The 115,343-nt window shown below is 43.7% G+C and carries 98 protein-coding genes, 1 tRNA gene, 1 pseudogene and 2 riboswitches (2 of these 102 cut by a window edge); of the genes and pseudogenes, 55 read left to right on the top strand and 45 right to left on the bottom strand.

Features of this window, described 5'->3' with window-relative positions; translation table 11 throughout:
* From EV690_RS09090 to eno, 10 genes are all read left to right on the top strand, one after another.
* Positions 1-1,201: the 3' portion of a uracil-xanthine permease family protein gene (locus EV690_RS09090; RefSeq protein WP_131912663.1), read on the top strand. It extends 14 nt beyond the left edge of the window; only the last 1,201 of its 1,215 coding nucleotides appear in the window; the start codon falls outside the window, past its left edge; it ends in the stop codon at positions 1,199-1,201.
* A 121-nt stretch (positions 1,202-1,322) separates the two neighbouring features.
* Positions 1,323-2,156: a CvfB family protein gene (locus EV690_RS09085; RefSeq protein ID WP_131912662.1), complete on the top strand. Its 834-nt coding sequence runs from the start codon at positions 1,323-1,325 to the stop codon at positions 2,154-2,156.
* Between the two features lie 21 nt (positions 2,157-2,177).
* Positions 2,178-3,023 carry a 23S rRNA (adenine(2030)-N(6))-methyltransferase RlmJ gene (locus EV690_RS09080; protein ID WP_131912661.1) on the top strand — a complete coding sequence of 282 codons (846 nt, stop codon included), beginning with the start codon at positions 2,178-2,180 and terminating at the stop codon, positions 3,021-3,023.
* A gap of 177 nt (positions 3,024-3,200) precedes the next feature.
* Positions 3,201-3,617 carry a nuclear transport factor 2 family protein gene (locus EV690_RS09075; protein WP_131912660.1) on the top strand — a complete coding sequence of 139 codons (417 nt, stop codon included), beginning with the start codon at positions 3,201-3,203 and terminating at the stop codon, positions 3,615-3,617.
* On the top strand, positions 3,614-4,333 hold the full coding sequence (locus EV690_RS09070) for an SDR family NAD(P)-dependent oxidoreductase (RefSeq protein ID WP_165872706.1): 720 nt from the start codon (positions 3,614-3,616) through the stop codon (positions 4,331-4,333). The genes EV690_RS09075 and EV690_RS09070 overlap by 4 nt, the downstream gene beginning before the upstream one ends.
* Positions 4,333-5,589: an NAD(P)/FAD-dependent oxidoreductase gene (locus EV690_RS09065; RefSeq protein ID WP_131912658.1), complete on the top strand. Its 1,257-nt coding sequence runs from the start codon at positions 4,333-4,335 to the stop codon at positions 5,587-5,589. Before EV690_RS09070 ends, EV690_RS09065 begins: the two co-directional genes overlap by 1 nt.
* Positions 5,586-6,311, top strand: a complete 726-nt coding sequence (locus EV690_RS09060; protein WP_131912657.1) for a DUF1365 domain-containing protein — start codon at positions 5,586-5,588, stop codon at positions 6,309-6,311. The genes EV690_RS09065 and EV690_RS09060 overlap by 4 nt, the downstream gene beginning before the upstream one ends.
* 11 nt (positions 6,312-6,322) lie before the next feature.
* Positions 6,323-7,570, top strand: coding sequence for an SAM-dependent methyltransferase (locus EV690_RS09055; RefSeq protein ID WP_131912656.1), 1,248 nt, complete (start codon positions 6,323-6,325; stop codon positions 7,568-7,570).
* Between the two features lie 73 nt (positions 7,571-7,643).
* A riboswitch (Fluoride riboswitch) is annotated at positions 7,644-7,709 on the top strand.
* Between the two features lie 155 nt (positions 7,710-7,864).
* Positions 7,865-8,296 carry a universal stress protein gene (locus EV690_RS09050; RefSeq protein WP_131912655.1) on the top strand — a complete coding sequence of 144 codons (432 nt, stop codon included), beginning with the start codon at positions 7,865-7,867 and terminating at the stop codon, positions 8,294-8,296.
* A gap of 19 nt (positions 8,297-8,315) precedes the next feature.
* A complete protein-coding gene (gene eno / locus EV690_RS09045; protein ID WP_131912654.1) occupies positions 8,316-9,605 on the top strand; it encodes a phosphopyruvate hydratase in 1,290 nt (429 codons plus the stop codon).
* Here eno and thiQ read toward each other — a convergent pair.
* The 3 genes from thiQ to thiB are packed head-to-tail and all read right to left on the bottom strand — an operon-like array spanning position 9,558 to position 12,837.
* A complete protein-coding gene (thiQ, locus tag EV690_RS09040) occupies positions 9,558-10,289 on the bottom strand; it encodes a thiamine ABC transporter ATP-binding protein (RefSeq protein ID WP_131912653.1) in 732 nt (243 codons plus the stop codon). The two genes, eno and thiQ, sit on opposite strands and share 48 nt — an antisense overlap.
* Positions 10,283-11,860, bottom strand: a complete 1,578-nt coding sequence (locus tag EV690_RS09035) for an ABC transporter permease subunit (protein WP_131912652.1) — start codon at positions 11,858-11,860, stop codon at positions 10,283-10,285. Before EV690_RS09035 ends, thiQ begins: the two co-directional genes overlap by 7 nt.
* Positions 11,836-12,837: a thiamine ABC transporter substrate binding subunit gene (gene thiB, locus EV690_RS09030; RefSeq protein WP_131912651.1), complete on the bottom strand. Its 1,002-nt coding sequence runs from the start codon at positions 12,835-12,837 to the stop codon at positions 11,836-11,838. Before thiB ends, EV690_RS09035 begins: the two co-directional genes overlap by 25 nt.
* A gap of 39 nt (positions 12,838-12,876) precedes the next feature.
* Here thiB and EV690_RS09025 point away from each other — a divergent pair, with 39 nt between their 5' ends.
* Positions 12,877-13,713 (top strand): phosphotransferase, encoded by an 837-nt coding sequence (locus EV690_RS09025; protein WP_131912650.1) that lies wholly within the window; start codon positions 12,877-12,879, stop codon positions 13,711-13,713.
* Between the two features lie 75 nt (positions 13,714-13,788).
* Complete coding sequence (locus EV690_RS09020) at positions 13,789-14,133, top strand: hypothetical protein (RefSeq protein WP_131912649.1); 345 nt, start codon at positions 13,789-13,791, stop codon at positions 14,131-14,133.
* Here the strand turns inward: EV690_RS09020 and EV690_RS09015 are convergent.
* Together EV690_RS09015 and dapA are read right to left on the bottom strand one after the other, a co-directional pair.
* Entirely contained in the window at positions 14,116-14,901 is a 786-nt protein-coding gene (locus EV690_RS09015; protein WP_131912648.1) for a GGDEF domain-containing protein, read from the bottom strand. The genes EV690_RS09020 and EV690_RS09015 overlap by 18 nt on opposite strands.
* Before the next feature lie 57 nt (positions 14,902-14,958).
* Positions 14,959-15,834 (bottom strand): 4-hydroxy-tetrahydrodipicolinate synthase, encoded by an 876-nt coding sequence (gene dapA / locus EV690_RS09010; RefSeq protein ID WP_131912647.1) that lies wholly within the window; start codon positions 15,832-15,834, stop codon positions 14,959-14,961.
* A 361-nt stretch (positions 15,835-16,195) separates the two neighbouring features.
* Between dapA and EV690_RS09005 the strand changes: the two genes are divergently transcribed.
* Both EV690_RS09005 and EV690_RS09000 read left to right on the top strand, forming a co-directional pair.
* Complete coding sequence (locus EV690_RS09005; protein WP_165872705.1) at positions 16,196-17,215, top strand: methyltransferase; 1,020 nt, start codon at positions 16,196-16,198, stop codon at positions 17,213-17,215.
* A gap of 244 nt (positions 17,216-17,459) precedes the next feature.
* A complete protein-coding gene (locus EV690_RS09000; protein WP_131912645.1) occupies positions 17,460-19,460 on the top strand; it encodes an oxidoreductase in 2,001 nt (666 codons plus the stop codon).
* A 36-nt stretch (positions 19,461-19,496) separates the two neighbouring features.
* On the opposite strand, the gene EV690_RS08995 is transcribed toward EV690_RS09000, so the two are convergent.
* Genes EV690_RS08995 through EV690_RS18615 form a run of 10 tightly spaced genes read right to left on the bottom strand, consistent with a single transcriptional unit; the run spans position 19,497 to position 29,382 of the window.
* On the bottom strand, positions 19,497-20,324 hold the full coding sequence (locus EV690_RS08995) for an inositol monophosphatase family protein (protein WP_131912644.1): 828 nt from the start codon (positions 20,322-20,324) through the stop codon (positions 19,497-19,499).
* 59 nt (positions 20,325-20,383) lie between these two features.
* Positions 20,384-20,917, bottom strand: coding sequence for a chemotaxis protein CheD (locus tag EV690_RS08990; protein ID WP_131912643.1), 534 nt, complete (start codon positions 20,915-20,917; stop codon positions 20,384-20,386).
* Positions 20,918-20,919: 2 nt separating this feature from the next.
* Positions 20,920-21,975, bottom strand: coding sequence for a protein-glutamate methylesterase/protein-glutamine glutaminase (locus EV690_RS08985; protein WP_131912642.1), 1,056 nt, complete (start codon positions 21,973-21,975; stop codon positions 20,920-20,922).
* Positions 21,976-21,984: 9 nt separating this feature from the next.
* Entirely contained in the window at positions 21,985-22,821 is an 837-nt protein-coding gene (locus EV690_RS08980; protein ID WP_131912641.1) for a CheR family methyltransferase, read from the bottom strand.
* Positions 22,822-22,832: 11 nt separating this feature from the next.
* The gene (locus EV690_RS08975) at positions 22,833-23,372 is read right to left on the bottom strand and encodes a chemotaxis protein CheW (protein ID WP_131912640.1); all 540 of its coding nucleotides are present in this window, start codon (positions 23,370-23,372) and stop codon (positions 22,833-22,835) included.
* Positions 23,373-23,380: 8 nt separating this feature from the next.
* Positions 23,381-25,453, bottom strand: coding sequence for a HAMP domain-containing methyl-accepting chemotaxis protein (locus tag EV690_RS08970; protein ID WP_131912639.1), 2,073 nt, complete (start codon positions 25,451-25,453; stop codon positions 23,381-23,383).
* A 1-nt stretch (position 25,454) separates the two neighbouring features.
* Complete coding sequence (locus EV690_RS08965; RefSeq protein ID WP_131912638.1) at positions 25,455-27,521, bottom strand: chemotaxis protein CheA; 2,067 nt, start codon at positions 27,519-27,521, stop codon at positions 25,455-25,457.
* A complete protein-coding gene (locus EV690_RS08960; protein ID WP_131912637.1) occupies positions 27,514-27,810 on the bottom strand; it encodes an STAS domain-containing protein in 297 nt (98 codons plus the stop codon). Before EV690_RS08960 ends, EV690_RS08965 begins: the two co-directional genes overlap by 8 nt.
* 13 nt (positions 27,811-27,823) lie before the next feature.
* On the bottom strand, positions 27,824-28,186 hold the full coding sequence (locus EV690_RS08955) for a response regulator (RefSeq protein ID WP_131912636.1): 363 nt from the start codon (positions 28,184-28,186) through the stop codon (positions 27,824-27,826).
* An 11-nt stretch (positions 28,187-28,197) separates the two neighbouring features.
* Positions 28,198-29,382, bottom strand: a complete 1,185-nt coding sequence (locus EV690_RS18615; protein WP_131912635.1) for a methyl-accepting chemotaxis protein — start codon at positions 29,380-29,382, stop codon at positions 28,198-28,200.
* Positions 29,383-29,900: 518 nt separating this feature from the next.
* Between EV690_RS18615 and EV690_RS08945 the strand changes: the two genes are divergently transcribed.
* Positions 29,901-30,971 carry a glycosyltransferase family 4 protein gene (locus EV690_RS08945; RefSeq protein ID WP_131912711.1) on the top strand — a complete coding sequence of 357 codons (1,071 nt, stop codon included), beginning with the start codon at positions 29,901-29,903 and terminating at the stop codon, positions 30,969-30,971.
* Positions 30,972-30,979: 8 nt separating this feature from the next.
* A complete protein-coding gene (locus EV690_RS08940; protein ID WP_131912634.1) occupies positions 30,980-33,115 on the top strand; it encodes an amylo-alpha-1,6-glucosidase in 2,136 nt (711 codons plus the stop codon).
* Positions 33,116-33,162: 47 nt separating this feature from the next.
* Here EV690_RS08940 and EV690_RS08935 read toward each other — a convergent pair whose 3' ends face one another.
* Positions 33,163-34,053 carry a LysR family transcriptional regulator gene (locus EV690_RS08935; protein ID WP_131912633.1) on the bottom strand — a complete coding sequence of 297 codons (891 nt, stop codon included), beginning with the start codon at positions 34,051-34,053 and terminating at the stop codon, positions 33,163-33,165.
* Positions 34,054-34,243: 190 nt separating this feature from the next.
* Between EV690_RS08935 and EV690_RS08930 the strand changes: the two genes are divergently transcribed.
* From EV690_RS08930 to EV690_RS08915, 4 genes are all read left to right on the top strand, one after another.
* On the top strand, positions 34,244-34,744 hold the full coding sequence (locus tag EV690_RS08930; RefSeq protein WP_131912632.1) for a phenolic acid decarboxylase: 501 nt from the start codon (positions 34,244-34,246) through the stop codon (positions 34,742-34,744).
* A 154-nt stretch (positions 34,745-34,898) separates the two neighbouring features.
* On the top strand, positions 34,899-36,116 hold the full coding sequence (gene manD, locus EV690_RS08925) for a D-mannonate dehydratase ManD (protein ID WP_131912631.1): 1,218 nt from the start codon (positions 34,899-34,901) through the stop codon (positions 36,114-36,116).
* 505 nt (positions 36,117-36,621) lie between these two features.
* Entirely contained in the window at positions 36,622-38,688 is a 2,067-nt protein-coding gene (locus EV690_RS08920) for an EAL domain-containing protein (protein WP_131912630.1), read from the top strand.
* A gap of 325 nt (positions 38,689-39,013) precedes the next feature.
* Positions 39,014-40,612 carry an APC family permease gene (locus EV690_RS08915; RefSeq protein ID WP_131912629.1) on the top strand — a complete coding sequence of 533 codons (1,599 nt, stop codon included), beginning with the start codon at positions 39,014-39,016 and terminating at the stop codon, positions 40,610-40,612.
* A 314-nt stretch (positions 40,613-40,926) separates the two neighbouring features.
* On the opposite strand, the gene EV690_RS08910 is transcribed toward EV690_RS08915, so the two are convergent.
* Positions 40,927-42,138 carry an MFS transporter gene (locus EV690_RS08910; RefSeq protein ID WP_233458698.1) on the bottom strand — a complete coding sequence of 404 codons (1,212 nt, stop codon included), beginning with the start codon at positions 42,136-42,138 and terminating at the stop codon, positions 40,927-40,929.
* A gap of 152 nt (positions 42,139-42,290) precedes the next feature.
* Between EV690_RS08910 and acnA the strand changes: the two genes are divergently transcribed.
* From acnA to mdcH, 9 genes are all read left to right on the top strand, one after another.
* A complete protein-coding gene (acnA, locus tag EV690_RS08905) occupies positions 42,291-44,987 on the top strand; it encodes an aconitate hydratase AcnA (protein WP_317986176.1) in 2,697 nt (898 codons plus the stop codon).
* A 445-nt stretch (positions 44,988-45,432) separates the two neighbouring features.
* Positions 45,433-47,094 (top strand): malonate decarboxylase subunit alpha, encoded by a 1,662-nt coding sequence (gene mdcA / locus EV690_RS08900; protein WP_131912626.1) that lies wholly within the window; start codon positions 45,433-45,435, stop codon positions 47,092-47,094.
* Positions 47,094-47,966 carry a triphosphoribosyl-dephospho-CoA synthase gene (locus tag EV690_RS08895; protein WP_131912625.1) on the top strand — a complete coding sequence of 291 codons (873 nt, stop codon included), beginning with the start codon at positions 47,094-47,096 and terminating at the stop codon, positions 47,964-47,966. The genes mdcA and EV690_RS08895 overlap by 1 nt, the downstream gene beginning before the upstream one ends.
* A 7-nt stretch (positions 47,967-47,973) precedes the next feature.
* Positions 47,974-48,273, top strand: coding sequence for a malonate decarboxylase acyl carrier protein (mdcC, locus tag EV690_RS08890; RefSeq protein ID WP_131912624.1), 300 nt, complete (start codon positions 47,974-47,976; stop codon positions 48,271-48,273).
* On the top strand, positions 48,266-49,084 hold the full coding sequence (locus EV690_RS08885) for a biotin-independent malonate decarboxylase subunit beta (protein ID WP_131912623.1): 819 nt from the start codon (positions 48,266-48,268) through the stop codon (positions 49,082-49,084). Before mdcC ends, EV690_RS08885 begins: the two co-directional genes overlap by 8 nt.
* A gap of 11 nt (positions 49,085-49,095) precedes the next feature.
* Positions 49,096-49,902, top strand: a complete 807-nt coding sequence (gene mdcE / locus EV690_RS08880; protein ID WP_131912622.1) for a biotin-independent malonate decarboxylase subunit gamma — start codon at positions 49,096-49,098, stop codon at positions 49,900-49,902.
* A gap of 88 nt (positions 49,903-49,990) precedes the next feature.
* The gene (locus EV690_RS08875; RefSeq protein ID WP_131912621.1) at positions 49,991-50,956 is read left to right on the top strand and encodes an AEC family transporter; all 966 of its coding nucleotides are present in this window, start codon (positions 49,991-49,993) and stop codon (positions 50,954-50,956) included.
* Positions 50,957-50,974: 18 nt separating this feature from the next.
* Positions 50,975-51,607, top strand: a complete 633-nt coding sequence (locus EV690_RS08870) for a malonate decarboxylase holo-ACP synthase (RefSeq protein ID WP_131912620.1) — start codon at positions 50,975-50,977, stop codon at positions 51,605-51,607.
* Positions 51,604-52,536: a malonate decarboxylase subunit epsilon gene (gene mdcH / locus EV690_RS08865; RefSeq protein ID WP_131912619.1), complete on the top strand. Its 933-nt coding sequence runs from the start codon at positions 51,604-51,606 to the stop codon at positions 52,534-52,536. The genes EV690_RS08870 and mdcH overlap by 4 nt, the downstream gene beginning before the upstream one ends.
* On the opposite strand, the gene EV690_RS08860 is transcribed toward mdcH, so the two are convergent.
* Complete coding sequence (locus EV690_RS08860; protein ID WP_131912618.1) at positions 52,537-53,460, bottom strand: LysR family transcriptional regulator; 924 nt, start codon at positions 53,458-53,460, stop codon at positions 52,537-52,539. It abuts the gene before it with no gap.
* Between the two features lie 448 nt (positions 53,461-53,908).
* Positions 53,909-55,825, bottom strand: coding sequence for a methyl-accepting chemotaxis protein (locus EV690_RS08855; RefSeq protein ID WP_131912617.1), 1,917 nt, complete (start codon positions 55,823-55,825; stop codon positions 53,909-53,911).
* A gap of 626 nt (positions 55,826-56,451) precedes the next feature.
* On the opposite strand from EV690_RS08855, the gene EV690_RS08850 reads away from it, so the two are divergent.
* Entirely contained in the window at positions 56,452-57,366 is a 915-nt protein-coding gene (locus EV690_RS08850; RefSeq protein WP_131912616.1) for a homocysteine S-methyltransferase family protein, read from the top strand.
* Between the two features lie 3 nt (positions 57,367-57,369).
* The gene (locus EV690_RS08845) at positions 57,370-58,701 is read left to right on the top strand and encodes a basic amino acid/polyamine antiporter (RefSeq protein ID WP_131912615.1); all 1,332 of its coding nucleotides are present in this window, start codon (positions 57,370-57,372) and stop codon (positions 58,699-58,701) included.
* A gap of 237 nt (positions 58,702-58,938) precedes the next feature.
* On the opposite strand, the gene EV690_RS08840 is transcribed toward EV690_RS08845, so the two are convergent.
* Together EV690_RS08840 and EV690_RS08835 are read right to left on the bottom strand one after the other, a co-directional pair.
* Entirely contained in the window at positions 58,939-59,490 is a 552-nt protein-coding gene (locus EV690_RS08840) for a GNAT family N-acetyltransferase (RefSeq protein ID WP_224054920.1), read from the bottom strand.
* Positions 59,491-59,654: 164 nt separating this feature from the next.
* Complete coding sequence (locus EV690_RS08835) at positions 59,655-60,341, bottom strand: Crp/Fnr family transcriptional regulator (RefSeq protein ID WP_131912613.1); 687 nt, start codon at positions 60,339-60,341, stop codon at positions 59,655-59,657.
* Between the two features lie 300 nt (positions 60,342-60,641).
* On the opposite strand from EV690_RS08835, the gene deoD reads away from it, so the two are divergent.
* Positions 60,642-61,355, top strand: coding sequence for a purine-nucleoside phosphorylase (gene deoD / locus EV690_RS08830; RefSeq protein ID WP_131912612.1), 714 nt, complete (start codon positions 60,642-60,644; stop codon positions 61,353-61,355).
* 20 nt (positions 61,356-61,375) lie between these two features.
* Positions 61,376-62,911: a purine-cytosine permease family protein gene (locus EV690_RS08825; RefSeq protein ID WP_131912611.1), complete on the top strand. Its 1,536-nt coding sequence runs from the start codon at positions 61,376-61,378 to the stop codon at positions 62,909-62,911.
* Between the two features lie 224 nt (positions 62,912-63,135).
* On the opposite strand, the gene EV690_RS08820 is transcribed toward EV690_RS08825, so the two are convergent.
* Positions 63,136-64,527: an aminotransferase-like domain-containing protein gene (locus EV690_RS08820; protein ID WP_131912610.1), complete on the bottom strand. Its 1,392-nt coding sequence runs from the start codon at positions 64,525-64,527 to the stop codon at positions 63,136-63,138.
* A gap of 117 nt (positions 64,528-64,644) precedes the next feature.
* On the opposite strand from EV690_RS08820, the gene EV690_RS08815 reads away from it, so the two are divergent.
* The 3 genes from EV690_RS08815 (at position 64,645) to EV690_RS08805 (ending at position 70,173) form a co-directional block, all read left to right on the top strand.
* Complete coding sequence (locus EV690_RS08815; RefSeq protein WP_131912609.1) at positions 64,645-65,649, top strand: threonine ammonia-lyase; 1,005 nt, start codon at positions 64,645-64,647, stop codon at positions 65,647-65,649.
* 1,237 nt (positions 65,650-66,886) lie between these two features.
* Positions 66,887-68,377 carry an MFS transporter gene (locus EV690_RS08810; RefSeq protein WP_131912608.1) on the top strand — a complete coding sequence of 497 codons (1,491 nt, stop codon included), beginning with the start codon at positions 66,887-66,889 and terminating at the stop codon, positions 68,375-68,377.
* A 95-nt stretch (positions 68,378-68,472) separates the two neighbouring features.
* Positions 68,473-70,173, top strand: coding sequence for a glycoside hydrolase family 43 protein (locus EV690_RS08805; RefSeq protein WP_131912607.1), 1,701 nt, complete (start codon positions 68,473-68,475; stop codon positions 70,171-70,173).
* Positions 70,174-70,386: 213 nt separating this feature from the next.
* On the opposite strand, the gene gcvP is transcribed toward EV690_RS08805, so the two are convergent.
* From gcvP to folB, 7 genes are all read right to left on the bottom strand, one after another.
* Positions 70,387-73,254 carry an aminomethyl-transferring glycine dehydrogenase gene (gcvP, locus tag EV690_RS08800; RefSeq protein ID WP_131912606.1) on the bottom strand — a complete coding sequence of 956 codons (2,868 nt, stop codon included), beginning with the start codon at positions 73,252-73,254 and terminating at the stop codon, positions 70,387-70,389.
* Positions 73,255-73,351: 97 nt separating this feature from the next.
* Positions 73,352-73,747: a glycine cleavage system protein GcvH gene (gene gcvH, locus EV690_RS08795; RefSeq protein ID WP_131912605.1), complete on the bottom strand. Its 396-nt coding sequence runs from the start codon at positions 73,745-73,747 to the stop codon at positions 73,352-73,354.
* A 21-nt stretch (positions 73,748-73,768) separates the two neighbouring features.
* Positions 73,769-74,857 carry a glycine cleavage system aminomethyltransferase GcvT gene (gcvT, locus tag EV690_RS08790; RefSeq protein ID WP_131912604.1) on the bottom strand — a complete coding sequence of 363 codons (1,089 nt, stop codon included), beginning with the start codon at positions 74,855-74,857 and terminating at the stop codon, positions 73,769-73,771.
* 762 nt (positions 74,858-75,619) lie between these two features.
* Positions 75,620-75,967, bottom strand: coding sequence for a hypothetical protein (locus tag EV690_RS08785; RefSeq protein ID WP_131912603.1), 348 nt, complete (start codon positions 75,965-75,967; stop codon positions 75,620-75,622).
* Between the two features lie 166 nt (positions 75,968-76,133).
* Positions 76,134-76,931 carry an undecaprenyl-diphosphate phosphatase gene (locus tag EV690_RS08780; RefSeq protein WP_131912602.1) on the bottom strand — a complete coding sequence of 266 codons (798 nt, stop codon included), beginning with the start codon at positions 76,929-76,931 and terminating at the stop codon, positions 76,134-76,136.
* A complete protein-coding gene (gene folK / locus EV690_RS08775; protein WP_131912601.1) occupies positions 76,882-77,436 on the bottom strand; it encodes a 2-amino-4-hydroxy-6-hydroxymethyldihydropteridine diphosphokinase in 555 nt (184 codons plus the stop codon). Before folK ends, EV690_RS08780 begins: the two co-directional genes overlap by 50 nt.
* Complete coding sequence (folB, locus tag EV690_RS08770; RefSeq protein WP_131912600.1) at positions 77,436-77,795, bottom strand: dihydroneopterin aldolase; 360 nt, start codon at positions 77,793-77,795, stop codon at positions 77,436-77,438. Before folB ends, folK begins: the two co-directional genes overlap by 1 nt.
* A gap of 156 nt (positions 77,796-77,951) precedes the next feature.
* On the opposite strand from folB, the gene plsY reads away from it, so the two are divergent.
* On the top strand, positions 77,952-78,551 hold the full coding sequence (gene plsY / locus EV690_RS08765; protein ID WP_131912599.1) for a glycerol-3-phosphate 1-O-acyltransferase PlsY: 600 nt from the start codon (positions 77,952-77,954) through the stop codon (positions 78,549-78,551).
* A 54-nt stretch (positions 78,552-78,605) separates the two neighbouring features.
* Here plsY and tsaD read toward each other — a convergent pair whose 3' ends face one another.
* Positions 78,606-79,619: a tRNA (adenosine(37)-N6)-threonylcarbamoyltransferase complex transferase subunit TsaD gene (gene tsaD / locus EV690_RS08760; RefSeq protein ID WP_131912598.1), complete on the bottom strand. Its 1,014-nt coding sequence runs from the start codon at positions 79,617-79,619 to the stop codon at positions 78,606-78,608.
* Between the two features lie 184 nt (positions 79,620-79,803).
* Here tsaD and rpsU point away from each other — a divergent pair, with 184 nt between their 5' ends.
* The 8 genes from rpsU to EV690_RS18545 all read left to right on the top strand — a co-directional run bounded on the left by rpsU (position 79,804) and on the right by EV690_RS18545 (position 87,628).
* Positions 79,804-80,019 (top strand): 30S ribosomal protein S21, encoded by a 216-nt coding sequence (gene rpsU / locus EV690_RS08755; RefSeq protein ID WP_131912597.1) that lies wholly within the window; start codon positions 79,804-79,806, stop codon positions 80,017-80,019.
* Between the two features lie 54 nt (positions 80,020-80,073).
* A complete protein-coding gene (locus EV690_RS08750; protein WP_131912596.1) occupies positions 80,074-80,517 on the top strand; it encodes a GatB/YqeY domain-containing protein in 444 nt (147 codons plus the stop codon).
* A 97-nt stretch (positions 80,518-80,614) separates the two neighbouring features.
* Positions 80,615-82,399, top strand: a complete 1,785-nt coding sequence (gene dnaG, locus EV690_RS08745) for a DNA primase (protein ID WP_131912595.1) — start codon at positions 80,615-80,617, stop codon at positions 82,397-82,399.
* A gap of 135 nt (positions 82,400-82,534) precedes the next feature.
* Complete coding sequence (rpoD, locus tag EV690_RS08740) at positions 82,535-84,373, top strand: RNA polymerase sigma factor RpoD (RefSeq protein WP_131912594.1); 1,839 nt, start codon at positions 82,535-82,537, stop codon at positions 84,371-84,373.
* A gap of 91 nt (positions 84,374-84,464) precedes the next feature.
* Positions 84,465-84,541, top strand: a tRNA-Ile gene (locus tag EV690_RS08735).
* A 446-nt stretch (positions 84,542-84,987) separates the two neighbouring features.
* Positions 84,988-85,365: a DUF6979 family protein gene (locus tag EV690_RS08730; protein WP_131912593.1), complete on the top strand. Its 378-nt coding sequence runs from the start codon at positions 84,988-84,990 to the stop codon at positions 85,363-85,365.
* Between the two features lie 68 nt (positions 85,366-85,433).
* Positions 85,434-86,417 (top strand): AAA family ATPase, encoded by a 984-nt coding sequence (locus EV690_RS18550; protein WP_263433814.1) that lies wholly within the window; start codon positions 85,434-85,436, stop codon positions 86,415-86,417.
* On the top strand, positions 86,303-87,628 hold the full coding sequence (locus EV690_RS18545) for an AAA family ATPase (RefSeq protein ID WP_325063392.1): 1,326 nt from the start codon (positions 86,303-86,305) through the stop codon (positions 87,626-87,628). Before EV690_RS18550 ends, EV690_RS18545 begins: the two co-directional genes overlap by 115 nt.
* Positions 87,629-88,105: 477 nt before the next feature.
* Here EV690_RS18545 and EV690_RS18425 read toward each other — a convergent pair whose 3' ends face one another.
* From EV690_RS18425 to EV690_RS08710, 3 genes and pseudogenes are all read right to left on the bottom strand, one after another.
* Positions 88,106-88,435, bottom strand: coding sequence for a hypothetical protein (locus tag EV690_RS18425; RefSeq protein ID WP_131912592.1), 330 nt, complete (start codon positions 88,433-88,435; stop codon positions 88,106-88,108).
* An 86-nt stretch (positions 88,436-88,521) separates the two neighbouring features.
* Positions 88,522-88,800: pseudogene (locus EV690_RS18745) on the bottom strand (replication endonuclease); the annotation flags it as partial.
* Entirely contained in the window at positions 88,743-89,138 is a 396-nt protein-coding gene (locus EV690_RS08710; protein WP_131912591.1) for a replication endonuclease, read from the bottom strand. The gene EV690_RS08710 and the pseudogene EV690_RS18745, both read right to left, overlap by 58 nt.
* Before the next feature lie 181 nt (positions 89,139-89,319).
* On the opposite strand from EV690_RS08710, the gene EV690_RS08705 reads away from it, so the two are divergent.
* A complete protein-coding gene (locus EV690_RS08705; RefSeq protein ID WP_131912590.1) occupies positions 89,320-90,273 on the top strand; it encodes a DUF2608 domain-containing protein in 954 nt (317 codons plus the stop codon).
* Between the two features lie 280 nt (positions 90,274-90,553).
* Here EV690_RS08705 and EV690_RS08700 read toward each other — a convergent pair whose 3' ends face one another.
* From EV690_RS08700 to EV690_RS08690, 3 genes are all read right to left on the bottom strand, one after another.
* On the bottom strand, positions 90,554-91,897 hold the full coding sequence (locus EV690_RS08700) for a reverse transcriptase domain-containing protein (protein WP_131912589.1): 1,344 nt from the start codon (positions 91,895-91,897) through the stop codon (positions 90,554-90,556).
* Positions 91,875-92,501 carry an SLATT domain-containing protein gene (locus tag EV690_RS08695; protein WP_131912588.1) on the bottom strand — a complete coding sequence of 209 codons (627 nt, stop codon included), beginning with the start codon at positions 92,499-92,501 and terminating at the stop codon, positions 91,875-91,877. Before EV690_RS08695 ends, EV690_RS08700 begins: the two co-directional genes overlap by 23 nt.
* Positions 92,502-92,928: 427 nt before the next feature.
* Entirely contained in the window at positions 92,929-93,609 is a 681-nt protein-coding gene (locus EV690_RS08690; protein WP_131912587.1) for an O-methyltransferase, read from the bottom strand.
* A gap of 103 nt (positions 93,610-93,712) precedes the next feature.
* Here EV690_RS08690 and EV690_RS08685 point away from each other — a divergent pair, with 103 nt between their 5' ends.
* The 3 genes from EV690_RS08685 to EV690_RS08675 all read left to right on the top strand — a co-directional run bounded on the left by EV690_RS08685 (position 93,713) and on the right by EV690_RS08675 (position 95,933).
* On the top strand, positions 93,713-94,330 hold the full coding sequence (locus EV690_RS08685; protein WP_131912586.1) for a TetR family transcriptional regulator: 618 nt from the start codon (positions 93,713-93,715) through the stop codon (positions 94,328-94,330).
* Positions 94,331-94,707: 377 nt separating this feature from the next.
* Positions 94,708-95,478: a metallophosphoesterase family protein gene (locus EV690_RS08680; protein ID WP_131912585.1), complete on the top strand. Its 771-nt coding sequence runs from the start codon at positions 94,708-94,710 to the stop codon at positions 95,476-95,478.
* Positions 95,479-95,564: 86 nt separating this feature from the next.
* Complete coding sequence (locus tag EV690_RS08675; protein ID WP_131912584.1) at positions 95,565-95,933, top strand: VOC family protein; 369 nt, start codon at positions 95,565-95,567, stop codon at positions 95,931-95,933.
* Here the strand turns inward: EV690_RS08675 and EV690_RS08670 are convergent.
* Positions 95,930-96,289 carry a hypothetical protein gene (locus EV690_RS08670; protein ID WP_131912583.1) on the bottom strand — a complete coding sequence of 120 codons (360 nt, stop codon included), beginning with the start codon at positions 96,287-96,289 and terminating at the stop codon, positions 95,930-95,932. The two genes, EV690_RS08675 and EV690_RS08670, sit on opposite strands and share 4 nt — an antisense overlap.
* A 622-nt stretch (positions 96,290-96,911) precedes the next feature.
* On the opposite strand from EV690_RS08670, the gene EV690_RS08665 reads away from it, so the two are divergent.
* Complete coding sequence (locus EV690_RS08665; RefSeq protein ID WP_131912582.1) at positions 96,912-97,751, top strand: alpha/beta fold hydrolase; 840 nt, start codon at positions 96,912-96,914, stop codon at positions 97,749-97,751.
* A 94-nt stretch (positions 97,752-97,845) separates the two neighbouring features.
* Here the strand turns inward: EV690_RS08665 and EV690_RS08660 are convergent, their stop codons facing one another.
* Both EV690_RS08660 and EV690_RS08655 read right to left on the bottom strand, forming a co-directional pair.
* Positions 97,846-98,730 (bottom strand): hypothetical protein, encoded by an 885-nt coding sequence (locus EV690_RS08660; protein ID WP_131912581.1) that lies wholly within the window; start codon positions 98,728-98,730, stop codon positions 97,846-97,848.
* Positions 98,731-99,833: 1,103 nt separating this feature from the next.
* Complete coding sequence (locus EV690_RS08655) at positions 99,834-100,619, bottom strand: sulfite exporter TauE/SafE family protein (protein ID WP_131912580.1); 786 nt, start codon at positions 100,617-100,619, stop codon at positions 99,834-99,836.
* 103 nt (positions 100,620-100,722) lie between these two features.
* Here EV690_RS08655 and EV690_RS08650 point away from each other — a divergent pair, with 103 nt between their 5' ends.
* The 4 genes from EV690_RS08650 (at position 100,723) to EV690_RS08635 (ending at position 104,275) form a co-directional block, all read left to right on the top strand.
* On the top strand, positions 100,723-101,460 hold the full coding sequence (locus tag EV690_RS08650; protein WP_131912579.1) for an AraC family transcriptional regulator: 738 nt from the start codon (positions 100,723-100,725) through the stop codon (positions 101,458-101,460).
* Positions 101,461-101,714: 254 nt separating this feature from the next.
* The gene (locus EV690_RS08645; protein WP_131912578.1) at positions 101,715-102,164 is read left to right on the top strand and encodes a YaiI/YqxD family protein; all 450 of its coding nucleotides are present in this window, start codon (positions 101,715-101,717) and stop codon (positions 102,162-102,164) included.
* Positions 102,165-102,332: 168 nt separating this feature from the next.
* Complete coding sequence (locus EV690_RS08640) at positions 102,333-102,734, top strand: hypothetical protein (RefSeq protein ID WP_131912577.1); 402 nt, start codon at positions 102,333-102,335, stop codon at positions 102,732-102,734.
* Positions 102,735-103,387: 653 nt separating this feature from the next.
* Positions 103,388-104,275, top strand: coding sequence for an AEC family transporter (locus EV690_RS08635; RefSeq protein ID WP_131912576.1), 888 nt, complete (start codon positions 103,388-103,390; stop codon positions 104,273-104,275).
* 614 nt (positions 104,276-104,889) lie between these two features.
* Here the strand turns inward: EV690_RS08635 and aegA are convergent.
* Complete coding sequence (aegA, locus tag EV690_RS08630; protein ID WP_131912575.1) at positions 104,890-106,848, bottom strand: formate-dependent uric acid utilization protein AegA; 1,959 nt, start codon at positions 106,846-106,848, stop codon at positions 104,890-104,892.
* Positions 106,849-107,358: 510 nt separating this feature from the next.
* On the bottom strand, positions 107,359-108,369 hold the full coding sequence (locus tag EV690_RS08625) for an adenosine deaminase (RefSeq protein ID WP_131912574.1): 1,011 nt from the start codon (positions 108,367-108,369) through the stop codon (positions 107,359-107,361).
* A gap of 86 nt (positions 108,370-108,455) precedes the next feature.
* Positions 108,456-108,555: riboswitch (purine riboswitch) on the bottom strand.
* Between the two features lie 542 nt (positions 108,556-109,097).
* Between EV690_RS08625 and EV690_RS08620 the strand changes: the two genes are divergently transcribed.
* Complete coding sequence (locus EV690_RS08620) at positions 109,098-109,604, top strand: hypothetical protein (RefSeq protein WP_165872703.1); 507 nt, start codon at positions 109,098-109,100, stop codon at positions 109,602-109,604.
* On the opposite strand, the gene rraB is transcribed toward EV690_RS08620, so the two are convergent.
* The 4 genes from rraB to EV690_RS08600 all read right to left on the bottom strand — a co-directional run.
* Positions 109,601-109,984, bottom strand: coding sequence for a ribonuclease E inhibitor RraB (gene rraB, locus EV690_RS08615; protein WP_131912572.1), 384 nt, complete (start codon positions 109,982-109,984; stop codon positions 109,601-109,603). The genes EV690_RS08620 and rraB overlap by 4 nt on opposite strands.
* A complete protein-coding gene (locus tag EV690_RS08610; RefSeq protein ID WP_131912571.1) occupies positions 109,985-110,749 on the bottom strand; it encodes a 1-acylglycerol-3-phosphate O-acyltransferase in 765 nt (254 codons plus the stop codon).
* A 101-nt stretch (positions 110,750-110,850) separates the two neighbouring features.
* Positions 110,851-113,118 carry a DNA topoisomerase IV subunit A gene (parC, locus tag EV690_RS08605; protein WP_131912570.1) on the bottom strand — a complete coding sequence of 756 codons (2,268 nt, stop codon included), beginning with the start codon at positions 113,116-113,118 and terminating at the stop codon, positions 110,851-110,853.
* A 16-nt stretch (positions 113,119-113,134) separates the two neighbouring features.
* Positions 113,135-115,343 carry the 3' portion of a putative bifunctional diguanylate cyclase/phosphodiesterase gene (locus EV690_RS08600; protein ID WP_131912569.1) on the bottom strand. Its footprint extends 209 nt past the window's final position, so 2,209 of the gene's 2,418 nt are visible here — the last part of the coding sequence; its start codon lies off the right edge, out of view; its stop codon occupies positions 113,135-113,137.

Here is a 115,343-nt window from a genome sequence, read left to right as displayed (position 1 = left end):
CTTGGGAGCCCAGATGCTGTTGGTCGCATTTGGCGCAACCACGTTGGTCCCACTTTTAACGGGCATAGATCCCCGGCTTGCGTTGTTAGGTGCAGGCATTGGGACATTAATTTTCCAGTTCTGCACCAAACGTCAAATCCCCATTTTTCTCGGTAGTTCCTTCGCATTCATCTCCCCTATAATTCTTGGTACAAAACAATTTGGCATGTCCGGTACACTCTGTGGTTTGATTGCAGCAGGCGTTGTCTTTTTGATTGTCAGTGCGCTTGTAAAAATACGAGGGATTGGGATTATTGAACGGTTTTTGCCACCGGTTGTGGTTGGCCCGGTGATCATGGTCATTGGACTAGCTCTGGCGCCCAATGCCGTCAATATGGCATTAGGCTTATCTGGCAATCAACATGTCGTACCGACCGAATATGCACTCATTATCTCTGGTGCATCGTTACTGACAACGATAGTCGTTTCTATTTTTGCTAAGGGTTTATTGCGCCTAATGCCGATTATTAGTGGTGTCACCGTTGGCTATCTGTTAAGCCTACTCTTAGGTTATGTTGATTTTTCCAACGTTGCCAACGCACCTTGGCTAGCGCTTCCAACTTTTACCCACCCAGAATTTAACTGGCAAGCCATCCTCTTTATTGCCCCCATTGGTTTAATTGTCACCATCGAGCATTTTGGTGACATTCTAGCAATTAGTAATGTTGTGGGTAAAAACTTTGTGCAAAAACCTGGGATCCACCGTTCCCTGTTGGGTGATGGTCTGGGCACTATCGTTGCCGCCTGTTTTGGTGGGCCTCCAGTGGTGAGTTATGGCGAAGTCACAGGCGCCGTCAGCCTGTTAAAAACCTATAATCCAGTGATTATGAGCTGGGCTGCTATCTTTGCCATTATCTTGGCATTTATCGGCAAAACAGGCGCATTTTTATTATCGATTCCGATCCCTGTCATGGGAGGGATCATGTGTCTGTTATTTGGGGCGATAGCAACGATCGGCCTGAACACGCTGATCCATAAACAAGTCGATCTCACCATTCCTCGTAACATGGTTATTGTCTCAGTCACGTTAGTCTTTGGTATTGGTGGCATGGCTATCGGTATTGGTAATTTCACCCTGCAAGGGGTAGGTTTATGTGGCATTGTTGCCATTTTATTAAACATCATTTTACCTCAGCCTAAAACGGCTTCGACCGCAGCTTAACGACGTTGCCATGGACAAATCATGATTTGTCCATGGCAATAGAGCGACATTCTTTCAAAACTCCAGTATCCTTAGCAAAATACTGATAAGAAGACATCAGTATCTGATTTGGAGAAAAATTATGTTACAAATCGGCCGAATTCAACCACTGGAATTAGTTCGTATCGCCCCTAATTACGGCGTACTTGCTAGCGACGATGGCCGTGAGTTAAATCTGCCTCACCAGGAACTTCCCAGTGACGCCCAAGTAACCGATAAGATCGATGTATTTGTCTATTCTGACGGTAATCAGCAACTGGTCTGCACCACCCAAAAGCCCTTCGCCCAAGTCGGTGAAATAGGCTATTTGCAGGTCATTGCTGTACACACTCAAGGAGCCTTTATGGACCTTGGCATCGACAAAGATATTTTTGTACCGAGTAAAGCCCAGTTTACCCCAATGCAGGTTGGCCAAAGCTATGCGGTTTATATCTATCTGGACCAGCAAAATCGTCTGGCCGCAACACCACGGCTAGAAGAACATTTAACCCTCAGTGGTCATTATAACCGTGGGGATAAGGTTCAGGCTCTCGTCACGAAACGCTCAGAGCTGGGCTATCAGGTTGTCATCGACCATCAATATTTGGGTATGATTTATCATAACGAAATATTTAAACGAATCTCAGTGGGCCAAAGTATCGAAGCATATGTTTATAAAAACCGAGAAGATGGCAAGCTGGATTTACGCCTACAACCGATTGGCGATGTGAAATTGGAACCACTGCAAGAACAGATTCTAGAAAAATTGCGCGCCGATGGTGGCTATCTTGCTTTAAATGATAAAAGTGATCCGAAATTAATTGCAGCGGTTTTTGGTGTTAGCAAAGGGCAATATAAAAAAGCGATTGGCCACCTTTATCGTCAACACCTAATCAAACTCAGTGCCCATGGCATCATGCTCATCAGTGATGATTGAGCCCCACGTTAGGATTTTAATGTGTTAAGTTACCGACACTCATTTCACGCAGGCAACTATGCTGACGTGCTGAAACATTTTACGTTGCAGCGGATCTTAAGTTACCTCGTCCAAAAAGAAAAACCAATTCACTACATCGACAGCCATGCGGGTGCAGGAGGCTATGCTCTGCGTAGCAAAGAGGCTGAGAAAACAAGTGAATATATGAAAGGGATCGTGCGTTTAACTCAGCGTCATGATTGCCCTGAGCTATTCGATGAATACTTGGCGCTCATCAGCCAATTCCACCGCCAAGGAGACAATTTGCGCCATTATCCTGGTTCACCTTGGATTGCAGCGCATTGCCTTCGCGAGCAAGACCGTCTGTTTTTATACGAACTTCATCCCAATGACCACAAACTGCTTTTAGCGCAAATGAAAAAAGATCGCCGTGTGCAAGTTCAGCTTGGGGATGGGTTTAAAGGAGCTCTCGCACATCTGCCGCCCATTAGTCGCCGCGGGCTGTTGCTCATTGATCCACCTTATGAAATCAAAGACGACTATCAAAAAGTTGTCAAACTCGTGATTGAGGCGCATAAACGCTTTGCCACAGGTTGTATCGCGCTATGGTATCCGGTTGTTGAACGCAGTTGGGTGAAGCAATTAGAAACAGCCATTAAAGCCACGGGCATAGCCAACAGTGTGTTATTTGAGCTTTCCCAAAGTGCTGATCGCAGTGGCTATGGCATGACTGCCAGTGGCATGATTGTGATCAATCCGCCTTGGACACTCAAAAATGAGCTTGAATCCGTATTGCCTTATTTAGCTGATGTTCTCGGGGAGCAAGGCCAAGGCAAATATCGTAGTGAACGATTGACCGGCGAATAACACCTTCCATATTTCCCTACCTGCCGAAGCTTGAAAAGTTAAGTTTCGGCTTGTTATCTACAGTTTTTGTTACTACAACTGTCAGATATTGCGATATATTCTATAATTATCAAATACACTCAAATATCTTAATCGCGCTGTACAATCTCATCCCGTTCACTGATAGAGTCTTAGACGATGATCATCGAACATTTAAAAGCTCAATATCAATCATTAAATACAGAGAACTTATCGGCACTGATGGCTTTGTATACTCCGGATGTTGAATTCCGCGACCCTTTGCATCAAATTTCTGGACAAGATCAGTTACGCCAATATTTTGAGAAACTCCTTACCAATACGCTCTCTTGTGAGTTTGAGTTTCACCAAAGCATCATTCAAAACCAACAAGCAACACTAAGCTGGACCATGAGTTTTAGTCATCGCCAGTTGAATCGGCAACGCCCCATTCACGTCGAAGGGTGTTCTTGGCTTCGATTTAATCAACTTGTTTATTTCCATCGTGATTACTTCGATGTCTCAACACTTCTTCACGACCAGTTGCCGTTACTCGGCAGTTTCTCTAAATGGCTCAAGAACAGGAGCGGTCAATGAACATATTAATCACTGGTGCAACATCTGGAATAGGTTATCAGCTAGCAGTCGATTATTGTCAGGCTGGCCATAAGGTTTATGCGATTGGCCGTAATAAAGAAGCATTAACCCAATTAACCCAGCAAGGCGTGGAAGCCGTCGATCTTGATTTAACTGACTACAAAACTGTGAAATCCGCCCTGAGTCAGTTACCACCACTACAACTAGTTATTTTGGGTGCTGGTATTTGCCAGTACCATGACTATCACCATTTTGATGGTCAATCCTTTGCCAATGTGGTGAACGTTAATCTAGCCTCTCTTGGCTATGTTCTTGAAGCGATTTGGCTCAAAATGGACAGCCCTAGCCAACTAGCCATGATTGGTTCGCTTGCCCGCTATCTCCCCTTTACTCGATCAGGAGCCTACAGCGCCAGCAAAGCCGGTATTAGACAGTTAGCCAACGTGCTACGAACCGATCTCGAGCCGCGTCAAGTCAGTGTCCACTTAATCGAGCCGGGATTTATTGAAACACCAATGACGAAAGATAACGACTTTAAAATGCCATTTTTGTTATCGGTTCACGATGCCAGTAAATTCATTACACAAGGGCTTGCAAAAAAACGCTCCCATATTGCGTTTCCTTGGCAATTACACTTAATCCTTAGCGGATTAGCAAAATTACCAATGTCTTGGCAAAATACCATTTGCCGCAAACTCGCCAAGCGGGCAGAATAATGAAAATAGCTATTATTGGTTCAGGAATCAGTGGCATGACTTGTGCGCATCTGCTAGCACCTCAGCACGATGTTGTCTTGCTTGAAAAGGAAGGACAACTCGGGGGGCACACAGCGACCAAGCAGATCACCATCGGGCAGAGAGTCTACCCGGTGGATACGGGTTTTATTGTTTTTAATGATCGCACTTATCCACTATTTACCAAATTACTAACGCGAATCGGAATGACCCGACAACCGACGGAGATGAGCTTTAGTGTCGTCAATGACAGGCTTAATCTTCAATATAACGGACACTCTCTTAACTCGCTGTTCGCCCAGCGCCGCAATCTCATTCGTCCGTGGTTTTATCGCTTCATCAACGAGATTATTCGATTCAATAAGCTCGCCAAGCAAGCTTGTGAACTCGGAACAGAGCTCAGCGTGGGTAATTTTTTAGATCAACAAAAGTTCTCGATACTGTTTAGCCAAAATTACCTGCTACCGATGGCAGCGGCGATTTGGTCAACCTCCTTAAATGATATACGCCAATTTTCGATGCGTTTTTTTGCGCACTTTTTCAATCATCATGGCTTACTAGATATTACTAATCGGCCACAGTGGTACGTCATCCCGGGAGGGTCGTGTGAATATATCAAGCCGCTGCTCAAAGAATGTCAGCAGCACATTCGACTGAATAGTGAAGTCGTCAGTATTGAACGAAACCAAGATGGCGTGACACTAAGATGCGCAGATCACTGGCTTTGGCAAGGGGACGAGGTCATTTTTGCTTGCCACAGTAATCAGGCCTTAGCAATTTTGGGAGATAACGCCACCGCCCAAGAGAAAGAGTTATTGCAAGCACTGCGCTATCAAAGCAATCAAGTCTTTTTACATCAAGATGATGCCCAGCTACCTAGTATCAAAAAAGTACGGGCCAGCTGGAATTATCGGCTCACTGGAGCGGATCAGAGCAATGAGCGGCCTGCAAGTGTCAGCTATTATATGAATCGGCTGCAGGGATTTCATAGTGAGTTGCCTTTTGTGGTCACACTAAATCCCAGTGAAACCATCGATCCATCGCGAATTCTCGGCCAATATCAATATGACCATCCTCTGTTTGATAGCCAAACGAGCGATTACCAAAGTAAACGACACTTAATTAATGGCCAAAATCATAGCTGGTATTGCGGCGCTTATTGGTACAACGGCTTTCATGAAGATGGGGTCAGAAGTGCGAATGATGTGGTTAAATCTCTCACAGGGACAGGGCTATGAGAATCACATCCGCCATCGCTAAAGGACGTACGTTCCACCACCGGAAAGTGCCAAAAGATCATAAATTTAGTTATCCAATCAGCTATTTATGGGTCAATTTAGACGAGCTGAATGAGGTCAGAGCACTACTGGGCCAACATAAATTTTTACGTCCTCGGCTGCATGACAAAGATTATCTCGGCCCTGAAAATCGACCATTAAAAGACAAAGCCCTGCATAAACTGGCCCAATTTGTCCCTGAATTTACCCCTTCACAAGTCGTGATGATGGCCCAATTACGCTGGAATGGAATCTACTTTAGCCCCATTAATTTTGTGTTTTATGCCGATGAAGAAAGCTTTATTTATGCGATCGCCGAAGTGACCAATACCCCCTGGCTGGAAAAACACTACTATTGCATCGATCTCCGCGAGATGAAAGACACCCCCAAGGCTTTTCACGTTTCGCCATTTAATCCTATGGATATGCATTATCACTGGAATATTGAACTGGGTGATACCATCCATGTCCTGATCGACTGTCAACGCGAAACGAGTGAATTTAGCGCCTCAATGACTCTGCAGCGCGGTCCCTTGAATGCCAAAAGTGTTCGTCAATTAGTTCGTCATCACGCATTTCAAAGTGCCTTCATTATAGGCAGAATCTATTACCAGGCATTTCGTTTATGGCTTAAACGAGTGCCTTTTTACAATCATCCTAGGAAAAAATCCGATCGTCGGTAAAGGAATCATCTATGTTAAAGGCCCGTAGGCTTGGCTTACCTTGGTTAAATCCACAACGCGAATTAGCACGCAATATGATCACTCTGTTTCTATCGCGTATCGATGGTGTCTATATTGAACTGCAACAACCAGGACAACCCAGTCAGACGTTTGGGCAAAAGCAAGCAGAACATCAGTTAGTGATTGACGTACGAGATGCCTGCGTATTTGAGCGAGTGCTGCGTGGTGGTACTCTGGCAGCGGCTGAAACTTATATTGAAGGGCTCTGGCGTACCAATAATCTACATGAATTACTGCTAGTGATGTCGAATAATCAACAACGTCTTGATCACCTTGATTCAAATGTTTCGAAGCTATTTCAATGGGGTGCTAAAGTTCGTCATTGGCTTAATCGCAATCGCAAACAACAAGCCAAGCGCAATATTCTGGCACACTATGATTTAGGGAACCATTTTTATCAGTCGTTTCTTGACTCAAAAATGCAATACTCTTGTGCACTGTACGACGACACGCTACAAAATACGCCGCCCGAGGCACTCCTAGAACAAGCCCAAGAAAAAAAACTCAAGCGCATCTGTGAGGAGCTTGAGCTGGATAGTTCTAGCCACCTACTCGAAATTGGCTCGGGCTGGGGTGGATTAGCCATTTATGCAGCACAACATTATGGTGCCCAGGTCACTACCACGACTATCTCAGATGAACAATATGAATATTGCTGCCAAAAAGTACACAAATTACATCTAAATGACAAGATTAGGGTATTAAGTTGTGACTATCGTGATCTATATGGTCATTTCGATAAATTAGTCTCGATTGAAATGATCGAAGCGGTTGGACATGCCTATCTGCCACAGTTTATTCAAAAATGCGCGGATTTACTCACTCCCGGTGGCAAAATGCTATTGCAGTCGATTACCATCAAAGATGAACGTTATGATAGCTATCGACATAATACTGATTTTATCCAGCAGATGGTGTTCCCTGGTGGCTTTTTACCCGCTCTAAAAATACTTAAACGGCTATTCAGAAAGTCCAATCTGCAAATTGAGCATCAGCTTGATATGCGTTTAAGTTATGCAAAAACACTCCGTGCCTGGCATAACAGGCTGTGCACTTATCGTGCCGAACATGCGGGTGAACTTGGCTTTAACGCTCAATTTTTCAGGCTTTGGCACTTTTATATGGCCTATTGTGAAGCCGGCTTTTTAAGCGGTAATACTGGCGTCTGGCAATTGACATTAACCCATAATGAGCTTTGAATAACTTTACAAAGACTTTACATTAATAAATTGCTTAGGGAATTAAAAGCGAGTATTTTAATTCCTAGCAATTCATTGCCACGGTGATGGTGTTCACCCTAACAAACCGCCCTGTCTGGCTGATAACACCTGGTGATTCATCCTTATCTATTTAAGGGGTACGTCAGTATGCCAGTTGTTAAATCTTTCTATACTTTTGTATATCACTTCTGTTTTTTGAACTACCACTTATTTTCTTCTACACATCCAGCTCATACTTATATTGTCGACAATCGCCTATAGAAGGAAGTCGTTATGACCTACTATCGCCACGCCCTAGTTCTTGCTCACGATGCAATTGATGGAGAAATTTTACTCACTCATGGCTGCAAAATGGCTCATGCTCTGGGAACAAAAATTACCATTGGCCACATTAGCTCTGACTACCGAGAACTGCAGTATCTCAACGATAATACCATTGTTGATAAGCAATCCCAGCATGTGATTGAAGCCAAAGAAATGCTCTCAGAACTTGCCAAAGACATTGATTTTCCCGCTGGAATTGAAGAACTGGTCAGCATTACTCGGTTTAAAGATATCGCCCATCTCATCAGCGAACGCCAAATCGACCTTTTAATCGTCGGTCATAAAAACCGTCTATTTGGTGTTTTATCATCCTATTCGTTTGAGTTCATTAATCGCATCGATATCGATGTGTTGGTGCAACATATTCACAGTAAAAAATAAAACCCTTAATGGAGGCTTTATGAATAATCAAATTCAGCAGATCACAGCCCGTGAAATACTTGACTCTCGTGGTAATCCTACCATCGAAGTCGACGTGTTTGATACGGCAGGCCGAAGTGCTCGTGCATCTGTGCCATCGGGAGCCAGCACAGGCTCTCGCGAAGCTATTGAATTTCGTGATAATGACAAAAGTCGTTTTGGTGGCAAAGGTGTTTTACAAGCAATTGAACACATTCACCAAACCATCGCTCCGGCGTTGATTGGCTGCGATGCCCGCCAAATGCGCCAGATTGACGCCAAGATGATCGAATTAGATGGGACTGAAAACAAAGCTAAACTTGGTGCGAACGCTATTTTAGGCGTGTCCTTAGCTTGTGCCCGACTGGGCGCTTTGCAATCCGATTTACCACTGTACCAATATCTTGGCGGCACCGGTGCCAACCTGCTACCTGTCCCCTGCATGAACATTATTAACGGTGGCGTACACGCCCGCTGGCAGGGTGCTGACTTTCAGGAATTTATGATTGCACCTTGGGGTGCAGGTAGTATCAGCGAAGCCGTTCGTTGGGGCAGTGAAGTCTATCAAGCCTTGCGCAATGTACTTAAAGAAAAAGGACTCTCAACAGGGATCGGTGATGAAGGTGGTTTTGCACCGCAAGTTAAATCAAACCGTGAACCACTTGAGTATATTGTCCAGGCAATTGAAGCCGCTGGCTTTAAACCCGGAGAAGATGTTGCAATTTGCATAGATCCAGCTTCTAGTGAGTTCTCTGAAAACGGGATTTACACCCTAAAAACAGAAAATGCCAAACTGAACGCCACGCAGATGAGTGACTACTATGCGAAGTTAATCGATGATTTCCCAGTGGTTCTGCTTGAAGACGGTTTAGCCGAAGATGACTGGGAAGGTTGGAAAGTTCTGTATAATAAACTCGCTGGACGCGTTGAACTCGTCGGTGATGACATATTTGTAACCAATATTACCTATATCCAACGGGGGATTGATGAACAACTGGCCAATTCTGCCTTAATTAAATTAAATCAGATTGGTTCACTGTCTGAAACCTTCGATGCCGTCAATCTGTGTCATCAAAACAACTGGGGCACATTTGTCTCCCATCGCAGTGGCGAAACCACCGACAGCTTCATCGCTGATATGACCGTTGCCATGCGCGCCGGACACCTCAAAACAGGCGCACCATGTCGTGGAGAACGTGTGGAAAAATACAATCAGCTTATGCGGATTGAACAACAATTAGGCTCAGCTGCAGTCTTTGCTGGGAAAAACGCCTTTATCCGCAATTGCTAAAAATTGAGCCACCTGAGCATTAGCCGGGTTGGTTTGTAACTCTTGGGGCGGGCATTGTTGAATGACTCGCCCTTGTTCTATAAATGCAACCTCATCGGCGATCGCACAGGCATCACTAAATTGGTGGGTCACCAATAACACCGCCAGTTGGTGCTCACTGGCCAGATTGCGAACCAACGTTAAACAATCCGCCCGCAAGACTGGATCCAGTGCGCTAAATGGTTCATCGAGTAACAAAATAGGCCGCTGACGAAGCAATGCCCTAGCTAACGCTGCCCGTTGGATCTGCCCTCCGGAAAGAGCACCAGGATAACTGGCCAGCCACTGCGAGATACCTAATTGCTCTGCGACCTTAGCAATATGCGCTTGCTCATGGCGATTAAGTTTTAATCGACCATTAATCCCTAGCGCTAAATTCTGCTGAACCGTCAAATGCTCAAATAAATTATGCTGCTGAAACAAACTACTCACAGGCCGCTTGGCTACCGGCAGCTCCAGAATCGATCGTCCCTGCCACAGCAACACTCCAGAGGCTGTTTCAAATCCAGCTATCATTGCCAGCAACGTCGATTTGCCACAGCCACTTTGCCCTAATAGAGCCACGACTTGCCCGGGTTGACAGGTTAAATCGTAGCAAAACTCATCGCCTTGACGAGATAACCTCAGCTGATTGACCTCTAGCATACGGCTCTGGCTCGCTCCCCAATCCAATTCATAACACCAAAAATGAAAAGACATAACAGCATTAACCACAAGCCAGTCACACTCGCACCGGCAAACTGATAATGGCCAAGTTGCTGATAAATTAACAGTGGCAATGTCAAAAGATGAGTGTCCCCAAGGAGCGCCACGACGCCCATATCCCCCAGCGACAACACCAGAGCAAAGGCACTAGCTAATGCTAAAGGTCGAGCCAACACAGGTAGATAAACCAACCGGAGTGATTGCCAACGCGATAACCCCAATTCTAACATAAGATGTTGATAGCTTGCTTGTAACTGCCAAAGTTGCGGTTTAATAATACGGCTGACAAAAGGTAAAGACATCAATGCATTAACCATAGCGACCAGCGGCCACAACCACACCTGATACCCATGGAGCCACAGCCAAAAAAACAGCCCCGTCGAAACCACCATCGGTGGTAAATAAAGCAAAGCAGAACCATAAAAATCACTGACCCGCTCCAAAAATTTCAACGAAGGTTGCACCCAACTTTGCATCGATAAATAACTCAACGATACCATCAGAACAAGACAAAAGGTCCAACTAAACAGTGCGATAGCCAGGCTCGTATAAGTAGCCTGAAACAGAGCAGCGCCGGGCAAGTGGTGCCAGTTAAAATCAAACAGTGGTATAAACATGCCAATGATGACCGAACCAAAAAACAGCGCTGCCGCAATTAATGATACACGCATACTCAACTGCTCAACGGCTCCGGTTAATGGTCGATAGTGACCGGACGCTGCGATCGGACTAGGCTTTTCCTGACGCTTAAAGACAAAGGTCAATGCCAAGGCTATTATCAACTGCAACAGCGCACAATAAAGCGCAAATGTTGGCTCAAAGCTATATTTTAGCGCCTGATAAATCGCAACCTCTAAAGTCGTATGTGCCGGCCCGCCGCCCAGTGCCAACACAATCGTAAAACTACCAAAACACAATAAAAACACCAGTACCCACGAGCTCACTAAACCAGGAGCAAGTAATGGCCACTCTAGATAACGGAAACGGCGGACAGGGGGGAGCCCTAGCTGTTCGGCTTGCTGCCAATGGCTACTGGCAATCGACTGGAGTAACAGATAACTATGGCGAACAAACAGCGGAATATTCAAAAATAGATGGGCTAATAAAATACCAGTTAACCCATAAATATTCATCGACTTAAAGAGGATACGCGCCCAAATGCCATGGATCCCAAAAGCGCCAACGACCCCCAATACCACCAGAATGACCGGTGCAATAAAACAAACGCTCGCCAGATAAAGCCACCAGCGTGTACCTTTAGCTCGCAGATAAAACAAGCAGCGCCCTAACCATAATCCAAACACTAAAGATAATGTGGCCGATAACGCCGCTTGATAGAAACTAAACCAAAGCACATGCCATAAATAAGGATCCTCTAACTGCTCGAGGGAAACGCCCTGACCCGCTTGCCAGATCCCACTTAACGCCAACCATAAAACCAGCGATATTACCCCAACGGATAATATCGCTGCACTGGCAAGACTCGCTATTGACTGACTGCGTTGCGCCACTGCCGAATCCAGTTCTGCCGATTTTTAGCGACCTGTGCTGCGGGCAACATCAACGCCTTGGGATGAATAATTTCACTAAATGCTTCGGGCAATTTAACGCCTTTACGAACCGGCAACATCCAGTTATTTAAAGCGATAATTCGCTGAGCTTGGGGGGTTAATAAAAATTGTAGAAACTCGCGAGCTAACTTTTTATGTTTCGCATAAGCACTGATGCCAGCGACTTCAATCTGCTGATAATTTCCTTCCGCAAATTTAGCTGCAAGATAGTCACTATTGTGTTCCTCTATCTTGTGGTACGCCGAATCGGTGGTATAGCTTAAAACCATATCCGCTTGGCCTTTTAAAAACATACCATAGGCATCATCCCAGCTTTTGGTCACAGTCACCGTTTTTTTGGCCAATTTTGCCCAAGCCTGCGGTGCTTTATCGCCATACACAGCTTTTACCCACAACAATAACCCCAGCCCTGGCGTGCTTGTACGCGGATCTTCATAGATAATGGTCCCTTTAAAATTATCCACGAGATCTTTAAGTGAATGCGGTGGATTGGCTAGTTTTTTGCGATTATAAACAAAAGCAAACTGGCCGCGGTCATAAGGGATAAAATATTTATTATGCCATTGAATCGTCAGGTTATCGGTTGCGGTGTCCAACTGATGTGGCGCGACAAGCTTGAGCTTTTCGGCGCTATACATCAAATTAGTATCCAAGCCAACGATCGCATCGGCTTTGGTATGCGATCGTTCTAAACGCAGTCGATTTAGCACAGAAACACCATCATCGAGCCCGACCCAGTTGATATGGCAATGACATTGTTTTTCAAATAGCTTGGTCAACTGTGGTCCGGGACCCCATTTCGAAGTAAATGAGGAATAGGTGTAGACGGTTAAGGTTGAATTTGTGTTAACAGCTAATGCTTTAGCACTAAATAAACAAAGCAAGATGACTTGGCATAGCCAGAGCAGTCGTTTCATTTTACACTTCCGTGATTAATGACAAGATGATGATACTAGATGTCGACAACATCCACTGATTTACTGACACAGATGAGCCCGGGTGCTATAGCCTGGATTAACCAACAAATAGGCCCCCTACTCAGTGCTCATCCAATAGAAAAAGGACACCATGCGATCTGGCACTGTCACTCAATACAGGGTGAATTTATTCTAAGATCGCCCAATCAACGTCCCTATTATGGTACCGATTATCAACGCGAACAGCTTTTATTACAAGCACTCAGAGGCCGGGATTGGGCAATTCAAGGGCAGTTTTATTCTCCAAATGAACCATGGCTGCTGTATCGATACATTCCTGGCAAAATGTTAACAGCCCAAAGTTTTTTAACAACACCCCAATTGTTTGATGAACTATGCGACATTTTAGTCTGGACTCATTGCCAAACAATCTCTCTTGGGAAAAATGCCAATCGAGACATGCAAGATTATCTCAAGCGTTACCTCGAGCGCGCGACATTTGCCCCCAGTGAAGCAAAAACACAAGCCCAGCAATGGCTAACTCGCTTTCCAAAGGTGCACTGTTTATGCCTCAATCATCATGATTTAACCCCAGCTAACCTGCTCCAAACCGACTCAGGACATCTGGCAATACTTGATTGGGAATATGCAGCCTTTAGCGCCAAAGGTTGGGATGAAGCCACCTTGCTTCATAGCTTTGAGCTAACAGATGCCCAACATGCCAAGCTAAGCGAACTCAGTTCTATCAGTCAACAACAACTGTCTTTATACCAAACCGCCTGCGAACTATTAGACCTGTGCTGGTATAGTCAAAGACCGTTATCGCAGGCTCATGTAACCGCTTGGCAGCAATGGCAAATCCGATTACAACAGTAAAATAAGACAAATGCTAAACTTTCAGCTCATAAGGTCGCTATAGATAAAATAAGGAACAAAACAGGCTGTAAGAACATGCAAAATGATTATGGATACAATTTAGGAGCTGCCAGTTTTGAGTCAATCTATCACGCGTATCAACGCATTAAAGCACAAGCGCCAGTTCGGGATCTAACCGAATATACGGTTGATCGCCAACAAGTCAAGCCTGGCACCAAAGTCTTTACCTCTGATGATATTCCGCCTGGACAAACCCCCACACAACTTCGAGATGAGCGCAATGCCAAAATTGCCAATAGCAAACATATCAGAGAAGCCATGCGTGAAACGGTACATAACAGCGCAACACATGTCCGTGAGTACTTCGATGTGATGCAGGAATTCGGGGATCGTGGCCAGATCTTACTGGCCAGAGCTTAGATCAGCATTGGGTAACTGTCGCAGATAACGCCGTTCAATCAACGTATCCACATTTTCACCATCTTGTGGAAAAACCGCCCACCCAATTGTTGTTGCAGGCAAAATGCCATCAGTTAAACTTGCCGACAGTTTCTCGGCGATACAGCTTGCGCCCTGCGCACTAACCCCATTAAGTAACACCAGCAGTTCTTGCTGACGAAAGAACCCCACCAAATCAGTGCGGCGCATATCCTTGCGTAACTTACGAGCCACCTCATCACGACGATCAGCACCTTTAATATCCCGAATATAAACCGCCATCAGCACCAGTGGCTCACCGTGATGAGTATTACTTTGCAACGCCTGAATGAGGAAACTCCGAAACATAGGGCAACTTAGAACGCCAGAATCACTTTGCAAATAGAGTTGATCCCCTACGCCTGATTGGCGAGAAAGACACGTCAAAACGCCACTAATGAGCGCTTGATCAAATGGCTCAACGGTTTGTTCTGAAACCTGCATTCGATACCAACAATCATCATCGTGGCTCAAATGACAGTTGCGAGTCATTTTATCAGCGAGTACCTGTTCCACAGTCTGATTAACAGCTAAGCGACAGCTCATATCCAACGAGTTAAGCCACGCGGAATAATTCAAACAGCGACAGCCATCGCCATCACGATAATTAAACCACACCCGCTGGCTCACAGGGTCATAATACCAGCGCAAGTCATCTGTTGTGGGTGTCATCATCTGCTGACAAGCCCATTCACCGATCGAAGTTGACATCAATACACTCTGCTTTGTTCTGACGGTCTAATCCAATGCCCAAACCAGGCAAGTTTACTAAATCAATTCGAGCTGTTGCATTGCTTGTTCAATGCGCCGTTTTGTTTCTTCGCTTAATTCAACAATGGGCAAACGGCACTTAGCACTGCACAGGTTTAGCAACGATGCCGCATATTTCACAGGCGCCGGACTTGGTTCGGCAAACATCGCCTGATGCAATGGCAGTAGTCGATCCTGCAATTCAACGGCTTTTTGCCACTGCCCATCCAAACAAGCCTGCTGCATTTCACTGCATAATTTCGGCGCAATATTCGCAGTAACTGAAATACACCCCTGGCCGCCACTAATATTATAGGCAACTGCTGTGGCATCTTCACCGCTAAGCCAACAAAAATCTGCTTTTTTAATCAGTTGACGTTCAATCCAAGGACGTGCCAGATCGCCCGTTGCATCTTTTACTCCGCTAATGCGAGGCAATTGCGCCAGTTCTGCCAGTGTTTGAGGCTCGATATTAACAACCGCACGTGGTGGAATATTATATAAAATCACAGGCTTAGTTGCCGCATCGTGTACCGCTTTAAAATGGGCTAATAAACCACGCTGATTAGGCCGATTGTAATACCCTGCCACATGCAATGTTGCATCAGCACCCACAGCTTCAGCATGCTGCGTATATTCAATCGCTTCAACGACATTATTAGAACCGGCTCCAGCGATCACCGGAATACGACCATTGACCTGTTCAACCACCGCTTTAATAATCCCGACATGTTCATCGTGAGTTAAAGTGGGCGATTCCCCAGTCGTACCAACTGGAACAATCGCATTGGTTCCCTGTTCTACATGCCAGTCTACAATATTTTTTAAGGCGGTATAATCGATCTCCCCTTCATAAAATGGGGTGATCAACGCAACAATTGACCCTTTGAACATGCCTACTCCGTCATCTGAATCATAAAAAAACCCGGTTGCAATATTCGATCGCTAACCGGGTTGAATCCGAACGCCTGGTTAACGCCATCTACAAAAGCTTAAGAGCCTTCTTAGGCAGCGTTTTCTTCTCTGTGCTTATCGAGGGAAATCCCACGTGACCAATAACCAAGAGTTCACTCATAAATTAATTTTATTTTGGTTAGTTTCTCGTAAGCCAAATAAATGTCAATAGGAGTGGTCAAATTTCTCATAAAATTCGCTAATTCAGCGCTTTTTCTCTACACTAGCCGCCAACTATAAGAGCTAGTATTCATCGTTGCCGGTTCTTTATACTATTATGTTATTTTTGAGTGAGCCTGAAATGATTGCGCCAAGCGAACTATTAACCCGTCATGCCGACATTTTTACTGATACCCGCTTATTAATCGCGGGGCAATTACTCGATGATTATCCCATTGAGCTTGCCAAAGTCGCCGAATATGCCGCTATTGGAGTCGCTCATGCCGGTCAAGCAGCGCGTTATCAGCACCTTGCAGGCGATAATACCCAAGTCCTCTTAAGCGCCCAGCCGAAGCTTGAAAAATCATATAACACGCTTTTATTGTATATTCCAAAAGCCAAACAAGAAGCGGACTACTGGTTGAATCTATGTCTTAGCCAACTTGAACCAAACGCAGACATATTTATTGTAGGGGAAAATCGCGGCGGTATTAATGCCGCAATTAAACTGCTGGAGAAATATCAGCTCAATGGGCGCAAAGTTGACGCAGCTCGCCGGTGCAGCCTCATTTATGCTGAGCGCGGCAGCGCTGAGATTGCCTTTTCCATGGATGACTGGTGGCAATCATTCACTTTAAATTTAAACCAGGGGGCCATACAAGTTTGCTCTCTGCCGGGCGTATTCAACCATGGTAAGTTAGATCATGGGACTGCGCTGTTATTAGACAATTTACCCCCTTTAGATGGCTATGGATTAGATTTTGGCTGCGGTGCTGGCATTATTGGTGCCGCCATCGCGAAACAAACCGGGGCATCAATCAACGCCACTGATGTCAGTATGCTGGCCACATTAAGTACAGAGAAAACCTTTCGCCAAAATCAGTTAACCGCTCAGGTATTCTGTCGCGATGGCATTGATGAATTTAATCAGCCCTTTGATTTTATTGTCTCTAATCCACCGTTCCATCTGGGGGTCAAAACCGAATATGAGACGAGCCGACGTTTCATTGCTCTGGCCGCCAAAAAACTTAAGCCCGGCAAGCCATTATATCTAGTAGCCAACAGCTTTCTTGGCTATAAAGAGTTATTAGAAAGTGAGTTTAGTCATTGTGAAATTGTGACCGACAACCGCAAATTCAGGATTTATCACTGCTATAACTAATCTGGAGTTGATCCCAATCAGCTCCCCTAAGTGGCACAACCATTAGGCTAGCTTCAAAAGTATGCTCTGGGATGTGTCATGACTCTCGATACTTATCTGCAGCACCCCATATTATTGGCACGCGATTCTCAAAATATCGTTCTGTGCCAATAAACGCTGCAATCATAACCAATCGCTAAGATTCATTCAGTTGAATACCTGTCATACCAGAGCAACCTAACCTTTCACCTTTGGGAGCACAGCTATGTCTATAGAATATCCAGAACTATTTGAGCCAATTCAGATTGGTCAAGTCACTATTAAAAACCGCTATATGTTGGCGCCGATGGGACCTGCTGGTTTATGTGATGAACTCGGCGGATTTAATCAACGTGGCGTCGAATTTTATGTTGAACGAGCCCGAGGTGGCGCGGGGATGATCATGCCTGGCGTGACTAAAGTTGAAAATGAAATTGAACGCTGCCAATTACCCGCTATGCCTTGCCCAACAGTTCATCCGAGTCATTTTATTCAAACCGCTCGGCCCATGAATGAACGAATTCATGCCTATCAAGCCAAAAGTTTTTTGCAACTTTCTGCCGGATTTGGCCGAGTCGGAATGCCCGGATTTATCAAAACACCGCCTATTGCCCCTTCCGCTATTCCGCATCGTTGGGTCAAAGGAGTAACTTGCCGGGCTCTGAGTATTGAAGAAATCCAGATTTATATTGAGAAATTTGCTCAGAGCGCCGAAATTGCCATGAAATCCGGATTCGATGGCGTGGAAATTCACGCGGTTCACGAAGGCTACCTACTTGATCAATTTGCCATTGCGATGTTTAACCAACGTGAAGATCAATATGGCGGCTCATTAGTCAACCGCCTGCGCTTTGCTTGTGAAATTGTGGCAGCGATTAAGGCACGTTGCGGTGCAGATTATCCAGTCTCACTGCGTTATAGCCTGAAAAGTTTTATCAAAGACTGGTGTGAAGGCGCTCTCCCGGGAGAAAAATTTGTCGAAAAAGGCAGAGATATCGAGGAAGGGATTGAAGCCGCTAAGCTCCTTGTCAACGCAGGTTATGATGCCTTGAATGTCGATGTCGGGTGCTACGATGCCTGGTACTGGAACCATCCACCAATGTATCAGCAAGAAGGGCTATATCTACCTTATAGCGAAATACTGAAAAAAGAAGTCGATGTCCCCATTATCACCGCAGGGCGGATGGATAATCCAGAATTAGCTCGGCAAGCCATTGTGCAGGGCAAAACGGATATGGTCGGATTAGGGCGCCCCTTATTAGCCGATAGTGAACTGCCCAACAAAGTCATGCAAGGCAACAAAACGGCGATTCGCCCTTGTTTATCTTGTCAAGAAGGATGCATGGGCCGCCTTGAACACTTTTCGCAGTTAGGATGTGCAGTCAATCCACAGGCTGCTCGCGAAAGTGATTATATTTTGCATCCAAGCTTACAAGCCAAACAGATCTTAATTGTTGGTGGTGGCGTTGCAGGGCTCGAATGTGCCCGAGTCAGTGCATTACGCGGTCATCACGTTACGCTCTGTGAGGCCTCTGACCAGCTGGGGGGCGTAGTCATTGCGGGTGGGATGCCAGAATTTAAAGCAGACGATCATAAGCTTTTGCACTGGTATCGCGGCCAATTAAAACAACTACACGTTACTATAGAACTGAATACCCGATTAACCGCAGAGCAGATCATCGCGCGTAACGCCGATGAAGTCATACTCGCTACGGGCTCAATAGCAAAAACATTGCCAGTCCCTTCAGATCAACCCATTCTACTCGCCACCGATGTCCTATTAGGCAACGTCAAACCGCAACAAAGCGTGGCAATTGTCGGCGCTGGATTAGTCGGGTGTGAACTTGCACTGTGGCTTGCACAGCATCAGCACCAAGTCTATTTGATTGAATCCGCAGCGGCGCCGTTAGCAGTCAGTGGCCCATTGTGCGATGCGAATCAGGATATGCTTCTGGCATTAATCAAATATCAGGACAATATTGAAGTCCTCTCCCAAAGCCAGTTGTTACGTGCCTCTGAACAGGCTGTCGTGGTTCAAACCCCACAAGGGGAGCGAGAAATTGCCTGTCAAAGTCTGGTTGCTGCCATTGGCTATCACAGTGATGATACCCTGTATCAACAGCTGCGCACCGAAATTGCTAATTTACATATGATTGGTGACGCTCGCCAGGTTCAAAATATTATGTATGCAATCTGGGATGGATTTGAAGTCGCTAGAACGCTTTAAAAGATATTTCGGCTCGCTTTGCGGGCCGAAATCTAACTAAACGAGCCGAAAATGGTCCATCAAGACTTGCCAAGTTTCTAGGTTATTGGCTGCTAATAAAATGCCGCGATGACGCCCTGGATGATATGCCTCACCATCGCTAAAGCAACTGTATCCGCCAGCTTCACTTAAGATCAACTGCCCAGGCGCATGATCCCAAATTTTCGGATCGGGCGCGATAATAAAATCTACAGCCCCTTCGTTTAACAAGCGGTACTCAAAACACGAACAACCAAACTCCATGATTCGGGCAAAGCCTGCTAATTGTGGCGCTAAGTGCAATTGCATCGCCTGATTAAAATTATACAAGGGTACAAAGCCACGCAACTGAGCAATTCCGCCGCGATCACTGACATGAATTGGCCGTTGTTGAGCACGGCTATCCTCATAAAACGCACCTTGACCTAACGTGGCCTGCTGCCAATCATCCATAATTGGATCATATAACAATGCATGCTGGCAACGTCCTTCACTGAGCACCGCGACCATCACCCCAAACACACTGACTCCATGGGCAAAATTCCAGGTGCCATCAATGGGATCAATCACAAAAGTGAGTTCGCTTTCATCAAGGTATTCGATAAGTTGAGGGTTTTGACTCACAGCTTCTTCACCAATCACTGTCGCGTGCGGATATTGAGCACGAAGCCGGTCAGTTAACTGCTGCTCAATGTCCTGATCGACTACGGTGACAAGATCAGTGGCTGATGTTTTGGTATGAACATCAGCATCTTGCAAATGGCGATAATGCGGATGAACCGAAGCCCTGGCAAGCTCGGTAATATCACTTTTAAGTTGCACTAACTGCTGTTCATCCAGTTGCATGATGCTCCTTAAAAAAAGTAAATGTCCATTTTAAACGTAACCGATCATTATTTTGGTGGCTAACCGACATAACAACAAACAGATTTTACCTTACCACTACGAGTATCAATGTACACTTTGCGATAACACTGTTCTCCGACATCTGCTTCAATAATATTGACCTTATGCTGCATTAACATTGCAAAAGCAGCGCCAGCATTTTGCTCGCCTACCGAACCTCTCTCAATTCGGGCAGGCGGTTTAGCTAGTGTACGCAGCGGTTGATGATGCGCCAGCATATTACCACCGCCATAAATTCGAGCCTGATAGTGTCGGAGCTCAGTTCCCCGCTCTTTGGCAAAGCGAGAGAATAATTCGATGCAGTGATTACCATAGCGTGCGTTCAAGGTACCATGAAGCCCATTGGGCGATTCAGGAACCGCAAAATGGCAGACCCCACAAAATTTTGCTTTAGGATGCCAAAGCACTATCGAAACACACGATCCGAGCAACGTGCGAACCTCTCGATAGCCTCGACCAAACAGAATATCCCCAGCATAGAGATAAATCAGATGATCTTGCGGAAACCCCCGCACAGTACTGCGATTTGTCATAACTAGTGAGAGGCTTTCAATAAGTTAGCGGCAATATGAGCCAATGGTAGTTGCTGTCGCACACCCCCTAATAAAAATGCTTCTTTGGGCATTCCATACACAATGCAACTGGCTTCATCTTGTCCACAGGTCCAAGCTCCGGCATCATATAACTCCTTCATACCCGCCGCTCCATCATCACCCATGCCAGTTAAAATGGCGGCCACTGCATTTGACCCTACATATTTCGCGGCACTACGAAATAATACATCCACTGATGGTCGATGCCGTGAAACCAGCGGACCGTCTTTGACCTCAACGTAATAACGCGCCCCACTTCGTTTGACTAACAAATGATGATTTCCCGGTGCTATCAGCGCATGCCCTCGTAGCAAACTATCACCATCTTTGGCTTCTTTGACATTAATACGGCACAACTTATCGAGCCGCTGGGAAAAAGAATGGGTGAACCCCTCAGGCATATGTTGCACCACTGCAATCGGTGGGCAGTTGCCCGGCATGGCTTCAAGAACTTGACGAATGGCTTCGGTTCCCCCTGTGGATGCACCAATAACAATGATTTTATCGGTTGTCTCGCTCATCGCAGTCGGGGAACCTTTAGATAACATGGCATCAGCGGTGAGCTTTTTAACCGGTCCTTGCGATTTTAATATTTTAGAGACCTTAGCTCTGGCCGCGGCTCGTACAGCATCGGTGATCATCACCTTAGCTTCACGTAAAAAATCACGGGTCCCTAGTGCTGGCTTTTGAATGATTTCAACAGCACCGAGTTCTAATGCTTTCACATGGGTATCGCTACGTTCACCCACTAAGGATGAACACACCACAACTGGCATGGGATGCTGACTCATTAATTTTCGCAAAAACGTCAACCCATCCATACGCGGCATTTCAACATCTAAAATCATCACATCAGGCAATCCATGACGCAATTTGTCAGCAGCAATATAAGGATCCCCTGCGGTTGCCGTGACCTGCATATCAGTTTGCGAATTGATGATTTCACTGAGGGTCTGGCGAACAACTGCAGAATCATCAACAATGATGACATCAATCATAGACGGTCCTTATAAACTGATTTTTCGATAAACGGTTGGTATTGGCGAATCGAACCCAAATTGGCGCGCCGATAAGCCCTCGGAGTGGCCAATAAAGAATAACCCTCCCATCTCTATAGCAGCGGCAAAGTTTTCGATAATCTGTTCTCTTTGCACCGGACTAAAATAGATCATCACATTTCGACAAAAGATACCGTCAAATTTACCCATCAAATTAAAATCTCCAGTAATTAAGTTAAACGACGTAAACCGGATATTTTTACGCAGCTCTGGGACAATTCTGACTAAATCCATCTGCCGGGTCTTTTTACGTAATAAATACCGCTTACGATCGGCCATCGGGATCGGATGCACTAAATCATGGCTATAAACCCCCCGCCTGGCGGTATCCAAGACGCTGGGGGCAATATCTGTTGCTTCAATAGAATATTGAAATCCTGGATAATCATGTTTTAAATTTTCCAGGACAATGGCCAACGTATAAGGCTCTTCACCCGTAGAACAACCCGCGCTCCAAAACCGATAATGGCTGCGCCGTGAACTATTATTTTGTATCTGTTCGGATAGATACCCTTGCAAGAAATCAAAATGGTTCGATTCACGGAAAAAATCCGTTTTATTAGTCGTAAGCACATCAATGAGCATCACCTGCTCAGAACGATCGGTTAATGCCCAATCCAAGTATTCCCGAAAATTATCTTTACCCGTCACCACTAACCGTTTACGCAGTCGAGATTCAATTAACGAACGTTTATGTTCAGGCAACTGAATTCCAGCGGCTTCGTCAATAAACACCGCCAAACGGCGGTGATCACTCTTTTTAAGTGGTTCCATATGCCCAATCATAATGAATTCTCCTATGATGATTGAGCACTATCAGCGACTTTTTCAATTGGAAGGTCACCAACAGGATCAAGTACATCGTGCAGCTGCTCACTGGAAAACACACGAGTCAGCCGCAACAAAATAATAAACTCGTCTTCATGTTGCAGCATGCCAGAGATAAACTGACTATCCACTTTATTACCAATTCGTGGTGGGACCTTAAGCTCGCTGCTATTAAACTCAACGACTTCTTTCACCTTGTCGGCCAAGATCCCTAAGGCTGTTTCTTCTCCTTCAATAGGGATCTTGACAATAATAATACAACTATCAATTGTAGGCTGACTCACAGGCATGGCAAAAACTTGGCGCAAATCGACCACGGGCACGACTTGACCACGCAGGTTAATCACCCCCAGCATATAATCAGGTGTGCGAGGCACTGCGGTGACTTTACGGTACTCCAGCACCTCTTGAATACAGCTAATCTCGGTCCCAAAACTATCCTGACCTAACACAAAAGAAAGGATCTGCAATCTGTTTTGTTGGTCATTGACTTGATTCTCATCGCTCATAATTCACCTCAATAGCGTACAAAGTCATCATCACTGTCCAAGTCTAGATCGATCCTACCTTTACTATGACTCCCCTCCTCTGATGAACGATTGGTTTCTTTATAACCTGCTTGGTAACTGCCACCGCCCTTGCTACCAGTAGATGAACTGTTTGGATGGTTCGCAGATTTTTGAGGATGAGGTCGATAGTGTGAATCAACTTTAAAAAACTCCATCGTCGTATTCATCTGCTCAGCCTGTGCCGAGAGCTCTTCTGAAGTCGAAGCCATCTCTTCAGCGGCAGCAGCAGATTGTTGCACCACCTGATCTAACTGCTGAATCGCAGTATTAATCTCCGATGCTCCTTTATTTTGTTCAATTGCTGAGGCGCTAATCTCCTGCACGAGGTCGGCTGTTTTCTGGATATTAGGCACCAGTTTTTCGAGCATTTCTCCCGCTTGTTCCGATATATTGAGACTATTGCGCGATAATTCGACAATTTCACCGGCCGCTCGTTGACTGCGTTCAGCCAGTTTTCTTACTTCCGCCGCCACCACGGTAAAACCTTTGCCATGTTCGCCAGCCCGTGCCGCTTCAATGGCAGCATTGAGCGCCAACAAATTCGTCTGTCGGGCAATTTCTTCGATGATATTAATACGTTCGGTAATGTCTTTCATGGCCAGAACCGAGTCTTTCACAGCTTTACCAGATGAATCAGCATCATCCGCCGCTTGACTGGCTATCAGTTCAGTTTGCTTAGCATTATCTGAGCTATGGGAAATATTAGCCGACATCTGTTCCACTGCCGATGAAATTTCTTCCAGCGAAGAGGCTTGCTCGGTTGCACCTTGAGCGATCTGCTGGCCCGTACCGGAAAGCTGCACACTCCCCGAGGCTACATTGCCTGAAGCTTCTTTAATGCGTCCGACAATATCGCGTAACCGCTCATTCATCGCACGTAATACCCCATAAATATCATTGTCACTGTATTTTGGATTAAAGCGCTGATTGAGATCCCCATCACCAATGGTTGTCGCAATTCGAGCAATTTCATTAATTCGAGTCACTACAATAAAGGCAATGAATACCGAAATAACAAATGAAACCGCAAATAAAATAACCAGAGTCTTGGCAGTGAACTCATAGTTCGAGTTCGTTTCTTGAACCGTTTCATTCATGGCACCATCAGCGCTATTTAACATCATTGTCAAATATTTGCTGGTTTCCTGCATGGCCTGACCACCTTCCGATTCAAGTAATTCATAAGCACGAGTGTTGGTATTTTCTCGGCTTAGTTCAATCACCTGTTTTTGCACACTAAGGTATTGATTAAAGAGACGGATGACGACATCGATATCGTGACTTTGTTCAGGCGATTCACTCTGCTGAAGATTTTTTTCGATCGTAGTCGCTTTCTCGATCATCGAATTAAGCTGGGCCTGAATTTTGTCCATCCCCTGCTGAGAGGTGGTTAATAACATGACTTTTTCCAGGCGTTGGATTTCGCCTAAGGAATAACTAAGTGATGCCAGCTGTTCATTTTCTCTCGCCAAAAACCGCAAATTTTCAACATCCGGCTCATTGGCCACCTTATAGCTGATTTTTTCATGCAGCGTATTAATCTGCGCCATGAGTTTGTTATAGGCCTCTAGTGCCACAGTTTTACTCATCTGCGTAGCTTTTAAATTAGTATTTTGGGAGGCCAATTTAAAGACTTTATCAAGCACGCCACGGTAATGTTTAAGATTGGTATCAAACTGAGTCAAATGCTCAGCATATTTTGCTGGCAGCAAACTTTTCAACCTGCTTTTTCGCTCAGTTAAACGCTGATAAACTACACCAATATTCGTTTCTAGTTGTTTTTGCGTCGCATCATCTCTGGCCAAGATATACTCGGCAGACTCCATCCCTAACTCAAGTAAATCCTGACGCATCCTCGCGGTCAACCGAATAACCTCAGCAGGACCTTCGACAACGAAATTCATATCTTTATTGGCACTTTGCAGTTTACGGATACCTTGAAAACTCGTTACAGCTAACAAAATGATGAGTAAAACAAAGCCCCAGATAATCAATATTTTTAAGGTGATTTTTTTTAACATATCAGTCCCTATCTATAATTGGCATTGATTCCATTGGCGATTTCACTTCATCAACCAACTTGTTAATATCCAAGATCATGGCAACATCGCCATTCCCAAGGATGGTAGCGCCCATTAAACCGGGCACGTGCTGATAAAGGCGACTCAAACTCTTAATAACCGTTTGATATTGGCCGATGACTTCATCGACCGTAATTCCTAAACGCTCTTTGCCAACATGAGCAATGACTGTCTGTTCGATGGCGGGTTGTATGCCATCGATAGCAAAGAGCTCACGAAGACGAACACACGAAATCAACTCACCGCGGTTTTCTACAAGCCTTGCACAATCAGAACTTGACTGTTCTTTGGCCAAAGTTTCAATACACTCTTCGACCACCGAAAGTGGAATAATGAAATGTTCATCGCCAACCCGAACCATTAACCCTTCAATAATGGCCAGCGTCATCGGCAAATAAATGGTGATGGATGTCCCTTTACCGGGGTGACTATCGATCTCCACTCGTCCTTGCAATGATTCAATCGACGTGCGAACGACATCCATCCCGACCCCACGACCAGAGACATCTGAAACTTGGTCTGCTGTGGAAAATCCAGGTTCAAAAATCAGTTGATAGATTTGACTCGGTTCTAGTTCTTGGTGAGCGCCCACCAACCCACGTTGCCGTGCTTTGGCCAGAATTTTCGTATCATCTAGACCCGCACCATCATCTTCAATCTTGATCAAGATCTGGCCATCATGATGATAAGCACTGAGTAAAATAGTCCCTTTGGGATCTTTACCGGCAGCAATACGCTGCTGGGGATGCTCGATGCCATGATCCATGCTGTTACGCAATAGATGAACTAATGGATCACCTAAGTGATCCAGCACCATCTTATCAAGCTCCGTTTCAGCCCCTTCCGTTTTCAACTGCACATCTTTATCAAGTTCATTGCCTAGATCACGTACTAACCGCCGAAATCGCGCGAAGGTTGAACCAATAGGCAACATACGAATATCAAATGCGGTATCACGAAGTTCAGTCCCCAATAAAGAAAGCTCTTCAGCTAGTGCATCTAATTGTTCATTGTGTTCAACCCGCGCCACCTCATTTAATCGAGCCTGAACAATCACTAGCTCACCAATAAGGTTCATCAGTATGTCGAGTTTAATCGATGGCACTTTGACGATTTGTCCCTCAACAGCGGCCTTAGAGCTAGCAGCTTTCTTAGCAACAGGCGCTTTCTTTTTAACGTTGTCTGTCGGTTTTTGACTCGGATCAGGTTGATTGGATTGAGAGCCAACCGCTTTGAGTGCATCGCAATCGAGCCATCCGTGGGCAGCTAACTGAGCTGAACAGGCTTCGAAATCCCCCCCTCCAATAGCATCAATTTGAATTTGCCAATCATCGCAAACAAAAATAAAGACATCTTCAATGGCATCTTTGTTATCCGTCGCTTCTAGTAGAACTAATAGACTCAGGTAACAATTTTGTGGATCTAGCTGATCAAAAGCGATGGGGGCCAATTGGTAAAAAGAGGCCATCTGACCTAACCCATCCAGCTCTCTTAACAATGGCAAGAGATCAAATCCCTCTTGAAAAGCGAGTTCATTGGGTTTGATTTCAATACGCCATAACATAGTCTCTTCAGATGACTCCGTCAGCGATGGCGATACTTGGGGGGAGGTCATCGACGCTTGAGATTCACCCGGTGACTGCGGAGCAAATTCCTGGATCTGTTGGGTAAGCACCTCGCTTAACTCAACCATCTGGGCAGTCGGCTCACTTTGCTCTAAAAGTTGCTGAATATGATCTCGACATTTAAGAATGAGGCTAATCATTGGCCCAGACAGTTCGAACTCACCATTACGAGCTCGGTCAAAGAACGATTCTAAATGGTGAGTAAAGTGCGACAGGTGATCAAACCCCACCATGCCGGCCGCCCCTTTAATCGTGTGCATTGCCCGAAATGCTAAATTGATCTGTTCATCATCTGGATGCTCCTCCAGCTCAAGCAATGCTGCCTCGAGTGTATCCAGATGCTCCAGAGCTTCCTGGCGAAAAATATCTACCGCTTCACTCATTCACATCTCCTTTGCTCTTGGCGAAAAAATCCGCATCGATCAAAGCGATCGCCTGAGTTAACGATTCATCAGCGCCCGTCACCTGAAGAGTATGGCCCTGCTGCGATAGTCCTCGTTGCAAAAACAGCAATAACTGAATGCCGCAACTATCGATTTCACAGGTTTGACTGGCATCTAACTGCCAGTTTGTGTGCCATTGTTCGGGGTCAAGCCATTGGCTCGCAAGCTCCTGAACTTCATAGATGGTCAATGACTCCGGTAATTGACTAATCACAACAGACTCACTCATATTCCACCTTACATTAAGTTAGCTTTGTCACAGCACTGAGCAATACTTCTGGCTTAAAAGGTTTCACCAACCATGCTTTGGCTCCTGCGGCTTTACCTTCTTGTTTTTTATCTGCCCCCGATTCAGTCGTTAGCATCAATATCGGGGTAAATTTATAAGCGGGTTGTTGCTTAGCAGCCTTTAAAAAACTAATTCCATCCATCACTGGCATATTTACATCGCAAACGATCAGATGAAATTTTTGCCCATTGAGTTTGGCTAATCCATCCTTGCCATCAACCGCTTCCACAACCTGATGGCCTGCACCGCGCAATGCCATACCGACAACCTGACGTACAGATGCTGAATCATCAATGATCAAAATATTTTTCGACATACTCTCCCCCTCTAGAAAAAAACCAGATCTTCATCATCAGTGGTAGGTTTATGATGTTTCGCTGTGCCATAAATAGTTCGCTCAATATCAGTTGTAGATCGTTTTTTCATGTTCTCAAGTAATTGTTCAAGATCATTGACAAAAATATTAGTATCCTCAACAGGTTTGCTGACGATGGTTAACAATTCTTCAATGTTTTGTTCTGCGTGATCGAGAATTTGACATAATCGATCCTGAAACTGCAGGCGAACAATGACTTCTGAAATCCGCGCACTAATATCCGTGCGTTGGCGAATCAAATCTTTGGCATCGTCGGTAATCGTTTGCATATGTTCATCGAGTTGACCAAGCGTTTCACTGATCGTTACTTCATGTTCTTCACGCTGGCGATGAACATCGCTAAAGGAATTCTCAACGCGATGAGCCAGCTGGTTCATATCGCGACTGAATGAATCGATGGTCTGACTAATTTTATCCCCCGTCTGTGCTGAGCGCGAAGCGAGTGTGCGGACTTCATCAGCAACCACTGCAAATCCACGACCATGTTCTCCAGCTCGAGCGGCTTCAATTGCGGCATTCAGTGCCAATAAGTTGATCTGATCGGCAATCTTTTGAACTTCGTGAGAGGCCTTTTCAATCCCATCCATTTGCTCATGGAGTGATGAAATGGCCTTAACCGTCTGCTGGTCTCGCTGGTCAGATTCGATCAGGGTCTGTTTCTGCCCTTCGAATGCTTCACGAGCCATTTCAGTGACTTTATGAGCTAACAGCGAGCGTTGATCCAGTTCCTCTTCTTCATTCGTTGCAACCACAGCGTCTAGATCATTGACGATCTGCTCAAATTGCGCAGTAACTGTGTTTACCGAATTTTCCATATCGCCTCGAGAACTCTCTAGCACACTCTTGAGTTGGGGAAGAACGTGTTGCAAATTCTTCGTCAGTAGCACTAACTCATCGATGGTGTGATGTGCGTTTTGCGTTGTTTCGATGGTATGATTCTCAATACTTTTATGGAGTAATTGATGAGCTCTCCAATAGCTTGCCCCAGCAATTAAAACTGGTAACAAGACAAACCCAAGATTCAATTTCATTGCACTGATGGCAAGCCAAAGTAGGCTCATCAACACCCAAGCAACAAATTGATAGCGAAGAACTCGAGAAACTGCTGTTTGCAACATGCCCATCCCATCGCTCACTAGTATTTCCTCAAAAAATTATCGGACTTATTTAAGACTAGCAGGCATTTAAAAAAATGCTGATGATGTTATTTAATGAGTCAATAGAAAAAATTACCGGGATAGAGAGACAACACGATGAACGATTTTCTTATAGATTTATTATCATTTATAAGAAAATGGCGATTATTTAACATAAAAATAATTCCCAGAATATTGCAAAAAGCCTCCTGAAAGCCTATCTTTATTTACCGGAGTGAAATAATTTAAGGTGGTTGATTTTTGTTGTGTATTTTCATTTGAAAGTACTGGCACCAAAGCGCAATTTCCTTGATTTGCACACAGACCTCGAGCCAAGTCTCTCGTTCAAATAAAGCAACATACCTCCATTTTTTACTCCGATGTATTGCCTCAGTCGCTATAGCACTCAGCACTTTGCCAACTAAGTGAGGACTGGCTATATCACCACGTTCGAGCCAAGGGCTCGCAATCGTGCCATGTGCTATTTAACTTTTTGCTTATCAGATAAGGAGATTATGATGAAAATTGCTCAGGTTGCCCCGGTATATGAAGCGGTTCCACCACTAATGTATGGCGGCACCGAACGCGTTGTGGCCCAATTAAGTCAAGCATTGGCTGAGCAAGGCCATCAAGTCACTGTCTTTGCCTCCGCTGACAGCCAAATGGCAAACTGTGAAGTAGTCCCAGTTCGGGAACATGCGCTGCGCTTAGATAGCAATCCTTTAAAATCGGATATTGCCGCGCACTTGAATGAATTTGAGCAATTATATGATCGCCGCCATGAGTTCGACATCATTCACTTTCATACAGATTTATTGCATTTTCCTCTATTTAACGACGTTGCTGATAAAACGCTGACCACGATACATGGGCGATTAGACTTAGCTGATCTGCGGCGCGTCTATCATCGCTGGCGACAATATCCGTTAGTATCTATTTCGAATGCTCAACGCCGACCACTGCCTTTCGCCCATTGGGCTGGCACGGTTTACCATGGTCTAAGTGAGCAGAGTTATCGGTTTTATGCACATAATGATGGCAACTATTTAGTATTTCTGGGCCGAATCTCTCCCGAAAAACGTCCCGATCGCGCGATCGAAATCGCTAAAAAAGTGGGAATTCCACTAAAAATAGCGGCCAAAATTGATGCCCAGGATACACAGTATTTTCACCAAGAAATTGAACCGCTGCTTAATGACCCACTGATTGAATTTGTCGGTGAAATTAATGATCAACAAAAATCAGTCATGTTAGGGAATGCGTTGGGGTTACTTTTTCCGATTGACTGGCCTGAACCATTTGGTCTGGTGATGATCGAAGCCATGGCCTGCGGTACCCCCGTTGTAGCTTGGCACTGCGGCTCAGTTCCAGAAGTGGTCGATAATGGGATTAGCGGCTATATCGTAGATAACATGAGTGATGCGATTCTCGCCTGTGAAAAATTACCGCAACTGAACCGCACGACCGTGCATGATCAGTTTCTATGCCGATTTTCAGCGGATGCCATGGCACGCAGCTACGTAAACCTGTATAAGAAACAGCTCGATGCTGCCCCGAACCCCCTCGATACGATAAAAATTGCGGGGTAAATTTAACCATGAATGAAGATAGTTTATCCGCCAATGCCGCACCAACCACCAGTGCCCAGTACGTCTTAAAGGCACAAGATGCCTTTTTAGTCACCAATCGCTTGGGCGACATTACCGGCGCTGCTGACGGACTATTCATTGACGATACTCGAATGTTATCGTGTTTTCGAATGCGGCTCAGCGATACTTATCCGAAACTATTATCCGCCGGGGTCGATCAGGAAAACATCTATCTAACGAGCCATCTGACCAACCCGTCCCAGTGGGTCGATTTAACCGGAAGGCATGTCGATCAAGGGGCTGTTTATCTGGAACGTCGTTATTTGTTACTCAATAGCCGCTTATATGTGCGTTTGCAAATCAACAATTTTTGCACACATACCCTACGCCTTGCTATTTCATTTGATTTCGCTGCCGATTTTAAAGACATGTTCGAAATTCGCGGGCAAACACGTAAAGTACGAGGTCAAGCACTCCCGACACAAACAGGCCCCAATGCGGTACACCTGCATTATCTTGGACTGGATGAAATTCAGCGAACTACCGTGATTAGTTTTTCTGAAAATCCACATGAATTAACCCCTGATCACGCCCAATTTTCTATTGAACTCGCCGGAAAAAGCGACTGGGAAATGTTCTGTGAAATAGGGGCACAATGTGAGTATCCGACGAAAGAGCGTTTTGAACACATGAGTCGACTCGCTCGTAACGAAATGCAAGGTAAACTCTCAAGAGGCGCCCAAATTGTATGTGACGGACGATTAGTTCAAAGTTGGCTGGATAAAGCCCGAGCCGATCTTGCACTATTAACCAGTGATCTCGACACAGGTCCTTATCCTTATGCAGGGATCCCGTGGTTTTCAACGCCTTTTGGCCGTGATGCAATTATTACCGCCTTACAAACCATGTGGCTCAATCCAAACTTGGCCCGCGGAGTGCTAAACTATCTGGCACAGCATCAAGCACTGGAAACCAGTGATTTTCACGATTCTCAACCCGGCAAAATTTTGCACGAAACGCGCCGTGGAGAAATGGCTCAAACCCGGGAAATTCCATTTATCCGCTACTATGGTGGTGTTGATACCACCCCATTATTTATCGTATTGGCAGGGGAATATTACACACGCACAGCAGATCAAGCGTTTATCACACACATTTGGCCACAACTGAAAGCAGCGACCCACTGGATAGATCAGCGGATCAGCCATAATTCGTTAGGGCTATTAGACTACCAGCGTGGTGAACAAACTGGCCTTGCCAATCAAGGATGGAAAGATAGCTTTGATTCTATTTCTCATGCTGATGCCAGCCTTGCCGAAGGGCCTATCGCGCTGGTGGAAGTCCAAGGTTATGTATTCAAAGCTTATAAAGAACTGGCGAAACTAGCAGAGGTTTTAGGCGATCAAAGCTTAAATCATCACTGCCAACAAAAAGCCGAACATATTCGCCATGCAGTCGAAAGCTACTTCTGGCTTCCCCAGCTAAAAAGCTATGCATTAGCATTAGATGGCCAACACCGTCCCTGTCAGGTTGTAGCCTCAAACATGGGCCATCTGCTCTACTGTGGATTGCCCAACCAAGAACGCGCAAAATCGGTCATTCAACAGTTGATGCAGGCTGATATGCACTCTGGCTGGGGGATTCGGACTTTGTCAAAAAGTGCTGCCCGCTTTAATCCTATGTCTTATCACAATGGCTCGGTCTGGCCACATGATGTCGCATTATGTAGTGCCGGCATGGCTCGTTTTGGCGAACAGCAAGCGACTAATATCCTATGGCAGGAGATGTTTGAAGCTGCTTTGTACTTTCAGATGCGTCTGCCCGAACTATTTTGTGGCTTTTCACGAACCACCGGTGAATCCCCCGTTGCCTATCCAGTGGCTTGCCAGCCACAATCATGGGCTTCGGGGGCTGCCTTTATGTTACTCCAAGCCTGCCTTGGACTAGAAATAGACGCGCCACATCGACTGATTCGGGTCAACCAGCCAACCCTTCCTGAAAGTATCAATACACTGCAAATCAATCAGCTAATAGTGCAAAACAAGTCGATAGGGCTGCGCTTCACACGGCAAAATTCACAAACACTTGTCCACCTAACGACCGGCAGTGACCGTGCTATATCATTGCAGGTCAATTATAATTAGGTGCACCAGACTGACCGACTCGACCAGTCTGGGTTGAAACGATGCGGCTATAATAGTTGCTCACGTTTTGCCGCTAAATCTAAAAAAATAGATTTGAGAGTCTCCACACAAGGGTCATGGCGGGCATCTGGATTAGTCACCATATATAGCGACGTGAAGTGATCAGGATAGTGGATTGGATCAACTTGACGCATTTGACCACTGTTGAGCATCTCTTTAACATATCGATAGGGTAGCCAACCATATCCCAGTTGATTGAGCACTGCCTTTGCAGCTGAATCGACTGAGGTAAAATACCATGACTCTCGAAATTTCGATTGATGTGTTTGCTGACTGCTCTTATCGACAATCTGAATCAGTGGATAACGGCTCAGTTGCTGCATCCGGAAACGCTCTGGGACGTCAAACAACGGATGCGAGCTAGCCATCACTAATGTTAACCGCAGCTTGAGCACAAATTGCAGGTCGAGGTTAGATTGTTCAGTCATGGCAACTATATATAAGTCACCACTGGCGTTTTGTACTTCCAAGGCACCTTCATCACGGACCACCTCTTTAACATGCACTTGGGTATCAGGATAAAGCTGATTAAACAATTTAAGTGCTTCAAATAACTCCTCTTTAGGCAGCGAACTATCGATCACCAAACTCAGAACTGAGCGCTCGCCAGATTGATACGCCTGTGCACGACGCTCCAAATCATTCCAATCATCCAGCAGTAACGAAGCTTGCTCTAATAAAGAACGTCCCTCACTGGTTAAGACTAAATGTCGTCCCTGCAAAGTCAGCAATTTCAGCCCTAGACGTTCTTGAAGTTGATTGAGCTGATAGCTCACCGAAGGCTGACTGCGGTGATACGCATCCGCCGCTTTTGCAATACTACCCAGCTGTATCACTGAGCGCAGTAACTGCCATTGTTCGAGAGTACTTGAAAACATATAAAATTTTCTGAGGTATTTAATTCAAAAATAGCGTTTTTTATAAAAAAAAGGAAGGTATATAGTGACTGCTATAAGATTTATGGTGCTTCATTGGCTGGTTTTCGAAGCCTCGATAAAACATTATCCCGCAGAAAATAACGGCTAACGTATCGCACCGCAGACATCACAAATTAGAGGAAACGTATTTATGTTTGATCAAGCAGATTTAAGCGGCATCGTAGGCAAACGTTTAATCTATACCTATGACAATGGCTGGAACTATGAGTTATATGTAAAAAACGCCACAACGATAGACTATCGTATTCATAGCGGGATCGTTGGGGGACGTTGGGTCAAAGAACAAAAAGTTTATCTGGTCCGCGTTGCTGCTGATGTTTATAAAATCTCTTGGACTGAGCCCACAGGAACCGATGTTAGCTTGATGGCAAACTTGGCTGATAAAGTATTCCACGGGACTATTTTCTTCCCTCGCTGGATTATGAATCATCCTGAAAAAACAGTTTGTTTTCAGAACGACTTTATTCCCAAAATGGAAGCTTATCGTGCTGAAGGTCCGGCCTATCCAACCGAAGTCATTGATGAATTTGCCACCATTACAGTCGTGCAGGATTGCGGTGAAAATAATGAAGCAGTCATTAATTGCCCACCTAGCGAACTGCCTGCCAATTTCCCTGAAAATCTGAAATAAGATTTTTTAAAGCATAATCCTTTGAGCTCGTTCCCGTTTAAAGAACGAGCTTTTTTATTCCCCAAAAGATGTGATCTAATTAACAGCCAAACCACAACCAAACTAGTATGGTAGATCTAATCATTAAGATCTATACCATTAAAGGTTGCCTCATATGACACAAATCGCAAAAGCAGAAGTATTTGTTACCTGCCCAGGCAGAAACTTCGTGACGGTCAAAATCACCACCGGTGATGGCGTAACAGGTGTCGGTGATGCAACCTTAAATGGTCGCGAACTAGCAGTTGCCTCTTATTTAAAAGATCACCTTTGTCCACAACTAATCGGGCGCGATCCAGCACAGATTGAAGATATCTGGCAAAGTTTTTATAAAGGTGCGTACTGGCGGCGCGGCCCCGTGACGATGACAGCGATCGGTGCGATCGATATGGCATTATGGGATATCAAAGGCAAAGTGGCAGGTTTACCACTTTACCAACTGTTAGGAGGTGCCTCGCGACAAGGTGTCATGGTCTATTGTCACGCCACAGGCCATAGCATTGATGAATTAATCGATGATTATGCCAAACACCAAGAACAGGGATTTAAAGCAATTCGAGTGCAAGCCCAAGTACCAGGCATGGAAGGTAGCTATGGGATTGCCCACCAACCAGGGGAAGCCTATGAACCAGCGATTAAAGGCCAGCGCCCCGACGAGCAACTTTGGTCGAATGAAAAGTATCTGGATTTTGCACCTAAAATATTTGATGCTATTCGTAACAAATTTGGTTTTAACGAACATCTTTTGCATGATGTTCACCACCGTCTTAGCCCCATTGAAGCCGCGCGTTTGGGCCAGTCAATCGAAGATTACCGATTATTCTGGATGGAAGATCCAACACCAGCAGAAAACCAAGAAGCATTTCGACTAATTCGCCAACATACCGTTACACCGATTGCTACAGGCGAAGTCCTGAATAGTATCTGGGATTGTAAAACCCTCATAGAAGAGCAACTAATTGACTATATTCGCACCACGATGACTCATGCTGGTGGCATCACCCACATGCGCCGCATCGCTGATTTTGCAGCGATGTATCAGATCCGGACCGGTTCACATGGACCGAGCGATCTCTCGCCTATTTGTATGGGAGCTGCACTGCATTTTGACTTATGGGTCCCTAATTTTGGAGTCCAGGAATATATGGGGTATAGCGAGCAGATGCTCGAAGTTTTCCCCCATTCTTGGAGCTATCACAATGGGTATATGCATCCCGGAGAACAACCTGGCTTAGGCGTTGAATTTGATGAAAAATTAGCCGCCAAATATCCTTATCAAAGTGCGCTATTACCCATCGCTCGCCTCGAAGATGGGACGGTTTGGAATTGGTAACGCGCCCAAGAGTGGTTTTCATGCACCTTTGCATAAATACTCTATGATTTTTCAACGACACCATAAATAAGTTTTATTATTTATGGTGTTACCTTCCTTTTGCTCATCTTCACATGCAGCCTCAGCAAAAAAATTTCCTCCGATACAATTAATGACTAAACTAAAAACAGTTGCCTAAAAAGGACAACACTAGGGGCTGTTGACCTTTGGTGGTTGAATTTTGTTCAAATTAAACGCATTTTGAACGCGGCGCCCCCTGCGTCGCTTAATGAGTTAAGCAAGCAGGGGCAACAAAGTTCAGGATGCGTTTAAATGAACCCCAAGGGCAGTATCTGAGAGGAATTTATCCAGCGTTAAACGTTCTTTGTGGAGAATAACTACACGGCACAACGTTTGCCTTGCCTAAATCCCTCTCAGATTTCTGCAAAACTAATCACAAAAGGTCAACAGTCCCTAGTCACATTACTATTGGTGACCTTATGGAAAAAACCAGCATAGGTTGAGAATGGCTAAGACATCAAACAATATCCATTATCACTGGCGACATGGCACTTACACATATCTAGCGGCTTTAGCGTTGATTGCTATATTAGCCATTTGTTCGCATTATTTGGTGCAAGGCATTATCACCGAACAAGAAGCAACGGCTCGAATCGTTAATTTAGCCGGCCGCCAACGGATGCTTTCTCAAAGAATCACTTTATTTGCTGGGGACATTGTTAATAACAAAGAAAGCAGTTATAAATTAGCCAAAGAATACCAGCAATCGATTGAACAAATGACGAGAGTTCATGAGGGGCTGATTAACGGTTCAAAACAATTAGAAATCCCTTTACTAACTTCCCAGGCAGTTCGAGCTATATTTTTTAAACCGCCGGTCAACCTTGATCAAAAAGTGAATAATTTTTTACATCTTGCCAGTACCTTAACCAGCGATAATATCAACAGCAAACACCAACGTGACTTGTTCAATCAACTTAAATTCAGTGCCTATCATGAGATGTTACAGTCTCTTGATACTTTGGTTTTGCGTTATCAGCAAGAGAGTGAAAGTGCGATTCAACAATTACAATTCTACAATCGGATTTCGCTTGGCGGAATGCTCTTAACATTGCTTTTAGAAGCGATATTTATCTTCAGGCCCTTGCTGCTTAATCTTTATCGTCGAGAAAGACAATATGTCACCTTGCTACAACAAAAAGAGCAGGAAATCGCCGATCACGTCCGCTTTCAAGTGTTTAATGATTATCTGACCAAACTCCCCAATCGACTGGCCATGTTAGAAAGGATTCAAACCTGCATCCAGTTGGTTAACCACAATCGCTCTCACTTAGTGGTGATTGCAATTAGTCTCAATCGCTTTAGCAGCATTAATGAAAGTCTGGGTCATGAAAATGGCGATCTTTTACTCATTGAACTAGCCGGGCGTTTAAACCAATTCATCGGCCAAAAATATTATGGCTTTGTCGGACGTATTGTTGCCGATGAATTTGCGATGGTCATTGACTTATCCAAAGACTCAACCGAAACACCGCTGTTATTACGCCAATTATCAGCATTGATTCATACCCCTATCTCACTACAGAGCCCTCAGCCACAGGACGTCCAGCTTTCGGCATCATTTGGTCTGGCATTTTACCCTGATGATGGCCAAAATCCTTACGAACTGATCCTGCATGCGAACCAAGCGATGGGGATTGCAAAAACTGAAGGAGGAGAAAACTTCAGGATCTTCTCTCCCACAATGACCTCACAGATATCACGGCGAAACTGGATTGAACAGCACTTGCGCCAGTCACTGCATGAGCGAGGTAAAGAACAACTACAATTGGTCTATCAACCCAAAGTTAACCTACAAACCTATCAACTGATGGGAGTTGAAGCCTTACTCAGGTGGAATCATCCCCAAGAAGGACCAATATCACCTGCTGAGTTCATCCCAGTGGCCGAAAGCTCAGGAGTTATTTTAGAGCTTGGCGAATGGGTTCTCATTCAGGCATTTAAGCAAATAGCCCAATGGCAAAAGCAGAATCTATCAATCAAAGTGGCGGTCAATGTCTCGGTTAAACAACTGCTTAAAGAGAATATTAGCCAGTCGATTATCGCCATAGCCAATCGAGCCAGAATCAACCCATCCATGGTCCAAATTGAGATCACCGAAGACCATATGATGGAGAATTTAACTCAGATTATTAACGAGTTAACAATGCTGGAAAGATTTGGCTTTGAACTGGCCATTGATGACTTCGGAACCGGTCATTCGAGCCTGGCACGGCTACGAAATCTTCCGGTTAAGTACTTGAAAATAGACCGTAGCTTTGTCTGTAATGCTCCGCATGATCATAAAGATGCACAGTTGGTGGCCGCTATTATCGATATGGGGCACTCACTAAATAAAGTCATTATCGCAGAAGGCATCGAAACCACTGAACAAATGGAGTTGCTGCAAACACTAGGATGTGAACAGGGCCAAGGATTTCTATTCGCCAAGCCATTGAAACCGGAAGAGCTAATTAAGTTTATCCATTTAAACCACATCGCCCCTACCCCCTATGAATCCCAAGCCATGTAGTTGCACCAAAATAGTGATAATGTTCGAGTACAAATCATTTAAGCGCACCAATATGGTGATATCGCTCCAAATAAGTGCAAATCATCACCACCATTGAGTCCTCTTCAATCTGTCACCTAAAAATCCATCATGAAGACCAAACTCCTCCTGAAATACGCTTATATAAGACATTTTTTAGAATAAAAAACCAAATTAACAATAAATATTAGCCTAATAAATCCTCCTTCTGACTGGTTGGAACATTTTTTGCTTTTAAATTAGAACCCAATATTAGAAAAACAAAATATCACGCATTCGCTTAGATATTGATATACAGGAGTTAAGCATGGCAGGTGGCGCATTAAAACAAAAATTAGGCCTACTCGACCTAACCTTATTAGGTATTGGCTCGATGATCGGTTCAGGGTGGCTTTATGCCGCTTTAAATAGTGCCGGTTACTCAGGCCCTTTAAGTGGTTATTCTTGGGCGCTAGGCGCTGTAATTGTACTGATGATTGGACTGGTGTTTGCTGAGCTTTCGGCAAGTATCCCGCGTGCGGGTGGATTTGTTCGCTATCCAAACTATAGCCATGGTAATCTGGTGGGATTTGTCATCGGTATCAGTGCATTACTTGCTTATACCAGTACCGCAGGGGTTGAAGTCGAAGCCGTTCGTCAATACGCCATGTATTGGTGGCCAGCGCTGGGGCATAAAGACGGCAGCCCCACCCATATTGGCTTTATGATGCAAATTGGACTGTTGATTTTTTTCTTCTTACTGAACTATTGGAGTGTCAACTTTTTTGGTCGGATCAACACTATCGTCACCTCCATTAAATTTATTGTACCGATTATCGCAATTGTCACTTTCTTCGGTTATTTCAAAAGCTCAAACATGGCTGTTCCGTCCACTCATCCCGGTGGTGTGCATGGGGTTTTCGAGTCATTAACTGGCGCCGGGATTGTATTTGCGTACTTAGGTTTCCGACAGGCGGTTGACTTCGCAAGTGAGGCAAAAAATCCGCAGCGTAATGTTCCATTAGCCATTATCCTGGCGATGGTAGCAAGCTTCATTATCTATATATTACTGCAGTTTGCATTTATGGGCGCGGTCCCTTCGCAGTTGTTGGACAAAAATGGTTGGCATGGTTTAACTGCTTTGTTCCAATCACCTTATGCAGATTTGGCTCGTTCACTAGGGATTGCTTGGTTAATTAATTTAATCTTAATTGATGCTGTCATTTCACCAGCCGGAACCGGAAACATCTATTTAGCTGGTGCCAGTCGTGTATTATTTGCTTGGGCTAAAAGTGGTCACCTGTTTAAAGTGTTTGGCCAAGTTGATGAAAAATCAGGGGTTCCAAGAGGCGCATTGTGGTTATCGCTGATCTTAGCAATCGGTTGGACTTTACCATCACAGTTCCAAGTTTGGGGTGGCTTAATTGCGGCTGTCACTTCTGCAACCGTATTTACCTACATGCCAGGTCCCGTTAGTGCAGCAGTATTTCGGTTACGTCGTCCTGATATTAAACGTCCATTTAAACTGCCGGCATTTATCATCATCAGCCCGCTCGCCTTCATCGCTAGTACCTTACTGGTATACTGGAGTGGTTGGGCGGTTAACGAGCTGTTATTGCCAGTTTTTGCTATCGCTTGGATTGGCTATGCCCTACTCGGTAAAAAAGAAGCCGGGATGCTAGATGAAATAAAACGAAGCCTGTGGTTACTGGTTTACTACGTAGGTCTTTATATCATCTCAGCATTAGGCACATTTGGCGGTAGCGGAGAATTAGGTTCAGTGAGTGCTGTTGTGCTCTTGGTTATATTGTCGATAGTCGTATATTACTGGGGCATAAGCTGCGCATATAAAGAACCGATCATTCCAGATGAAAGCGACGAGTACCAGCTGGATTTTGAAAGTAACATGGCTTCTGTCAATTCATAACGATAGCGCCCTCATCTTTGCCGTCATGCCAGTTAGCTACGCTAACTGGCATTCTTTATTGAACTGCCAAATTCATCGACACTTTTCCCAACCTCAACGACTACGTGATTAGAGCGTCTTCCACAGCTTTTGCTGCACAACAGCCAGACGATGCGGATCAATAAACTTAAAATTTACGCCAGAGATTCATTCGCCAAGAACATAAAGCTATAGGAAGGCTTGGAAAAACAGGGACAGGCATCTTATGATAAACCTCACTAACGCACTGGTGGTTGCGGCTCCACCAGCGTTATATCCTGACATCATCGGTAACATTAATCGGTAAGCTTTTGCCGCTTCCGTAGCTGTGGAAACCACCACATCCATAAACCGACCACGACCAATGTCCCAACGCCACCAATGGCTGCCGAACTAACCGCTCCAACCAAACTCGCCAGAACTCCAGATTCAAACTCACCAAGTTGATTTGAGGTGTTAATAAAAATAGCATTCACCGCACTCACCCGACCACGCATTTCATCTGGTGTGTCTAACTGCACTAATGCCCCCCGAATCACCATGCTAACCATATCAAACGCCCCTAATAATACTAAGGCAAGGAGTGATAACCAGAGCCACTGCGAAAATGAAAAAACCAAAGTTGCTGCACCAAATGCCGCTACCGAAGCAAACATAATCATCCCAATGTGGCGATTCATCATATGCCTGGCAAGCCAAAATGACATTAGTAATGCGCCGACTGCTGGCGCCCCTCGCAAAAGTCCCAATCCCCAAGGACCGGTGTGCAAAATGTCGCGAGCAAAGATAGGTAACAAGGCCGTCGCACCACCTAACAAAACTGCAAACAAATCGAGTGAAATAACGCCTAAGATCACGGGTCTTTGACGAATAAAGCGCACGCCGGCAAACAAGGTCGCAAAACTAGCCGCACCTCGTTGGGGCTTAATCGCGGGCAACGGCACCTGAAACATACAAACCACGGCCACAAAATATAATAGTGCAGTGATCATATAAACGATGTCAGCACCCGCAATATAAATAAATCCCCCGAGAGCTGGCCCTACAATGGCCGCCATCTCGCTTGCCGAACTATTAAGAGCAAGTGCTTTGGGCAATAACTTTTCTGGCACCAAACTGGGGACGATAGATTGCATCGCCGGATATTCAAAAGCTTTAAAAGAACCGATCCAGACCAACAATGTAAAAATGATCCATTTATCGACGACCTGATAAAAGCTCATCAATGCCAGAATAATAATCGCAATTAATTCACTGATCCGGGTCACCACGATGATCTGGCGGCGCGTAAAGATATCCGCGGCTTGTCCCGCTGGCAGCGCTAATACCAATGAGGGGAAAAACTGTGCGAGTCCAATTAATCCGAGATCCAGAGCATTCCCCGTTAAGGTGTATACCTGCCACCCCACAGCCACCGATAGCATCTGAAAACCAAATCCAGAAGCCAAGCGGGTTAACCAAAACCAAATGAACCCTTTATGATAGATGAGCGAAGATGTCAGCTCCATGTTTTTGCTCATAAATTCCTAATAATGTGACATTATCTTCCACATCGGCTAGTGGGATGCGATAACATTTAAGTTACAATTTTGGCAAAACTAAGACTCAATTACTAACTACAATCATAAGTGAATCATTCATTTCCAATAAAGGGGATACATTGATGAATAGTTTCAATACACAAACGACACTTGACGTAGGAGGGCAAAGCTACACCATCTACCGTCTTGATCGACTTCCCCAATGGGAGCAAGTTCGTAAACTACCCTATTGTCTAAAAGTTCTACTTGAAAATTTACTGCGCAAAGAAGATGGACATCTAGTTCATCCACAGGACATCCAAGCCATTATTGACTGGCAACCTGATGAAAAATCAACCGCTCAAATTTCTTTTACGCCTGGCCGAGTGATTTTGCAAGATTTCACCGGTGTTCCAGCAGTCGTTGACTTAGCAGCAATGCGTGATGCTATTGTCAAACTAGGCGGAGATCCCGAACAGATTAATCCGCTAGAAATGGTCGATTTAGTCATCGATCATTCAGTGATGGTAGATTATTTCGCATCAACTAGTGCTTTAAGTAAAAACATTGAGTTGGAATTTAAACGAAATCAGGAACGCTACCAATTCCTGCGTTGGGGTCAACAAGCATTTAGTAACTTCCGGGTTGTGCCACCTGGAACAGGAATTGTCCACCAAGTCAACTTAGAGTATTTAGCTCAATGCGTGATCAGCAAAACCGAAAACGGACAAACCTTCATCTATCCAGACACGCTAGTCGGAACCGACTCACATACGACCATGGTCAATGGTCTCGGTGTTTTAGGATGGGGAGTGGGTGGTATTGAAGCCGAAGCGGCCATGCTCGGCCAACCGGTGAGCATGTTACTACCACAGGTTGTTGGTTTTGAATTAACCGGCGAGCTGAAAGAAGGTGCTACGGCCACCGATTTGGTGTTAACCGTTACGCAAATGCTGCGTGAGCGTGGTGTCGTCGGCAAATTTGTCGAATTTTTTGGGGATGGCCTAGCCCACTTACCACTAGCCGACCGAGCGACCATTGCCAACATGGCCCCTGAGTATGGTGCGACATGTGGGATTTTTCCAATTGATGCCCAAACTATCGAGTATTTGCATCTCAGTGGCCGCGAAGAAAAACAGATCCAGCTCATTGAAACCTATGCAAAAGCCCAAGGTTTATGGCGAGAACAAGGCGATGCACCCGCGCAATATAGTGCCAATCCACTCCATCTTGATTTAAGCACCGTTGAACCAAGCCTAGCGGGTCCTAAGCGTCCTCAAGATCGAGTCCCTCTGTCACAAGCACATACTGCCTTTGAAGAACAATTGTCGCTCTATGGCCAGTCCCAAGCGCGCTTTAATAGCGAAGGCGGTACCAGTGGTGATGAACAAGTTGGCAGTACTAATCTGCACGATCCCAATCGACCCTTGCAACACGGTGATGTCGTTATCGCGGCCATCACCTCATGCACGAACACCTCCAATCCAGCCGTCATGATTGCAGCAGGGCTCGTCGCGAAAAAAGCCGCCGCATTAGGCCTTAAGACCAAACCATGGGTAAAAACTTCGTTAGCACCTGGCTCTCAAGTTGTGCCCGCATACTTAGACAAAGCCGGATTGACCGAACCGCTCAACCAATTGGGATATGAGGTTGTTGGATTTGGTTGCACGACTTGTATTGGCAATTCGGGTCCGTTGCCTGAGTCGATTAGCCAAGCCATTGCAAAAGATGAGTTGGTTGTGGCATCGGTGTTAAGTGGGAACCGTAACTTTGAAGGGCGCATCCACAGCGATGTCAAAATGAATTATCTGGCATCACCACCACTTGTAGTTGCCTATGCACTAGCCGGTTCAATGAGTATTGATCTGTACAATGAACCATTAGCGATGACCGAACAAGGTCAAGCCGTTTATCTCAAAGATATTTGGCCAACTCAGCAAGAGGTCGCGGAACTGATCAGTCAATGCATTGATGCTGACCTTTACCGAAACTATTATGAAGATGTGTTTAAAGGGAGTCAGCAATGGCAGAATTTACCCACTCCAACCTCTCAAACTTATACTTGGCCGGACTCTACCTACGTTAAAAATCCGCCCTACTTTGAAGGTATGACCCAAGAATTACCATCGCTTAAAGAGATAGTCGATGCCCGTTGTCTGGTCAAAGTGGGAGATTCTATTACAACTGACCATATCTCACCAGCGGGCAGTATCAAGGCAGATAGCCCAGCCGGAAAATATCTCATCAGCCAGAATGTTGACCCCAAAGACTTTAATAGTTTAGGGAGTCGCCGCGGGAATCACGAAGTAATGATGCGCGGCACATTTGCCAATGTTCGTTTAAAAAACCAGTTAGCTCCCGGCACTGAAGGAAGTTTTACTTGCTATTTTCCAACTGCTGAGATTACCGATATCTACAGTGCAGCAATGAAGTATAAGCAGGACAAAACGCCACTTATCGTGCTAGCAGGGAAAGAATATGGCACGGGCTCAAGTCGTGACTGGGCAGCTAAAGGCCCTAAATTGCTCGGCGTTGAAGTAGTTATCGCACAAAGCTACGAACGCATTCATCGTTCTAATCTGGTCGGCTTTGGCATTCTCCCCTTACAATTTAAAGAGGGTGAAAGTGCCGATACACTGGGCCTTAATGGCGATGAATTGTTTACTTTCGAAGCGATCGAAGGATCTCCAAAAACGCTAACGGTCACCGCAAAATCGCAAGATTCGGGACAAACCACGCAATTTGATGTTCAAGTTCGTATCGATACCCCGGCCGAGTGGCATTATTATCGCCACGGCGGTATTTTGCACTACGTTTTGCGTAATTTAACTCACTAAAAAATGATCAGGTTGAGCTATTTTGGCTCAACCTGACCGCATTAATATTTCCCCTACTCATTCCCACGAAGTTCATCTGTGAGAACTATCACAAATTTCAAATTGATTAGATAAACACCAATATATAAATCTTGATTAGATGATCCAGATCAACCATTTAATTAATGTAATGTTAAATCAAAATACTATCAAACCTCTCTAATCCAGATAAAATTTTTTAAAAATTAAATATAATTTTTTGATTTATATGGAATTATTTATTTAAAATCCAGTTGTTTTAAAAATAACCACTCAGTTAATTGTTACTTATAGAGTAACTAAATTAGCAAGGTGTTTATTGATGAACCTCCAGAGAAGATTAAACTTTGTACCATCTTATGCACGTTCTAGATGGCTTTTCTAAATCCGCTAGAACGCGGTAGTTCATTTAAAGAGGAGGCTTCAAATGCCGCAAAGTACTACGTCGGAGCGTAAGTGGGATACTCGGCGAGAAGAAAAACAACGTCGAATTAAATCCGTTGCTTCCATGAGCAATGGGAAAGTCCTTGCCACTGACGATATTATCCCCGCCCTGGAAAAACTAATTGCCCCTCATGATCGGGTCATTTTAGAAGGGAACAACCAAAAACAAGCGGACTTTTTGTCACGCTCTTTAGCATCCGTAAACCCTGATGTTTTACATGACTTACATATGCTGATGCCGAGTGTGGGTCGCTCTGAACATTTAGATCTGTTTGAAAAAGGGATTGCACAAAAACTCGATTTTGCATTCTCCGGACCACAAAGTCTGCGGATTGCACAACTCGTTGAAGATGGTCAGCTTGATATCGGTGCCATTCATACCTATATCGAACTCTACTCTCGGTTGTATGTCGATTTAATCCCTAACGTAGCTTTAGTTGCAGGTTATAAAGCCGACCGTAAAGGGAACCTTTATACCGGCCCAAGCACCGAGGATACTCCAGCACTGGTTGAAGCCGCTGCATTTAAAGATGGGATCGTGATTGCTCAGGTGAATGAGCTTGTCGATGACGAAGACGACCTGCCACGTGTCGATATTCCTGGCTCATGGATCGACTTTGTAGTAGTAGCCGACCAGCCATTTTTCATCGAACCCCTGTTCACGCGTGATCCTCGCCTGATTAAACCCGTGCATATTCTGATGGGGATGATGGCAATTAAAGGGATTTATGCGAAACACGAAATCCAATCGCTCAACCATGGGATTGGCTTTAATACAGCCGCCATTGAACTGCTATTACCAACCTATGGTGAACAGTTAGGTCTCAAAGGCAAAATCTGTAAACACTGGACATTAAACCCACATCCAACGCTGATTCCAGCAATCGAAAGCGGCTGGGTTGAAACTGTACATAGCTTCGGTGGCGAACTAGGGATGGAAGAATATATCCGTCATCGTCCTGATGTATTCTTCACCGGTCGTGATGGTTCAATGCGCTCGAACCGCACTATGTGTCAGCTAGCCGGTCAGTATGCTGCAGATATGTTCATCGGCTCTACACTGCAAAGCGATGCTAACGGTAACTCATCTACCGTGACCCGAGGTCGCATCTCTGGCTTTGGTGGGGCTCCGAACATGGGTCATGATCCACATGGTCGTCGTCACGCCACCAAAGCATGGCTGGACTTGATTACCGAACCAAACCCAGTCGCCCGCGGACGCAAGCTGGTCGTGCAATCGGTTGAAACCTTCCAAGCCGGTAACAAACCAACGTTTGTCAACGAACTCGATGCGGTTGAAGTCGCGAAACAAGCAGGCATGCCTCTCGCACCGGTCATGATCTACGGTGACGACATGACACACCTGTTGACCGAAGAAGGAATAGCTTATCTGTACATGGCTAAATCCGATCAGGAACGTCGTGACATGATCGCTGCCGTTGCGGGGATCACCGATATCGGTATGAGCATTACCCGGGAAAAAGTCAGCAAACTGCGTCAAGAGGGCAAAGTGGTCTTCCCTGAAGATTTAGGCATTCGCCGCGCTGATGCAACTCGTTCAATGCTGGCAGCTGGCAGTGTCGCAGACCTAGTTGAATGGTCAGACGGCCTGTATCAACCACCAGGTAAATTCCGGAGCTGGTAATGCTAAATCTCTTAGTTGATCAAAAAAATGCTCAGCAACTCGCGCAGCAACTTGCCCAACTGGCAACCCAGGCACTCATCGAAGAAGTACGCCTGACACCAAAACCAGGGCTCGTTGATCAGCGTAATAGTGGTGCTCATAGCGATTTAACTCTGGAACTGATGGAACACTCAGCCCATAGTTTGACGGACACATTTTATGCCATCGCCAAAGCCAGCTATGACTACCCGGCTGATGCCTCACTACGAGCTGAGATCGGCCATTTGGGACGCATTGGTGAAACCGCCATGCTCGAAGCAACCGGTGGGATCAATACCCACCGCGGCGCGATTTGGGCTCTCGGTCTCATTGTTAGCGCAGCAGCTATGCATAAAGGTCAATCTAAGAGTCTTTATCAACTCACACATACGGCCGCAGCTCTGGCACGTATCGACGATCCACGCCAGAAACAACAGTTTAGTAAAGGCAAACACGCCAGCATGCGCTACCGCATCCCTGGCGCGAGAGAACAGGCCCAGCAAGGTTTTCCACATGTGGTGCAACTGGGTCTGCCGCAGCTACGCCAAAGTCGCCGGAACGGTGCCAGCGAAACCCACGCCCGCGTGGATGCATTGCTGGCAGTGATGGCAACACTCACCGATACCTGTGTCTTATCGCGAGGCGGATTAGCGGCTCTCGATACGATTCATCATGGTGCTCGCGAGGTGTTAGCCGCTGGCGGTATGGCCTGTGCTCGGGGTCAACAGCGATTTACCCAGCTCGACCGTGATGCCATGCAACTGTTTGTCTCCCCAGGTGGAGCTGCGGATCTGTTATCAGCAACTTTGTTATTGGACTGGTTAGCCCCAGAGCCAACAACCAACCCAAACTGAGGGTGTTATGGAGCATATCAAATTTACATTATCGGCAACCCAGTCGTTGCCCAATCCCGCCCAGGTCGGTGTCGTTGCTTCAGGTGATCTTGAAGCACTTTACAAACCAGGCGAAGGTGACCAACTAGAGGTCGCCATTGTCACCTCACAAGAAAACAGTCAGAACTTGTGGAATAACCTCTTTGAACGCATTTGCGCAGCAATTGATTTGCCTGCAGGCAAGCTTACTTTGCATGACTCAGGAGCAACACCTGGTGTTGCACGGCTGAGAATTGAACAAGCACTAGAGGAGGCCCGAGATGCTTAATCGTGCCAGTTTTATTGAATTGAGTGCCCGCAAACGTGCCCAGTTATTACTCGATGACGGGACCTTTCGGGAAATTTTAGGGCCATTTGACGATATCGAATCACCTTGGTTAGAACCCCAAGGGATTACCCCACAGTCAGACGACGGAATGGTCGTTGCCAAAGGCTCTATCGATGGGAAACCCAGTGTCGTGGTTGCCATCGAAGGAAGTTTTCAAGGCGGCAGTATGGGCGAAGTTTCAGGGGCCAAAATGGCCTGTGCAATAGAACTTGCCGCTGAAGATAACCGTCAAGGTAAAGAAACACAAGTAGTGCTATCGCTTGAAACCGGTGGTGTTCGTCTGCAAGAAGCAAACTTAGGTTTGGCCGCTATCGCCGATATCCATGCGGCGATCGTCGATGCTCGCCGTTATGTTCCAGTTATTGGAATTATCACCGGAATCGTGGGGTGTTTCGGCGGAATGTCGATTGCTGCAGGTTTGTGTTCAAAACTCATCGTAACCCGAGAAGCCCGGTTAGGCTTAAACGGACCACAGGTGATTGAACAAGAAGCCGGGATCGATGAATACGACTCGCGTAATCGTCCGTTTATCTGGAGCATGACTGGTGGCGAAGTTCGCGCAGCAACCGGCTTTGCCGACAAATTCGTGAACGACTCACAAGCGGAAGTTCAAGCTGCGGTGAAAACCCTCATCAACGAAGGTGTTCCAGCGTTAAACCGCTCTGATCGCTACGACGAGTATCTGCACACATTTGCGCAGTACGATGGCCAACAGATTGACGCTGAAACAGCTCAGCAGCTGTTTAAATAGGAGGAAATCTTATGTCTATACAATTAACTCGCGGAGCAACTTGGTTTAAACAGCTGACCCATAACGCACCTCTGATTGAAGGCTTTTGCCCATCAGTTCAGGTCAGTGATGCCGCAATTGGCGAGCAGACTGCCCGTTTTATTGCCGTGGTTGCAGATGAAGACAACAAATTCCCACGCGCGAAAGGTGGCCAAGTTGGCATCTTAGAGGGTTGGAATCTAGCCAAAGCTGTCACCGAAGCAGTCAAAGCAGACGCTGATAAAGATGTAAAACGCGCCATCATCGCGGTCATCGATGTTCCCAGTCAGGCCTATGGCCGCCGTGAAGAGGGCTTAGGGATCCACCAATCCCTAGCCGCAGCGGCAGGTGCTTATGCCAAAGCACGCTTAGCTGGTCACCCAGTCATTGGCTTAATTGTCGGTAAAGCCATGTCGGGGGCTTTCTTGGCCCATGGGTATCAGGCGAATCGTCTGATTGCTATTGATGATAGTTATGTCGAAGTTCACGCCATGGGCAAAGCCTCGGCCGCTCGCATTACACTTCGCAGCATTGAATCATTGGAAAAACTGGCTTCAACGATTCCGCCAATGGCTTACGACATTAAAAACTACGCCAGCCTCGGTATCTTAGATGAGCTGGTGAATGTTGCCAATGCGGACCAACCTGATGAAACAGCCATTGCGACTGTGCTGAACAGTGTTGTTCATCAAATCAGCCAAGCACGAGCCAACGGCTCATCTTTAGCGAATCGATTAGGTGCTGAGAATCGTAAAAACTCCAGTACTGTTCGTGAACTAATGCGTCAACAATGGGCTTAATTAGAAACTAACAATAACAGCCGATTGATAGCAGAAGGCCAGTTTTAGGCTGGCCTTTTATCACTCAATCCTTTATGAGTTAACTAAAATGACTTATGTAATTATTAATGCACTGACACCTATTTTTGTCATCATGATCCTCGGCTTCTGGGCCGGCAAAGCAAAGATGGTTGATAACAAAAATGTATCTCTTTTAAATATCTTTGTGATGGACTTTGCGCTGCCAGCTGCACTATTTAGTGCAACCGTAAGAACACCATGGTCTGGGATTGTCCATCAGGGATCACTGATTGTAGTCCTAACGCTATCAATGTGGATTGCGTATGCAGCGATGTACTTTATTGCCACCAAAGGCTTTAAAAAATCGCCACAAGACTCAGCAGTATTAACGCTAACCGTGGCGCTGCCTAACTACGCTGCTTTAGGGTTACCAATCTTAGGAAGTGTCTTTGGTAACAGCTCTTCTACATCACTGGCTGTTGCGGTCTCTATTGCCTGTGGGTCAGTATTAATGACACCTTTCTGCTTACTGATCCTCGAACGAGAAAAATCACGTGCAGCTGGCACCGCACAAGGTTCCACTTTGTCGATGTTACCCGTACTTATGTGGCGTTCATTTAAAAAACCAATTGTCTTAGGTCCACTTTTAGGGGTGATTCTCTCTGCGATTGGCTTGCACATGCCACACATCGTTCTACATGCGATTAAACCACTGGGAATTGCCGCCACAGGCTCTGCATTATTCTTAACCGGTGTGATCCTATCTGCACGTAAACTGACCATTAATAAAGCTGTGCTGGTGTCATTCTTAACCAAAAACTTAATCCAACCATTTATTGCCTGGGGATTGGTTGTTATCTTCGGCATTCAGCCCCAAATTGCGGTCACTGCTATCTTAATGATTGCCCTGTCTGCCGGTTTCTTCGGGGTCGTATTTGGTAACCGGTTTGGGGTGCAATCTCCTGATGCCGAAGCAACACTGCTATTAAGTTCTGCTTTATGTATCGTGACACTCCCGCTGTTCTTATCTCTGACATCGGGCATGATGCATTAATCAGTTAAGGATTTAACCATGCAATTTACCCCTCATGATTTAGTTTGGATAGATACGCTGGATGCATTGCACCTCACAGAGGTAATGCCCGAATGGGTCAAACAGACCTATCGACACAATTTACCAGTTGTGATCCGTCGAGACCAAAATCGTGAGGGGCTTATTGCCGCCGGCATTCGCGGAACATTACGCTCACAGCGTCAAGCTTGTTGGATTGAAACAAAGCACATAATTAAACGCGTTCGCCCACAAGATCTAATTCACGAGCAATACTGGCAACGCTATAATTGGCAGCATTTGCCAGTGGTTCACAGCCTCATGCAACTCGCCAAGCTAAATTGGCCGCTCCCTTGGGGCGTTACTGGCAGTTGCGGCTATTCCCTAGCCACTGGCTCCATTGCGATGCGAGCCCAGAGTGATCTGGACTTGCAAGTACTAGCCCCTACACGTCCTCATGCAGATGATTTTAAGTTGATTCTTAAGGCAACTAAAAATCTGCCCGTACGTGTGGATATTCAACTTGAAACACCCGCAGGCGGTGTTGCTTTAAATGATTGGCTCCAACATTCTGAGCAGGTTTTAGTCAAAAGTAACACTGGCCCCTATTTAAGCTCAAACCCTTGGTCAGCCGCACAACCGGAGGTACTATGAAAGTGATCTTTACTTTTCCCGGTCAGGGACCCCAATACATCGACATGCTCGATGATCTTCCCCACCATGACATCACCCAAGCACGCCTTCAGCAAGCATGCGAAATACTGAACGAAGATGTACTTGAATTAGATACCGCTGCAGCACTCAAAAATACTCGCGCCGTGCAGTTGTGCCTGTTAATGAGTGGCGTGATCCACAGTGACATCATGCTCTCTCAGGGGATCATCCCAGATATGACCTGTGGTTTATCAATCGGTGCCTTTGCCGCGGCAGTCGTCTGTGGGGCGCTTGATTTTAGTGATGCACTAACAATCGTTGCGCTGCGAGGCCAGCTTATGCAGGACGCTTATCCTCAAGACTATGGTCTCAGTGCAATCAAAGGATTATTTATTGATCAGGTTGAAGCGATTGTTCAGCAAATTAATCGACCTGAAACCCCGCTTTATCTGGCTAATATTAATGCTGAGCAGCAGCTAGTTGTAGCGGGTAACGAAGTCGCTATGCAAAAAGTGATCGAACTGGCCAAAGCCCATGGCGGCGGTGGAACCCGACTCCAAGTCAGTGTGCCTTCGCACTGTGAGCTACTCAATAAACCAGCCCAAGAGCTCGCACAAGCGATGGCACAGGTGAGCTTTCATCGCCCTCAATATGCTTATTTAAGCGGTTCTACCGGCCGAGTTCTATGGCAGGCCGATAAAATAAGAGATGATTTAGCCATGAATATGGCCCGCCAAGTGAAGTGGAATGAAGCCATGCTCAGTGCTTACCAGCGTGATGTTCGACTGGCAGTTGAATGTCCGCCAGGCTCGATACTGACTCGACTGACCAAACCGGTTATGGTCGATGGCGAAGCCTTAAGTGTATCACAAACCCCATTTGAAACGATTCAAACGCTCGCCAAGCGTACTCATCAGGCACGCTATTAATTAACGTTTTTCACTCCGTCGTCGGGCATACATACGCCCCTCGGCCACCAGTGCCAGTAGGTTCGGATCAAGTTGCTGATTATGCGCATAAACCAGTGCAATGGTTTGGCGCATCTGGTAATCAGAGCTCAGCGAAAGGATCCGAATTGAATCGCGATAGGCATGAATCAACCGTCCCGGCAAGAGCGTATACCCAACTCCGGCCTGCACAAGGTTAACCATCGAAAAAATATCATTCACCCGAGTCACAATTTTGGGGGCAAAGCCGGCAATCTTAAATGCTTCTTGAAACCCGTGATAGGTTGCGAAACCTTCGTTTAATGACACAAAGTGCTCATTTTTCAAACTGCGCAAATCAACACTATGCCGATCAGATAATGTCGAAAGTTTAGGGGCCGCGAGAAAAATGTCATCTTCAAACAGGGGTAACACTTCATACTGATGTTGATCGACGTCCGAATCGGTTACCGAGATTAAAATGGCGTGTAATTTCTGATGTTCCAACTGGTGCAGCAAATCGCTATTCGATCCCATGGTGAGATCAACTTCCAACTCAGAGCGACGCAACTTAAGCCCCATTAACAGCTTCGGCACAGTATCCAGCGTGAGCGAATACAAGGTACCAATCCGAACTCGCCCCTGCCCGATGCCGGCTATCTGACGAGTTTCATCGATGCCTTGATGCATTTTACTCAAGACTTCAGTGGCATGTTCGGCTAACCGATGAGCTTGAGGCAGCGGCACCAAATTTCGCCCTTTATGGGTAAACAATGGACAACGCATCCCCTCTTCAAGCGAATGCAGCGCCCGGTGCACACTGACACTGCTAATGCCTAACTGATTAGCCGCGCGGCTAATTGTTTCCTCTTGCATATAGCAGAGAAAAATTTCCAGCTTACGGAAGGTGATTTCCGCATCAATCATGACACAGTCCTATGCCCTGAGAATAACCGCCGTTATTGTAGATAAATTTTCCGCTTGGGGTAACCCTCCTTTTCTATCGCCAACTGGGTTTAATCCACAGTGCCATAATATTCACGTTGGGCGATTGGCGCTTTTATATCCAGAAGATAATATCAGCCACTTTGGGCATAGGGCATAAGCCTGCGAGCAGCATATCAATGATGTTGATAGTTAGTTTGATATTTTCCTTGAGATATCGTGAATTAAACAGAAGTGAAAAACGTTGACGGCTTGCCAGGCTAGAGCTTTTTCAATAAAAACGCGCTGCAGTGGCGCAAGCTCTGATACTCAGGCATGCCATGCAACGGAGCATTGAAGCAACCAGACTTTTTATACCCAAATAAGCACGAGGTTAGCATTCCTGCTAACCTCGTATCGTTAAAACTTCAATAATCTCGTGTTGTTAAGGTTAAACTTTAAAGCGTGAGACAATCTCAGTAAGCTGTTGATTCACCGAAGCAACCGACTTCATTCCTGAATGCGTTTTTTCACCATTACTAGCCAAATTACTGACAATTTCATTGAGCGCATTCATGTTCATACTAACATTCTCAGTCACACTGGTTTGTTCTTCGGCAGCCGTTGCAATTTGGCGACTCAGATCATTAATTTCGGAAATCGAATGGATGACAACTTCTAATCCTGTCGCAACACTTTGTGCCTCTTGGGAAGTCTGTTGACACTGAGATTTAGTCTGTTCCATCGCCGTGACCACATCTTGACTGCCAATCACCAACCGTTTGAGAACCTCCTCAATCTGTTTAGTACTATCCTGAGTACGCATGGCCAACTGTCGAACTTCATCCGCAACCACAGCAAACCCACGCCCCTGCTCGCCAGCACGAGCAGCTTCAATGGCAGCATTGAGCGCCAGTAAATTAGTCTGCTCTGAGATCCCCCCGATGACATTCAATATCGTATTGATATTTTTGGTTTCCTCATTCATGCCATTGACACGCTCAGAGGCGTTATCAACACCGCTTATCAATGTAACAATATTATTCTGGGACTTCGCCACCAGCTTGCTAGATTCAAAACTTTCTTGGTTAGTGCGCTCTGTTAACTCAGCAGCATGGGCGATGTCACGAGCCATGGCACTCGCGGTCGCATTCATCTCATCAATCGCTGTAACCACCTGCTCAGTCTCAGTCACATGATGATTGAGCATTTGCGAATTATCTTTCGAAAATTGTTCCATCTGCGTAATATTATCGTTCAGCGTTAACGTGGCTCGGCGAATCTCTTTCATCATCGACTGCAACTTATCGACGAACAGGTTCACACTCTGAGCAATCTGACCCAGATCATCATTGGTCGATACCGTTAAGCGTTGCGTTAAATCGGCATCCCCACTGGATAAGCTGTGCACCATTGACTTAAGCGATACGATGGGGCGATATACCAATTGAATCACTAAAAATGCAATGACCACACTCGCAAAAATCAGAATCGCCGCTGTAATAATGGCGGCATAACGTGCCGACGCAAGACTGGCAAAGACATCCGCTTTATTCACAATAATGGCAAAGTACCAATGCTGATTAGCAACATTAATTCGGTGAGCAAAAAGGAGCTCTCCGTCCTGACGTTTGAGCTCACGAATGGTCTGGGTATTTTGTACCACACTCGCAATTGCGGGTTGCAACCAAGCAATGTCTTGCGCTTTATTTCCCGGCTTTATCTTATTTGGCTCCGAGGAAGCAAGTACCAGTGAGTTCTGGTTCAAAATCAATGCGACCGCTTTTTGTTTCTTCGCGACATTCACTACCAATTTATTTAGAAATCCGAGCTTCATATCAGCCCCAATCATCCCTTGCTGAATACGCTGCACCATACTGATCCAATATATTTTAGGATCGGCTTCATCCGGATATGGTGCCGTAATCAAAGGAGTAATGGCTTTGCGCCCGTCTTGGTAATATCCCATCTTACGAATATCACCCTCAAACTTATGATCGGGCCAGCTGGCACTGGTTAAGTTCCAGTATGCATCCCCTGTTTTTGCTAAACCAATAAAAGAGCTGCCCGTATTTAAAGTTGTTGCGAAAATCTGACTCAGCTCGATATATTCTTGGGCATTGTGTGCGGGCAGAGGTGCCGATTTATATTTTTCTCCTAACCCTTTTAACCCTTGAATTTTTTCACTAATAAAGCTTTCGACTAAATGTGACTGATCAGCGACCAGTTGCTGATGAGCCTTAATAATCTGTTCCTGCAAATCACTTTTTTGTCTGGCATAAGAAAGATAATTAGAAATAGCGACCGATAAGCCCACTAAAGAAAGGATGGATATGATAAGTACCGACTTTAAACCGAATGATCTCACTTTTACTTCCTTGTGTCATGAGTACATGTTCACCAACTTTATCGGCCGGTCTTGAGTAAAATTCAGCCAAAAAATGAAAAAAATAATGAAGTAACTTATTGAGTTATAACACTTTAGTAGATTAATGATTTTTCTCAGTTTTATAACCGCTGGTGAATATCTATGCCCGAGAGGATGGTGCCATAAGTCACATTTCAAACCGCCACACGGACAATGAATCATCTCTAGTGGATGATGTTTTTAGGATTTAGGTCAATACTGACTTTGCATTTCCGACAGTGAGCCAGCTGAAGTGGGCAGCAATAGTAAGTCAGGGATTTATGTCATCTGGCCGCGAGCTGTAAACTCTCAAGGAAGAATTTTGAAAAACACGATAAGACTAACGGGGGATAAAATCTGTCATTGTGTATGAAGTCTTGCCAACAGTAGTCACTGTGATAACGCTATACAAAGATAACGAGCCAATCATTTCCGTACTGCTCACGCAAAATAATGCAGTCTTTCCCCACTCAAAACAGACTCGATAAAGGTTCAAAGATAAATTTTACCAGTTAGCGGTTGCAGCCATACTTATACTCATATACATTTAGCCGTCTAAATGGCTAAAATCAAATAAGAGATAAGATATGACAGAACAATCGGTACTCATCTTGGACGGTGGCATGGGACGAGAATTAAATCGTCGAGGCGCTCCTTTTCGTCAACCAGAGTGGTCCGCCCTAGCAATGATTGAGACACCAGAGATTGTCAAAACCGTTCACCAAGACTATATCCAAAGTGGTGCTCAGGTCATTACTACCAATAGCTATTCGTTAGTCCCATTTCACATCGGCGATAAGCGCTTTACCGAGCAAGCTCTGGCGCTCGCTGAACGATCTGGACAAGTCGCGCGTGATGCTGCGCAAGGAACCGAGGCTAAAGTTGCAGGCTCACTTCCCCCACTATTTGGCTCGTATCGCCCGGACCTCTATGATGCAGAACATGTCCGCGATATTGCCACACCATTGATTGAAGGTCTCAAAACACCGATTGATTTTTGGCTGGCAGAAACACAGAGCCTGATTGCCGAATCTCTCGCCTTGAAGGGGTTAGTAAAAGAACTAACGGATGATGAAAAGCCTTTCTGGGTCTCTTTTACGCTTGAAGATTCAGAGCCAACCTCAGAGCCATGCTTGCGCTCGGGGGAGAGCGTTCAAGAAGCAGTTAACACCATGGCTAAAGCGGGTGTCAGCGCAATCTTGTTTAACTGCTGTCAACCAGAAGTGATTGAACAAGCATTAATCGTGGCGGCGGATACCTTAAAAAAACTGAATTTAACAGAGATCCGACTAGGGGCGTATGCCAATGCATTTCCTCCCCAGCCAAAAGATGCAACGGCCAATGATGGGCTTGATGAGCTTCGCGCTGACCTCACCCCTGAGTCCTATATACCCTGGGCTGACAAATGGCGCGCCTGCGGCGCATCGGTAATTGGCGGTTGCTGTGGCATCGGCCCCGAGCACATTGCCAAGTTAAGTGACCATTTTAAAGCTCGGGATTAATTCATGTCCAAAGCGAATCGAATTGGTTTAACCGCATTAACGGCATTAGTCTTCAGCTCGATGGTCGGTAGTGGGGTTTTTAGCCTCCCGCAGAACATGGCTGAAGTCGCCGGCTTGAATGCCATGATTGTCGGCTGGACGATCACTGGCCTGGGGATCTTATTACTCGCAGGGTGTTTTCTGCATCTATCTCGATTAAAACCAACGCTCGATGGTGGCATTTATATCTATGCCAAAGAAGGTTTTGGTGATTTAGCGGGGTTTCTTTCTGCGTGGGGATATTGGCTATGCGCCACCATCGGAGTCGTGAGTTATCTGGTGGTTGCTTTTGCCGCTCTCGGGGCTTTTGTCGATACACCGGGTGCCATCATATTTGGTAAAGGAACGACTCTATATGCCTTCCTGGGAGAATCACTGATATTATGGTCAGTGTACAGCCTTATTCTTAAAGGTGTCACACAAGCCGCCTTCATAAATTTACTGGCGACACTGGCCAAGAGTATCCCACTGCTTATTTTTATTGGTGTTGTTGGTTATTCGTTTAATATCAACACATTTCATATTGATCCCCAAGGGCATAGCCTTGATCAATCCTTTATGACTCAGGTCAAAGGGACGATGTTGATTACACTCTGGGTGTTCACCGGTATTGAAGGCGCAGTCATTTTGTCTAGTCGGGCGAAAAAGCGAAAAGACATTGGACGAGCAACCTATCTTGGCGTCATCACCGCTCTGATCCTGTATGTTCTAATTTCATTACTCTCACTAGGTATCGTCCCCAGAAACGAATTAGCGACACTCTCGAACCCGTCAATGTCAGGGATAATGGCAATGCTCACTGGCTCTTGGGGTAAGGTATTACTCAGCGCAGGCCTTATTGTTTCGGTATTAGCATCGTATCTCAGTTGGATTTTGTATTCTGCTGAAGTCCCTTTTACCGCGGCTCAGTATGGGGCTTTCCCTAAGTTATTCTCAAAAGTGAATGCCAATGGAACACCGAAAAATTCACTACTACTGACCAACTTAACCGTGCAGTTCTGTCTGCTACTCGTCATGTTTACAGGCAAGGGTTACAACACGTTAGTATTAGTTTCAACTTCGATGATTTTAATTCCATACTTTTTAGTCGGTGCTTATCTATTAAAGATTACGATACAAACCCGGGCATCGCTTAAACTGAAGCTCATTGGCTTAGGGGCTAGTATTTACGGATTATGGCTGGTGTATGCTGCTGGCGTGAACACATTGCTATTGTCCGCTATTTTATATATTCCAGGTATTGCGCTGTATATATATAGCCAACGGCAACACCGTAAGCTGGCGCTCATGTCCTAACGATTGATTTGTATCGCTTTTAACTTAGCAATTCAATACAAAAGAATCGAGCAACCCAAATGATCATTCTCACCCTTCATGCGGGAATGATCATTTTAAACATCGCACTATTTAACAGCCTTCGCTTTACAGACCTCTCTAAGTTAGCTCAGACCTATCCAACAAACTTAAAAAGATCTGCTTAGTGGCAGTGCCAGCACCTCGTCTTTAGAGACGTCGTTCGGCGCATAGTGATGGTCAACGCTCAATCGCCATCGTGACCAAATCATTACCATCATCATAAAGCGTTTCATTGACTGGCGATAAGCCTAGTTTCTGCAGCAGGTTAACGGAGGCTGTATTGTCAATAACTGCAACCCCATAGACCTTAGAGAGACACGTCGTTTGCCAGGTGAAATCCAATACTGCTTTGGCTGCTTCATAAGCATATCCGAAACCTTGATACTCCGTTAAAATCCCATAGCGAATATCACTTAAACCAACGTCAGGGATGGTTTCCACACCGGCATAGCCAATTTTAACAGCGGGGTTTGCTTTTAACGAAACAATGAAAGTGCCAAATCCCCTCGCCCAATGGGCTACTCTCTTTGACAGGTAATTTTCAATATATTCAAGTGAATACGGCTTGCCGCTAGGTAGATATCGCGTAATGTCAGCTCGAGTTAGCATCTGCGTATAGATATCAATATCTTCCTCTCTGACAGGCGTGAGTATGAGTCTTTCTGTGTTGATCATCGAAACCATTTCATCCTTAGCGCTATGAACATGAACTATTTCAGAGCACGACATAAATCATTATCTTCATCTGATTTAAACACAAAATAGATGTTGCAAATAAATCAAGATAAGAGACTGTTTAAACTATTAGGGACTTCACGAAAGATGAGCGCTACAACTTTTGCTGAAAATATTGTCGCTGCGACTCACACTGACTGTGACATCAAATCATTTAATCAAGTTGATAATAGAGAATCACATCCAACGGATGAATGCTTTAATAACAATTCAAATTTATTTAAGTCGCTAATAAAATACCCATCAGAATTTTTCTGAATATAATTTTCTTCAATCAACTGAGTCATTGCACGACGATAAGTACGTTCTGAGCATCCGAATCTTTCTGCTTCGCGAAAGACTTGATTAAACTCAATTAGAGGCTTGTGTTGCTGATAGCGCTGATAAATATCCATGGCCACATTAAATACAAGCGGCTGCAGAAAGCGCTCCATAGTTCTGGCCATACCTATTTGGTAGCTTTTGGACAATAAATGGCTCAGCCAGATACCAACTTGCGCATGGCTACACAAGATATCATTCATAACTGAGATAGGAATTATCTTGACGTCTATTTGCTCATTCGCAACGACGGAGAACTGACTCGGCGTATCCGTTAAATATTCTAATTCACCAATAATGCAGTTACTTACAAACCGTTGTCCTAAGCTAAAAGCTTTACCATTATCTGCACAGTAATGCATGCTATATTCGCCAAGTGTAATCCAATACAGCGAAGAGATTGCCTCGCCTTGTTGAAGGATAAACTCATCAGCATAAAATACCTTATTTTTCAATGGCATTTCAGCTATAACATCGCACAGTATTTGGTAACCATTTTTGGCAATTTCTTGGATTTTATCCATGGAAAATTCTTCCTAAAAAAGAAGTGGGAAGTAAATTTCAACAAAGAACTTTGAAAAATACCCACACCGCATTTTATCAAGAAGTTCACCTATAAGTATTGTTTTATATAGGTTCGAAAAAAATCAAATAATATAAATTAAATCAAAAAGTTATTTACAGTTAAGCACCAACAGAAACATTATCCTTATTGGGTAAAACACATTTTTGTGAACTGCCTCTTGCATAGTCGGACATTTGCTTTTTTGTTGTGCTGTGATGGTTTGTATTTTAGGTGGCATCACTGACCAAGAGATTTGTAAATGACCCCACACATTAATGCCAAGCCTGGTGACTTTGCCGACACGGTGATTATGCCAGGAGATCCACTACGAGCGCAGTATATTGCTCAAACTTACTTATCGGATTCCATCAGAGTCTGCGATACACGCAATATGTTTGGCTTTACTGGTTGGTACCAAGAACAACGTGTCTCTGTGATGTCGCACGGCATGGGGATTCCATCTATCTCCATTTATGCTCATGAATTGATCAACGAATTTGGTGTAAAAAACCTGATTCGAGTCGGCACATGCGGCGCAGTCGATGATTCAGTCGATATCCGGAATGTGATCGTCGCTACGGGAGCTGGGACCTCATCATCTGTCAATCGTGAGCGTTTCTCAGGTTACGACTACGCGGCAGTTGCTGATTTCGATTTACTACGCTACTGCTGGCAAGCGGCGCAAAATGAGAAGATAGGCGCGCATTTTGGCAATACGTTTACCAATGACCTGTTGTATGACAAGCCAGAAGCGATGCTCCCTGCACTCAGAAAGATGCACATTCTTGCAGTTGAAATGGAAACCTCAGCACTCTATACCATTGCGGCACAATATCGAGCCAAAGCTCTCAGCATTTTAACCGCGAGTGTTCATAGTATCAGCGCAGAGCCGGTAAGCGCTGAAGAGTATGACAAGACCATGAATCAAATGATTAAACTGGCTTTGGTCACCGCAACGCTAATTGATTCTTAATTTATCAGAGGATGATTCTCATGACACAATCCCAATCTGCACCTAATTCCACATCAGGTGCCATCAAGGTCGAGTCAAACGGTGTCAATGCCGTTAGCGAGGCGGATCGCTATGGAAAACCTTCAGGACTCTTTCCAATTTGGTTTTCATGGAATGTTTCAATTTTAGGTCTGACCTATGGGATCTACGTATACTCGCTCGGGCTAAGTGTGTGGCAATCAATTTCTGCCGGAATCCTCGGTTATTTGATTTCTAGTTTTCTCGTTGGCATTTTAGCGGTTGGAGGACCACGGACTGGATTGCCCACGCTCACTCAAACCCGTTTTTGCTTTGGCTACCACGGTAATAAGTTTCCAACTTTATTTGCCTATATATCCAATATGGGGTGGAAAATTACCATCATTACCCTAGCCTCAACGACGGGTGCTTACTTGTTTGCCAAGCTTTGGCCAGCAGCATTTGCCCTAACTAATGGAAAACCAACGCTGTTCTGCATTGTCGGATGGTTCATTATTAGCCTTGCGCTCACGATGGCTGTGGCCATTTATGGACACCAGTTGATCATGAAAGTAGAAAAATACATCGCATGGATCACTGGATTTATGAGCCTTATTTTTATTGCTCTTATTTTGCCACACATCCACTGGCAGGCGCTTGGTCATGCTAAATCCGGAGATTTACTGACTTACATTGGTGGAATCGTTATGGCGATGACGATGGTCGGTCTAGGTTTCCTTAACTATGGCGGTGATTTTGCGCGTTATCTGCCACGTAAAACACCCGCATCAAAAGTAATTTTCTGGACAACCGGTGGTATTTCCCTGCCCGTTAGTATTTTGTTAGTTCTTGGCGTTTTTCTCGCTGATAGTAACTCAGCATTAAGTTCTGCGGCCGCTAGTGCGCCGATCGAAGCGCTGACAGATCTACTGCCATTTTGGTTCTATATTCCATTCTCCATCGTCATCATTATTTCATTACTTTCTGCCGCGATAACTGGCGTCTATAGCTCAGGCCTTGCCTTACTGGCATTAGGGATTCCTGCCAGCCGAGCGGTCACAACGGCCATCAATGCGTTAATTATTGGCTTTGGCGCTTTTTATCTGATGTTTATATCGAACTCGTTCTTAGCCACATTTCAATCGTTTCTCGCCTCCATTGCCGTCGTCATAGGTCCTATGGGCGCGATTCAACTCGTCGATTTTAAACGCCAGCGTGATTTGGGCTGGAATATTAACTTGGCAAATAAAGCAGGTATGGGTGGATGTAATGGGCGCTGGACCGCACTTATTTCTCTTGGTTTAGCGGCCATTATCGGTGCCGGGCTGATCACTTCAGGAGATCCATACATTGCGCACTTAGTCGGTTTTTTACTGACAGAAAATGCAAGACATAGTGTATTCGCTACCGCTAATCTTGGGGTTATCGTGTCAATGTTTGTTGGTGCAAGTATTTACTACGTTCTTACCTATGTTATGAAAATCGCTCATCCTTACAGTAATCCGAGCGATTCAAATAGTGAGATACCAGACGGGCAAGAACAATGGGTAGCAAAGTAAATTCCAATGTTTCTCAGCTAATCGATAAAACCACTGAGTTCATCTAAATGTCTTCAGTCAAACAAGTGAGCCAAGTGGCTCACTTGTTTAGAGGATGAATCGTTCGTAACCGCTTCATAATTATAATGACTACGGGAGTCATTACACGATTGGGGCGATAATTGGCGCAGTATACAATAAGCCTACTGCAGAGATTCGACACTCGTCAGCACAAATACCACCATTTACAAGGCAAAATCACACGGAGTATTTAATTTTAATAACTCTTTTAAAATTGTTAGTCCTTGCATCATTTGTTTTCTGTTACTAGGACACCCTATCGATACTCTTATTGCTGGCGTCACTGTCCCGGCTGGTAATGTGAAATTCTCCGCTGATTTTACAACGACACCTCTTTGCTCTGCGGCATGAATAAAGTCACTTAAACGCCAAGTGTCGGGTAAAGAAAGCCATATATGGAAGCCACCGTGTTGATATTTAAGCACACATCTCTGTAATATATTCAACGCTATTTGCGCTCTTTGGGCCACTTCATGCCTTATTTTATCCAAAATCCAATCTAAATTTTTTGAACAAATAAGTTCACATATAAGACCTGAGAGTAATGGACTTAGCATCCAACTATGGTCTTTTAATGTCATCTTTAAACGAGAATGTAATGCGTGAGGTGATTGTATATAACCCACTCTCAGTCCGGGAGCAAAATACTTCGAAAAAGACCCTAAATGTAATACACGTTCTGGATCTAGGTTCACCAAAGGCTCTGGTAAATTGTCAGGTAATAACCCATTAACATCATCTTCAATAATCAGAACATTATATTTTTCGCATATAGAAATTATTTCTTGTCGACGAAGTGCTGACATAGTGGATGTCGTTGGGTTTTGCAGCGTAGGGATTACATATAAAAAACGAGGTTGATAGTGCTGACATGCTGCATCCAGAGATTTGGGAATAATCCCTTCTTCATCCATTTCAACCCCTCTTAAATTAAGCTTTTTGCGTCGAGACAAGCTAAAAAGTCCAGGATAAGTTAATTTTTCGGTTAAAATGGTATCCCCTACATCCGTGAAGGCATCAAAAACCATTTGTATCCCGTGTTGTACTCCTGAGGTAAACAGGAGTCTATCTGGGTCTATCTTGCGGCCATGATCCTGCAACCATTGAGCAACAATTTTACGATGAGATTCAATACCTTCAGGTTTTTGATAAGCTAAAAATTCATTAAGAGGAATCGAAGATTCCGACAAAACCTGCATCGCTTTTTTTACTTTGTCACTTTGTCCAACGGAGGGCGGCATATTATATCCAAAATTACATATTTTAATTTGCTCAGCCGTACTATGTTGAAATTCCCAATATACTTTCTTTTTATCAACAACATAAGTTCCAGATCCGACTCTAGCTTCAACTAAACCTCGTCGTTCTGCCTCTGCATAAGCTCGAGTAATTGTCCCGACGGTTACTTGTAACTTATCGGCTAATGCCCGGTGTGTTGGTAATTTTTCATTTGGTTTTAATAATCCCTCCTCAATCTGAACCGATAATTGATCAGCAACCTGTTTGTAAATTGCTCTTGAATCATTCTTTGATATTCCCATCTTTAAAATTGTCATGGTGACAATAAACCTTTTGTTCATATATCGATCTACTGATACCATCAAAACACATTTTTAAAAGAATTATCAACTAATTTTCAATTATTGTACCGATACAATTTAAAGGTTCTTGCTATGGAAAGTTTAAAACATTACCCAATATCACTGCTTGAAACGTTAAAAGCAAGATCAACAATATCTCAATATTTTTCACCATCGCCATTAATTCGATATGAAAATCTAAGTCGATATCTAAACTGCAATATATCTATTAAACACGAAAATCATAACCCGACAGGCAGTTTTAAAATTCGTGGGGGAATCAATATCATGTCTCATATAAAACGCCGCCAAATCAAAGGCGTGGTTACTTTTTCCACTGGAAGTCATGGACTCTCTGTGGGGACATCAGCAAAATTATTTAATATTCCATCAGTGATTGTCGTGCCTAACAATACCAATCCCGCCAAAATACAACTAATTAAAGATACGGGGGCCGATGTGATTGAAGCAGGAAATAACTTTGACGAAGCCGCTCAAGTTGTAGCAAGGCTCAATGAAGAAAGAGGATATTACTATGTTCATCCAGCCAATGAACCGTTACTTATCAACGGTGTCGGCACCGAATTTCTAGAGATAATTGAAAAGTTACCTGATATTGACGCAATCATTCTTCCTTTAGGTGGAGGCAGTGAAGTCGCCGCCGCTATCACAACGATGAAAGCCTTAAAGCCAGAAATTGAAATTTATGCCGTTCAAGCTCAGGCATCCAATGCAGCCTATTTTTCATGGAAAACCAAAGCGATTTGTACACGTGCTAATAAAACATTTGCGGGTGGATTTGCAACCGGTTCCGCATATGAAACCACATTTAATATTTATAAAAACACCCTAACCGACTTCATTTTACTTGAGGAAGAAGAAATACTTCGGGGAATTGCTTTAGCGGCGCATTACACACATAACATGGTCGAAGGTGCTGGGAGTTCAACTCTTATGGCAGCCTGGAAATTAAAAGAACGTTTAGCGGGGAAAAATGTTGTGTTGCAATTTAGTGGTGCGAACGCTTCTTATACTGAAATCCAAAAGGCTTACCATTTATCGGCTCTAGAAACGGGTGAATTTAGCGAAAGTACCTAGGGACTGTTGATCTTTTGTGATTAGTTTTGCAGAAATCTGAGAGGGATTTAGGCAAGGCAAACGTTGTGCCGTGTAGTTATTCTCCACAAAGAACGTTTAACGCTGGATCAATTCCTCTCAGATACTGCCCTTGGGGTTCATTTAAACGCATCCTGAACTTTGTTGCCCCCTGCTTGCTTAACTCATTAAGCGACACAGGGGGCGCCGCGTTCAAAATGCGTTTAATTTGAACAAAATTCAACCACCAAAGGTCAACAGTCCCTAATAACGGATCCTAATTATGCCCCACTTTCAGTAAGCCATGACATCTTTGTCTCGGTCTTTGATATGGAGTGTCGGCGTTTTGCGCAACACAATCCCAAGCTTGGGCAGACATCGACCTATTATTGATTACGGGATCAGCGTCCTATTTAAAAGATAAAGATATCTTCAACATCTAAAATAAATTGATGATAAAAGCATATATCTAACATCCGAATAGATTAATCACCCCATATAGTCCACTGAACTTTTATATATATCCGAAACGATCATCAATTAATATAATTGATTGTTTTTAATTAGCATAACTATCAACCTGACAAATCGGATTTAAATAATAATCACCCAATTTAAGTATAGTAGTTCGGGTCTATAAGCTAAAAAATGAGAGTCATTTAAAACTAACCATCATCAATAATTATTTATATAATAAATAGGTCTTTCACTTTATATAAACATATATTCTAATTTTTTAGAAAAAAACGGCAAACCAGTTCATAATCAAAAAAATTAACACCTATGATTTATAAAATTTTGCGCTAGATAACCATATAAATTAAATTTTTTGATCTACCTCTAAAAAACGAAAAATAATAAATAGATCACCAAAAATCGTAATTATTAAATTTAGGATTAACACTTCATAATTGAAATGACTCATGAGTCACATAAACAAAATATCATAAATCGTAAATCATATTATGTAATTTGAATCTTACGAATAGTTACTAAACTCAAACTGTGATTGGGTTTTATTCCCTACTCTATCCTCTCAGCAAAAAGCAGAGATAGCGTTCCTGTAATGTTAAAAAATTTACCAGTCGTATGTGGGGAGGAAGACCCAAGTATTTTATCGAATAGGATATCCCTATGACTACGTCTTGATTTTCATGTTGCATTATATTGGCCGTTAATGGCGGCATGATAAATATCATCAAGTAAATACCTATACTACTTATACGAGGGAGCTCATCTAATGAGTACATCAGTAGAAATCCAGCAAGAAATTGAGATAGATGAGTATCACCAACTTAGCCTATGGGAGAGAATGTCCTATGGTTTTGGTGATTTTGCTAACAACTTAACCTTTGGGACTGTAGGCGGGTTTCTAGCACTTTATATGACAACCGTAAATGCCGTCGGAACCCTAACGGCTGGTTTCATTTTCCTATTTGTGCGAATCGTCAATGTATTTTGGGATCCAGCAGTCGGAACCTTCGTCGATAAACGAACGTCCAAAGCTGGGAAGTATCGCCCTTGGATTTTACGTGCCGGGGTTCCTCTGATGATTTTCTCTCTATTGATGTTCGCCCCCCTACCATTTACCAAAGCGAATGTTCCTTTTGCATTTATCACTTATCTATTAATGGATTTAATCTATTCAGTGGTCAACATTCCTTATGGATCACTCAATGCATCCCTAACGCGTGACCCAGAATCGGTCGATAAACTGACGACCACTCGTATGATGCTAGCAAATATGGCGAACCTCCTCGTTTATACGCTATTCCCTATGTTTGTGCAGATGGCATCACCTAAAGATAAGCACCTGCAAGATACTGGTTTTTTTGGTTTAAAACTCAATTTAGGGACATATACTGACCCATCCGCTCAGCACGCTTGGTTTTCAGTTTATCTGATCTATGCCATTTTAGGTGGGATTGCATTCTTCCTTTGCTACTATTTTACCAAAGAACGGGTTGTGGCAACGAAAGAGCAATCCGCTCAAGTCAGAACGATGGATTTGTTTAGCGAACTAAGACATAACCGTCCACTACTGATTTTAGGCCTATTTTTCATGCTGTCATTCACCTTTATGTTCTTTATGAATACCGTGAATGGCTATTTCAATCAATATGTTGTCGGTAAATCAAACTGGATGGGCGCGATAGGGCTCATTGCTTCAATTCCAGGCATTGTCTTTCCTGTTTTCTGGCCTATGCTGAAAAGATTTTTTGGTAAAAAAGGCTTCTTCCACTTCTTCCTCGGAATGTTTATTGTGGGTGAACTACTGACATGGGCATGGTCACTTGATGGTATGCACGATGCACTGTGGCTAGCCTATCTATCAACCTTCCTTAAACAATGGGGATTAACCTCTGCAACTGGGTTTATGTGGGCGCTCGTGCCTGAAGTTGTCTCATATGGTGAACTTCAATCAGGTAAACGTAATGCCGGTATTATCAATGCCCTGATGGGAATATTCTTTAAAATTGGCTTCACATTAGGAGGCGCTATTCCCCTTTGGTTCCTCGCTGCATATGGTTTCAATGAACATTCGACCACACAACACGCAGACGCTATTTTTGGTATTAACGTCACCGCAATTTGGATTCCTATCATCCTTGCATTTATATCGATGATTATTATGCATATATACCCCATTTCTGATGCAGACATCAAAGATATTAATAAGAAATTAGATGCTAAACGAGCACACATAAAAGCCGAAGAAGCGACATTGTAGCTTCTATATCACTCGATTTACGTCTTTAACGTAAATCGAGTGATTCGACAATATCTACTCAAGATTTAACTCATTTTTAGAAAGGTCGTTATAATATGTCAAAAATTCAAAACCCAATTCTTCCTGGCTTTAATGCCGACCCAAGTATCATTCGAGTAGATGATACCTATTATATCGCCAACTCCACCTTCGAATGGTTTCCAGGTGTCCGCCTACACGCTTCTAAGGATTTAGAACACTGGAATTTATTACCCAGCCCACTATCAACCTCAACATTACTGGATATGAGAGGCAACGTTTCATCAGGGGGGATTTGGGCGCCAGACTTATCATATGCAGATGGAAAATTTTGGCTCGTATATACCGATGTCAAAGTGACTGAAGGTGCATTTAAAGATATGACCAACTATTTGACTACCGCCACTGATATTAACGGTCCTTGGAGTGACCCCATTAAACTCAATGGAGTTGGATTTGATGCATCACTGTTCCATGACGACGATGGCCGTAAATACTTAGCTCAACAGACATGGGATCATCGTGAATATAATCATCCCTTTGATGGTATCACTCTGACAGAATTTGATACTCAGACGATGAAATTACGTCCGCAAACAGCACGCACCATTTATAATGGTACCCCAGTTAAATTACCAGAAGGCCCACATATCTATAAAGAAAACGGTTACTACTATCTATTTATCGCTCAAGGCGGAACCGTTTTTGCGCACCAAGAAGTGGTGGCTCGCTCCAAAACGCTGGATGCATTATCATTTGAGACCGCTCCTGGAGAACCATTCATTACCAATTTTGATACCCCCGATCATTATTTACAAAAACAAGGACATGGTAGTCTAGTCTCGACACCGTCAGGCGAATGGTATTATGCATCCTTAGTCGCTCGGCCTTGGAATCATCATAATGAGTCCAGCCGAGATCCCCGAGGTTGGTGTACTTTAGGCCGTGAAACATCGATCCAAAAAGTCTACTGGGACGAATCAGGTTGGCCTCGAGTTGAAGGTGGCCATGGAGGGAAAACCTTTGTTGATGCGCCTAAAGATGCGATCCCCACAGAGGCCCCGGCAGATCATAGCCAAGCAGATGACTTTACAACACCAACGCTGGATCTCAACTGGAATACGTTACGAGTTCCATTTACCGAAGCAATGGGCCGCACCGGAAACAGTAAACTCACGCTAGTCGGTCAGGGTTCTCTAGCTAATACACACGACCTTTCACTCGTTGCTCGCCGTTGGCAAGCGTTCTATTTTGATGCAACAGTCCGAGTCAAATTCAATCCATTCAGCTATCAACAAATGGCGGGCTTAACCAACTATTACAACGATAGTCATTGGAGCTTTGCTTTTGTAACTTGGAATGAAATCAATGGCCATGTGATAGAAGTTAGCGAAAACAATCGAGGGAACTACACCTCATATTTAAAAAATGACGCTATTAAAATTCCTGAGGGAACGGAATATGTGTGGCTACGCACCAAAGTACGTAAAGAAAGTTACACCTATGAATATAGCTTTGATGGTAAAAATTTTGTTGAAATTCCTGTCACGCTGGATGCGGCTATTCTTTCAGATGACTATATCTTACAAAGTTACGGTGGCTTCTTCACTGGGGCTTTCGTTGGACTTGCTGCAGTTGACTACTCAGGCTATGAGCTTGAAGCCGAATTTAGCCAATTCAAGTATGAAGAACTAGGCGATCATCTACTCGCAGATAATACGTATGGGTTCAAAGCGAGTGAATCAAGATTTGGGGATGCCCCAGAGAACAATATGTAATACTCTGGCAGTGGCAAATATAGGTTCAAAATAACCTTAGGCCATCTGTGTATAAACAGGTTGTATCTGACGCCACATGGCAGTTATAGAGCGATTTCATTCACAAATCTATTATGCATAAAAAAAGCGAACCATACGGTTCGCTTTTCCATAATGTGTTCTCACAGATCGTATAAATATATTCACAAATTAAATTGTGACATAACACCCATCTTAATCCTTGTATGCATCCATTGGCAAACAGGAGCAAAATAGATTCCGATCACCATAGACATCATCGATACGATTCACAGCTGGCCAGAATTTATTAGCGCGAACCGCCAGTGATGGATAAGCCGCTATATCGCGCGAATATGGATGCGTCCAATCATCTTCGATTAAATCATCTAATGTATGTGGCGCATTGATCAGTGGATTATCTTCACTTGGCCAAATGCCTGTGCTGACCTGTTCAGCTTCCTGACGGATGGCGATCATCGCTTCAATGAAACGATCCAGTTCCGCTTTAGACTCACTTTCAGTCGGTTCAACCATCAATGTTCCTGCCACGGGGAAACTCATCGTTGGCGCATGAAATCCATAGTCATTTAAACGTTTAGCAATATCTAGCTCGCTAATACCACTTTGCTCTTTCAATGGCCGCAAGTCGATTATACATTCATGTGCCACGCGACCATTATTACCCGTATATAAAATTGGATAATGCTCGCTAAGCGATTTAGCAATGTAGTTCGCATTTAAAATCGCAACTTCACTGGCACGGCGCAGTCCTTTAGAGCCGAGCATCGCAATGTACATCCATGAAATGGGTAAAATAGAAGCACTCCCAAATGGTGCCGCTGCAACAGCGCGCTGGGTTGACTCTCCTTTGACCACATTATGGCCAGGAACAAAAGGCGCCAAATGCGCTTTAACGCCGATCGGTCCCATTCCCGGGCCGCCGCCACCATGAGGAATGGCAAAGGTTTTATGTAGGTTCAGATGTGATACATCCGCCCCAATAAAGCCTGGCGAAGTGAGCCCAACCTGAGCGTTCATGTTGGCACCATCTAAATAAACCTGCCCACCAAACTGATGGATAATCTCACAGATCTCACGAATACTCTGTTCGTAAACACCATGGGTCGAAGGATAAGTCACCATAATGCACGAAAGCTGTTCGGCATGTTCTTGTGCTTTGTGCCGAAGATCATCAATATCGATGTTTCCAGCCTTGTCGCACTCCACCACGACCACTTTTAAACCCGCCATATGCGCAGACGCAGGGTTGGTGCCATGAGCTGAGCTTGGGATTAAGCAAATATTTCGCTGGGCTTGGTTGATACTTGCCTGATAATGGCGAATGGCCAAGAGTCCCGCATATTCACCCTGAGCGCCCGAATTGGGCTGCATACAAACGGCATCGTAACCAGTAATATCCACCAGCCATTGTTCTAACTGGGTTAGCAACTGCTGATAGCCCGCTGCTTGTTCCTTAGGACAAAATGGATGCAGGTTAGCAAATTCAGGCCAAGTAATGGGGATCATCTCTGCCGTTGCATTGAGTTTCATCGTGCAAGAACCTAGCGCGATCATCGAGTGATTCAGCGCCAAATCGCGTCCTTCTAAACGACGGATATAACGTAACACTTCGGTTTCACTACGATACTGATGAAAGACTGGGTGCGTTAAAATCGCTGAAGCCCGCAGTAACGGCTCGGCGATGTTCGGCTGGCTGCGCACTTGCTCATCAAGGGTATCCACCGTAATCGTCTCACTGGGACCAAATAAAACGGCTAGCAAAATGGCTAAATCAGCTGGTGTTGTCGTTTCATCAAGGCTCACTGCGACCGCATTATCTAAATCACTACGGACATTAATCTGAGCGTCTTGGGCACGCAACAATACCTGTGCTTTATCAATCCCATCAAGCGTCACGGTATCAAAAAACTGATCATAACGAACATTCACGCCATGAGCTTTCGCCGCAGCTGCGACAATAACCGCCATCCGGTGGATCCGCTGAGCCATCGTTTTCAGCCCATGAGGGCCATGAAATACCGCATAAAACGATGCAATATTGGCCAATAGCACCTGAGCAGTACAAATGTTGGAGTTGGCTTTCTCCCGGCGAATATGTTGCTCACGGGTCTGCAGCGCCATCCGCAGCGCCGGTTTACCACGGCGATCTTTAGAGATACCGATGATCCGTCCCGGCGTTGAGCGTTTATAAGCATCACGAGTAGCAAAAAAAGCAGCATGCGGGCCACCATAACCCATCGGCACACCAAACCGCTGTGTAGACCCCAACACTACATCGGCGCCCATTTCTCCCGGTGCTTTTAACAACACCAGCGACATGAGATCCGCAGCAACACAGGCAATCCCTTTACGCGCATGAATCATCTCAATCAGCGGTGTTAAGTCACGAACTTGCCCGGTTGTTCCCGGATATTGTAACAACGCGCCGAACACATCTAACTCACCGAGCTGTTCAGGCTCGCCAATGATGGTTTCAAAACCAAAGAACTCAGCACGCTGACAAACCACATCGATGGTTTGCGGATGAGTATCGTTGGCAATAAAAAATAGATTGGATTTTTTATTTTTACTGACGCGTTTAGCCATTGCCATCGCTTCAGCAGCTGCGGTCGCTTCATCCAGCAACGACGCATTGGCCAGCTCCATACCCGTCAAATCCATGGTCATCTGCTGAAAATTTAACAGCGCTTCCAGACGACCCTGAGCAATTTCTGGCTGATAAGGCGTATAAGCCGTATACCAACCCGGGTTTTCTAGCACGTTACGCAATATTACGTTAGGAGTATGTGTACCGTAATAGCCCATACCGATATAAGAGCGATAAACTTTATTCTCTTGGGCAAGTGCTTTGAGCTCACTTAAAGCCTGCTCTTCTGTTTTACTGGCACCAATAGTTAGTGGCTTGGTAAGACGAATATCTTCTGGCACCGTTTCGTGAATCAACTGCTCCAGCGAGTCGAGTGATAATGCCTTAAGCATTTCATTTTGCTCCTGCTCACCGGGGCCCACGTGACGACGGATAAAATCCTCTGTTTGGGTCAGTTCGTGTAACGCCAACATGACAAATTCCTGCAAGTTTGCTTAATTTGGGGGGGATTATCATTTCGATAATGAGACACGCCCCGACACTAGTGCCAGGGCGCGTAAATCTGGTTGCTTATTCCTCTTCTTCTTCAAGAGTATCCTGATACTCATCAGCACTTAGCAACTGTTCGTATTCTTCGCCATCAGATGCTTTAACCTGGAATAACCAGCCATCACCGTATGGGTCTGAGTTTAATAGCTCTGGGCTATCTTCAAGCTCTTCGTTAATCGCCACAACCGTGCCGCTTAACGGTGAATAAATGTCCGATGCCGCTTTGACTGACTCAGCTACTGCACAGTCATCGCCACCGGCCACTTCATCATCCACATCAGGTAAGTCAACGAAAACCATATCTCCCAATAATTCCTGAGCATGGTCGCTAATACCAATGGTGTAAACACCGTCACCTTCTTTACGAACCCACTCATGCGAAGTAGTAAATTTTAAATCACTCGGGATGTCACTCATTAGATATTCCTTTAAAAATTGTCAGCAAACCTGTTTGCCATTACGCACAAACACAGGTGGAACCACCTTAACTTTAATGGCTTTTTTACGCATTTGCACAACACAACTGTCTTGAACTTCTGTGCTCACACGAGCCAATGCAATACTTACGCCTAATGTTGGCGAAAAACTACCAGAGGTAATCACACCGACACTTTCTGAACCTTCCTCAAGCAGCACTTCTTGCCCTTGGCGCATCACCCCTTTTTGTTCCATGACTAAGCCAACGAGCTTGTCGGTGCCCTGCTCTTTCTGCGCGGCTAACGCCTGACGGCCAATAAAATCGCGATCTTGCGGTTCCCAGGCAATGGTCCAGCCCATATTGGCTGCCAGAGGTGAAACGTTCTCGTCCATATCCTGACCATATAAATTCATGCCCGCTTCAAGACGCAATGTATCTCGCGCACCTAAACCGCATGGGGCAACACCGACATCGAGTAACTGCTGCCAAAGTTGTGGCGCCTGATCTTCATGCACGACAATTTCATAGCCAGCTTCACCGGTATATCCGGTAGTAGCAATGAACAGTTCACCCACTTGTTGCCCAAAAAATGGCTTCATGCCCTCTAACTGGGCACTCTGTTCAGCAGATAATAGTTGCTGGGTGATCGCTATGGCATTAGGGCCCTGCACTGCTATCATCGCCAGCTCGGGACGCTCCGTCACATTGACATCGAATGCTGCACTTTGCTGGTTCAACCATGCAAGATCTTTATCATGAGTGGCCGAATTGACGACCATGCGGTAGTGAGTTTCGCTAAAAAAGTAGGTAATGAGATCATCAATGACTCCCGCCTCGGGAGTTAACATTGCGCTATAAAGTGCTTTACCTGGTGTTTTAAGTCGCCCAACATTATTAGCGAGTAGTTTCTGTAAAAACGCCTGAGCCTGTGGCCCTTCAATATCCACAATCGTCATATGCGAGACGTCAAACATTCCCACATCGCGTCTAACACTATGGTGTTCTTCAATCTGAGAGCCGTAATGGATAGGCATGAGCCAACCATGAAAATCGACCATTTTGGCACCAGAGCGAAGATGCTGCTCATACAGCACAGTCTGTTTTACCATGTTGTTTTCCCTTGCTTGATATGTTCACCGTATCTAAATTGGGGGCAGAGACGGTGAATGAATGAACTGATTATAAACATGGAGCTAAGCTACAGAAAAGCACTAAACCCCAAATTTAAATAATCATTCACTAAATTCAACCTACTGACAACCTAATCAAGGGAATAGAGAAAAAACATAAATATAGCCCTATAAATCTAAAAAAATCATACAATTTTTTAAAATTAAACATATTTCACCAAAAAGTAAACTTAAAACAGATAATCTATTCACAGACTTATGCTTCTTTAGGATTAGTTTTACTTATCTGAATGGGTAGTGAAATTAGAATAAATCATACCCATCGCATTTATCTCGGCTTAAAACTGCATCCGCATTAAAATTAGCAAGGAAGCTATCACTTAGCTCATCACAGCCTTCGCTTCCCTCTAGATATATTGATAACTGGATAAAAAATCAGACTTTTTGATTCGCTAATCAGACTAGGCTCGCACTATCATCAAGATAATACTGTTAGAAGTTGTCAGGAAAGCGTGCAAGAGGAAGATTGAGATACCGATGAGCAACAGAACAGGCCATTGCACAACAACTGATTGATGATGTCAGAACCGATAAACGCTCTCACACCCACCATTAACTATGAAAATATAATACGAAAGAATTAAAAAATAATAATACTATCTAGTTACTTTTAATGATTTAGAGTAAAAAGCCATATCATGAGATATGGCATTAAATTCACTTTAGATGATAAAACTAGAGTTATTTAAATAACCCGGTTTTGATAGCCACAGGAGAATTAGACATAGAATATTGGAAGACGACATCTTTTTTGAACATAACTATTAATTGTTTCTTAGTTCCAGAAGAAGAAGACCCAAATAGATTAACAATAGGAATATAATTGACCGCATCTCCTGATACATCAGCTAAATCATATTCCCAAATCATATTCCCTTTGTCAGTGAAAGAAGTTTTAGCTGGATCACCAAACATCGCACGAACTTGATTTTTAGTCGTTACACCTTTAGTGATCTTCGATTGAATAGTCGCTGGGGTTTCATTCTTGAGTGATTGGTTTCCAGATGAAGCACAACCCGTTAAAATCAATAAAAGGAATAAAAATCAGCGTTTAATTTAACGTATTTTCTTCAAAAAACAATTAAAAAAGAGTATACAAATAACGATTCAATCATCGCTTTATATACTCTATTGAATGGATTCACTGAGAATAAAATTATCTCAATATTATATCAGCCGCTGACAAGTTCACTTATTAGACAACAAACCAAACCAACATCACGCCTAATAGTAACCGATAGATCACAAATGGCAGCATGCCGATTTGCGTGATCCATTTTAAGAAGAAATAGATGCACGCCAACGCACTGGCAAACGATAAGATAAAACCGAGTCCTAACTGATGCCACGGCATAGTCACGGACGAATGAGACACTTCAACCCCTAGCAGTGTCCCCGCGCCAATAATAATCGGAATCGACAATAAAAAAGAGAAACGAGCGGCGGCTTCACGGGTATATCCCAACTGCCGAGCAGCTGTCATTGTAATTCCAGAGCGAGACGTACCCGGGATCACAGCAATGGCTTGAGCAATGCCAATATATAGAGCATGTTTAAAGCCCATATGTGAGTTATCATAGCGTTGTGGGGCTTGCAGATCGACCCACCCTAACAACAGCCCAAAAATCAGAGTTGTCGTGGCTATCACACCCGCTGAGCGGGTATAGGTTTCAATCCAATCACTACAAAGACCACCAAATACCACAGCGGGAATAGTGGCCAGAATAATTAACCAAGCAAGCTTACTATCACCACTGTGTTGTTTCTTAAACACGGAGGCCAACCAAGCCCCCGCTAACCGATAGATGTCACGGCGAAAATAGACCAAAACCGCCAATAACGTCCCCAGATGAACCGTCACATCAAAGACAGGCCCCTGATCAGGCCAGCCAAATAACTGCGATGGTAGAATTAAATGAGCGGAACTAGAAATAGGTAAAAATTCAGTAAGCCCCTGAATAAGGGAAAGAAAGATGACGTGCATTGTAGTCATAAAAATTACTCAGATTGGTCAAAAAACTATCGTCTATGCGAGTTAAAGGGATAGCATCCACGGCCAATTGTTGCCACATTTGCACCAATGAGAGCCCCGTTTGCGGATGAATAAACTCACCAGCGATCTCTGCCAGAGGACGTAGAACAAACGCATTGAAACAGATTTCAGGGCGCGGTAAACAATACGGAGACTCACAAACAACTCGATCATAAAGTAAAATATCAATATCGAGCGTACGTGACGAGCATTTTTTCGCATTTTGCGGCCGACCGCAACGATACTCTATCTCGCGTAATTTCAGGCCAAGATCGGCCAATTCAAGAGTCGTATTAAAACCTGCGACTAAATTATAAAAGTCCGGACCATTAAAACCGACCGCTTCAGAGCGATAAATAGCTGAGCGGGTGAGCGAGCCAACCAGCTGCTCAATGAACTCCAGACCGAACGCCAGCGAGTATTCTCGGTTTAGGTTACTGCCAATACCTATATATACTCGCGCCATTATGCGCCGCTCCACTCCCGCACAATTTTCACACCTACGCAACCGGCATTAGCAACCGCTTTAGGTTTACGCACAGTCACTTCGACACGTGCAGCTGCAAATTGATTTAAGATCAGTTGTGCAACTTCCTCGGCAACCGTTTCTATCAGTTCATAGGGCTGGCCCTGAACCAATTGAGTCACCGCCTCACTTACTCCTGCGTAATTTAAAGCGTGACGGAGATCATCTTCTGCAGCAGCCAGTCGATTATCCCAATCCATGGTCAAATCTAAAACTAACTGCTGTTTTATTTCTTTTTCCCAATCATATACGCCAATTGTGGTCAAAATAGACAGGTTCTCAATAAAAACTTTATCCATTAATGTCAAACCTACTTGATGTTCACCATAGCGTAGCGCGGATAAACCACGTATGATTACCTACTAGGTGAGCGCGTTGAAGAATGTAATTAAGTGGGCGATGATAGCTCAAATCGCTTAACTTAGGAATCAGTGAATGCAACTGGATTGGTTAAGATGGGAATTATCGGATTTATATTTATTATTGGGGCCTATCTAATCGGGTCGATCTCTAGTGCGGTGCTCATTAGCCGTTTATTCCATTTGCCTGACCCTCGTCATAGTGGTTCTGAAAACCCAGGTGCAACCAATGTCTATCGCCTCGGTGGACGCTTTCCCGCTGTATTAGTCCTGTTACTCGATATACTCAAAGGGGTCATTCCAGTTTGGGGAGGGTATTTTGCCGGCCTCCCGCCCATTATCTTAGGAGGCGTTGCAATAGCGGTCTGCTTTGGCCACATGTTTCCAATATTTTTTCATTTTGAAGGGGGTAAAGGCGTTGCTACCGCATTTGGCGCAGTATTACCCATTGGTCTTGATTTAGGTGGATTACTCATTGTAACTTGGCTCATCGTGCTGTTAGTGACAGGTTATTCATCGGCAGCTGCACTGCTCACCGTATTGCTCGCACCACTGTTCACGTGGCTGATTAAACCCGAATATACCCTACCTGTATCGATGTTGGCCTGTTTGATTATCTTACGCCATCACAGCAATATCTTAAGGCTGTGGAATCAAACCGAATCCAAAATCGTCAATCGCCGCGAAAAAAAATAAGTCACGTCGCAACGTGACTTATCTGAGTCACCATGGCTTTAAGCGCTTTTCGATTTATAAGGGTGCAAGCTGATCTAACGGCCAACGAGGCTTTGCACTAATCGCCAACGACTGTGTTTGCCCCGCTTTAAAACGCTGCATTCCCGCATATGCGATCATTGCACCGTTATCGGTACAAAATTCAGTACGCGGATAAAACACCTCGCCCCCGCGTTTTTGCATCATGTCACCTAATTCAGTGCGTAATCGTTTGTTCGCACTCACACCACCTGCAATCACCAACCGCTTAAAACCAGTCTCATCAAGCGCCCGACGACATTTAATAATCAGCGTATCAACCACTGCTTGCTCAAACGCCAGTGCTATATCGCAGCGCGTTTGTTCATCATTGCCATTAGCAGCGATCGTATTAGCCGCAAACGTTTTCAGCCCAGAAAAACTCATATCGAGCCCGGGACGATCCGTCATTGGTCGCGGAAACTGAAAGCGTCCAGCGCTACCAGCCTCAGCCAATTTCGACAAACGCGGTCCACCAGGATAATCAAGGCCCATTAATTTAGCGGTTTTATCAAACGCTTCGCCAGCGGCATCATCAATGGATTCACCCATAATTTGATATTGACCAATCGCATCAACGCGTACAATCAATGTATGGCCACCGGAGACCAGCAGCGCTAAAAAAGGAAATTCTGGAGCCGGAACTTCTAACATGGGCGCTAGCAAATGCCCTTCCATATGATGCACCCCAACGGCAGGTTTATCCCATGCCATTGCCAGAGCGCGGGCCGTTGTCGCCCCGACTAATAAAGCCCCAACCAGACCAGGCCCCGCAGTATAGGCGATTGCATCAATGTCATCTTTAGTTGAATCGGCATCCTTAAGTGCCTGTTCAATTAAAGGGATGACTTTACGAATGTGATCGCGAGAAGCCAGCTCAGGAACCACCCCACCGTAATCTGCATGTAATTTGATCTGAGAGTAGAGTTGGTGAGATAATAACCCACTGAGGTCGTCATAAATAGCGATACCAGTTTCGTCACAAGAGGTCTCGATACCGAGAACGCGCATGTTTTTAGCTCCGAGTGCTCCAAGATGGGCGCCTAGTTTACTCGTCTTATCGCACAGAAACCAGATTCAAGTGAAATTGAGCTTTACAAGCGCCCCCCCTTTTGATTAAAATTTCGCACCATTTTTAAACAGTCAGGCTGAAATAACTCAGCCATTAACGAATAACCCCTGAGGTGATCGGCATATGCCAGTAGTTAAAGTACGTGAAAACGAACCATTTGACGTAGCACTGCGTCGCTTTAAACGCTCTTGCGAAAAAGCAGGTATTCTTTCTGAAGTTCGTCGTCGTGAATTTTATGAAAAACCAACTGCTGCTCGCAAACGTGCAAAAGCTGCTGCGGTTAAACGTCATGCGAAAAAATTGGCTCGTGAAAACGCACGCCGCGTTCGTCTGTACTAATCGATTTATTTGGATTAAGTTAGTTAGACAATTCACAAATGAGTTTAAAAGAAAATGTCCCTGAAAGTTCAATTGCAAAACGCTCAGAAGGACGCACTGCGAGCTAAAAATAAAGCTCGCTTAAGTACGTTGCGTATGGTCATGGCTGAAATAAAACAGCTTGAAGTTGATGAACGCATTGAAGTTAGCGATGACCGAATTATTGCCATTATCACCAAAATGGTGAAACAGCGTCAGGATGCTGCCAAGCAGTATCAAGATGCAGGTCGAGAAGACCTGGCAGAGCATGAACTAGCAGAAATTCCTGTTTTACAGGAATTCTTACCGCAGCAGCTTAGTAACGAAGAGATTGACCAGTTCATTACACAGGCAATCGCTCAAGTTGGAGCCAGCGGTATGGGAGACATGGGCAAGGTAATGGGCGTGTTAAAACCACAAGTCCAAGGCCGCGCCGACATGGGAGCTATCAGCGGGCTTGTCCGAAGTAAATTAAACTGATTATTCTCCTGTGATTTTCGGACAAGCCGCCCACTCAGTTGAGTGGGCGGCTTGTCTGTTTCTGTCTAAGCAGTATCTTAAGCAAAGCTGAGGGTGTATGGCTGGTCGGATTTCGCAGCAATTTATTGATGATCTGTTAGCTCGGGTAGATATCGTCAGTTTAATTGACCAGCGCGTTCATTTAAAAAAAGCCGGCAAAAATTATCAGGCTTGTTGTCCGTTTCATAACGAAAAAACGCCCTCTTTTACGGTCAGCCCTGACAAGCAGTTTTACCACTGTTTTGGCTGTGGCGCGCACGGTAATGCAATCGGCTTTTTAATGGAGTACGAGCGCTTTGAATTTGTTGAAGCAGTCGAAGAACTCGCCGCCATACTCGGCCTCGAAGTAGAACGAGAAGAAACTGGCCATGGTCACACCAACAGCTCATATCAAAATCAGGCTAACAGCCGTGACCTGTATGAACTGATGGCACAGGTTAATCGTTTTTACCAGTATCAACTGCGTCATAATCCACGCAAAGAGATGGTCATCAATTACCTCAAAGGCCGAGGCTTAAGCGGAGAGATCGTCAAAGAGTTCGGAATTGGCTACTCTCCTGATGAATGGGATAGTGTTGCCAAACAATTTGGTCGAAGTCAAAGTACCAGCGAGCAATTACTCCGTTGTGGCATGCTGATTGAAAACGACAAGAAACATCGCTATGACCGATTTCGGGATCGATTGATGTTCCCAATTCGGGATCGCCGAGGTCGTTTTATCGGCTTTGGGGGACGTGTTTTAGGAGAAGGCACCCCCAAATATTTAAATTCTCCAGAAACGGACATTTTTCATAAAGGTCGAGAGTTATATGGCTTTTATGAAGTCAGGCAAAAACATAAAAACATTGACCAAATCTTAGTAGTTGAAGGCTATATGGATGTAGTCTCACTGGCGCAGTTTGGCGTTGATTACGCCGTTGCCAGTCTCGGGACGTCGACAACCTCAGAACAGCTCCAGATGCTGTTTAGAGCCACTAGTCGCATCATCTGCTGCTACGACGGTGATCGGGCCGGACGAGATGCGGCTTGGCGAGCATTACTCAATGCCCTACCTCAACTGCGAGATGGCATCGAAATGCAGTTTATGTTTTTACCCGATGGCGAAGACCCTGACACCTTAGTGCGGCAAATTGGCAAAGAGGGCTTTGAGCAGCGCCTGGAACAAGCGCAGCCATTGTCAGAGTTTATGTTTAGCAAACTCTCGCATGAGATAGACACACGCACCGATGCCGGTAAAAGCCGCTTGGCCAGTGAAGCTCGAGGACTGATTAAGCAAGTTCAGGCAGGGTTTTATCAGGATATGTTAAAAACCACACTGGCCCATTGGCTGCGCTGGGATGAACAACGTATTGAACGCTTTTTTTCCGAGTCCAGAACAACGCGTAAAACAACAGCGCCGAGCGTAAAGCTGACACCTATGCGCAGAGCCATTGCAATTATACTACAATATCCGCAGGCCGCCCTAAGCGCGCCGGATATGCACTTTTTAACCGCACTACCGCTTAGAGGCAGTGAATTATTAGTTGAACTGATTCAGCAGATTCAGCAAAAAACAGATATAACCACAGCACAGTTGCTAGAACGATGGCGAGATAGACCTGAGGCAGCCGCATTAAATAAAATAGCCAGTTTTGATCTGGAAGGCGACGAGCTCATCGGTATTAATGGCTATACTCAAGAACTAAACGACATTCTCGCCAGTTTTGTCGAACAGCTTCTGCAACAGCGCTATGACCAGTTGCTACAGAAATCGCAGCAGCCCGGCGTTCATTTAACCCGCAAGGAGAAATTAGAAATGTCGAAATTAGTGCTTGAATTGAAGCAAGATGGTAAGCCAGGATGATGAATATTTTTTCATCGATTTGACTTGAACTCACAAATTTAGCCCATATTTATGCTATATTACAACGTTTCACTTCAATGAAGTGAAATGATACCAAATGTGTAGCAAGCGTAACTTAACTAGCGGATGATCTCTATGGAGCCAACCCCACAGTCACAACTCAAAGTCCTTTTAGCAAAGGGCAAAGAGCAAGGCTATCTCACCTACTCACAGGTGAACGATCATTTACCTGAAGATATTGTCGATTCAGATCAGGTTGAAGATATTATTCAAATGATCAACGACATGGGTATCACGGTCTATGAAAATGCGCCAGATGCCGATGAATTGATGCTGGCAGAAAATGCCGCCGATGAAGATGCAGTTGAAGCAGCAGCCCAAGCACTGGCCTCAGTTGAATCAGAAATTGGCCGTACAACCGACCCTGTGCGTATGTACATGCGCGAAATGGGTACCGTGGAATTGTTAACACGTGAAGGCGAAATTGATATCGCCAAGCGGATCGAAGATGGTATTAATCAGGTTCAGTGTTCGGTCGCAGAATACCCTGATACCATTGCCATGTTATTAGATATGTATGACCAATACCAGGCAGAAGAACTGCGCATTGGTGATATCGTATCGGGCTTTCTAGATGAAAGCGAAGTTGAAGATGCTGCACCGACAGCCACACATATTGGCTCGGAGCTCGCTGAAAGTGATCGCGATGATGACGACGATGACGATGATGAAGACAGCGATGATGATGAAGATTCAGATGTAGGAATCGATCCAGAGCTGGCTAAGGAGCGCTTTACAGCGCTGCGTGAAGTCTATGAACAATCACTGGCAACGATCAACAAAAACGGCCGCGATAGTAAAGCAGCCCGCGAAAGTATCGAAGCTTTAAGTGAAGTATTCCATACCTTCCGCCTAATCCCGAAAGTCTTCGATAAAATCGTCGCACGGATGCGTTCTATGATGGATCGCGTTCGTACCCAAGAGCGACTCATCATGAAGATGTGCGTCGAACAAGGCAAAATGCCCAAAAAAGCATTTGTAAATGCTTTTGCTGGCAACGAATCATCAGAAGCATGGTTTGACCAGCAGTTGGCATCAGCTAAATCCTACGCACCGGCACTGAAAGAAGTCGAAGAAGAAGTACGCCGAAGCATCAGCAAGCTGCACCAAGTTGAAGAAGAAACTGGATTAACCATCCAAAGTATTAAAGACATTAACCGTCGCATGAGCATCGGTGAAGCCAAAGCTCGCCGGGCGAAAAAAGAGATGGTTGAAGCAAACTTACGTTTGGTTATTTCGATTGCGAAAAAATATACCAACCGTGGCTTACAGTTCCTTGATTTAATTCAGGAAGGGAATATTGGCCTGATGAAAGCGGTTGATAAATTTGAATACCGCCGCGGGTACAAATTCTCAACCTACGCAACTTGGTGGATCCGTCAGGCAATTACACGTTCGATTGCCGACCAGGCTCGAACCATTCGTATTCCGGTCCATATGATTGAAACAATCAACAAACTGAACCGGATTAGCCGTCAGATGCTTCAGGAAATGGGCCGTGAGCCGAACCCTGATGAACTGGCAGAACGGATGATGATGCCTGAAGATAAAATTCGTAAGGTATTGAAGATCGCCAAAGAACCAATTTCGATGGAGACTCCGATTGGGGATGATGAAGATTCGCACTTAGGCGACTTTATCGAAGACACCACCTTGTCGCTGCCTGTTGATTCAGCTACCAACGACAATCTGAAATTTGCAACTCAGGAAGTCTTGGCAGGCCTCACCCCGCGTGAAGCAAAAGTATTGCGGATGCGTTTTGGGATTGGCATGAACACGGATCACACCCTCGAAGAAGTGGGTAAACAGTTTGATGTAACCCGTGAACGTATTCGTCAAATCGAAGCCAAAGCGCTGCGTAAACTGCGACATCCAAGTCGTAGTGAACAATTGCGCAGTTTCCTTGACGAATAGGTTATTTATTGTGCAAACAGTACGTTAGGTGATAGACACAGCAGGCTGGATTACTTATAATCCAGCCTGTTTTCTATAAAACACCATCAATGGCCCTATAGCTCAGTTGGTTAGAGCAGTCGACTCATAATCGATTGGTCACAGGTTCAAGTCCTGTTGGGGCCACCAATCCTACCAAGTCTTATAGCCGTAGTATTCACTGACTTTTCAACCTCAAAAAATCCTGTGTAGCAAATATGTAGCAGCGTTTAGCAACTTTTGCGTCAATCGACGCCAAATATTGCCTCGTCTCATGCTTGTTGTTGAAGTGGTTGCCTCACATCGTTTAGCACTGAACTATTCATCAAATTTACATCTCATATCCGATTTCAATGAAAAGCCTCAACCTGATGAACTGATTAGTCTGCTGAGTTTGAAGGACAGTTGTTAAAATCGTCCCCAAGGAAAAACTCGGACAATGACCTAAAAAATATACTCTCTGCAAATCTATAGCCCTCCTAAAGTGATAAAATTATCTAAATCGTTAGCCTCTTGATAGTGAACACACCAACATCATACGGCTTTGAGATAACAGTTAACTCTCACATACTATGAAAATCACAAGTAGGTAGATTATGAGCAGATATGGACTTGTTGCTTTAGAAGCCGCTGAAATAGCACAAAAGCACGTCGATGCGAACATTGCATGGACAAAAGCAGCAGAGCATCAATTTGGTAAGAAAACTTCGTTGATCAAAAAGGGATGCCCTAAAGGAACATTTTTAGGACTTGCAGAGGATGGACATATCAAAGGCATACCATCCGGGCACTACACGAGTTCTACAAAAAATAAAGCTTATGGTTTGGCTGCTTTACAACAACTCAAGATGTCTCCTGAGCTGGCCAAAAATAAAAAAGGGCTTTGGTTTCAATCATGTAATGACCAGCCTAAAGTCCAAAATAATCAAATGGATGTCGTGATAGCTCTATGGGAAAATAATTTGCTTATATGATTTTGTACTCGAACACATATAACCATCTCATTTATCACTGAGATAACATAAGGATAGGACACTTAGACGTGGAAGAATCAATATCGATAAGGGGAGTAGCTAGCTATCACCCAACGGAACCTGCATTTCTTAATATATCTAAACAAAACATACTGATTTTTGGATTGAACGGATCAGGAAAATCAACAATTTCTAATTTTCTCTATAACAGCCCTGATTTTGAAGGATGTAGTATAAATCTTGAAGGTGATTTCACCCCTTTTGTATACAATCAGGCCTTTATAAAAGATAATTTTGTGGATAATTCTATGCAAAAAGGAGTATTCACACTTAGCAAAGACAATGCAAATCTTGAAGAGAGAATTATTGAAAAGTCTAAGCTTCGAGAAAATTTGATATCTATTTATCGTGATATAAAAAATAAAATATCCGTAGCTGAAAAATCACAACAAGATGCAATAAGTTCAACTATTGATGAGATATTCAAACAAAAACAAATTATTGAAAAAACCGCTCTAAATACCTTCCTATCAGGTTATAAACGTAAACAAAATTTCTATAATCAAGTCAAAAAACAGCAAGGTTTAGCAAATGATTCCATTGATAGTCTAAATAATGAATATATATCTCTAACTCAGTTTAATAAAACTCCACCGACTCTAGTTGTTCTTCCTACTCCACCTCAACTTACACGAGAAGAAAAAGATTTACTTTATGAACCTATTGTAGGCTCTTCAAATAGTCAACTAAAAGAATTTATTGATGAACTAAAAAATCAAAATTGGGTCAGGAATGGCAAAGAAAACTTTTTAGGTAAGACACAAACAAGATGTCCATTCTGCCAACAAGAAACAATAACTAACACCTTCCGGTCTGAATTAGAAGCATTGTTCGATAAAACATATGAATCAAAAATAAAAAAGTTGAGGACATTGCAATACATTATAAAGATTCTGTCACCAGCTATATTACATCCATTAAATCAGAATTTACAAACTGCTCAATATTCAACGCTGATTTACATAAAACAAAACCAATCATTGATTTATTAGAGCACGAATATCAAGATAATCTAAGTCGGATTGAATCCAAGATAAGTAAGCCAAGTTTTTCTGTTGAACTGATAAATTGTGACGATAAACTTATTCCTCTAAAACAAATAGCAACTGAAATAAATGAATCCGTTCAAGCTGCTATAGCTAAATCCATAAAATATAAGGAAAATAAAAACGATATAGGAAATAGAATGTGGGACTCTATTCGACATAATACAGATAGTATATTCTCATTAGAGAATAGTATGATATCTCAAAAACATAATGAAATAAAATCGCTTAAAAAGAAACTGGAACGAGTTACTCGAATTGGAAACAAGGTAAAAGAAAGAGTTAAACATCTTCGTTCAAAAACCTCAAATATTGATGATACTATCGAAAGAATTAATATACAGCTAACAAATCTTGGGCTAACAAATTTTGAAATAAAAGCATCATCAAATCCTGATTTAGAAAACTACTTTGTACTTAGTCGAGGTGAAACGACTAATACAGACAATGTATTTAAATCCCTTAGCGAAGGTGAAAAAACACTTATAACGTTCTTGTATTTCATAGAACAATGCAATGGGAGTATGAGCAAAGAATCTGGTCTTTCTGATAAAGATAAGCTAATTGTAATTGATGATCCAATATCAAGTCTTTCTCAAAATTATATTTATGATATAGCCTCTTTGATACACACAAAAATCATAAATGGAGATAGATTCAAAAAAGTTATAGTCCTTACTCACAGCCTATTCTTTTATCAGGAATTATTAAAATTAGCACCTCAATCTAAAGATAAGTTTAATAAAAAATATTCTCTATATCGCTTAAATAAAAAGAAATACTCAAGCATTCAAGAAATGGATAGAGGAGATCTTAAAAATGACTATCAATCTCTATGGCAAATACTAAAAGATGTTATAGCTGGTAACGTAAACCCAGTCGTCTTACCCAATGTTATGAGAAATATTCTTGAATACTATTTTGGATTTGTACACAAAAAAGATAAACTATCTTCAATATTAAATAGACTTGCAGAGAATGAACCAGAGCAAGGATATAAAGCATTTTATAGATATATAAATAGAAGCTCACACTCAGATCCAAGTAATATTGGATTAATGATTGAAGTAGATCCTCACCCATATTTGGAAAGGTTTGAATCTATATTTGATGAAAGTCAGGATAAAGAACACTACATATGTATGATGGAATCATAGATGTTACCACTAGGGCATTTATTCGACTTAGCGTCTCGGCAACGAGCGACGATGCTTACACACCACCTCTACTTTACCTAAACGAAATCGAGTGTACTCGCGCACATCAACGACTTTAGGTCTCATCAGCAATTTCTCCACTGAGTGCCTGTGCCTGCCACAGACAGCCTCATCACACAATGTAATAAGCTACTTTGCTTCAGTAGGCTGGAGAATTACCAGAGTGGTAACATTTCTAGTTTAACTGGCACAGTTATCCTTGTAAATATTGTGGTCATAAAGTTTCTCCATACACTTATTCACAGAACTCCAAGGTGAGGCGATGCCTCACTGATGAGGTTTTAAGCTCAGTGATTTTTTCAGGAATTTTCAGAGAATTTCAGGATGGATTTTCGGAAAAAGTTCCGAAACTAAAACCTGAGAGAGCTCAGTAAAATCAACGGTTCGTTGGGAAATCGCAGGTTGGGTTTTGTGAGGTTAAGAAAGCCATTCGGGAAACTTCAAAATTAAGCCGGACGGCGGTCGATTTGCCAGTCCCAAATGCGGGATTTCCCAGCCATCCGCCAGAATCCCTTTGAGTCGCGTCATAAATGCATTCTGATATTGGTTGAGATGACATTTCCCGGTTTCATCATAAAACACCAGTTGATAGAACGGTTGTATCGGACGCTCAGCACGTTTGCACCACACCCCGCCCATCTCTGTTCTGTGTAGTCTTGCCAATTGCGACAATCGGCGGCATGGTGGATTTTCAGACAGTTTTCCGAAAGTGTGTCGGAATCTTTCAGGCGGTGCAGTTCTCGCCACACGGTCTCCAATTTGTTGAAACTGGCAAATGCCCCAACCCGAGGCCCACGCATCCACTCGCGCAGCCGGTTCAATCGGGATCTATCCGCTCCCTTTTCCGAACCATCTCCCTGAAGGCAGTATTTTTGAAAGATGTGGATGAGCGTGTCTTTCTGATATTGCGGGACAAAAAGCAATAGATGCCAGTGCGGTGTGCCATCATGGTGCGAAAACCATAGGGATGAATACTTTCTCGGTCGAGCTTCGCTCGGATTCGAGCAAAGGTTTCCCGAAGGTAGCCTTGCGCTTGTATTGGGGATTGATGTTGCTATTTCGGATTGTATACACCGGAGAGATTCAAAACGGCATGATAGCGGCTCGTGCAAGTCATAGTGAGAAATACACCTACATGATAGAAGTGTTCCGACAATTCTTCAAAGCCACACATTCTAACCATCAATTCCGCTTTGCGCAGTTCCGGGTTAAAAACGTTCTTCTCGCACAGTTCTTTTAAAGTGTAGCGTTGCCCCACCTGATTAATCACGGTGGTGTTTCCGATCATTTCTTCTTGTGCACGTAATTGCGCCCGGCGTTTCATCAGAATGAGGTCACTGTTATAGGTAGCTTTGCAATGATGCACTAACCCTAACATCTGTGCGACCATCTCAATGTGCTGAATATTCCGGCGGCGCAGTCCGGTGAGCCACCAACAGAAGTTTTCTATCTAGCCAATTGCCCCTTTCAGGCACTGCTGATATTTCAAAGAGTTTTTGGACAATGATTCGGGATAATAAAATCGTATATTTTAATATATGATTAAAATATCATTTTAATCACATTAATTTATTTACAGTATTTAAAATTTTTATTAAACTTATAGATAATTTTAATAAAAATGGTGTTAAATGAGAAACGTTAACATAAAATTACTAATAGCATTTCTACTGTTTTCATTATCTGCTAAGTCATTTGCAAATATGAAAACAGGAATAGATGCAACAGTGAACTCCTTTAAAGAATTTAAAGAAAATATTAATAAAGAAATAAAAAATAAAGATCTATCACATTCACTAATAGTAATGGATGATGATGACACATTAACCATGATGAAATGTACCGATCAAAAAAACCCGAAGAAATGCCAATACATTGGGGGACCCGCATGGTATAGCTGGCAGTCAAGTTTAATAGAAAAACCTGATTCCATATATAAAATTGCGAATAGTAAAAAGCAGCTGGAAAATATTTCATCCCTACTTTTATCTATTAACAATATGCCATATACAGATAAGAATATTCCAAATATACTTAGTGAACTAGTTAGTAAAGGAGCTAAATTACTTGTATTAACAGCCAGAGGAAGTAGTGACTCATCAGCTACTGAAAATCAGTTTTCAAAACTAAACATAATATTTAAAAACAAAAATGAATCTTTTTTGAAATTCATTCAAAGCCACTCACTTACTGGTAAAAAAAATAACATAAGTAGTCTTGCAGGTTCTTTTTCTCCTTTAAAAAAAGGAATTCCTGTTTCTTACCAAAAAGGGATTATGTATGTTTCTGGACAAAATAAAGGTACGATGTTAGAAGCATTGTTAGCTCGAACTAATTCTGAAAAAATAAATAATATATTTTTTATAGATGACACACAACATAACGTTAAGGATGTTTATCACTCATTTAAAAACATATCTAAGTATAATACATATGCTTATTATTATACTAAATTAGCTTCTCACAAATCAGCATTAACTGAACCAAAAAACAATATATATCAAGCAGAAGCTATGTATCGTTGGCTAACGCTAAAAAATGCTTTATCTACAGCTCTACTAGATCCAACCATTTCTATTAAGTAACCGAAAATTAATAGTATAGTGGTCAAATGGATCTGACCACTACTAACATAAAAATCATTTTCGTTCGAACAGAAAGAAGTAATAGATTCATTGGGGAAATTCTCCTTTCGAAAAGGGAAGATTGCTTGTCCTATTCGGTTTATCTGATTTACCGAAGTATCGTACTTCAACAAATCTCCAACTTCGACGGCTACCAATCTATAGTTCATTTTTTCAATCTTTCCTTATGTGTCAGGTGCCGCAACTTTTTATCATTTATCCAGTTTCAACTTAGTCAATCTTAAGATCTAAAATCTTTAATATCTTCAAGCAGGTCTTTTGTTTGTTTTTTGATACGTCTACGAAAGTGATAGTCAATCTGCGCGTCTATGAGCGTCTTACCCTCTACATCCTTTGGGAAATACTTATGGAGTAGAGCTAATTTCTGATGTCGTTGGTACTTATCAAAGTTAGGGATGTAATTTGTTTGGAAGCGGTTATGAGTCAGTTCTTTAAAGGCTCGAGAAAATCGCTTTGGTTTACCTGAAATTTTGAATCTTTTTATAAGCTTATTAACATAGTTATCTAGTTCGTGTAACAATTTTTCATCGTTAATCATCGAAAAGAAAAACAACCATCCTTTACTTTTTTTCTCAAACACACAGCCAGTAATACGCATATCTAAACGCCATAAAAGAAACTCTTCATTGCCATGCTTTGAATATTTGCTTGCTGTAAATATGGCAGCTATAGAATCCTTTAGGCGCTCTACGGTGCCTTGTCTAGCCGTTACAGTTTCGCCTTTAAAATAATACCCGAGATAGCTAAATGGATGGCCTATCTTTTCGATAACTGACTTGTCTGAATTTGGGTCGGGTTTATGGACAATTAAGCCAATCCTCCTGAATCGCTTTATGATGTCGTGAGCTAGGTCTTGAGCCTTATCGAAATCGCATAAAATTAAGACGTCATCAACATAGCGAAAGTAGCTAATACCTTCATACTGTTTAAGCGCACGATCAATGTTACTCATGTAGATCGCTGCCAAGATGTTAGACACCGCTAACCCTTGCGGAACACCTTTGGTTTCTAGATTATCGTTTTTACATGATTTAACTACTGTAGGTGAAGAAATAGCAGATTGGATTAATTCTAAAATATACTCATGTTCTCCACGAATCCTTTTGCGTAAACGAGACATCAGTTCTGTATGAAGAATTGAAGGATAAAACTGTTTGACGTCAAGTTTAATAAATCCGTTGAAAGTCTTGGTATCGAGATCTGTTTTAACCCTCGCTATCACATCCTGAGGAAGTTCAAAATTAACTGAGGTATCGTAACGTTCTGACAAAAAGTCATTTAAGGCTCGAAGTGCTACGCGATCTCTTACTGTGGGAATTGAAATTTCTCTGGGAGGTTTCCCTTTCCCCTTGGTGACTAACTTCAGCTTATATTTGCTAAATCTATAGGTCCCAGCAAGGGATTTTCGAGACAATATTTCTAGTTGCTCATCCTGCTGTTTAAGAAACGTTGCTGGGTCAAGGTTATCTATTCCTGTCGCCCCAGAAAGAGCAATGTTCTCTTTGAAAATTCGTGATAAATTTTCAATTGAGAAGTGCTTTTCAAATTGGTGTTTGACATTCATGGTAATACCGCAAAAAAAGGAATATAGCGATCGGTAATAAAAACATCACAATGAAACTTACAGCTTGTATAAAAATGTTTCTATAGAAAATAAACCAATGATACTTTGTTGGACATTTTGTCATATCTGGCTTTAAGCCTGTCTCTTTGTCTGACTTACCGCGAGCACAGAGGTGTTCAATACATAGTGCTTTGACCATGTCAGAACCAGTATGATTTTCGCATAATCCCAAAAGCCTGTCGTACTCCTCATAAACACTGTTCCAACTATCTTCATCTGAACTAGAAGAGTTTTCTAAAGATTTGGCTTTATGTTGAACTCCTTTGAGGGCTTCATAGCATTCTTTTATTTGTGAAGAACGTTCTTTAAATGATCTACCAGTAAGGAAACCTGACATAGTCAATGACAAAACCGAATAGATTACCCACGCAACATTAGCATACTTACTGCTTGTATTAAATTTTAAGTAATATATGGATACAGCAACGCCAAAAAAGGCATACCACAGCATTATCAACTGTGATCGATTGGCGCTAGTAAGCAACCTTTTCTCAGTTTGGATTTTAGCTTTTCTAGTCCACCAGATATCGTCAGAGAGCGCCATAAATTCCTTCTTATGATTTGATGTCCTGTGCGTTGATTTTAGTAATGATAAGTGAACACCCGTTCTAGGCGGGCAAGGCTTTTACACCTAAGAGCCAACGCTCTTCATAATTAGTATCACTCTGAATTGAATTCAGAGTGGCCGACTTATATCGGAACATATGCCGGCACGCACAGGACGTTAATGATTCTATCACTATTCTCATTAGATTCTATAAGCATGAGTGGTAATGTGCTAAGAAAATTAGATATAAATAGTGGCCAATATTTTTTGGCCACTACAGGTTGAGGTGACACTCGCCTGTTTTGGAATCAAACACCAATTGATATAACGGCTGAATCGGGCGGTCTGAACGTTTTCTGAACGGGTCAATGTAGATAAAAGCCCACCCTTTGACTCAACAGATATTTATAATAATTAGAGATGCTTAAATCTTTACGGTGATCTCTACATCGTCGCCAAATGGTAATGATAGATATTTATCTTTTTGAGATTTTATATGCGCCATAAATTCTGGGCTCATATTAGAATTATCCGAAATAATCAGCGAGCCTTTCCGAAAATGAGGTTCAACAAGATTTAAAATGTCATAATACAAGGGCTTAGCACCATCTAAAATTAACATATCAATTGGCTCTGGCAGATCCTGAGCCAATGTTTGTAATGCATCCCCTTCACGAAGTTCAATAAAAACAGTCAGCTCTGCCTGTTCAAAATGAGACCAAGCCTTTTTCGCTTTGTTCATTTCAAACTCGGTTGTTATCACTTTTCCACCGTCTGCTTCATCAACGCAGTTGTCTTTAAGAGCAGCCGCCAGATGCAGCGTTGATATCCCAAATGAAGTGCCAAATTCAACAATATGTTTAGCCTGACAATTGCGCGCTAACAGATACAATAATTGTGCTGTGTCTTGAGAAACAGGAAGCCAAAGATCCTTAAATATTTCACCATAAAGCTGCCGATAGCTCTCTTTACTGTGAAGCAGGTATTGGCGTTCACTCTCAGACATCGACTCAATCTGAGAGAAGGCATCATTTGTGGTGTTTTCTGCTTGGGCAAATAAGCTTTGTAAAAGTGAACAAAGGGGTTCTTTGATAAGAGTATTCATTAGTTTTCCTTTCTAAAAACTAAATATGATTCATTCGTTGTACTTTTATTATAATGGTTCACTTAAAACTGGCTATTCGCATTCTTTTACAAGGAAATGGCGCATGAAGAAAGAGACTGAAACCTCAATGATCACGGTACGTAAAGCGCCCAAACAGTATCGCTCAGAAACATTAGTAGCCAGTATTTTAGAAGCCTCTATTCAGGTTTTAGAGCAATATGGAATCGTTAAATTTACGACCGCTAGGGTTGCCGAACGCGCAGGTGTCTCTGTTGGATCTTTATATCAATATTTTCCGAATAAAGCGGCGATTTTATTTCAATTACAATGTGACGAGTGGCAGCAAAACACGAATATGATAGCGGCAATTTTAAATAATTCAGCACTATCACATAAAGAACGTTTAGAGAGGTTAGTCCAGCAATTTATTAAATCTGAATGTGAAGAAGCCACCATGCGCCAAGCACTAGCGGATGCGGCCCCTTTTTATCGTGATGCACCAGGAGTTGCAGAAATCAAAGCCCAAGGGAAGCGGATTTTTAGCGAGTTTGTCCAAGACATTTGCCAAGATCAAGCAACGACGGCGATTAAAATAGAAGTGCTGATGCGCACTCTCGGCTCGGTGGGTAAAGATTTTTCCATACAAACACGCTCACCGAAACAAATCGACCAGTTTGCCGAACAAATATCGATCATGCTTTGTGGTTATTTAGGTTTGTAATTTTCAATTAAATGATTATGTTATGGCATAGTCAAATACCCGCCATTGCGTTCATATCCCGCGCCGAATATCGAAATGTTGTCGCCTAATCCGCAGTCTTTCTCGCTCTAGGAATTGGCACCATATCATTGCCTTTAGTCAGCCCTTAACCCAGTGCCTACAGACATAGAATACAACGATATTTTCGCTCAGAGGTTGTCTTATGCAAAATGCTAACTCATGACGACGGCGCTATAAAATAATCCGATCCGTCACATCACTCAATATTGACCTGCCGCGAATGAAGGACAAAGGATAAAAGAGGATTTTATTGTCAATTAAAGATAATCTTATCAATGGTTCGACATGCGGGCCTGCACAACGCTTAGGAGACAAGAATGGCAATCGCTGCGCTTTATGATATCCATGCAAATTTAACTGCCCTGAAGGCCGTGCTTGAAGAGATAAAAAAATATCCAGTAAAACTCATTGTGATTGGCGGGGACGTTATCGCCGGTCCTCAACCCTTGGAAACACTTGAGCTTCTAAAACATCTCACGACCCCTACTCATTTTATTCGCGGCAATGCTGAATCCGAACTACTACGGTATTGCAATGGTGAACATGCCAATGGCCTTTCAGCCAAAGCAGATGAAGTGACCAAGTGGGTTGCCAAGCAACTTAAGCCCGATCATCTGCAGTTTATCTCACGCTGGTTACCCTACGTTGAATTAAACGATGCCACTTGGGGGGATATTTTATTTTGTCATGCTTCAAAACGCAGTGATATTGAGATAGTTACGCGCTTAACTTCAGCCGAAAAACTCAACACAATTTTTCAAGATGTCCACATCCCAACCATTGTTTGTGGTCATACTCATATGCAATTTGATAAAACGGTTGCCGCAAAACGGATTATCAATGCAGGCAGTGTCGGGATGCCTTTTGCCAAACCAGGGGCGCAATGGCTGCTGCTCAGTGAACAGGTTAATTTAATGCATACTGACTACAACATCCACCAAGCCGCCGCTCACATACAACAAACAACCTACCCGCAACGTGAAGCATTCATCAAAGAAAATATTCTAACAACACCCTCTGAGGAACAAGCCCTTGAAGTTTTAAGTGCATTAGAACAAAAACAAATAGCCAATCAGATGCAACCATAGCGTCTCATGTAAAGAGCACACAATCAGAAACATCATATTTCGGCTATGCTTAGCAACAGGTATACGAGTTTCCTTAGGAGACCGCCGTGATTAGCCATATTGACCATATTGTTCTGACCGTATCAGATATCGAAGCCGCAGTTGCATTTTATCAACGCGTCCTGCTGATGGAAGAAATCACATTTGCCAATGGCCGCAAGGCATTAAAATTTGGCAATCAAAAAATTAACTTACAATTATTAGGGCAAGAATCGCGCAATCACGCCAGCGTTGGTTCAGGTGATCTATGTCTAATTACGTACTGGACGCTAGATGATGTTATGAAACATCTCATACAAGAACAGGTCGAGATTATCGAAGGGCCAGTGCCGAAAAGTGGTGCCGTTGGAGACATTCAGTCGATATACTTTGTCGACTTAGACTCTAACTTAATTGAAATAAGCATCTATCCCTAATGGCGGCACAAATACAGAGTAACGCGATCAAGCTTATGGTCAAACTGCTTGAGTTCATGTGACGTGATCCCTTGCTTATAAGCAAGCGCTTGTTGGCGGACGCTATGAACCTCAAGCCATTGCTTATGCCCCTGTTGGTAGGATAAAACCCCTGCTTGGACCGCATTCGACAAACTGGCTTCCAACATATTAGCCCTGACAACCACATGAGCCTGAGCAGCATTATGAATCGCACGCCCCACTTTCCCGGTAATTTGGTGTTGCTGTGCTAGCTTGCAGCCCCCTTGTGCAGGGAAAGCCATCACGCGAAACGCTGCCATGGAAAAGATCAATCCTAGCCATAAGTATTTCATCATTACTGCTCACAAAACGAGTTAAGCTATTGAGAGAGTATATCAAAGTTATTATCGAACGGGCGAAGCGAGCCATCAAGTAACAGAACAGCGATGCTTCTGAAATCGGAGAAATCGATTGTGCGTCAAAATTTGATGCCGATGGTTGGGAAGATATTCAATGCTGGGAGAATAAAAGTTATGGTACAGTGATTTAGGGCGCGATTGCTTTTGCCGATTTCAATCATATTCTACAAATTTGCCCAGTTCCTTTTGGTCATTTCAAAAGGAACTCAAACCATCGATTAAGACGACCATGTTAACGCCGAGGCGTTTTTTTAGCATGTGATTCATAAACCCCATCAAAAGATAAAAGCCGAACCTCTATGACAGCCCCAAAATATTCAATTTTTACTTGCGGTTCATCTTGCTGTTTCAGCTAAGTGCTAAAAGTTTCATAAATTGATGCAATAAATTCTCTGACAGATTGATCAGCATCCACCAAAGTATGAGATGATTTATCTTGTTTCATATGCCCACCAACACCGTTTATTAAGTAAGCGATGACACGATGTAATCGCTTCAGTTTATTTTTATCTACATGAATGATTTATATTTTGTTCTCCATTTCAAAAAGGAGAACACAATGGAAATCAATCAAATCATTCTCAATAACAATTTATTCAGATATTCTTTACATGAGAATGAGCAATCAGATCAATATGTCATTTTTTTACTTGGCGCTTTACAGGACATCGAATCAGTTAACTTATTCTCTCGGAAATTTTCCGAATACTTGAACTGCCTGACGATAGAAATTCCGGGAACTGGGCGAACCAATCCACTTGATTCAAATATTAACATCAGAGAACAAACATTAATGCTCTTGGAATTTATCCATTATATGGATATACAAAGTGCTCATCTCATTGCGATATCCTACTCCACAGCAATTGCTGTCGAGCTGTGTGATGTATGGCCTCATGTTTCCAGCATGTCAATTTGTGGTGGAGTGCCCGGTATCCCAAAATCAGGCAGACAAGCCACAAAAAAAATGATTGCTGCTGCAATGCAAAGTCAAAAAGAATTTGCCTACACATTTACTCATTCTGTTACTGTGAATAATCCCGATATTCCAAGAAATAAAGCCATTATCAGAGCCACTCAAAGGAGCATCTGTAATTTATCACCAGCGCAAATTGATATATTTTTTGAAAATTCGGTTAGATTATTAGTCCACAATCCTTCTCATGTGGAAGATATAAAAATACCTTGTACAGTATGCGTCGGAGAATACGACCCTTATGCTACTGTTAATATTGTTCAACAATTTTCACAACAATTAAAAAATAGCAACCTTGTAATTATTAAAAATGCAGACCATCTGGTTCATTTACAACACCCGGATAAAACATCTGCTGCAATGATTGCATTAGCTGCATCGGCTGTTTCTGTTAAGAAATCATTAGCGATACTTGCCGATTAATTTTTTATATTTTTAAATTTATATGAGGTATGGTCAACCCAAAATTTTGTGCATTTGGTGTTGCCCATGCCCACTCAATGACAAAAATATCATCTCATTTATACAGTTCCGATAAGCTAATCAAAACCTTTGTCATTGGTCCCCGCTCATGACTTTTCAGTCTTCTCAGAGCTTCAACTAATAAAGAATCACGGACATGTTGTACTTGTCTAAGTTTATGAAACTCAGGGAAAACCGTCATTGCACTGGTAAAATTGGCATGCGAATTCAGTTTAAAACCAAGTTTTACTCTAAATCCTATTGAGACAGGCAGAGGGACAGGCTTGTTGATATCTTCTAACACATGGTATTGGTACTCTGATAGACCAATCAAACGCGAGGCCATCTCAACTGAAATATTGTGCTCTTCTCTGAACTGTCTTGCCGTCACCGCTACGGAACGGTAATAGTCGATTGCAAACTCTTTGATGTCTAATGTATCAGGCGGTAAGAACTCACGATGGTCTTCTATCACTCCATATTCTGACTCTATCTGTTGTCTGAATTCTAAAAACTCTTGCTTAGACTGATCATCCAACATACAGCAAACCATGTTTAGAAATTGATTGAGCATTTCTGCTGGTAAACGCCCCAGACAAATCAATGCTTCAACAGCATTATCATCCATGCCTCGATAAAATTCTTTAATTTTGAAGCCATAATAAAAAGCCGTCATTGGAACCATCGTTACCCATGAGTAGGCCGCCACAATATGAATCGGACGCATTGACTGATAGCTTTGTTGCATATACCGCTTAAGTGTATTTCCGTTAATACCTGAGAATTTTTTTTCTAACTCTTTAAATGTTAACTTTTGGGTACGTCTCACATATGACATCGCCACTGAAATATCAGAATCTATATTTTTCAACATTGCATCTAAATGAGCGATTTCCTGCTCTGACACAACGAAGTTTTTTTTATTCCCGTATCCAGCCATATACAGTTAACCTTTCTGATGATTTAACGGCGAATATCCCATGATTTACATAGTCACAGAGATTATTAAGTTTTTTATATATGTCAATCTTGTTGGTGACTCATTTTTGATCACAACAGATATTAATGGTTCATTTACCTCATATTTTCAATACACTGATTGACCGGACTCTGGAATTGCAAAGCTGACTATGCGAGTGAACGTGCAAATAATATCGGACGAGCAAGATATTCATCCATGGAGCAGGCTTACGCAGGTCTCATGACCTCACTTCCTTAGACTGCGAAGCGATGCTTCAATGCGATATCGAAGTTAGGTCGCCGAAACTCCATACGTAGCCCAGTCAGTAGCGAAGTGGATGCCGGGAGTCTGTTTATTTAAGCGTACGAGCGAACAATCCTTCTTTGGAGCATGCTCACGCAGGTCTCATGACCTCACCTCCTTAGGCTGCGAAGCGATGCTGCAATGCGATTATCGAAGTTAGGTCGCCGAAACTCCATACGTAGCCCGGTCAGTAGCGAAGCGGATGCCGGGAGTCTGTTTATTTAAGCATACGAGCAAGCAAACCTTCCCTAGTGGGAGTTTACACAGGTCTTCATAACCTCACCTTCTTCAGCTGCGAAGCGATGCTGCAATGAGATATCGAAGTTAGGTCGCCGAAACTCCATACGTAGCCCGGTCAGTAGCGGAGCGGATGCCGGGAGTCTGTTTATTTAAGCGTACGAGCAAACAATCCTTCCCTGGAGCGGACTCACATCGGTCATCCATGACCTCACCTCCTTAGGCTGCGAAACTTCGTTTCGGTCCTGCGTCGCCTAAGCTGCCTATGCGGCGTTGAACAATAAATCTAGCACGAAAAAATAAGTCACTCTGCGGTCGAGCTTCTTTAAACGCTGCTGCTGTGATTTAAAACAAGAACTGATTAGCTAGAATAAGAAGAACTTCAAAGGCTAGTCCATCAGACAGATCTAGCTCTTTCTATTTGTTTCGCAAAAAGATGTGGATGGTTAAGGCAATTCAATAAGTTATTACCCGCTAATTAAATATGTTCGCCACTGGATATTATTTTTATTTAATGTTGATAATAGCTCACTAAACCACTTTTAATATAACGTAGCCAACTTATATATCACAGCAATATTAATCACCATCAGAATGAGCTTGTAAAAGGTGTTTTTATATAGCATAAAAGGCTTACTTTCCAACCAAGTGGCAAAATAAGACCCCATTATAGACCCCATCAAGATATAAATAACAGCATCAATATATACATTAAAAAAAACATGTTGAATAACAATATTTCCAGATAAAAGGTGATAGACGGATATACAAAAAATAGCAATAACCACATTATACCGATTGCAGATAATAGATGATAACCGTGATGAGAAACTTTTCTCGCGTTGCAGGTATGAGTACATCATCAAGCTCGAACCGCCACCGACCCAAGATGAAATAACCCCACAGATAACACTTCTAATGGCTAGTGATTTAACTCTTGGAAATTTCGAAGACTTCATATAGTTAGATAGATTTATAATGGTCACAAAAATAACGAAGAAGATCATTCCGATGTTTTTATTAATATAAATTATAAAGATACAACCCAATAAGCATCCCAGAAGTATATAGAGTATCGGATGAAGAATTACGTCATTTGGTACATTCTCTTTTTTTAAAGATTGACGACCATTAATAGCCGAGTTAACCAGCATGATTGTGAGTGTCGTCGAAATTGTAATTTGATATACATCATCATTAGGGATCCCCACGAGAGGAAGAATATAAAGTAATGTTGGATTAATAACTAATCCGCCGCCTAACCCATACAGTCGAGACAGAATGCCACAACAGAATCCAGAAAATACAAATAAAATAATACTCATCATATAATTAGGTCATTTTTCTACTATATTTACACAGTTGGCATGGCCCTGTATATTGAGAAAGTTCCAGTTTATATCTAGATAGTTTCATTGTAAGGCTCATGCTATGGATCATATTGAAGGAATTATGAAAGACACAGTCGATTTCCATCATGGTTTCCATAGCCATTCTTGGCATCAATTAATTTATGCGATTCATGGTTCAGTGACGGTTGAATGTCTTGGCAAGTACTTTATTGCCCCGCAAAACCGAGCAGTGTGGATCCCATCAGAGCATATTCACAAGACTTATTCGACCTCAAGAGCGATCTTTCGCTCACTCCTCATTAATCCACAGCCTCATATGCAACGCTCATTGCAAAAACAACCGAGCGTTTTATGCGTCTCTCATTTATTCAAACAGCTTATTATTAAATTTTGTGAAGATTCTTTTGTCACAACGGACTATTTTGAACACGCCGAGCAACTATTATTAGATGAAATAATATATGCAAAATCAATTTCTATAAATTCAAGTATTCCTGAAGATCCTAAACTCTATTCGTTGTGCCAACAACTTATTCAAAATCCAGAACAAAGAATGAGTATTGTGCAAGCTTCTGAAGTGTTACATATGGGCCGAAGTTCATTTATACGGTACTTCAAAAAGCAAACTGGCATGACCTTTGGCCAATGGTATCAACAGTTAAAAATTAGCCAAAGTATATCTATGCTCACAAGTGGCAAAACTCTGCAAGAGGTTGCATTTAGTTGTGGCTATCAATCAGCCAGTAGCTTCTGTGCGATGTTTAAGCGGACCATTGGCTGTACACCCACTGAATATCTACAAGATAATACTCACTGAACAACATAAACCATTTAATGCCGCTATCTCATTCACTTTGCTCTCACCCGCCATAATGTTAGATTTTGTTTATATCTCATTGAATAAAAAGAATAATTATTGGTCCTATCAGTTGCGTTCTTTCATCTTGCAACGACGATGCCACTGTCAGTGACACGGGTTCAATATCACCGCTGAACGCTGCATCCACAACACGACTTTTGCATCCAATTATGCTTAAATTAGTTTTTCATCTCTGAACATGTGAGTTTGTTATGCCTATTTGGGTCGACGCCGACGCCTGTCCGGTTGTTCTTAAAGAAATTTTATGTCGCGCTGCGAACCGGACCCAAACCATGGTGACGTTCGTGGCTAACCGCGGGATTAAAACGCCTAGTTCTGCTTATATTAAAAGTATTCAGGTCAGTGCCGGGTTTGATGTGGCAGATCATGAAATTGTCGAGCGAACTCAGGCTGGCGATTTAGTGGTGAGCAATGACATTCCACTATCTGCAGAGGCCATTGAAAAAGGAGCAATTGTGCTTAACATGCGTGGCGAACGGCTCACCGAGGCTAATGTTCGTTCTCGATTAAATATGCGCGATTTTATGGATACGCTCAGAGCAAGCGGAATTCAAACAGGTGGGCCAGCCCCGCTGTCACAACGCGACAGAGCTCAATTTGCCAACGAACTGGATCGCTGGCTCACGCATAACAAGACGTAGTCTTTTCATTTAATCTTAAAAAAAAAGACGCGCCCGCTCTAAAAATCATCTATCACATTTGCAGTCATGCTGATATTTGTCTATACCTGCAATAGCACAGCAACCTTTTGTGTGATAACTCTGCTAATGAATCATCGGCAGAGCCGCTTAAAATAGCGAGGAGGCACTATGCTTATCTGTGCCAAAGATGGTTGGCGAGAGGATTGGTCAAAAGCGATTCCGTCGACTTGGAATTATCAAACCTGCCACAAATATCAGTCTATTCCTATTTATGCGCTGAGTCAGGACAACAAGTTGCTTGTTGTACGACCAGTATTACCGAAATTAAATCCGGTTGCGGCCATTTGGTGGTGGCTGCTCAATCGTTATCGTAAAGTTGACGTTCAATTTACCCCAGTGTCAGCTGACGCAACCAAAGCATTTCAAGAGATTCTAAGCCAGAGTGTCCATTGCGATGACACCACTGAACTTGATAAGCACTGGTTAGAACAGCAAATTAATGATGCGCACTCATATTACGATTTTGCCAAAATTTACCAGCAAAGTGGCTGGAGCATGACCCACCATTAATTTTATGCTGACGCGACGCTCTTAAGCCATGATGGTAATTCATCTCGAGAGTGAACAGATAACGATAACAAAACATCTCATTTTCATCCCCATCGTAGCGAGTAAAATTTTCGATGGTTCAGCATCCGTGGCGGATATCGGCTCATGGGTCGATATAAATGGTAACGGATCACTATTTTTCGCAATCTGCTGGGCGGGCCGCCAACGCCATTTACATAACGAAGTCAACTAACCTTAACTGTCCATCTGCATCGACCACAATATCTCGAATAGGCATGGAGTGACGAGCTCTTGGGGATATGGAAAATACTTATGCAGGCAAAGTAAGTGTCTTTGCTTTACTTACTTTAAATAGATCAAATATCTAGCTTTGGATAATAAGCTTTTTGTAACTCTGCAGCGATTAACATTAAATAACAATGAAAGTAATTAATTTAAGCAAATATTAAGTTTAATATAATTATCGATGTACTCCTTTTTAGCTATCCTGGAGATAAAACATCACTAAAAATAGTCAGTTAGCTATTCCACTCTGTTATTTTTAGACAGATAAATGCTGGCACAGGCAGTGATCTCTGATATATTTAGGCTCCTCCAGAGCTGCGTTCTGCAAAACCGGCTGTTCAGCTATTTATCAGGGGAAAGGGAGCCTCATGTTTATCACTTTCATCGCGGCCATTATGCCGGTGTTAATTGTCGCCTCTCTCGGCGCTTGGCTAAGTGTTAAAACAGCTTACCTAGATGACCCCAATCTCCCCCGATTGATTGTCAACGTCGGGATGCCGTGTCTACTTTTGCATTCAATGCTCGCCGGCCACGTTGATTTTCTGGGCATGGGGAAACTAGTCGCTGCCAGCCTATTCGCGTTAGCAGGGATGGTCATTGTCTCATTTGTTGTGATCAAACTGGTCGGCGTTAGAATCCGCTACTTTTTACCTGTTTTGGTTAATCCAAATACGGGGAACCTGGGGATCCCAATTGCAATGTCATTGCTTGGCGATCAGGGGCTCGCTGGAGCGGTCATTATCTCTTCGATTATTGAGATTAGCCATTTTACCCTGGGGATTGGTTGTATGTCCGGGACCTATTCGCCCAAACGGTTATTAGCTAATCCACCAGTCATTGCATTGGTCACTGGCGGGCTGTTATCAGGGTTTCACGTGCCGATTCCGCACTTTGTTCTTCAAGCCTTTGATCTACTCGGCGCCATTACCGTACCAATTATGTTGCTGATGCTGGGCCGTTCACTGGCGCATATGAAAGTACACGAAGCCCACTGGGGACGCTTGGCAGTCCTATCGATATATCGTCCAGCGATTGGGTTATTGATGGCTTGGTGTGCAGGGACGTTGCTACACTTATCAGCGCTACATATGGCAAATCTCATGATTGCCTGTTCTATGCCCGTTGCCGTACTGAACTATATTTTCAGTGTCCGCTACAATGGCCCTGTCAACGATGTTGCCGGGCTGACCTTTTTAACACTTCCCACCGCTTTAATTGCACTTGTCATCATCAAAATTTATTTTATTGCCGGTTAGCCCTTCGGCTTTAAAGAACGCGTCCAAGACTGGATAACATCTGAGCTTTTTTGTTGCTATGTGCTCTCCCCCAATATGGATCTTAACTGATTGTATTTATCACTAATTTCAAAACCAGCTAATAACCATTTTGTTAGAGCAAAATAAACTATTTAAACTGATTCCATTTAAAAAAAACAGGATTAATATATATTTTATATACAGACATATTTTGTATATAAAACAAAGGGTTAAATATTTATTGTCAATCAGAGGTATTATCTCATGGCTAAAAATAAAAGTGCTAAAAAAGCGGCTCCAGCAAAACAATCTGAACCTAAAAAAAGTGGCGCTAAAGTTTCCAAATAGTTTTCAGTACTAACCCACCTCTCAGCACATGTTGGTCTATGTGTTAAGTTGCAAGCTCCACTCCCCAAAAAGTGGAGCTTGTATAGATTTTTAGCCCTAATGTTTTTCTATTGATGCCAAAACCTACTTGATTCATCCCCTTAGCCTGATAACCAATCAATCATCAGTACCACGCTCCGTTCAGGCTATCATGTTCCAATACGGCAATCGATCATCATGACCCTGGTACTTTTTACAAGTGACGAGGGCACTAGCCACTATCGGCTCTAACCTAAATACTCGATAATCCCTTGGGCGGCATGGCGTCCTTCGGCCATCGCCGTTACAACCAAATCTGCGCCTCTGACAGCATCCCCCCCGGCAAAAATTTTCGGGTTACTCGTTTGATACGGATAGTTACTCTGCACATTGGCCATAATGCGCCCTTTGTTATCGAGCTGCACATTGGCTCGTTCAAGCCATGGCACCGAGTGCGGTAGAAAACCAAATGCGATCACCACGGCATCGGCACGCATCACAAACTCAGATCCGACAATGGGTTGTGGCCGGCGGCGCCCGTCTTCATCGGGCTCACCCAATTGGGTCCGTAACATTTTTATACCGCAAATATGGCCGTTCTCATTTAACTCAAGACTTACGGGTTGCACATTGAACTCAAAATGAGCGCCTTCCTCTTTCGCATTTTTAACCTCTTTATGCGATCCCGGCATATTCGTTTCATCACGCCGATAGGCACAAATCACGTTGGCCGCATCTTGGCGCAAAGCAGTACGAACACAGTCCATCGCCGTATCGCCACCGCCCAGAACGACCACCTGTTGATTAGCCAGATCAATATATGGCTGGCTTGGGGACTCACTTAACCCCATCACTTTGCGAGTATTCGCCATTAAAAAATCTAACGCCTCATAAACCCCCGGAGCATCATCATGCTCAAGCCCTACGGCCATCGGCTGATAGGTTCCAACCCCAACAAAAACTGCATCATATTGGTCAATCAGTTCTTTAAATTGAAGATCCTTACCAATCTCACAATTTAATTGAAACTCAATGCCCATCTGCATAAATATTTCACGCCGACGTACCAGTAATGATTTGTCCAATTTAAATGCCGGGATCCCAAACGTGAGCAAACCACCAATTTCAGGGTTGCGATCAAAGACTCGGACTTGAACGCCCTGGCGCACTAACACATCGGCACATGCAAGGCCTGCTGGCCCCGCGCCAACAATTGCGACCCGGTAGCCCGTATCATGCACTGGCGTTATCTGCGGCCGCCAGCCATTGGCAAAGGCAGTCTCAGTGATATAGCGTTCAATATTACCAACGGTCACCGCACCGGACTCATCTTTTAATGTGCAATTGCTCTCACACAACCGATCCTGCGGACAAATTCGGCCCGTAATTTCAGGCATACAGTTGGTTTGATGAGACAGTTCAGCGGCTTCCACCACTCGGCCTTGCTTGAGCAATTCAATCCATTGCGGTATATGGTTATGCAACGGGCAGCGCCATTGGCAGATACTGTTTTCACCGCATTTTAAGCAGCGCTCGCTCTGCTCATCTGCCTGCGCCTTATCAAAGGTCTGATACAATTCGGTGAATGTGGTTTTACGTAACTGATCATCAATTTTTTTAGGTTCTCGGCGCGCCTGAGTATTGCCCTTACGCGCCGCTTTAAGAGGGGAAACGTCCGAGTAAGCCGGCGCAGTGCGATACCAAGGTTCAGCACTGCGAATGGCCGAAAGATGACGCCGTTGTGACACGATTTCAGCTAACGACTCATCACTGACAACGCTTAAAGCATCCGTAGGGCAATTTTCAACGCACGCGGGTCCATTCTCTCGCTCGATGCAGAGATCACATTTAATGGCCTGAGCACTGACTTTGCCATCGCCAAGCGCTGTTACCACAACCTCGATGGCACCAAATGGGCAGTTTACTTCACAGGTTTTACAACCAATACAGAGACGTTGATCAATCTGGATACTACCATTGACTTGGGTAATGGCACCATTCGGACAACTGGCCATACATGGAGCTTGTTCGCAATGTCGGCAAGTTGCGGCACTATTTTTATCGTTACTTCTAAATACGTGGATCCGCGGCTGAAAAAGCGCGTCGGTTAGGGCATGTTGGTTATCATTATGGGCCATGACACAGGCAACTTCACAGGCATAGCACCCAATGCATTGTTGTGAGTTTGTAAGAATAAAACGGTTCATTTCAGCACTTTTTATAATATGAATATTATTTATTATCGGTATAGTGATTTTTTGTTACTTTAAAACCTAAATAGAACTGCATCCCGTGTGTAAAAATCACGGCATCACATCCTACAAAGGCTATCGAGCGCAGCAGCTCATCAGGGGGGAATGATTTTAAACTCTCTTGCTGTATTTAATTTACAACCTTACTACTCTATTACATCAACAAAAGTTACGATCATTAACACCGAGTTAACGCAACGCTCTATTGCAACATGACATATAAAATACATGTTGTCGCGAGCTTCGATGAAAAGTTCACGTCTTAACTGATCCGGATCAAATTGATATGTTAGGTTACATAAAAAGTCGCTTGTTCTAAGGGCAACATGCCAGAGGATAGCAAGACTTCTACCCAGCAATTCGGAAGCCAAACATGGCGTATTCTGAATGACGCTCACTTCATTCGGTCCGATAAAAATTAAAAATCCCCGTGACCCGAGGATTCCAAATCAGAGCGATGCTCCTTTAACCTATGTATGATTGCATATAATCAAACACTTCCTGACGGAGCTTTTGTTTGTCATCTTCATGAATGAAGCTGGCGTTAATAGCATTGATACTGAATTTCGCTAACTGTTGATGCGTTAGCGCAAATACATCAGCAATAGCATGAAAATTCTGATTCATGTAACCACCAAAATAAGCGGGATCATCTGAATTTATGGTGACACACATGCCTTTATCAAGCAGCTCAACGATATTATGTTCACGCATATTCGAGAAAACTTTGAGCTTAATATTAGACAGAGGGCAAACCGTCAATGGCATTTGTGACTCGATGAGTTGCGCCACCAAAGCGGAGTCTTCAACACAGCGCACCCCATGATCCACGCGATTAACATGGAGTGATTCAATAGCCGTGCGAATATTCTGAGCAGGGCCTTCTTCACCAGCATGAGCTACTCTTTTAAAACCAAGCCGTTCGGCTTTGGCAAAGACTCGAGCAAACTTCTGTGGAGGATTGCCTTGCTCGGAGGAATCAAGGCCGACACCAATAATCAACTCACGATACGCCAGTGCCTGATCCAAGGTTTGGAGTGCACTATGTTCATCTAAGTGACGCAAAAAACACAAAATCAGATGACTGGTAATTCCTAACTCCTGACGCCCCTTTTCCAGCGCTTGAATAATGCCATTGATAACGGTTTCAAATGCAATCCCCCGCTGGGTATGGGTTTGGGGATCAAAAAATATTTCGCAATGCCGGACGTTTTCTCTATGGCACTGCAATAGGTAATGCCAAGTTAAATCGAAAAAGTCTTGCTGGTATAACAGGACATTAGCCCCTTGATAATAAATATCTAAAAATGACTGTAAGTTGCTAAATTGGTAAGCTGAACGCACTTGTTCTGGACTGCTAAATGGAATTTTAACCTGATTACGCTGCGCCAACTCAAACATTAATTCAGGTTCTAATGTTCCTTCGATATGCAAATGCAGCTCTACTTTGGGTAAACCTTGGATAAACTCTCTCATCATCACTCCGAGCATCAATGATTTGATAAGAGGTGCTTTCTAGTTGCAAATACAAAGAGAAAAGCACCTTGACCTGATTCCATCAGATCTTGAACTTTACTCTTCGTAATCAGAATTTTACGGAATCTGGTAGAGACCCCCACACCCTATTAGTGGGGTTATACGAAGTGTTTTCCCATCACAATCTTGAAGGGAAACAAGCCGCTATAATACACGATTTTGCTTATGTTTAAATCGTTCCATTACAGCCACTCTCGTTGATGGATGACAAAACAGCTTCTTTGGTTAACCAGATTGTTGGTCACTGGCTATTTGGCTTTCACTCTTGTTAATTGTACTGATGTCCGCTTGACCAACAGCTTATTAATATTAACTGACTCTTAGGCCGAGTGTAATAGACATGGCAAATCATATAGCATTAAGCCAAAAAGTGATGAGCCCGGGCAAAATTAATTTCAAGTCATAGCCGTAACTATAACCATCAATTGTTGACAAATTGTTAATTTTCGATTATTTAATGAGCTATATGCCAGTTAAACGTAAACATCGATTAATGCGGCTACTGATTAAACCAGCCAGTAAAAGACATTGATCTATTAAGATAAAATAAAAATATATGTTAAAAGAATAATAAAACTAATAACTGTCATAAATTAGCAATATATTTCATCTATAACCGATTGTAATTATATACAATCTCGTCATAAATTTATTCTATAGTTAAAAGTATGGATGAGGAATATGGGCTATTAGAAATGAAAGAAATTTTATTTTTATCGATCGATGAAGATATTCGTGCGCAGCTCGCGCAGGAGTATTTTAATCATTGGTGTCAACAGCTAAATTTACCCTACCATGCCAGCGCTAGATTATTTCTGACCCGTGTTCCAGAGCCGCCTTTAGGGCTGTTAAACCAATCCTTGCATCACCTTCTCACGTGGCTTGCGATGTTTGGCTCATTTGGTCATGCGCATAGTAACGATCCCATTGGGACCTTAGGTGCAGTGAGTTACCAGGAGATGCAAGATGCGCTATATCTATTCTCTTTGGAGTCAGCCAACCATCCATTATCGATCGGCCAATGTTACCCCGAACTTCATTCTAAGGTACGGTATTTCACATTTAATGATCAAGAAGCTGAGTCGATCACCATTAGCACTGAATTATTACTCAATCAGGTAGACCAATGGATTGCTCAGCTCTCGTCACAGCCAAGCTCTAACCACGGGATTTAACCCTCGGTTGAGGCAAAATCATCTTCGCCGTCAGGGTCTTCAAAATAAGTCCCCCATCCATCATAAAAGACTTTTTCATCACCACACAGCCGTACTAGCTTAGCGACATCAGCTTTAATGGCTGCGGCATCAAGAGGCAATTCGGCGATCACATCAAAACTAAACACAATCGCACCATCATCTAGCTGGACTTCTTCCGCGTCAGTGACTTCGTATCCCGCTTTAAAAAAATCCACAGCGGCTTTTTCGAGCGCCTTGAAATCACTGCTCGCAAAATGGTGTTCTATCGTATAGATAGCATCTGGATCACTGCCATCAGCAATTAAATGGGCAATAATAGCATCGGTCTCTTCTTGCCACTGTTGAATAAGTTGCTCCATTTAGACTCCTTTAACCTCAGCACTCATACAATGACTATAGTCTGCTGCATTGCCTCGAGCCTCAATTGTTAATTCACAAATCCGCTGTTCCATCATCTGATGTAAATTTTGAATTTCTGTTCGTACTTCAGGTTTGCGCCACTGAGAACAATCAATGCTTTCTCCGACTTCAACAATGACGCGACCATTATTCCAACGATTGAGTTTTACCTGCTGATAGGTGGATGAACAACAAACAGGTACAATCTTTTCTTTCGCGGCTCTGGCCAAATGAAATGCGCCCGCTTTAAACGGCAACAACCCTTTGCCATAACTGCGCGTTCCTTCTGGAAACATCCATACTGATAAATGACGTTGGCGAATTTTTTTGGCGCTCTGACGAAGTGTTTCAGCCGCCCGTGAACCTTTGTCACGGTTGATCAAGATATTGCCACTAAGCCAGTATATCTGCCCGAATAATGGGATCCAGACTAGGCTTTTTTTACCAATAGTCACAGTTCCTGGGCGCAAGGCATAAGGCAACGTCACCATATCACAGTTACTTTGATGGTTTGAGATATAGACTGCTTGCTTGGGTAGCGAAGCTTTATCTTTATAACGAACTTCGACTTTCAGCCCAACTAAAAAGCTGAACCAAGCAAACATTCGGCCAAATCGATAAACAGAATCTCGGTGACGAGGACGAATCAGACTATAGAGACAACTAATTACAAATATTACGATTAACGCAACTAGCATCAGTACAATACGGATAAATGCGAGCATGATTTCGACTCTGTACAAAGAAGGGCTGCGAGTATACGCGCCGGTTGAATGATGAACAAGGGATGAGTCAAAATTAATCAACACACCCCTACATAAAATATTTAAATTTGTTCGGTATCGGGCATTTCAATCAAGACCTCGTCGACCCGCTGCAATCCTCGTGGTAATTTATTTCCACGGCGGCCTCGTTCGCCTCGATAATGTTCCAGATCCGACGGTTTTAAGGTCAATTTTCGTTTGCCGGCCCAAATTGTTACATTTGCATCCACCGGTAACACAGCCAATGTCTTGACATATTCTTCACGACTTTTGACTCGTGATGATGGAATACCAATGATCTTATTACCTTTCCCTTTAGACAGTTCAGGTAAACTACTGATTGGGAAAATCAACATTCGACCTTCATTCGAAACAGCCAAACACAAATCATTTTCCAACGATCCAACTGGTTGCGGTTTTAATACTTTCGCCCCCATAGGAACATTAAGTAGTGCTTTACCGTTACGTTTTTTGCTAATCATATCGGCGAACGAACAGACAAAACCATAACCAGCATCACTGGCCAACAGATATTTCTGCGATTCATCTGCGGCAACGACATGGCTAAAGGTTTCACCCGGCGCTAGATCAAAGCGCCCGGTTAATGGCTCTCCTTGGCTACGTGCTGATGGCAACGTATGCGCCTCTAGCGCAAAACTACGACCGGCTGAATCGATAAACACGACAGGCTGATTACTCTTACCATGAGCACTATCAAGATACTGATCACCAGATTTATAATTCAAACCAGGGGCATCGATATCATAGCCTTTAGCACTGCGTGCCCACCCCATCTGCGAAAGCACAATGGTAATGGGCTCTGCTGGCACTAGATCTTTCTCTTTTAAGCCTTTGGCCTCTTCGCGTTCAACCAATGGCGACATACGTTCATCACCATAAGTCTCGGCATCAGCTAAAAGTTCTTTTTTAATCAGCGTGTTCAGACGACGTTCCGAACCCAACAATTTTTCTAATTGCTGGCGTTCTTTATCTAACTCTTCTTGCTCACTACGAATTTTGATCTCTTCAAGTTTCGCGAGTTGCCGCAATTTGATCTCTAAAATCGCTTCGGCCTGTTTTTCTGTCAGCTCGAAACGGCTCATTAACGCGGCTTTAGCATCATCCTCATTCCGGATGATTTCAATAATCTCATCAATATTTAAAAAGGCAATCAGCAACCCGGCCAAAATGTGCAAGCGGGCGAGCACTTTATCAAGACGGTACTGCAAGCGGCGACGCACAACATCGCGGCGATATTCTAACCACTCGTTCAGAATTTGCAGCAGATTTTTCACCTGTGGGCGCCGGTCTAAACCTAGCATGTTAAGATTAACACGATAGTTTTTCTCAAGATCGGTCGAGACAAACAGGTGATCCATCAACATCTGAATATCAACTCGATTAGAACGCGGTGTAATGACAATCCGAGTTGGGTTCTCATGGTCGCCTTCGTCTCGTAAATCTGCGACTAAGGGCAATTTCTTAGCCTGCATTTGCGAGGCAATCTGCTCTAAAATTTTTGCGCCAGAAGCTTGATGGGGCAGCGCGCTAATGACAATTTCCCCTTCTTCAACTTCATAGACCGCACGCATTTTGAGACTTCCCCGGCCAGTTCGATAGATCTTAGCAATATCGCTTGCTGGAGTAATGATCTCGGCATACGTTGGATAATCAGGGCCTTTAACAAACTGCAGTAAATCGGTTAATTCAGCTTTAGGGTGATCCAAAAGATGCGCACAGGCATTAGCGACTTCACGCGCATTGTGCGGTGGAATATCAGTTGCCATACCAACTGCAATGCCAGTAACACCATTAAGCAGAATATGCGGCAAGCGTGCTGGTAATGTAGCAGGTTCTTGTAGCGTTCCATCAAAGTTAGGCCCCCATTCAACGGTGCCCTGGCCTAATTCACTTAACAAAACTTCAGAAAATTTGGATAACCGGGCCTCGGTGTAACGCATAGCCGCAAATGATTTAGGATCATCGGGCGCACCCCAGTTTCCCTGACCATCGACCAACGGATAACGATAAGAGAACGATTGCGCCATCAGCACCATCGCCTCATAGCAGGCAGAGTCGCCATGTGGATGATATTTACCCAAGACATCGCCAACGGTACGCGCTGATTTTTTATACTTAGCGCTAGCCGAAAGGCCGAGTTCACTCATAGCATACACGATACGTCGTTGTACTGGTTTTAAACCATCACTGATATGGGGCAGCGCCCTGTCCATAATCACATACATGGAATAATTCAGATAAGCTTGTTCGGTAAATGTCCGCAACGGTTGGCGTTCAATACCTTCCAGGCTGTCAGCCATATCACTCATGGTGAAGTACCTTCTCCTATTTGAGATTGTTATAAGTCGGGGGGGGTGTTCTTAATGACAAAATCTGCGAGCTATTCTGATGCTCCCAGATCTGTTCGGCAGGCATAGGCTTGCCAATATAATACCCTTGGGAAAAATCCACTCCGATCCGGTGTAATTCATGATTCAGTTGCTCGTTCTCTACATATTCAGCAATCGTTAATAGCCCTAAGTCACGTGCGATGCGGCATATGGAGCGCACAAAATAACGGTTTTTATGGTTATTCAAAATATCATGAACAAACGAGCCATCGATTTTAACATAATCAAGCGCTAACTCACGCACCGAATGGAATGAAGAATACCCAACGCCAAAATCATCTAAGGCAATTGCGCAACCAATCGACTTAAGTTTTTCAATATGTTCCTGTGCTTTGGCAAAATCGGGCAACGCTGCCGTTTCAGTTATTTCAAATATAATCAGCTCGCCCGGAATCGACCAATGTTTAATTTCGGCAATAATTTGCGTAATAATACCGGGCATGCTAAAGGAGCGAGCCGAAAGGTTAATCGCTAACCGGTCGCGACAATTATATTTAAGATTTGTTGCCAACCGGCAGAGGGCCGCTCGAACCACCCATAAATCGATTTCAAAAATATAACCGTTATTTTCGGCCGCTAAGATGAGCTCCAATGGCGAGATCATCTGGCCATTGTCACCTCTAATTCGCAATAGCACTTCGTAATGGCGGATCTGATCAACTCGATTATCTCTGATCGGCTGAAAATACAGAACTGTTTGGTGGCGTTCAATTGCGTGTTTTGCTAAATCCAGCCAGAATTGACGCTGAATTAAATCGCCATTTTGGTGTTCAGGTTCATAGATGACCGAGCAATGCTTTCCCTGTGATTTAGCCTGATATAGACACATATCGGCTTTACTAATCAGCCCTGCATAAGTGCTATCATGTTCCGGGAAAACAACCAGACCGATGCTCATCGAAGCCGAGTGAACCGTCTCTCGTCCAGCCACTTTTATCTCACCTAAACGATAATTAATACGTTCAGCAAATCGTTTTGCCAGAGGCGGTGATAAACCATCGATATAGATAGCAAACTGATCGCCTGAAAAACGGGCCAATATCGCATCTTCAGGGATGATCCGCCGCAACAACTGACCGATCTGCAGTAACATCTGGTCACCACAATGATGACCGCTTAAGTCATTGACATAACGGAAGTTATCTAAATCCATCAGCATCAAGCAACCAGCGGTTTGTAAGCGAATCCGTTTTTGTAAGAGTTGCTCAAAATGACGCCGATTTGGCAATTGGGTAAGGTGATCATGTTCAGCTAACCACTCAAGTTCAGCCGCCCGATTTTGCAGTTGTTTTTCCAGATGCTCTAACTGATAGGACAATGTCACCGCTTCTTCGCCAAGCTTATCCGATTCATCAATCAACCAAGACGAGCGGCTATTTACAATGGCCTGACGAAACTGACGAAAGCTAGAAGTTGCCAGCATCGGCAAACTATAAGTGAGTTGGCGCACTCGCACCAGCGGATGCCGCAATAACGCAGTCAACAGTAAAATGGCTAACACTAACGAACAAATACCGTAAATCACATTGTTCCGATTTGCCTGCCGAAAATTCGCAACCAGGCCATTGATCGAATTAAACTGAACGAAAAAAATAGGCAATTTAGCGGTAGTGTTTTGAATCTGGAAACTCACCAACTCTGTCGCCTGTCCTGCATTGAAAAAATCTCGCAGGCCATTTGCGAGCTCTTGAGCTGTTGTCTGGTTAATCAGTTGACCGATATGAGCACTAATCTTCTGACTCGAATAAAGCAGTGCAACTTTATGGTTCGACTGAATCGCCATTAACAGGTGTCCCTGGCGACTGGTCTCTGAATAACTGCGATATAACTTAGCAGCCTCAATACCATAGATGAATGAGTAGCTTTGACCTTGATGCTTAAACTGCGTATCAAAATAGACATTACACTGAGAATAACAATCGAGCACCCACTTATGTTGCCCTCTTTTATCATTTTTTTTAAACCAGTTCACAATCACTTGGGAATGGGAGTTGTTCTTCGTAGGCCAAATAGTCTGCTGCTCAGGCGTTACAATGATGGTCTCGGCGAGCGGAATGGGAGAATTTTCTTTAAGGAGCTGATTAATAGCCTGAGCATGTTGCTGATTAATCAGCAGATGGGGTTTGTGGTTTAACGAAAGATTA

It is taken from the genome of Celerinatantimonas diazotrophica, from assembly GCF_004339545.1.
Classification (GTDB): Bacteria; Pseudomonadota; Gammaproteobacteria; order Enterobacterales; family Celerinatantimonadaceae; genus Celerinatantimonas; species Celerinatantimonas diazotrophica.
The sequence above is the reverse complement of the archived record's forward strand: the minus strand, read 5'-3'. Positions and strand labels throughout refer to the sequence as shown.

Coding starts and splice junctions, on each gene's coding strand:
- EV690_RS08935 (WP_131912633.1), bottom strand. CDS start 34,053: ATGTTTTCAAGTACTCTCGAACAATGGCAGTTACTGCGCTCAGTGATA.
- EV690_RS09020 (WP_131912649.1), top strand. CDS start 13,789: ATGCAAAATGATTATGGATACAATTTAGGAGCTGCCAGTTTTGAGTCA.
- EV690_RS08650 (WP_131912579.1), top strand. CDS start 100,723: ATGGATCATATTGAAGGAATTATGAAAGACACAGTCGATTTCCATCAT.
- gcvH (WP_131912605.1), bottom strand. CDS start 73,747: ATGAGTGACATCCCGAGTGATTTAAAATTTACTACTTCGCATGAGTGG.
- mdcH (WP_131912619.1), top strand. CDS start 51,604: ATGAAAGTGATCTTTACTTTTCCCGGTCAGGGACCCCAATACATCGAC.
- EV690_RS09065 (WP_131912658.1), top strand. CDS start 4,333: ATGAAAATAGCTATTATTGGTTCAGGAATCAGTGGCATGACTTGTGCG.
- EV690_RS09015 (WP_131912648.1), bottom strand. CDS start 14,901: ATGTCAACTTCGATCGGTGAATGGGCTTGTCAGCAGATGATGACACCC.
- EV690_RS08620 (WP_165872703.1), top strand. CDS start 109,098: ATGGATGAGGAATATGGGCTATTAGAAATGAAAGAAATTTTATTTTTA.
- EV690_RS08700 (WP_131912589.1), bottom strand. CDS start 91,897: ATGAATGTCAAACACCAATTTGAAAAGCACTTCTCAATTGAAAATTTA.
- EV690_RS08640 (WP_131912577.1), top strand. CDS start 102,333: ATGCTTATCTGTGCCAAAGATGGTTGGCGAGAGGATTGGTCAAAAGCG.
- EV690_RS08940 (WP_131912634.1), top strand. CDS start 30,980: ATGAATGAAGATAGTTTATCCGCCAATGCCGCACCAACCACCAGTGCC.
- EV690_RS08960 (WP_131912637.1), bottom strand. CDS start 27,810: ATGAGTGAGTCTGTTGTGATTAGTCAATTACCGGAGTCATTGACCATC.
- dnaG (WP_131912595.1), top strand. CDS start 80,615: ATGGCTGGTCGGATTTCGCAGCAATTTATTGATGATCTGTTAGCTCGG.
- EV690_RS09085 (WP_131912662.1), top strand. CDS start 1,323: ATGTTACAAATCGGCCGAATTCAACCACTGGAATTAGTTCGTATCGCC.
- EV690_RS09005 (WP_165872705.1), top strand. CDS start 16,196: ATGATTGCGCCAAGCGAACTATTAACCCGTCATGCCGACATTTTTACT.
- plsY (WP_131912599.1), top strand. CDS start 77,952: ATGGGAATTATCGGATTTATATTTATTATTGGGGCCTATCTAATCGGG.
- aegA (WP_131912575.1), bottom strand. CDS start 106,848: ATGAACCGTTTTATTCTTACAAACTCACAACAATGCATTGGGTGCTAT.
- EV690_RS08845 (WP_131912615.1), top strand. CDS start 57,370: ATGTCCAAAGCGAATCGAATTGGTTTAACCGCATTAACGGCATTAGTC.
- EV690_RS08660 (WP_131912581.1), bottom strand. CDS start 98,730: ATGGCTGGATACGGGAATAAAAAAAACTTCGTTGTGTCAGAGCAGGAA.
- EV690_RS08690 (WP_131912587.1), bottom strand. CDS start 93,609: ATGAATACTCTTATCAAAGAACCCCTTTGTTCACTTTTACAAAGCTTA.
- mdcA (WP_131912626.1), top strand. CDS start 45,433: ATGCCGCAAAGTACTACGTCGGAGCGTAAGTGGGATACTCGGCGAGAA.
- EV690_RS08655 (WP_131912580.1), bottom strand. CDS start 100,619: ATGATGAGTATTATTTTATTTGTATTTTCTGGATTCTGTTGTGGCATT.
- tsaD (WP_131912598.1), bottom strand. CDS start 79,619: ATGCGCGTTCTCGGTATCGAGACCTCTTGTGACGAAACTGGTATCGCT.
- EV690_RS08910 (WP_233458698.1), bottom strand. CDS start 42,138: ATGGAGCTGACATCTTCGCTCATCTATCATAAAGGGTTCATTTGGTTT.
- eno (WP_131912654.1), top strand. CDS start 8,316: ATGAATAATCAAATTCAGCAGATCACAGCCCGTGAAATACTTGACTCT.
- EV690_RS08985 (WP_131912642.1), bottom strand. CDS start 21,975: ATGATTGATGTCATCATTGTTGATGATTCTGCAGTTGTTCGCCAGACC.
- EV690_RS09060 (WP_131912657.1), top strand. CDS start 5,586: ATGAGAATCACATCCGCCATCGCTAAAGGACGTACGTTCCACCACCGG.
- EV690_RS08625 (WP_131912574.1), bottom strand. CDS start 108,369: ATGAGAGAGTTTATCCAAGGTTTACCCAAAGTAGAGCTGCATTTGCAT.
- gcvP (WP_131912606.1), bottom strand. CDS start 73,254: ATGTTGGCGTTACACGAACTGACCCAAACAGAGGATTTTATCCGTCGT.
- EV690_RS08750 (WP_131912596.1), top strand. CDS start 80,074: ATGTCCCTGAAAGTTCAATTGCAAAACGCTCAGAAGGACGCACTGCGA.
- EV690_RS09025 (WP_131912650.1), top strand. CDS start 12,877: ATGTCGACAACATCCACTGATTTACTGACACAGATGAGCCCGGGTGCT.
- EV690_RS09075 (WP_131912660.1), top strand. CDS start 3,201: ATGATCATCGAACATTTAAAAGCTCAATATCAATCATTAAATACAGAG.
- rpsU (WP_131912597.1), top strand. CDS start 79,804: ATGCCAGTAGTTAAAGTACGTGAAAACGAACCATTTGACGTAGCACTG.
- folK (WP_131912601.1), bottom strand. CDS start 77,436: ATGGCGCGAGTATATATAGGTATTGGCAGTAACCTAAACCGAGAATAC.
- EV690_RS08930 (WP_131912632.1), top strand. CDS start 34,244: ATGTTTGATCAAGCAGATTTAAGCGGCATCGTAGGCAAACGTTTAATC.
- parC (WP_131912570.1), bottom strand. CDS start 113,118: ATGAGTGATATGGCTGACAGCCTGGAAGGTATTGAACGCCAACCGTTG.
- EV690_RS08780 (WP_131912602.1), bottom strand. CDS start 76,931: ATGACTACAATGCACGTCATCTTTCTTTCCCTTATTCAGGGGCTTACT.
- EV690_RS08680 (WP_131912585.1), top strand. CDS start 94,708: ATGGCAATCGCTGCGCTTTATGATATCCATGCAAATTTAACTGCCCTG.
- mdcC (WP_131912624.1), top strand. CDS start 47,974: ATGGAGCATATCAAATTTACATTATCGGCAACCCAGTCGTTGCCCAAT.
- EV690_RS08990 (WP_131912643.1), bottom strand. CDS start 20,917: ATGACAAATCGCAGTACTGTGCGGGGGTTTCCGCAAGATCATCTGATT.
- EV690_RS08810 (WP_131912608.1), top strand. CDS start 66,887: ATGAGTACATCAGTAGAAATCCAGCAAGAAATTGAGATAGATGAGTAT.
- EV690_RS08610 (WP_131912571.1), bottom strand. CDS start 110,749: ATGCTCGCATTTATCCGTATTGTACTGATGCTAGTTGCGTTAATCGTA.
- EV690_RS08645 (WP_131912578.1), top strand. CDS start 101,715: ATGCCTATTTGGGTCGACGCCGACGCCTGTCCGGTTGTTCTTAAAGAA.
- EV690_RS08665 (WP_131912582.1), top strand. CDS start 96,912: ATGGAAATCAATCAAATCATTCTCAATAACAATTTATTCAGATATTCT.
- rpoD (WP_131912594.1), top strand. CDS start 82,535: ATGGAGCCAACCCCACAGTCACAACTCAAAGTCCTTTTAGCAAAGGGC.
- EV690_RS08820 (WP_131912610.1), bottom strand. CDS start 64,527: ATGACAATTTTAAAGATGGGAATATCAAAGAATGATTCAAGAGCAATT.
- gcvT (WP_131912604.1), bottom strand. CDS start 74,857: ATGGTAAAACAGACTGTGCTGTATGAGCAGCATCTTCGCTCTGGTGCC.
- EV690_RS08840 (WP_224054920.1), bottom strand. CDS start 59,490: ATGTCGTGCTCTGAAATAGTTCATGTTCATAGCGCTAAGGATGAAATG.
- EV690_RS08695 (WP_131912588.1), bottom strand. CDS start 92,501: ATGGCGCTCTCTGACGATATCTGGTGGACTAGAAAAGCTAAAATCCAA.
- EV690_RS09000 (WP_131912645.1), top strand. CDS start 17,460: ATGTCTATAGAATATCCAGAACTATTTGAGCCAATTCAGATTGGTCAA.
- EV690_RS08730 (WP_131912593.1), top strand. CDS start 84,988: ATGAGCAGATATGGACTTGTTGCTTTAGAAGCCGCTGAAATAGCACAA.
- EV690_RS08970 (WP_131912639.1), bottom strand. CDS start 25,453: ATGTTAAAAAAAATCACCTTAAAAATATTGATTATCTGGGGCTTTGTT.
- EV690_RS08980 (WP_131912641.1), bottom strand. CDS start 22,821: ATGATTGGGCATATGGAACCACTTAAAAAGAGTGATCACCGCCGTTTG.
- dapA (WP_131912647.1), bottom strand. CDS start 15,834: ATGTTCAAAGGGTCAATTGTTGCGTTGATCACCCCATTTTATGAAGGG.
- EV690_RS09055 (WP_131912656.1), top strand. CDS start 6,323: ATGTTAAAGGCCCGTAGGCTTGGCTTACCTTGGTTAAATCCACAACGC.
- EV690_RS08995 (WP_131912644.1), bottom strand. CDS start 20,324: ATGCAACTGGATGAACAGCAGTTAGTGCAACTTAAAAGTGATATTACC.
- EV690_RS08885 (WP_131912623.1), top strand. CDS start 48,266: ATGCTTAATCGTGCCAGTTTTATTGAATTGAGTGCCCGCAAACGTGCC.
- folB (WP_131912600.1), bottom strand. CDS start 77,795: ATGGATAAAGTTTTTATTGAGAACCTGTCTATTTTGACCACAATTGGC.
- EV690_RS08635 (WP_131912576.1), top strand. CDS start 103,388: ATGTTTATCACTTTCATCGCGGCCATTATGCCGGTGTTAATTGTCGCC.
- EV690_RS08860 (WP_131912618.1), bottom strand. CDS start 53,460: ATGATTGATGCGGAAATCACCTTCCGTAAGCTGGAAATTTTTCTCTGC.
- EV690_RS08670 (WP_131912583.1), bottom strand. CDS start 96,289: ATGATGAAATACTTATGGCTAGGATTGATCTTTTCCATGGCAGCGTTT.
- EV690_RS08870 (WP_131912620.1), top strand. CDS start 50,975: ATGCAATTTACCCCTCATGATTTAGTTTGGATAGATACGCTGGATGCA.
- EV690_RS08850 (WP_131912616.1), top strand. CDS start 56,452: ATGACAGAACAATCGGTACTCATCTTGGACGGTGGCATGGGACGAGAA.
- EV690_RS08945 (WP_131912711.1), top strand. CDS start 29,901: ATGAAAATTGCTCAGGTTGCCCCGGTATATGAAGCGGTTCCACCACTA.
- deoD (WP_131912612.1), top strand. CDS start 60,642: ATGACCCCACACATTAATGCCAAGCCTGGTGACTTTGCCGACACGGTG.
- EV690_RS08825 (WP_131912611.1), top strand. CDS start 61,376: ATGACACAATCCCAATCTGCACCTAATTCCACATCAGGTGCCATCAAG.
- EV690_RS08895 (WP_131912625.1), top strand. CDS start 47,094: ATGCTAAATCTCTTAGTTGATCAAAAAAATGCTCAGCAACTCGCGCAG.
- EV690_RS08955 (WP_131912636.1), bottom strand. CDS start 28,186: ATGTCGAAAAATATTTTGATCATTGATGATTCAGCATCTGTACGTCAG.
- thiB (WP_131912651.1), bottom strand. CDS start 12,837: ATGAAACGACTGCTCTGGCTATGCCAAGTCATCTTGCTTTGTTTATTT.
- rraB (WP_131912572.1), bottom strand. CDS start 109,984: ATGGAGCAACTTATTCAACAGTGGCAAGAAGAGACCGATGCTATTATT.
- EV690_RS09050 (WP_131912655.1), top strand. CDS start 7,865: ATGACCTACTATCGCCACGCCCTAGTTCTTGCTCACGATGCAATTGAT.
- thiQ (WP_131912653.1), bottom strand. CDS start 10,289: ATGCTAGAGGTCAATCAGCTGAGGTTATCTCGTCAAGGCGATGAGTTT.
- manD (WP_131912631.1), top strand. CDS start 34,899: ATGACACAAATCGCAAAAGCAGAAGTATTTGTTACCTGCCCAGGCAGA.
- EV690_RS08805 (WP_131912607.1), top strand. CDS start 68,473: ATGTCAAAAATTCAAAACCCAATTCTTCCTGGCTTTAATGCCGACCCA.
- EV690_RS09070 (WP_165872706.1), top strand. CDS start 3,614: ATGAACATATTAATCACTGGTGCAACATCTGGAATAGGTTATCAGCTA.
- EV690_RS08965 (WP_131912638.1), bottom strand. CDS start 27,521: ATGAGTGAAGCGGTAGATATTTTTCGCCAGGAAGCTCTGGAGCATCTG.
- EV690_RS08685 (WP_131912586.1), top strand. CDS start 93,713: ATGAAGAAAGAGACTGAAACCTCAATGATCACGGTACGTAAAGCGCCC.
- EV690_RS08835 (WP_131912613.1), bottom strand. CDS start 60,341: ATGGATAAAATCCAAGAAATTGCCAAAAATGGTTACCAAATACTGTGC.
- EV690_RS08920 (WP_131912630.1), top strand. CDS start 36,622: ATGGCTAAGACATCAAACAATATCCATTATCACTGGCGACATGGCACT.
- EV690_RS08915 (WP_131912629.1), top strand. CDS start 39,014: ATGGCAGGTGGCGCATTAAAACAAAAATTAGGCCTACTCGACCTAACC.
- mdcE (WP_131912622.1), top strand. CDS start 49,096: ATGTCTATACAATTAACTCGCGGAGCAACTTGGTTTAAACAGCTGACC.
- EV690_RS08705 (WP_131912590.1), top strand. CDS start 89,320: ATGAGAAACGTTAACATAAAATTACTAATAGCATTTCTACTGTTTTCA.
- EV690_RS08815 (WP_131912609.1), top strand. CDS start 64,645: ATGGAAAGTTTAAAACATTACCCAATATCACTGCTTGAAACGTTAAAA.
- EV690_RS08875 (WP_131912621.1), top strand. CDS start 49,991: ATGACTTATGTAATTATTAATGCACTGACACCTATTTTTGTCATCATG.
- EV690_RS08975 (WP_131912640.1), bottom strand. CDS start 23,372: ATGAGCGATGAGAATCAAGTCAATGACCAACAAAACAGATTGCAGATC.